Genomic DNA, 112,674 nt, shown 5'->3' with positions numbered 1-112,674 from the left:
CGCGGAAGCCGTACACCGCCGTCACCACCAGCCCCTTGGGCTTGGGCATGTTGACCAGATCATCGTAGGTCGATGCCCGGGGAGTGAGCGTCGGGATTTCCGCGTCGTGCTCGGCCGGCATCGGCTCGCGCAGCGAACAGCCCTGCAACAACGCACCGGCCAGTGCCACCGCTAGTAAGGTTCTCATGCCACGTCCTTGTTCCATGGATCAGTTCGGCGTCCAGCCACTGAGTACGATCTCCGACACCTCGCCCGTGGTGCGGTCGGTCACCAGGATGCTGAGGATCCCGGAATTGGCGTTGTCCTGTATCTCGATGATGAAGGCACTGGTGGTCAGGGTGCCGGTCTGGCCACTTTCGATGTTGGTCATCAGTTGCGACAGCAGCCGCGACTCCAGCTGGGCGGTGAAACGCTCCAGCGCCGTGGTGCCGGTATAGCCAGCTCCCATGCCGGGACTCGAGCTGGAATGGTCGTTCTGCGCCTGGGCGTTGCCCAGCAGCCAGGTGCCATTCAGGGGGTTGCCACCGAATGAGGGATTCACCGGCGTGTAGACCAGTTCGCTGGCCTGCGCCACGGCGATCAGGCCCCCGCAGGCCAGCCCCAGCGCGGCGGACCGCGCCCTCCATTGCCTTCTCATAGTTCGTCTCGCTCCATGTCCGTGGTGTCCTGCAGGAGGATTTCCAGTCGCCGGCGGGTGACCGTTTCCTTGACCTGGTCGGCGGCCGCGTAGGCGATCGCCTGCAATTGCGCGGTGTTGGGCGCCAGAAAGCTGCGGTATACGGTGCGCTGTTCGAACTCCACCCAGACCAGGCTGCCCCAGCGCGCCGAGGGTCGCTCGCGCACCACCAGATTGAAGTCCAGGCGACTGGTGTCCCGCAGCCGCTCGCTGAAATATCGGTAGAACTGGTGCCCGATGTGGCTGATCGTCTGATCGACGATAAAGCCATTGAGTTCGTCGTTCGGGCTTCCGGCCCGGGCCTGGCTCGCCGGCAGGAGCAACAGCAGGCAGAAGAGCACCCGGACGAGTGCGGGCGGTAGGCGGGGAAAGTCCATGTCGGCGTTCGGCATCCTGCTGCGCGGCGTCGGCCCGAGGCGCGACTGCCGGGGAAAGGCAGTGCGAACTGTAGTCGATGCCGTTGCGGCCCGCGCTTGCGGGCGGCAAAGCGTGACGCGCATCACGCGACATGCCCGGCCGACGGACAGCCCGTGGCCCCGTTGGCCGGGATAAACCCGGCCCCACAAGGTTCCTACAGACCCTGTAGGGCCGGCAGCGGCAGTGGGGATACTCGCCTGGCTGGCAGCTTCGCCTCCGTCCGGCCGGGGTAAACCCGGCCCCACAATGGTTTCGCGCCGACTCCGGCCCCAAGGTTGTCGAGCCCCAAAAAAGAACCCCGCACACGGCGGGGTCCTTTTTACCGAACGCTCGAAAGCGTGTCAGCCGACGAAGCTGAGCAGCACCCCCGCCGCCACAGCCGAGCCGATGACCCCGGCCACGTTGGGCCCCATGGCATGCATGAGCAGGAAGTTCTGCGGGTTGGCCTCCAGGCCGACCTTGTTGGAGACCCGCGCCGCCATCGGCACCGCGGAGACCCCGGCTGAGCCGATCAGCGGGTTGATCTTGGTCGTGCTGAAGCGGTTCATGATCTTGGCCATGATGATCCCCGCCGCGGTACCGCCCGAGAACGCCACCATGCCCAGCGCCAGGATGCCCAGGGTCTTCATCTGCAGGAAGGCCTCGGCGGACAGCTTGGAGCCGACGGTCAGCCCCAGCGCGATGGTGATGATGTTGATCAGCGCATTGCGCGAGGTGTCGGCCAGACGATCCACCACGCCGCATTCGCGCAGCAGGTTGCCGAAGGCGAACATGCCGATCAGCGGCGCGGCGTCCGGCAGCAGCAGGCCGACCAGCAGGCACAGCAGCAGCGGGAAGACGATCTTCTCCACCTGGCTGACATGCCGCAGCTGGGTCATGACGATGGCACGCTCCTCGGGAGTGGTCAGCGCGCGCATGATCGGCGGCTGGATCAGCGGCACCAGGGCCATGTAGGAGTACGCGGCCACGGCGATCGGACCGAGCAGGTCAGGCGCCAGTTTGGAGGTGACGAAGATCGACGTCGGGCCATCGGCACCACCGATGATGGCGATCGACGCGGCTTCCCGCAGGGTGAACTCCAGCCCCGGGATGCCACTGGCGGTCAGTGCCAGGGCGCCCAGCAGCGTGCCGAAGATGCCGAACTGCGCGGCGGCGCCGAGCAGCAGCGTCTTGGGGTTGGCCAGCATCGGACCGAAATCGGTCATGGCGCCGACGCCCATAAAGATCAGCAGCGGGAACACGCTGGTCGGCAGGCCCACCTCGTAGAACAGGTGCAGGATGCCAGCGCCCTCGGCCATGTTGGCCACCGGGATGTTGGCCAGGATGCCGCCGAAGCCGATGGGAATCAGCAGCAGCGGTTCGAAGCCCTTGCGGATCGCCAGGTAGATCAATGCGATACAGACCAGCATCATCAGGGCCTGGCCGGCCTCCAGATGGTACAGGCCGGTGCTCTGCCAGAGCGTGAGCAACTTTTCCATGAAACGCTCCTTAAGCGATGCTCAGCAGAGGATTGCCGACCGACACTGCGTCGCCGACCTTGACGTCCACGGTGGCGACGGTGCCGGCCTTGAAGGCGCGAATCTCGGTTTCCATCTTCATGGCTTCGAGGATCACCACCAGATCGCCTTCCTGCACCATCTGTCCGGGCTGCACCAGCACCTTGAAGATGTTGCCGGCCAGCGGCGCCGGTTGCGGCTCGCCGGAGGTCGGGGCCGGGCCGGCGGCCGGAGCCGCGGTTGCCGAAGCGGCACCGTTCAGTGCCTTGATGCCGGCGATGTCGCCGCCGTCGCTGACCTGCACCACGAAGGACTTGCCGTTGACGTCCACGGTGTAGACCTCCGGCTTGCCGGCCTCGCGGGGCGCCAGCTCCTGGCCGTTCGGCATCGGCTCGAAGGCCGCCGGGTTGCCCCGGTTTTCCAGGAACTTCAGGCCGATCTGCGGGAACAGCGCGTAGGTCAGTACGTCATCGATCGCCTCGGCGGCCAGCTGGATGCCCTTCTCGCGGGCGATGCCGTTCAGCTCGGCGGTCAGCTTGTCCATCTCGGCGTCCAGCAGGTCGGCCGGGCGGCAGGTGATCGCCTCGCCACCATTCAGCACGCGGGCCTGCAGCTCGGCGTTGAACGGCGCCGGCGCAGCGCCGTACTCGCCCTTGAGCACGCCGGCGGTTTCCTTGGTGATCGACTTGTAGCGCTCACCGGTGAGCACGTTGATCACCGCCTGGGTGCCGACGATCTGCGAGGTGGGGGTGACCAGCGGGATGAAGCCCAGGTCCTCGCGCACGCGCGGGATTTCCTCGAGCACCTGGTCGAACTTGTCCAGCGCGCCCTGCTCCTTGAGCTGGCTTTCCATATTGGTGAGCATGCCGCCGGGTACCTGGGCGACCAGAATGCGCGAGTCGACGCCACGCAGGGTGCCTTCGAACTTCGCGTACTTCTTGCGCACCTCGCGGAAGTAGGCGGCCACTTCCTCGAGCAGTTCCAGGTTCAGGCCGGTGTCGCGCTCGGTGCCCTGGAAGATCGCCACCACCGACTCGGTCGGCGAATGGCCGTAGGTCATGGACAGCGAGGAGATCGCGGTGTCGACGTTGTCGATGCCGGCTTCCACGGCCTTGAGGATGGCGGCGGTGGACAGCCCGGCGGTGGCGTGGCACTGCATGTGCACCGGAATGGCCAGGCTGGCCTTCAGGCGCGAGACCAGCTCGAAGGCCTGGTACGGAGTGAGGATGCCGGCCATGTCCTTGATGGCCACGGAGTCGGCGCCCATGTCCTCGATCTGCTTGGCCAGATCGACCCACATGTCCAGGGTGTGCACCGGACTGGTGGTGTAGGAAATGGTGCCCTGGGCGTGCTTGCCCTGGCGCTTCACGGCGCGCAGCGCAGTATCCAGGTTGCGCGGGTCGTTCATCGCGTCGAACACGCGGAACACGTCCACGCCGTTGATGGCGGCGCGCTCGACGAACTTCTCCACCACGTCATCGGCGTAGTGCCGGTAGCCGAGCAGGTTCTGGCCGCGCAGCAGCATCTGCTGGCGGGTGTTGGGCATCGCCTTCTTCAGTTCGCGGATGCGCTCCCAGGGGTCTTCGCCCAGGTAACGAATGCAGGCGTCGAAGGTCGCGCCACCCCAGCTTTCCACCGACCAGAAACCCACCTGGTCGAGTTTGGGCGCGATGGGCAGCATGTCTTCCAGGCGCACGCGGGTGGCGAGGATGGACTGGTGGGCGTCACGCAGCACCACATCGGTAATGCCGAGCGGCTTGTTGTTCGAAACGGTCATGGAGATGTTCCCTTTCCTGGGTCAGCCGCGGCGCGCGCGGTGGAGATGGATCGCGGCCTTGATCGCGGCCAGGGTGTCTGCATCGGCATCGATAGCGGGAGCCGCCGAGGCGGATCGCGGTTGAGCAACCGCCGGCTCGCTGACGAAGCGAGCGGTGAGGAAGGACATCACGCGAATGCAGAAAATGAGGAGAACCAGAAAGACGAAGACGGAACCCATGCCGAATAGCATGATTTCTACGCCTTCGAGCAGAAGTTGGCTGGTCTGCATGCAACTCTCCGAAGGGCGCCCTTATGGAGCGCCGTCGTTATTGTTTTGAGTGATCGACTCGGCTCTTGGCTGCAGTCAGCGGGTCTGAGACAGTGCGGCCGCTGCGCACGCTACCTACGCACCCGGAAGCGAGTCAATGACTATTGCCGGGAAAATCGCGACTAATGGCCTCTTCGCGGCGGCACCCGCGCAGTGCGACGGCCCGGCAGCAGCGGCGCTTCGCCCGCTGGAATCCGCCCACCGCGCACCAGCGCCGCGACGACAGGTCGCACCGGAATGGGCGACCGTGACGGCACACTAACGCGTGCCTGCTACTACCGCGCGCGCCTGCGCCCGCCAACTCAGCGAAACCACCATGACCCTCGACGACATCGATTTTGCCGGCCTGTACCGCGAGCACCTGCGCCAGGCCGGCCGCGCGCCCAAGCCGGCCAGCGACTGGGACCGCCGCGCCGGCGAACTGAACCGCAGCAGCCAGGCCTCGCGCTACGCCAGCGACTTCATCGGCCGCATGAACCTGAACGGCGCCCGCACGCTGCTGGACATTGGCTGCGGCCCGGGCGCCCTGGCGCTACCGCTGGCCACACGACTGGAGCGGGTGTACGGCCTGGACTTCAGCGCCGGCATGCTCGCCTGCCTGGCGGACAACGCCCGGCAGCAGGGCCTGGAGAATGTGCAAGGCATCCAGCGCGCGTGGGAGGAGGACTGGAGCGATGTGCCGGTGTGCGACATCGTGGTGGCATCCCGTTCGGGGCTGGTGGGCGATCTGGCCGACGCCCTGGAGAAGATCAACCGCCACGGCCGGCTGCGCGCCTACATGACCCAACTGGTCGGCGGCGCCTTCAGCGAGCCGGAGATTGCCGCGCTGCTCGGTCGCCGCCCCCAGCGCCTGCCCGACTACCTCTATACGGTGAGCTTGCTGCACCAGCGCGACATTCACCCGCGCCTGGATTACCTGGAAACCCGCAACCGCCTGGGCGGCACCCGCGACTTCGAGGAATTCGCCCAGCGCGTGGCCTGGGCCTTCGGCCCCATCGACGCGGCGCAGCGCGCCGAACTGCAGCGCTGGTACCAGGCCGACCCCGAACGCGCCAAAAGCGGCGGCGCGCCGATGCGCTGGGCCTTTATCAGTTGGGATATTCCGCCAAGGCAACGCGGCTGAAGCCGCTCCCACCAAAGCCGGACGCTCGCGAGCCGCTGACCGACCCGCACAACCCCCTGTAGGGCCGGCTTTATGCCGGCCAACAGAGGTCAGGCCGACACGGCAGCGTAATCTGCAGCCCCGTTGGCCGGGATAAACCCGGCCCCCACAGGTCCCGCCACCCCTCTGAGCGCCAGCCGCTAGCAAAGGGCCGTGCTGCACGGACCTGTAGGAGCGACTTCAGTCGCGAGCTTTTGGCCACGCCGCGGCGCCGTGCCTCAGCCTTCCACGCTCGCCCACTGCTTGCTCAGGCGCTTGTCCGACACCGGCATCTTCGTGCCCAGTTGCTGGGCCCACAGCGACACGCGGTACTCCTCGAGCATCCAGCGGTACAGCGCCAGTTCCGGGTCGCGCTTGCCTTCCTGCAGGTGCTTCTTCAGGCGCGCCTGGTACTGCTCCCAGTAGCCGGCCAGCTCGCCGCTCCACACGCGGTCGCGCTGCAGCTGCGCGCCGATCTTGTCGAAGCGCTGCTCGATCGCCTTGAGGTAACGGGGATATTCACGCAGCCACTCGACCGGGGCCTCGCGCACGAAGCCGGGATAGATGAGGTTGCCCAGCTGCGCCTTGATATCGTTGAGCGCCACCGCCTGGGCCAGGTCGATGCGGCCCTTGAAGCGCTTCTGCAGGGCATGCCAGTGCTTGAGGATTTCCAGCATCAGCCGCGACAGCCGCTCGGCGTGTTCGGTCCAGGCGCCGCGTTTCTGCTCGGCCAGCGAGGCCAGCGCAGCGCCGTCGCGCGGCAACGGCTCGACGCCGTCGAGGATGCAGCTGTCCAGGCTGGCCAGCAGGATGTCCTCGGTCAGTGCCTCGATGCGGCCCAGGTCGCGATAGAGCATCCCCATATCGGTCAGGCCCGGCAGCTTGCCGCGCAGGAACTTGGCCTGCTCGCTCAACTGCTGCAGCAGCAGGCGCTGCAGCGCGCGGCGATGCTGGAACTCGGCCTCGGCCTGGGTCGGGAAGCGCCCTTCCTTGACCACCCCGCCCTCTTCCACCAGCGCCGGGTAGACGGTCATGGCCAGGCCGGCGATCTTCTGCTGGGTCTTCTCGGCCACCGGGGCAAAGCCCTTGGCTTCCACCGGCTTCTGCTGTTCCGCCTTCTGGGTCGGCAGCGCCAGCGCCGCCTGGCTGGCTTCGCTGAAGCGCGCGGTGATTTCCGCCAGGTCGCGGCCTTCGCCGAGGAACTTGCCGCGCGCGTCCACCACCTCGATGTTCATGCGCAGGTGGCTTTCCACCTTTTCGCCGGCCTCGGCCCAGGCCTCCTCCGGCACGCGGGCGCCGGTCATGCGCTGCAGCTCGCGGCCCAGTGACTCGGGCAGCGAGCCTTCGGCGAAGGGCAGCTTGGCCAGCGCAGCGCGCACGAAATCCGGCACCGGCACGAAATTCTTGCGCATGGCCTTGGGCAGGTTGCGCACCAGCTCGATGGCGCGGGCTTCCAGCAGGCCCGGCACCAGCCATTCCAGACGCTCGGCCGGCAACTGCGGCAGCAGCGGCGCCGGCACGCGCAGGGTCACGCCATCGCGCGGGTGGCCGGGCTCGAAATGGTAGGTCAGCGGCAGCTGCAGCTCGCCCAGGCGCAGGTGATCGGGGTACAGCGCGGCGGTGACTTCGCTGGCGTCGCGGGCCAGCACGTCTTCCTCGCGCATCAGCAGCAGTTGCGGGTTCTTCTGGCTCTCGCGCTTGTACCAGCTCTCGAAGCTGGCGGCCTGGTAGATGTCCTGGGGAAGCCGCACGTCGTAGTAGGCGAACAGCGTGTCCTCATCGGCGAGGATGTCGCGGCGGCGCGCCTTGGCCTCCAGCTCGTCGAGCAGCTCCAGCAGGTCGCGGTTCTCGGTGAGGCACTTGGCGCGACTGTTGATCTCGCCGCGCACCAACCCTTCGCGGATGAACAGTTCGCGGGCCGCCGGCGGGTCGACGGGGCCGTAATGCACCGGGCGCTTGCCGACCACGATCAGGCCGAACAGGGTGATCTGCTCGAAGGCCACCACCTGGCCGCGCTTCTTCTCCCAGTGCGGCTCGAAGTGGTTCTTCTTGATCAGGTGCCCGGCCAGCGGCTCGATCCAGTCCGGCTCGATCTTGGCCACCATGCGCGCGAACAGCTTGGTGGTTTCCACCAGCTCGGCGGCCATCACCCACTGCGGCTTCTTGCGGCCGATGACGCTGGAGGGGTGGATCCAGAAGCGCCGCTGGCGGGCGCCGAGGAAGTCACCGTCCTCGGTCTTGCTGCCGATGTGGCTGAGCAGGCCGGCAAGGATCGCCTGGTGCACAGCGGCGTAGCCCTTGGCGCGCTGGGCGGCGGCCTGGGCCTCGGCCTGCTCCTTGAGCTTGGCGTTGAGCTTGGTATCGGTGGTGGGGGTGATGCGATTGGTGGAAGAGGCTTCGCCGTCTTCCACCCTACGGTCGTCGATCGCTGCGTAGGGTGGATGGCCGGAGCCATCCACCGCCTTGCCGGCGCCGAGCTTGAGTTCGCGCACGATCAACAGCAGTTGCCGATGCGCGTCGCGCCATTCGCGCAGGCGCAGGTAGTTGAGGAAGTTCTTGCGGCACCAGCTGCGCAGCGCGTTGGCGCCCAGCTCCTGGCGCTTTTCCTCGAAGCCGCGCCACAGGTTGATCAGCGCGGCGAAGTCCGAATCCGGATCCTTCCACTGGGCATGGGCCTGATCGGCGGCCTGCTGGCGGTCGGCCGGGCGTTCGCGCACGTCCTGCACAGACAGCGCGCTGGCGACGATCAGCACCTCGTCGAGGCTGCCCAGGCGCGCGGCTTCCAGCAGCATGCGGCCCAGGCGCGGGTCGATGGGAATGCGCGCCAGCTGCCGGCCCAGGGCGCTGATGCGGCCCTCGCGATCCACTGCCGACAGCTCCTGCAGCAGGTTGAAACCGTCGCTGATCGCCTTGCCGTCCGGCGGCTCGATAAACGGGAAATCAGCGATGTCGCCCAGGCGCAGGTGCAGCATCTGCAGGATCACCGCCGCCAGGTTGGTGCGCAGGATCTCCGGATCGGTGAATTCCGGCCGGCCGAGGAAATCCTCCTCGCTGTACAGGCGGATGCAGATACCCGGCTCGACGCGGCCACAGCGGCCCTTGCGCTGGTTGGCGCTGGCCTGCGACACCGCCTCGATGGGCAGACGCTGTACCTTGGAGCGGTAGCTGTAGCGGCTGATGCGCGCGGTGCCCGAATCGATCACGTAGCGGATCCCGGGCACGGTCAACGAGGTTTCCGCCACGTTGGTGGCCAGCACGATCTTGCGCCCGGCGGCCGGCTTGAAGATCTTCTGCTGCTCGGCCGGGGTCAGCCGCGCGTACAGCGGCAGCACCTCGGTGAGGCGCAGGTTGGCCTTGCGCAGCACCTCGGCGGCGTCGCGGATCTCGCGCTCGCCGGGCAGGAACACCAGCACGTCGCCGGGGCGCTTGCCGATGCTCTTCTCGTGGGCCTCGATCTCGGCCAGCGCGGCGAGAATGCCCTGATCCACCGTCAGGTCGTCCTCGACGCGGTTGCCGTCCTCGTCGGTCTCGGCGGCCAGCGGGCGGTACCAGGTTTCCACCGGGTAGGTGCGCCCGGAAACCTCAATAATGGGGGCATCATTGAAATGCTTGGAGAAGCGCTCCAGATCGATGGTCGCCGAGGTGATGATGACCTTGAGGTCCGGACGGCGCGGCAGCAGCTTCTTCAGGTAGCCGAGCAGGAAGTCGATGTTCAGCGAGCGTTCGTGGGCTTCGTCGACGATCAGCGTGTCGTACTTTTCCAGGAAGCGGTCGTGCTGGGTTTCCGCCAGCAGAATGCCGTCGGTCATCAGCTTGATCAGGGTGCGGTCGGTGCTCTGGTCCTCGAAGCGCACCTGGTAGCCGACCAGCTCGCCCAGCGGCGTGGCCAGTTCCTCGGCGACCCGGGTCGCCACGCTGCGCGCCGCCAGCCGGCGCGGCTGGGTGTGACCGATCAGCCCGTTCACGCCGCGGCCGATTTCCAGGCAGATCTTCGGCAGCTGGGTGGTCTTGCCCGAACCGGTCTCGCCGGCGATCACCAGTACCTGGTGCTGCTCCAGCGCCGCCTTGATCTCGTCGCGTTTGGCGGCGATGGGCAGCGCGTCGTCGTAACGGATGACCGGCACGCTCTCACGGCGCGCCTGCACCTTGGCGCAGCTGGCCTGGAAGCGCTCCAGCCACTGCGTCAGGCGGGCGTCATCGGGCTGCTTCTGCAGGTCCTGCAGCTGACGACGCAGGCGATGACGATCGGCGGAAAACGCCTGATCGAGGTTGTGCAGCAGGGTGGCAATGGCAGGCAGGGCGTCGGTCATCGAGCAATCGCGGCAAATCGGAAAGGGCGCGATTGTCGCAGATTTTCCGCGCCCGGGCGCGGCACGCCCGGTGTGCAGCGGTTACCCTAGCCACATTCGATGATCCGGGCGAGCAGCAATGGACAATCCCCTGAGTGAAATGAGCTGGCGCGAGCGCCTGTACGTGGTGATCTTCTTCACCAACACCCCGGAAGGTCGGCGTTTCGATGCCTGGCTGCTGGTGACCATCCTGGCCAGCCTGCTGGTGGTGATGTTCGACAGCATCCCCTCGGTGAATGCCGAAGCGGGCCAGCCGCTGCTGGCGCTGGAATGGCTGTTCACCCTGCTGTTCATGGTCGAGTACGGGGTGCGCATCTACTGCCATCCGGAACCGCGCAAGTACATCTTCAGCTTCTATGGGGTGGTCGACCTGCTGTCGTTCCTGCCCAGCTTCCTGGCCCTGCTGGTGCCCGGCAGCCATTACCTGATCGTGGTGCGCGTGCTGCGCCTGCTGCGGGTGTTCCGAATCCTCAAGATGACCCCCTACCTGAGCCAGGCCAACTTCCTGCTGGTGGCGCTGCGCGGCAGCCGGCAGAAGATCATTGTGTTCCTGCTGACGGTAAGCACCCTAGTGGTGATCTTCGGCACGCTGATGTACGTGATCGAAGGGCCGGAAAACGGCTTCACCAGCATTCCCGCCAGCGTGTACTGGGCGGTGGTGACGCTGACCACCGTCGGCTACGGCGACATGGTGCCGCACACCGGATTGGGCAAGACGATGGCCACGCTGATCATGGTCACCGGCTATTCGATCATCGCCGTGCCCACCGGCATCTTCACCGCCGAACTGGCCACCGCCATGCGCCAGGACAGCCTGCACCACGACTGCCCGACCTGCCACAAGGACCATCACGAACCCCACGCGGCGTTCTGCAGCCGCTGCGGGGAGAAGTTGTTTGCGAAGACGACCGAGGAGCAAGCGTAGGGCGGACAACGCTGGCGCGTCGCGCGCAGCGGCGGCCAGAACAGCGCCGACCACCCTACCGGGGACCCGTACGTTGCGCGCGGCTTAAAGCTCGAACTCGCTCTGCAGCGCCGCGCGCACGCAGTGCAGCACGCCGACCGGCACGCGGCCCTTGAACTGCTCGGCGATCTCGGCCACCGGCGGCAGTTCGCCTTCGCCGTCGAGGAAGGCGTCCTGCACTTCCATCATCAGCTCCTCGGGCAGGTCCAGGGCCTGGTCCAGCGCCAGCTGCTGGTTGCCGATGGCTTCGGCCAGCAGGCTGTAGACGTTCTTTTCGGTGCAGTCGAGCTGGCTGGCGATCTGCGCCGGGGTCATGCCGGCGCGGGCCAGGCTGATCAGCTCGTGGCGCAGGTCGGTGACCACCCGTGGCGCCTCGCCCTGGGCGCCACCGAGCGCTTCGAGGAAGGCCTCGCCGTAGCGCTCCAGCTTGCGCGCGCCGACGCCACTGACCCGGCCCATCTCGGCCAGGTTGCGCGGCTGACTGCGCAGCATTTCCAGCAGCGTGGCGTCCGGGAAGATCACATAGGGCGGCACGCCGTGTTCCTCGGCCAGCTTGCGGCGCAGGCTGCGCAAGGCTTCCCAGGCGGCGCGCTCCTCGGTGCGCACCAGCTGGCTGGCCGGGCTGGCACCGGAGGATTGCTTGGGCTGCTTGCCGATCAGCTCGCGGCGCAGCTCCAGGGTCACCTCGCCACGCAGCAACGGGCGGCATTTGTCGGTCAGACGCAGGCCGCCGAAGGCGTCCAGGTCCACATCGGCCAGGCCGCGGGCGACCAGCTGGCGGAACAGCGTGCGCCAGTCACCTTCAGACAGACCCTTGCCGACGCCGTACACCGACAGGTGCTGATGGCCGAACTGGCGGATCTTGTCGTTGTCCCGACCCAGCAGGATGTCGACCAGATGGCCGACGCCGTAACGCTGGCCGCTGCGGTAGATGGTCGACAACGCCTGGCGCGCCGGCTCGGTCACGTCCCAGGTCTGCACGCCGTCGACGCAGTTGTCGCAATGCCCGCAGGGTTGCGGCAGCTCCTCGTCGAAGTAGGCCAGCAGCGCCTGGCGCCGGCAGCGGGTTTCCTCGCACAGCGCCAGCATGGCTTCCAGCTTGTGCTGTTCGACGCGCTTGTGCTGTTCGTCGCCCTCGGAATTGCTGAGCATCTGCTTGAGGAAGATCACGTCCTGCAGGCCGTAGGCCATCCAGGCATCCGCCGGCAGGCCGTCGCGGCCGGCGCGGCCGGTTTCCTGGTAGTAGGCTTCCAGGCTCTTGGGCAGGTCCAGGTGCGCCACGAAGCGCACGTTGGGCTTGTCGATGCCCATGCCGAAGGCAATGGTCGCCACCATGATCAGCCCTTCCTCATTGAGGAAGCGCTTCTGGTGATAGGCGCGCAGGTCGCTGGGCAGGCCGGCGTGGTACGGCAGCGCCGGAAAGCCCTGCTCGGTGAGGAAGGCGGCCAGTTCGTCGACCTTCTTGCGCGACATGCAGTAGACGATGCCGGCGTCGCCCTTGCGCTCGGCGAGGAAGGCCAGCAGCTGCTTGCGCGGCTGGTCCTTGGGCACGATGCGGTAGAAGATGTTCGGCCGGTCGAAGCTGGACAGGAAGCGCTCGGCGTTCTCCAGCTTGAGGCGCTGGACGATCTCCTCGCGGGTGCGCTTGTCCGCCGTGGCGGTCAGGGCGATGCGCGGCACGTCGGGGAACAGCTCGGCCAACTGGCCCAGCTGCAGGTATTCCGGACGGAAGTCATGGCCCCACTGGGACACGCAATGCGCCTCGTCGATGGCGAACAGCGCGATCGGCAGGCGCTGCAGGAAGGCCAGCATGCGCGGCTGCACCAGGCGCTCGGGGGCCAGGTACAGCGCCTTGATCTCCTGGCGACGCAGGCGTTCGGCGATCTCGCGCTGCTCGTCGGCACTCAGCGTGGAATTGAGCGCCACGGCCGGCACGCCCAGTTCGTCGAGGGTGGCGACCTGGTCGTCCATCAGCGCGATCAGCGGCGACACCACCACCGCCAGGCCGTCACGCAGCAGCGCCGGCACTTGGTAGCACAGCGATTTGCCACCGCCGGTGGGCATCAGCACCAGGGCATCGCCGCCGCCGGCCACCCGTTCGATGATGGCGGCCTGATTGCCACGAAAGGCGTCGTAGCCGAATACGTCTTTGAGGATGCGCTGGGCTTGGTCAAGCATGCCGGTCTCCGAAACAGGCGGCGAAGTATACGCGAGCCTCGCGCCGCCGGCGCCCCGCCGCGCGACGGATCGGCGCGCCGCTGCGCATGCCGGTAGCCCTGCCCTGTGCACTCGACTAGAATTCGTCGCTATCCATCCGCCAAGGTAGTGCCCGTATGTCGTTTGCCGAACAATTGACCCGTCTGCAGGAGTTCCTCGATTCCGACGACCTGCACGAGGAAGCGCTGGACTACGTGGCCGCCCATGGCTATCTGACCGCCCTGTCGGTATCTCCCGAGCCCGTCGAAGAGCGCGAGTGGATCGACGCGTTGTTCGCCGAGCCGCCGCATTATCGCGACGAGGCCCAGCGCCAGGACATCGAACAGGCCCTGGTGCAGCTCAAGGCGCGCATCGCCCAGCAGTTGGCCAGCGACGAGGACATGGAGCTGCCTTGCGAGCTGGATCTGGGCGACGAGCCGGACCTGTCCGACCTGCGCGGCTGGTGCATCGGCTTCATGGAAGGCGTGTTCCTGCGCGAGGCCGCCTGGTTCGAGAACGCCGAGGATGAAGTCAGCGAGCTGCTGCTGCCGATCATGGTCGGTTCCGGCCTGTTCGAGGAGCAGCCGGAGTTCGACGAGATCGCCGCCGACCGCGACCTGGTCGACAGCATGATCGAGCAGATCCCGGAAGTGCTCACCGCGCTGTACCTGCTGTTCCAGGCCCCGGAAGAGAAGCCCTCGCTGCTCAAGCCGCGCCACTGAGACCATGCGCGAGCCCCACCGCCTGCCGCGTGCGCTGCCGCTCTGGCTGCGCTATACGCTGCTGTCGGTGGGCTGGCTGAGCGTCGTTCTCGGCGTGATCGGCATCTTCCTGCCGGTGCTGCCCACCACCCCCTTCCTGCTGCTGGCCGCCGCCTGCTTCGCGCGCAGTTCGCCGCGCTTCTACGCCTGGCTGGTCGGCCACCCGCGCCTCGGCCCGTGGATTCGCGACTACCTCGAAGGCCAGGGCATTCCGCTCAAGGGCAAGATCTACACCCTGCTGCTGATGTGGGCGAGCATCGGGTTCGCCTGCTGGCTGGTGCCGCTGTTCTGGGCGCGCGTCGGCATGCTGACCAGCGCCACGCTGGTGAGCATCTACATCCTGCGGCAGAAGACGCTGGTGGTGAGGCGTTAGCGCGGGCGACGGGCTAGCTGCTGGTTGGTAGGAGCGGCTTCAGCCGCGATGCTTTTTCCTGCAGGCGCCCCAAGAGCTCGCGACTGAAGTCGCTCCTACAGGTTCGTGCAGTGCGTTGCTTTGGTGGCTTACGAGAGCGCGGGTTGGCGCTGCGCACGAGGCGCGAGTGCCGACGGTCGGACTGCCCATGCCTCATCCTTGAGGCCAGCCCTCGAATCGGCGCCCGAGCTCCATGCCCAGCGCCAACCCGCGATCAGGGAGCGTTGCGCTCCCTCTCTCGATTTAGAAGCTCACATCCAGGCGAGCCCAGAGGCTGCGGCCCGGCTCGTTGATGCGTTCGTCGGCGGACATACCGACACCGGCGTTGCCGGCCTGGTTGAGGTGCTCGCTGTAGGCCTTGTCCAGCACATTGTCGACGCCGGCGCTGAGCTTGAAGTTCTCGTTCACGCGATAGGCCGCGTTGAGCGAGAGCACGCCGAAGCCGGTGCTTTCGTCGAAGTCCTTGCTGGTCACGTTGCCCTGGCCCTCGGCCACCCGGGTCTGCGCGGCCACCACGCGCCACAGACCGGCGGCGCTCCAGTTGCCGCGCTCATAGCCAAGGCCGAAGCGGGCTTCCAGTGGCGGAATCTGCGGCATGGCGCGCTCGTCGGTGGTGTTCTCGCCCCAGGCGTAGGCCAGGCTGGCGTCGGCCTTCCAGTTGTCGGTCAGCTTGTAGCTGCCGCCCACTTCGGCGCCGGCGATGCGGGCGTCGATGTTGGTGGCGATCGAACGGGTCATGCCGGGCATCATGCCGGGAACATAGTTGAACATGATGTAGTCGTTGACCTGCCCGACATAGGCCGAGGCCCAGGCCTCCAGCGGACCCTTGGCGTACTGGATGCCGAAGTCCAGCTGGGTGGTCTTTTCCGGTTCGACCGTCTCGAATGCCTGGATGCTGCCCACCGGGCCAGGGCTGGCCGAGAACAGCTCCCAGTAATCCGGGAAGCGCTGACTGTGGCCCAGACCGACATAGGCGGTGGCCGGCAGGCTCGCCAGGCCATGCTCGTAACGCAGGAAACCGCTGTACAGGGTATCGCGCTTGGTATCTCCAGCGCTGGGGTTGGCCCAGTTCATGCTGATCGGCTTACCGGTAACCGGATCGGTGGCCGTCGGGTGGTGGCTGTTGAACATCAGGCGCTCATCGGTAGCCTGCGCCCGGTCGATGCGCACACCACTGATCACCTTCTGTCGCTCACTCAGCTCCCGGGTCAATTCCGCGAACAGCCCGTACTGGCTGAATTCGGCGTCCTTGGTCCAGCCGAATTCGTCGTAGTCGGTATAGACCTGGGTCATCATGTTGAAGGTGGACGCGCGCTTGCGATGCTCGTTGGTCTGCGCGTCCACACCCGCCACCAGTTCGTAGGCGTTCCACTGCCAGGTGCCTGCCAGACGCCCACCCAGAGTGCGACGGTCGACGTTGGTGGCCGCCGGATTGCGCATCATCGCCATGGCGGCGGCCGGGTCCGGATCACGCAGCGTGAAGTTATCCATCACATGGTCGGCGTAGTTGTAATACACCCGCGCCTCGACCTTTTGCAGCACCTCGCCGATGTTCTCCTGCGCCACGCGCAGCGCCAGGCTTTGCCGCTCGAACTTGCTGCCGTCCATGCCGCGCCCGGCGTAGGCTGCTTCGCCGTCGCCGGTGCCGACGGTCAGTTCGACCAGGGTGTCGGCCGTGGGTGTCCAGCCAAGCACCAGATCGCTGCTCCACTTCTCCCACTGGGAATGCACCTCATCGCCGTTACCGTCCTGGTAGTCGTTCGAGGTGGAGTGGTTGGCCAGCAGGCGCAGGTAGCCCTGACTGCTGCCGGTGGCGGCATCGATGGCGCTGTCGAAGCGCCCTTCCGAGCCGGCCAGCAGGCTGGCGTCGACACGCCCGCCCAGCTCGGTGAAGTTCTCCGGCTCGCGCTCGAAGAGGATGGTCGCCGCCGAGGCACCCGGCCCCCAGAGCACCGTCTGCGGGCCCTTGATCACCGTGAGGCTGTCGAAGTTCTGCGGGGTGATGTAGGAACTCGGCGAGTCCATGCGGCTCGGACAGGCGCCGAGCATGACGCCACCGTTGCTCAGCAGGTTCAGGCGCGAGCCGAACATGCCGCGGAACACCGGGTCGGCATTGGAGCCGCCGCCACGCACGGCGGAGAAGCCGGGAATGGTCTGCAGGTAGTCGCCGGCGTCGCTGGCCGGTACCGGCTGGCGCGGGATCTTCGGATCGGTGACCACGGTCACGCTGGCGGCCGGGGCCACGCCGGTGATGACGGTGGGCGCCAGCTCCTCGGCGGCCATGGCGCCGCCGCTCAGGCCGGCCAGCAGGGCGGCGTGGGCCAGTTTCCAGCGCAGACTGGAGGTATTGATGGAAAACGCGGTGCGCGCGTGCGCAGGCGCCGCGTAACGGACGTTACGAGTCATAAGTAGGTCTCACACAGAGAATTCGGACAAGCCGCCGAAGCGGCTCGACTGCTCGATCAGCTGTGCAGGACGGGAGGTGCGCGCGGATGGCCGCTGCTGCGGCGCGGCGCCGCCGGCTGGGGGGCTTCCGGCAGCGGCAGGATGACGGTGGGCTGGTACTCGGGCAGCACCAGTTGCAGGGACAGGCTGAGCGGCGGACTGAGGGTCAGCAGCTCGCAATAGCCGCACATTTCCAGCGCGGCCAGCCAGGCCGGTTCGCCGGGCGTCGAACGATGATGCATGCCATGGCCGGCCTCCGGCTCGGGCGCGGCGTGCGACGTGTGCTGGGCGTGCTGGGCGTGCTGGGCGTGCTGGGCGTGCGAGTCGAGCCCATGCCCCCCATGCATGGCAACAGCAACAGCCGGCGGCTCATCGGCTCGCTGCAGGGCCTGCAGACCGGAGAACAACGGGCCGACGTGAACCATCAGCATGGCGAACAGGCCAAGCCAGATTCCGACGTTCGTTGTGTGCTGCCTGCTTCTCACGGATGAGCCTGTGTTCGGTGCTTTCAGGGCGATGGTTGCAACGCATGGGAAGGTTGACCAGTGCGACACAACGCCGCAAGCGCCTCGATTAACGTCGGCTTTTTCGCAATTTAATCGCGCTTAAAAAACTCTTTTTAGTGGAAAACAGCAATTTCCAAACAATGCTTGCATCCAGAACCATGCACGCACTAGCTTTGCGCACATTCCGCTTCCGATGATTCCCGTCCGCGCCCCGCAAGGCCGGCCGCCGCCGCAGAGAAAAACCATGACCATGCTCAAAGATCCGTCGCAGAAATATCGCCCGTTCCCGCAGATCAACCTCCCCGACCGCACCTGGCCGAGCCAGGTGATCGACAAGGCACCGGTATGGCTGAGTTCGGACCTGCGCGACGGCAACCAGTCGCTGATCGAGCCCATGGACGCCAAGAAGAAGATGCGTTTCTTCAAGACCCTGGTCGCCGTGGGCCTGAAGGAAATCGAGGTGGGCTTTCCGTCCGCCTCGCAAACCGATTTCGACTTCGTGCGTGAGCTGATCGAAGGCGGCCACATTCCGGACGACGTGACCATCCAGGTGCTCACCCAGGCCCGTCAGGACCTGATCGAGCGCACCTTCGAATCGCTCAAGGGCGCCAAGCAGGCCATCGTCCACTACTACAACGCCACCGCACCCAGCTTCCGCAAGATCGTCTTCAAGCAGGACAAGGCCGGCGTCAAGCAGATCGCCATCGAAGCGGGCCGAATCATCAAGGGCCTGGCCGACGCCAACCCGCAAACCGACTGGCGCTTCGAGTACTCGCCGGAAGTGTTCAGCTCCACCGAGACCGAGTTCGCCGTAGAGGTGTGCAACGCGGTGATCGAGGTGTTCCAGCCGACCCCCGAGAAGAAGCTGATCCTCAACCTGCCGGCCACCATCGAGGCGGCGACTCCGAACATCTACGCCGACCAGATCGAGTTCTTCTGCCGGCACATCGACAAGCGCGACAGCGTGATGGTGAGCCTGCACACCCACAACGACCGCGGCACCGGCGTGGCCGCCACCGAGCTGGGCCTGATGGCCGGCGCCGACCGCGTGGAAGGCTGCCTGTTCGGCAACGGCGAACGCACCGGCAACGTCGACCTGGTGACCGTGGCGCTGAACATGTACACCCAGGGCGTCGATCCCCAGCTGGACTTCTCCGACATCGACGCCGTGCGCAAGGTGGTCGAGGAGTGCAACCAGCTGCCGGTGCACCCGCGCCATCCCTACGTGGGCGACCTGGTGCACACCGCCTTCTCCGGCTCGCACCAGGACGCCATCCGCAAGGGCTTCGCGGTGCAGAAGGCCGATGCGGTATGGGAAGTGCCGTACCTGCCGATCGACCCGGCCGACATCGGTCGCGACTACGAGGCGGTGATCCGGGTGAACAGCCAGTCCGGCAAGGGCGGCATCACTTACCTGCTGGAACAGGAATACGGCATCAGCCTGCCGCGCCGCATGCAGATCGAGTTCAGTCAGGTGGTGCAGAAGGAAATGGACCGTCTGGGCCTGGAAATGACCGCCCAGCAGATCTACGAACTGCTCGAGCAGGAATACCTCAACGCCGGCGCGCCCTACAGCCTGAAGAACCATCGGCTGCAGGAAGAGAACGGCATCAGCCAGGTGGAAGTGGACGTCAGCGAAGCCAGTGGCGCGACCCACCGCTGGATCGGCACCGGCAACGGTCCGCTGGAAGCCCTGGTTGCCGCCCTGCCGGTACGCCTGGAGGTGATGGACTACAGCGAGCACGCCATCGGCGCCGGCAGCCAGGCCAAGGCCGCCGCCTACATCGAAGTGCGCCTGCCGGGCGGGCGCCCGCTGCACGGCGTGGGCATCGACGGCAACCTCACCACCGCCAGCATGCGCGCCCTGTTCAGCGCCCTGAACCGCGCGCTGGCACAGGCGGAAGGCAAGGCCTGACGCTCCCCAGCGTGACCAAAAGCCCCTCGCCTGAGGGGCTTTTTCATTTCAGCCCAGCCGCCGGCATCGAGGCGTACCCCCTGTAGGGCCGGCTTTACGCCGCCCTACACCTGCAACAACCGCTGCCGTAGCGCCTGGATCTCGTCGCGCACCTGCGCCGCGGCCTCGAACTCCAGGTCGCGGGCCAGCTGCATCATCTTCTCTTCCAGCTGGCGGATGCGCTTGTTGATCTCGCTCGGCGAGCGCAGGCCGGCGTCGTAGCGCGCTTCTTCCTCGGCGGCCTTGAGCGCCTTGCGCTTGCCGCTGCGCGCGCCGGGGACCACGGCGCCTTCGAGGATGTCGCGGATGTCCTTCTTGATGCCCTTGGGCACGATGCCGTTTGCCGCGTTGAAGGCCAACTGCTTGTTGCGCCGGCGTTCGGTTTCGTCGATGGCGCGCTGCATGGAGCCGGTCATGTTGTCGGCGTAGAGGATCGCCTTGCCGTGCAGGTTGCGCGCGGCGCGGCCGATGGTCTGGATCAGCGAGCGCTCGGAACGCAGGAAGCCTTCCTTGTCGGCGTCGAGGATGGCCACCAGCGACACCTCGGGCATGTCCAGGCCCTCGCGCAGCAGGTTGATGCCCACCAGCACGTCGAAGGCGCCGGTGCGCAGGTCGCGGATGATCTCCACCCGCTCCACGGTGTCGATGTCCGAGTGCAGGTAGCGCACCCGCACGTTGTGGTCGGCCAGGTAGTCGGTGAGGTCCTCGGCCATGCGCTTGGTGAGGGTAGTGACCAGCACACGCTGGTCGACGGCCACGCGCTTGTGGATCTCCGACAGCAGGTCGTCCACCTGGGTGCTGGCCGGGCGCACTTCGACGTCCGGGTCGACCAAGCCGGTGGGGCGCACCACCTGCTCGATCACCCGACCGGCATGCTCGGCCTCGTAGGGGCCGGGGGTAGCGGAGACGAAGATGGTCTGCGGGCAGATGGCTTCCCATTCGTCGAAGCGCAGCGGACGGTTGTCCAGCGCCGACGGCAGGCGGAAGCCGTATTCCACCAGGGTTTCCTTGCGCGAGCGGTCGCCCTTGTACATGGCGCCCACCTGCGGCACCGAGACGTGGGATTCGTCGATCACCAGCAGCGCGTCGGCCGGCAGGTAATCGAACAGGGTCGGCGGCGGCTCGCCCGGCCCGCGTCCGGACAGGTAGCGCGAGTAGTTCTCGATGCCGTTGCAGTAGCCCAGCTCCATGATCATTTCCAGATCGAAGCGCGTGCGCTGCTCCAGGCGCTGGGCCTCCACCAGCTTGTTCTTGCCGCGCAGGAAGTCGAGGCGATCCTTGAGCTCGGCCTTGATGTGCTCGATGGCCTCCATCAGGGTTTCGCGCGGCGTGGCGTAGTGGGTCTTGGGGAAGAAGGTGAAGCGTGGCAGCTTGCGGATCACCTCGCCGGTCAGCGGATCGAAGGCGGCGATGTTTTCCACCTCGTCATCGAACAGCTCGATGCGCACCGCTTCCAGCTCGGATTCCGCCGGGAAGATGTCCACCACATCACCGCGCACCCGGAAGGTGGCGCGGGCGAAGTCCATCTCGTTGCGGGTGTACTGCAGCTCGGTCAGCCGACGCAGCAGCTCGCGCTGGTCGAGGCGGTCGCCACGGTCCACGTGCAGCACCATCTTCAGGTAGGTCTCCGGGCTGCCCAGGCCGTAGATGCAGGACACCGTGGTGACGATGATGGCGTCGCGGCGCTGGATCAGCGCCTTGGTGGCCGACAGGCGCATCTGCTCGATGTGGTCGTTGATCGAGGCGTCCTTCTCGATGTAGGTGTCGGAGGACGGCACGTAGGCTTCCGGCTGGTAGTAGTCGTAATAGGAAACGAAGTACTCCACCGCGTTGTGCGGAAAGAACGCCTTGAATTCGCCATACAGCTGCGCGGCCAGGGTCTTGTTCGGCGCCAGCACCATGGTCGGGCGCTGCACCTGGGCGATCACGTTGGCGATGCTGAAGGTCTTGCCCGAACCGGTCACCCCGAGCAGGGTCTGATGGGACAAGCCGGCCTCCAGCCCTTCGACCATCCGGCGGATGGCTTCCGGCTGATCGCCGGCGGGTGTGTAGCGGGTTTCCAGTGTAAACAGTGACTCGGACATGGGCACCTCGGGCGACGCGCCAGCCGGCAGGCCGTCGGTCTTCGACGATGCGGCAAATGCGCCTGCGGGATATCGCGGCTGAGAAAAATTGTGGCCATAATACCGCCCCGTTTGCGCAGCACCCTAGCGCCTCCGGCCCAGGGCGATTGCATGGCCCCCACCCTCCTTCTTCGAGCTCCGTCACCATGAGTTTGTTCTCCGCAGTAGAAATGGCACCGCGCGACCCCATCCTGGGCCTCAACGAAGCGTTCAATGCCGATACCCGCACCACCAAGATCAACCTGGGCGTGGGCGTGTACTACAACGAAGAAGGCCGAATTCCGCTGCTCAAGGCCGTTGCCGAGGCCGAGAAGGCGCGCCTGGCCGCCAGCGCGCCGCGCGGCTACCTGCCGATCGAGGGCCTGGCCAGCTATGACAGCGCCGTGCAGAAGCTGCTGTTCGGCGCCGACTCCGCCCTGCTGGCCGACGGCCGCGTGGTGACCACCCAGTCGCTGGGCGGCACCGGCGCGCTGAAGACCGGCGCCGACTTCCTCAAGCGCTTGCTGCCCGACGCCACCGTGGCGATCAGCAACCCGAGCTGGGAAAACCACCGCGCGCTGTTCGAATCCGCCGGCTTCCCGGTACAGAACTACCGCTATTACGACGCCGCCACCCAGGGCGTGGACCGCGCCGGCATGCTGGCCGACCTGAAGGCCCTGCCGGCCCGCTCGATCATCGTGCTGCACGCCTGCTGCCACAACCCGACCGGCGTGGACCTGACCCTGGCCGACTGGAAGGCCGTGCTGGAGGTGCTGCGCGAGCGCGAGCACGTGCCGTTCCTGGACATCGCCTATCAGGGCTTCGGCGACGGCATCGACCAGGACGCCGAAGCGGTGCGCCTGTTCGCCGAGTCCGGCCTGCAGTTCTTCGTCTCCAGCTCCTTCTCCAAGTCGTTCTCCCTGTACGGCGAGCGCGTCGGCGCGCTGTCCATCGTCACCAACTCGAAGGAAGAAGCCGCGCGCGTGCTGTCGCAGGTCAAGCGCGTGATCCGCACCAACTACTCCAACCCGCCGACCCACGGCGCCACCGTGGTCGGCAACGTGCTGAACAGCCCCGAGCTGCGCGCCCTGTGGGAAGCCGAGCTGACCGAGATGCGCGAGCGCATCCGCGCCATGCGTCAGGCCATGGTGCAGGGTCTGGCCGACAGCGGCCGCGACTTCGGCTTCGTCGCCCGCCAGCGCGGCATGTTCTCCTACTCCGGCCTCAGCGCCGAGCAGGTGGAGCGCCTGAAGAGCGAGTTCGGCATCTACGCCGTCGGCACCGGTCGCATCTGCGTCGCCGCCCTCAATCAGGGCAACATCGGTCGCGTCGTGGAAGCCATCAAGGCCGTGATCTGACCGGTTCCGTTTGAAAAGCGATCGCGGCTGAAGCCGCTCCTACAACCCCCTGGCGCAACGCCGGACCTGTAGGAGCGGCTTCAGCCGCGAGCTTCTGGTTTGTATCTGCACGAAAACCCTCCACCAAGACGCCCTCAGGTCACCTGCCGAGCCGCCGCGTCTACCCAGAACAGCGCTGACCGCCCTGCCAACGATTCCAACTTTTCTTGATTTAATGCAAGGCGTTCGCATTTGCATGGGATTAGCGTATACGCACATTTCCCATCCGAGGCTTCACCATGAACGCAATCACCCGCACCGTCGTCTTCACCCTCGCCACCTGCCTGTCCGCCGGCGCCCTGGCCAGCGAACGCATGGCCCATGCCAAGGGCCTGCCCGCCGATACGCTGGCCGAGGCGGTGAGCAATCTCGCCAGCCACAACCAGAAGCTGGAGGCGCTGATCGCCCAACCCATGACCCCGCAACAGCTGGGCGAGGTCCACCTGCTCAGCTACACGCTGGAGAATGCCCTGCGCCGGATCGATCATGACCTCAAGCAGATCGCCGAGAACCTGGAAGCCGTGCACATCGCCTCGGAAAGCAACGACCCCGCCACCGTGCAGCGCCAGGGCCGCGCCTACCTGGACGGTGTGCGCCCGCTGGCGCGCTGAGGGCGCCGCAGCAACGGCTCGAGCAACCGGCACATGCTGCGCCAGTGCGAGCCCTTCCAGTACACCCGCTGGCAGTGCTCGCAGTACCAGAATGCCGCGTAGCGGCGCCGCACGCCGGGTGGCAGGCGGTCCTCCACCGCCTGCCTGTCCACGGGCCGCAGCGGCAGGTTGCAGGTCAGGCAGCGGCTGAAGGGTCGCAGTCGGCCGGCCAGGTCGAGTCGCTCGCAGACCTCTTGCAGTTGCGCCGGCGGCTTGAGCGCGCGCACGTAGCAACCGTGACGGATGGCCCGCCGCTTGAGCAGCTCGCGGTCGCGGGTGAGCACGATCCGCTCCTGCTCCGCCGCCAGATCGGCGATCTGCTCGTCCGTCAGGGCGTTGTGATACAGGGTGTCGAAGCCGGCCATGCGCAACAGGTGCGCCAGCCCACCCAGGTGCACGTCGGCGATGAAGCGCAGCGGCCCAGCGCTGTGCACCCCCAGCAATGGCGTGACGTCCAGGGACAGGAACGGCGGATATACCGCCAGCCGGTCGCCGTCGCGGATCAGCCGCTGGAAACCCGCCGGCTCGCCATTCAGCAGAATCAGCGCCACCTCGGTATGCGGCACCCCCAGCGCCTCGATCATGTGCTTGGCGCTGGCCGCCCGCGCGCAGCGACAGGTAAAGTCCCGCCCACGCCGCGCCGCCGGCAGGAAATCGTTGAGCTGCGCGTAGAAGCGGAAGGTGGCGCTGACCATGGCAAGCCCGCCTGCTAGGGTATCCCCCAAATGACCACAGCCAGCTCCCGCTGCTGCACCGCCGCCTCAGGACGATTGACATCCATGCGCCATGACGACACCCGCCCGCGCTTCTGGCGCGATGCCAGACTGCCCTTCATCGAAGCGCGTTCGGTCAGCGATGGCCGCCTGGTCTGCTACGCCGCCCATGCCCATACCTGCTTCTCGATTGGCGTCATCACCGCCGGCGGCTGCCAGTACCGCAATGGCGACGTCCGGATGCGGATCGGCGCCGGCAGCCTGGTGCTGATGAACCCCCAGGCGGTGCATGCCTGCAATCCCATCGCCGGGCAACCCTGGGCCTATCTGATGCTGTACGTGGACGCCGCCTGGCTGGGCGAACGGCAGCGCGCGCTGGGTCTGTGCGAAGACGGCGCCTTCCAGCCGCTGGCGGCCATCCACCTGGACGATCCGGGGCTCTACGACGCGCTCTGCCAGCTGCACGCCCGCCTGCTGGATGCTCAGGTTGCCGCGCAGGCCAAGGCGGCGACCGCCGAGGCATTCTTCACGCGCCTGCTGCTGACGCAGGCGACCTGCCCGCCGATCGAGCGGCCGGGGCAGTGCGAACGCGCCGCTGCGCTCATCGCGACACAGGGCGCTTCGGCATTGAGCCTGGACACCCTCTGCACGGCTGCCGGCCTGTCCCCCTCCCAACTGATCCGGGATTTCCGCCGGCACTACGGCCTGACCCCGCATGCCTACCTGATCAACCGGCGCATCCAACACGGCCAGCACTTGCTACGCCAGGGCCTGAGCCTGGCCGATGCGGCGCTGAGCGCCGGCTTTGCCGATCAGGCGCACTTTCAGCGGGCCTTCAAGAAACACCTGGCGGCAACCCCCGGCCAGTACCGCGCCGCTCAATCCAGCAACAGGTAGCCGGCACTGGCCACCAACAGTACCGCCAACAGCCGATTGAAGCGCCGCATGCGCTCCGGCTGTTGCAGGTGGCGTCCCAGACGGCTGCCCGCCCAGGCCCAACTGGCCACGGACAGGTAGCAGATCAGGAAGTACAGCAGCGTGAAGGCCCAGATCCGGGCCACGCCGCCCTCTGTTGCGAACAGCCCCATGCTGGCCAGCGAGGCCAGCCAGGCCTTGGGGTTGAGCCACTGCATCAGCGCTCCCGCCCAGAAGCCCGGCCGACGGCCCTCCACCCCCGCGGACAGCACGCCATCATCCGCCGCCAGCCGCCAGGCCATGTACAGGAAGAAGGCCACCCCGGCGAAGCGGATGAACGCCAGCAGCACCGGCAACCGTTCCAGCAGTCTGTGCAGCCCCAGGCCGATCAGCAACAGCAGCACGGCAAACCCCACGCTCGCGCCGCTGACGTGCCACAAGCTGGGTCGCCAGCCGAAGCGTGCACCACTGCCCAGCGCCACCAGGTTGACCGGCCCGGGAGTGATCGAAGCCGCCAGGGCAAAGGCGGCCATGGACAAGTACAGTTCCACCACGTGTGTCCTCTTGGTTGCATCGGTGGCGCAGGTTAAGGACGGCGCCGAGGCGGGTCTTGAACAAAATTGCCAGGCGGGGCTTGTTTCGGGCACGGGTGATCTGCGAGTTTCAGCCGTCACCGTCCAGGAGCCCGCCATGTACGTCCCCGCGCATTTTGCCGAGCACCGGCTCGACGAACTCCACGCCCTGATCCGCCAGTACCCGCTGGGCATTCTCGTCACCCAGGGCGCGACCGGGCTGGATGCCAATCACCTGCCCTTCGAGCTGAGGGTCGAAGCGGGCCAGCCGGACCGCCTGCTGGCGCATGTGGCGCGCGCCAACCCCATTTGGCAGGAGGTTGCCGAGGGCGCCGAGGTGCTGGTGATCTTCCGGGCGGAGGACGCCTATATCTCGCCCAACTGGTATCCGAGCAAACAGGAAACCCACCGGCTGGTGCCGACCTGGAATTACCGCGTGGTGCATGCCCACGGCCGTCTGCGCATCCGCGACGACGCCCGTTTCGTGCGCGGCGTGGTGGCCCGCCTGACTCGCACCCATGAGGCGCGCCTGGAGCAGGAAAAGCCCTGGAAGATGACCGACGCCAGCCCGGCCTACATCGACCAGATGCTGGCCGCCATCGTCGGACTGGAAATCGAGATCGTCCGGCTGGAAGGCAAGGCCAAGCTCAGCCAGAACCGTGAGTCCCGCGATCTCAAGGGGGCCGCCGAGCAGCTCCGTCAGCACGGCCAGGAGGCGTTGGCCACCCGGATGCTGAACACCTTGGGCGAGTGACCGTTACCCCTCACGCGAACTAGGCACCCTGCTCCGCTTCCTTTACCATCCGCGCCGTCCGCTCTGCCTGCAGCCGTCTCTGGCTGCGCCAACTGCTTTCAGGTACCACATGAAACTCACCCGGCTCCGCGCCGATGTACTGGCCGGACTGACCACCTCGTTCGCCCTGGTGCCCGAGTGCATCGCCTTTGCCCTGGTGGCCCAGCTCAACCCGCTGATGGGCCTGTATGGCGCCTTCATCATCTGCACGATCACCGCGCTGTTCGGCGGGCGACCGGGCATGGTGTCCGGCGCGGCCGGCTCGATGGCGGTGGTGATCATTGCCCTGGTGATCGAGCACGGCGTCCAGTACTTGCTGGCCACCGTGCTGTTGAGCGGGCTGCTGATGGTGCTGTTCGGGGCGCTGCGACTCGGCAAGCTGATCCGCATGGTGCCGCACCCGGTGATGCTCGGCTTCGTGAACGGGCTGGCGATCGTGATCGCGCTGGCCCAGCTCGAACATCTGAAGGTGGACGGCCAGTGGATGACCGGCCCGAGCCTGTACTGGATGCTCGGGCTGATCGCCGCCACCATGCTGGTTGTCTACCTGCTACCGCGCCTGACCCGCGCCATTCCCTCGGCCCTGGCGGCGATCCTCAGCTTGGGCGCGGCGACCTGGTTCTTCGCGCTGCCGACCCATACCCTCGGCGACATGGCGCCGCTGGCCGGCGGCCTGCCCAGTCTGGCCTGGCCAGATGTGCCCTGGAATCTGCAGACGCTGGGCATCATCGCGCCCTATGCGGTGCTGATGGCACTGGTCGGCCTGCTGGAAACCCTGCTGACCCTCAACCTCACCGACGAGATCACCCAGAGCCGTGGCCATACCAACCGCGAGTGCGTGGCGCTGGGCGCGGCGAACGTCACCTCGGGGCTGTGCGGCGGCATGGGCGGCTGCGCGATGATCGGCCAGACCATGATCAACCTGGGCTCCGGTGGTCGCGGGCGCCTGTCCGGCGTGGTGGCGGGGGTGATGATCCTGCTGTACGTGCTGTTCCTCTCGCCGCTGATCGAGCAGATCCCGCTGGCGGCGCTGGTGGGCGTGATGTTCGTGGTGGCGCAGCAGACCTTCGCCTGGGCCTCGCTGCGGGTGATGAATCGCGTGCCGCGCAACGATGCGCTGGTGATCGTCGCGGTGACCATCATCACCGTGTTCACCGACCTGGCGATGGCCGTGCTGTGCGGCATCATCATCGCCGCGCTGAACTTCGCCTGGCAGCAGGGCCGCGAACTGTACGCGGACAGCCACGACCAGACCGATGGCAGCAAGCTCTACCTGCCTCACGGCACGCTGTTCTTCGCCTCGACGACCCGCTTTCTGGAGCTGTTCGACCCGGCCAACGATCCACGGCTGGTCACCCTGGACTGCAAGCACCTGTCGTTCGTGGACTATTCGGCGATCGAGGCGCTCAAGGTACTGCGCGACCGCTACGCACGCGCCGGCAAGCAACTGCGGGTAGTACACCTGTCGGAGCGCTGCAAGCAGCTGCTGCGCCGCGCCGGACTGGCCTGAGGGCCCACTGGCCCCGTGCAGAACCTGACGGCGGCCAGGAAAAGCGCTGACCGCCCTACTCCTGGCCATGTAACCGTAGGGTGGACAACGTCTTTCTTGTCCACCAGTGGCCCCGCGCCGTGCCTGGCGGCGGGCAGGAAAACGCTGACCGCCCTATGTTGGCGTAAGCCTCAGCCCGCCAGGCGCTTGGCCAGGCGTTCCTGCAAGGCCTTCAGGTCGGCTTCGTCCCCTTTCTGCGCCGCATGTACGCCCAGGCCCTGACCTTCATAGCGCGGCACGATATGGAAGTGGATGTGGAACACCGTCTGCCCGGCCAGCGCGCCATTGAACTGGGCGATCTGGATGCCGGCCGGCTCCAGTTCCTCGGCCACCGCGCGCGCCACCTTCTGGGTCGCCAGGGTCACCTTGCACAGGTTGTCCGCATCGATTTCCAGCAGGTTGCGCGCTGCCGCCTGCTTCGGAATGACCAGCGTGTGGCCACGGGACTGCGGGAACAGGTCGAGGAACGCCAGCACGTCCTCGTCCTCGTACAGTTTGTAGCAGGGGGCTTCGCCGCGAATGATCTTGGCGAAGATGTTCTGGGCGTCGTAGTCGCCGTGCAGGCTCATCGGGCTCTCCTTGAGCGGTTGTCAGTGGCGGAAAGATACCGGCTTGCGCGCGCTCAGGCACGCACCACAACGTTGGCACCGCCCGGCCTTTTTGCGTTAATCGTCCCTTTCCCATTGCCAGGAGTACGGCATGAGCAATAACCGACAGCCACAGCATCCCGTCGATGCCAGCTTCCCCGGCCGCTGGTCGCCCCGCGCCTTCACCGGCCAGGCGCTGAGCCGGGAGCAGCTGAGCGCGCTGTTCGAAGCGGCGCGCTGGGCACCGTCAGCAATGAACGTGCAGCCGTGGCGCTTCTGCTATGCGCTCAAGGGCACGCCGCTGTTCGAGCGTTTCGTGGATCTGCTGGCCGAAGGCAACCAGGTCTGGGCGAAACACGCCGGCGCGCTGGTGGCGCTGCTGTCCACCACCACCTACGTGGGCAGCGACGGTGGCGAAAAACCGTTCGCCAGCCATGCCTTCGACGCCGGCGCCGCCTGGATGAGCCTGGCGCTGCAGGCCCGGTCCATGGGACTGGTCAGCCATGCCATGGGCGGCTTCGACAGCGTGCGTGCGCGGGATTACCTGCAGGTTCCGGACAACCTGGCGATCAACGCCTTCATCGCCATCGGTTACCAGGGCGATGCCGCGCAGTTGCCGGAAGCGCTGCAGGCCCGCGAGCAGGCCAGCGACCGCCGCCCGCAGGAAGACTGGACCTTCGAAGGTCCGCTGGCCTGAGCCCATGGACCTGCTGTTTCTCGGCACCTCCTCCGGCACACCGACCCGGGCGCGCAATGTCAGCGGGCTTGGGCTGCTGGAGGAGAATGGCAAGGGCTGGTACCTGATCGATTGCGGCGAAGCCACGCAGCACCAGGTGCTGCGCACGCCGCTGTCGCTGTCGGCGCTGCGCGCCATCTTCATCACCCATGTGCACGGCGATCACTGCTTCGGCCTGCCCGGGCTGCTGGCCAGCGCAGCGCTGCAGGGACGCCAGGCGCCGCTGGAGATCATCGCGCCGCAGGGCATCGAGGCCTGGCTGAACGCCACGCTCGCCATGAGCCAGACCTGGCTGCCCTACCCGCTGGTCTTCCATGCGGTCGAAACCCTGCAGGAATGGCGCACGCCGCGGATGCGCGTGCGCCGCACCGCCCTGTCCCATCGCAGCCCCAGCTTCGCCTATCGCTTCGAAGAGGCACGGCCGGATACGACACTGGACATTGCGCGCCTGGAGCGCGACGCGATTCCCCGCGGTCCGCTGTGGGGCCAACTGGCGCGGGGCGTCGATACCGAACATGACGGGCGCCTGCTGCGCAGCGAGGATTACCTGCTGGCGGGAAGAGCACCACGCGTCATCGTGATCGGCGGAGACAATGACTCGCCCGCGCTACTGGCAGAAGCCTGCCGGGGCGCCCAGGTGCTGGTGCATGAGGCAACCTTCAGCCACGCCGACATCGACGCCCGTGGCAGCTTCGGCCACAGTACAGCCGCCTCGGTTGCCGCATTCGCTCAGGAGGCCGGATTGCCGAACCTGGTGCTCACCCACTTCAGCGCGCGCTATCAGCACGCGCCGGGTCGCGGCGCTTGCATCACCGAACTGCACGACGAGGCCAGGGCACGCTATCAGGGAACACTGTTCCTGGCGGACGACTTCCTGCACCTGCACCTGGGCAAGGAGGGTGCGTTGCAGCGGGTCGAGCGCTAGCGCGGGCAAGCCGCTTCAGGGCTTGATCGGCGAAATCTTCGTGCCCTCGATGCTGATCCCGGCCATCAATCCCTTCTGATCGAAGATGAAGGCATAGGCATCATCCTTCAGGGTCGAACTCGACAGGTTCCTCGCCACGCCCTCATCGACCACGACCACGGTCGGCCCCACGCCGATCTCCCAGCCCTTGGTCTGACGCAGGTAATCCACGGCCTTCTCGGTCATCAGGAACACCACATAGCCGTATGACTGGGCACCCAGCTGCAGCCCCCAGGAGCCACCCACCGAGTTGTAGTAGCCGTCAACTTTCGAGCCCCGGAACAGCACGCCCTCACCGTAACTGCCGCCGAATACCAGGCCGGCCTTGAGGATTTTCGGGAAGACGAGCACCGCCTTGGCATTGCGCGAAATGGTTTCGGCAAATGGCTGGGTCCTGTAGAGGCTCTGCAGCGCCTGCCGCGCGTCGGCGGTCAGCTCCTCGGCAGTGGCGGCGCTTGCGGGATTGAACAGGCTCGCGAAGACCAACAAGGCGGTCGCGAGGATTAACGAGGGAAAGGTTCTCAAGGATCTGACCATGTCATGCGCCTCCACAATCGCTAACCGAACGGGCATCGACAGCAACGAGAGGGTCTACCCCCGGGCCACCGTACGCCTGAGCCTAGCCAAACCCTTGAATCCATTCAGTCCCCCCGCTGGCCATCTGACCAGTGGGCGCGAGGCGCATGGCGGCCTCAACGTCTATTTGAAGCCCTTCACCGCTTCCAACCAATTCGGATCGAGACGACTCTGTTCGATATCCAGCCCCTGGGCCTCCATGGCCTCGCGGTGCTGGTCGATCTCGCGGACCATCTGGCTGAGTTCGCTGAGGTTGCCGTCGAGCTGGTGCATCTGCGTGACGCCCAGATGATAGAAGCGCAGCAGCTTCATGGCGGCGGGGTCTTTGGCCTCGATCCCGGCCTTGACCTGGTGCATCTGGTTGGTGACGCGCATCAGGCTGCGCTTGAGTCGCCAGCCATACACCGCCGGCGCCATCCAGGGTGTGGACCAGAGCTTGAGGCGGACGATGGCCACGGTGCCGGCCAGGCCGGTCAGCACGCCCAGCAGGTTCCAGCGGAAGTTGTCGCCGCCCGGTTCACCCAACAGCTTCACGGCGACGGTGGCCGAGGTCAGCGCCAGCAGCACGAAGATGGCCAGGATGGCCAGGGTGATGGTGCGGGTTTCCTTGCGGTAACGCTCCGGGCTCATGGGCTGGATTTCAAACATGCGAGACGACTCCCGTACTGCAGCAATGAAAAGGGCCAGCGATGCCGGCCCTCATGAATCAAAGAAAGTACTGGATCAGCCGATGGCCGCCAACAGCTTCTCCCATTCCTTGTTCTCCTTCTTCGACACGCCACCGAGCAGCTCGATGGCCTGGCGCAGACGGAAGCGGGTCAGGTCGGGACCGAGGATTTCCATGGCGTCGAGCACCGACACCGAGCTGGCCTGGCCGGTGATGGCCGGGAACATCAACGGCATCAGGTCGCGCAGCTTGAGGTCCATGGACTCGGCCACCGCCTGGATCACCGCGGTGATGCCGTCCTTGCTCCACTGGCGCAGGGCTTCGAGCTTCCACAGCACCAGTTGCATGGCCTGGCGCACCTGCTCGGGCGACAGCTTCTTGTGCTCGAACAGCGCGGCGTCCAGGTTCAGCCCGCCGGAGAAGAAGAACGCAGCCAGCGGCGCGATCTGGCTGAAGGTTTCCACGCGGCCCTGCACGTGCGGGGCGATCTTCATCAGGTACTCGGGATTGAACGCCCACTTCTGCACTTCCGCGGCGAAGCGCTCCACCGGCAGTTCGCGCAGCCACTGGCCGTTCAGCCAGGAGAGTTTTTCCAGATCGAAGATCGGCCCGCCCAGCGACACGCGGGTGATGTCGAAGTTGGCAATCATCTCGTCGAGGGTGAACTTCTCGCGCTCGTCCGGCATCGACCAGCCCATGCGGCCCAGGTAGTTGAGCATCGCCTGGGGCAGGAAGCCCATGCGCTGGTAGAAGGTGATCGAGGTCGGGTTCTTGCGCTTGGAGAGTTTGCTCTTGTCCGGGTTGCGCAGCAGCGGCATATAGCAGTTAACCGGCGCTTCCCAGCCAAAGTACTCGTACAGCTTGAGCAGCTTGGGCGCGGATGGCAGCCACTCCTCGCCACGCAGCACGTGGGTGATGCCCATCAGGTGGTCATCCACCACGTTGGCCAGGAAGTAGGTGGGCAGGCCGTCGGCCTTCATCAGCACCTGCATGTCGATGCGGTCCCAGCCGATCTCCACCTCGCCGCGCAGCATGTCCTTGACCACGCAGACGCCTTCGCTCGGCACCTTCATGCGCACCACGTGCGACTCGCCGGCGGCGACGCGACGCTGTGCCTCCTCGGGCGCGATGTGCATGCAGTGACCGTCGTAGCGCGGGGTTTCCTTGTTGGCCATCTGCTCGGCGCGCACCGCATCCAGGCGCTCGGCGGAGCAGAAGCACGGGAAGGCATGGCCCTTGGCGACCAGCTCGTCCGAGTATTTCTTGTAGATGGCGCCCCGCTCGCTCTGCCGGTACGGACCGTGCGGACCGCCGACGTCCGGACCCTCGTCCCACTCGATGCCCAGCCAGCGCAGCGCGTCATAGATCTGCTGCTCGGATTCACGGGTCGAGCGCACCTGATCGGTGTCCTCGATACGCAGAATGAACTGACCGCCGTGCTGACGGGCAAAGCAGAGGTTGAACAGGGCGATGTAGGCAGTGCCGACGTGCGGATCGCCGGTGGGCGACGGCGCGATGCGGGTACGAACGGTGGTCATGGCGACTCTCGAAGGGGGGGACAAATCGAAGGCGCGATGGTAACAGGGGCGGTGGCGCGGGCTCCAGCACGGGGACGCCCTACCCTACCGGTGCATGCTCGCGGCTCCGCGTACAGGACCGTCAAAGGCTCGCAAATGAATTCGCTCCCACAGGGCCACCATATGGCTGGCGTTTTTGTGGGAGCGGACGACTCCACGAGCTATGGGTACGGGCCGGGAGGCCTGTACTGGATCAGATCGCGGCCGGCAGGCGCGGCTGCCTGGGCTGCGCGCCGCGCAGCATGCCACGCACCAGGGCGATGAACACGCCGAGCATGCCTCCCAGCACCAGACCCAGGGCCAGGATCAGGGCCTTTTTCGGCTTGATCGGCTTGCTTGGTTCTACGGCGCGCTGGTCAATGGTGACTAAGCGGAGGCTGTCGAAGTCCACCTTGAGGTTACGCAGCCGCGATTCTTCCTCGCGCAACTTGGCCAGGTCGGTGAGGAACAAGTCCTCGTTCTCGCGCAGCTTGAGCACTTCGATCTGCCGGTTGTTTTCCAGCAACTGCAGCTCCTTGAGGATCTCGCCGATGCGCGGCTCGGTGAAGTCATCCGACTTGCGCTGCTGCAGGGTCTTGCGTTCCGCCTCCAGCGCATCGGTCCCCATGAAGTACAGCGGGATCTGCTGGTTGTTCACCTCGGTGCGCACGGTGTTGCCCTGCGTCGAGCGCTGCTCCTGCCCCAGCGCCGACGGCGTGGTGGGCTTGCGAATACCCAGGGCGTCGGCAATACGGATCGCCTCGCCCAATTGCGCGATGCGGTTTTCCCGGCGGGTTTTCAGTTGGGTGCGTAGAGCACCCAGCTCGTCTTGCAACAGGGCGCGCTTGAGTCGGTCAGCCTCGTCGAGCTGGACGATACGGGATTCCTTGCTGGCCTCGTAACTGGCCCGCGCCGAGGTGATGCTCAGAGCCAGGTTCCTCAGACGGTTCTCGATAATGATCCGCACATCCTGTTCGAGTTTGTCGCGCTCATGCTGGATAGCGAAGTCAACCAACTGGTTGAGGATGGTCACACCATCGAGCGTGGCGGAATAGTCCAGCTGCAGACCAACATAGGCCGTCAGGTTTTCGTCAGCTTTCTTGGAGTCAGGAACGAGCAGCTTGAAGGCTTTTTCATTGAACGCATCAAAGGTTTGCTCAGGCGTGATGCCCTCCTTGGCCAACTCCGCGAACAGTGCCGGGTAGGCCCGGAAGAACTCCAAGCGCACCTCATAGGAATCCAGCGCCGAACCCACCCTCTTCAGGGCCTCCGCGGTGGACAGCTTGTAGACCTCGGTTCGGTTCAGCTCGTCCAAGTCCTTGACCTGCGGGGAACGCAGAACGCTCTGGATCTGGTAAACGGGCGTTGCCAGGAAGGCATAGAGGGCGGCCAGGCACAGGCAGGCGGCCGTTACAAGAGCGATCAGCAGACGCTGGCTCCACAGCTTGCGGAAGAGTTCGAGCAGGTCGATTTCGTCGGAGGGCTTGGATGAGGCGGCAGTTTGCAGAGGCAGATCAATTGCGGTCACTGGCAAGTTCCATTTCATTGCCTAAAACAAGCGGCATGTCGAACGTGAAATTCGTCACACCACCAAGACGGCGCGGATTCTGCCAGAAGCCGGAAAGAAAGGACAACGCAAGGGATTGGCGCACCGCTCACCTGGAGCAGCTTGCAGTAGTCCAAACGCAGATTGTGCCGGCCATCCATGCACTCCTCGACTGACCGGCAACAGCAAAACACGTGACAATTCGCCGCAGCCATTGACTGCAAGCAGCGTCCCAGGGCGGCTAGTTAGCCGGCCGTACGCGCCGCGGCTGCATCAGATTGCGCATCAGCGCCACGAAAACACCCAGCATGCCGCCCAGCACCACACCCAGCGCCAGGATGAGGGCGCGCTTGGGCTTGAGGCGCTTCAGGGGCTTTTGCGCCGGCTGGTCGATCCGCGCCAACTGCAGGGTCGAGGCATCGAATTCGATGCCTTCCAAACGAGCCGCCTCTTCGCGCAACTTGGCCAACTCGCTGAGGTAAAGATCCTCGTCCTGACGCTGCTGCAGCACCTCCACCTGACGGTTGTGACGCAGCATGTCCAGCTCCTTCTGGATCTCACCGATGCGCGGCTCCATGAAGTCATCGCTGGTGCGGGCTCGCAGCACATCACGTTCCGCCTCCAAGGCATCGACACCCAGGAAGTACAGCGGGATCTCTCGACTGGTGATTTCCGTGCGCACACCCTGCCCCGCATCCGCCATGGCGGTCGGAGTGGTGGGTTTGCGAATACCCAGCGATCGGGCGATACGGATCGCCTCATCGAGAACACTCAGGCGGTTCTCACGGCGAATCTTCAACTCGGTGCGCAAGGCGCGCAGCTCATCCTCCAGCTCGGCCTTCTTCAGGGCGGCCTTTTCGAGCAACGCGGCAATCTCGGCCTCCTTGCCGGCCTGATAGCTGGCACGCGCGGCCTCGATGCGCTGCTCGATGTTGGCCTTGCGGTTGGCAATCACCACCCCCAGGTCACTGGCCACACGCTCACGCTCCCGCTGGAGAACAAAGGCGACGAACTCATTCACTACCGAGACGCCATCCATCGAAGCCGGGTAGGTCAGCGCCAGCCCGACAAACTCCCCCTGATTCTTCTTCGGGTCGGGATAGAGCATGGCAAAGGATTCGCTGTTGAAATTCTCGAACGCCTGCTCGGCAGTCAACTCCTGACGGGCCAGATCCGCAAAGAGATCCTCATTACCCTGGAAGAACTCCAGGCGGTTGCCATAGGACGACAATCCGCCGCTCACGCGCGCCAAGGCCTCCAGCGGCTTGAGTTCGTAGACCTCGGTGGCGTTCAGGGAGTCAAGTACACCCACTTCGACAGGGCGCAGGATGCTTTGCACCCGATAATAGGGCGTGGCCAGAAAGGCATAAAGAACAGCAATCAACGTGATGAAGGCGGTGATGCCGACAATTATCCAGCGCTGATCCCAGAGGGATCGGATCAATTCCCGCAGGTCGATCTCGTCATTGTTTTCATTGACCATGCGGTAAGGCTGATCTTGCATGTTTCAGCTCCAAAGGGGCTCGGCTCGGTACAACCTGGTCAGGTCTCTCCTTGTCGCAAACCAGAAACCATGTTGACGCTCAGAGACGAACCAGGCGGATCCGCTCCGACACGCAACGTTCAAACAAGTTCATTCCTTCCACGTCTGCAACGTGAAATGCCCAACTTAAGCAGGCGATCACAGCAGACCCGTCTGAAACCTGGCGTCAAAATGCCACATATGGAAAGAAATGCAAATTAAGTGCCGTTACTGGCAGAGCGACTTGGCCGCTTCCGAGGCTGACTGACCTACCCGCGATGCTCCAAGGCACGCCGGGCCGTACGCGGCTGCGGCTAAGACGAACGATGAGGAAACCCGCAAGCAGCGGTTCGTCCCCGCAGGCCGCCGAAAGGCAAGGATAAGTACGCTGGCGACAGGCGGCGTTGCCAGCCATACAGCAGCACGGGAACTTGCTGGATAGTGTCGACAGGAAGAAATCTGCCAGTAGGGGGATCAAGGCCTACGCTATCGATGACCTCAGGCTCAGTCGAGGGTTTCGCCTTCCTCATTCACCCGATCCCGCAGTTCCTTGCCGGGCTTGAAGTGCGGCACGAACTTGCCGTCCAGGCTGACCGACTGGCCGGTCTTGGGGTTGCGGCCAACGCGTGGTTCCCGGTAGTGCAGGGAGAAGCTGCCGAAGCCACGGATCTCGATCCTCTCGCCCGTGGCCAGGGCTTCCGACATCTGTTCCAGCATGTTCTTGATGGCCAGCTCGACGTCTTTCGACGACAGCTGCCCCTGCTGCGTGACAATCCGTTCGATCAACTCCGACTTGGTCATGGTTTTCCCTTCTTTTTCAAGCGGCTAGACCAACATTGCCGTTGGGTTTTAGCACGCTGCGCAGAATTTGAACAGCCCGCGCGCCGAGAAGGGGAAACCCGACCAGAAAAGCGTGAAAAATCAGTCGATTTGCCGCCGGAACGGGGGCAGCGCATTGAGGATCGCCTTGCCATACCGCTGGGTCACCACGCGGCGATCCAGCAGGCTGATCATGCCGCTGTCCTGCTCGGTGCGCAGCAGCCGGCCGCAGGCCTGCACGAGCTTGAGCGCGGCATCGGGCACGGCAATCTCCATGAACGGATTGCCGCCGCGTGCTTCGATCCATTCGGCCAGCGCCGCCTCAACCGGGTCGTCCGGCACTGCGAAGGGGATCTTGGCAATCACCACGTGTTCGCAATAGGCGCCCGGCAGATCGACGCCCTCTGAGAAGCTGGCCAGGCCGAACAACACGCTGGGCTCGCCATCATCGACCCGCGCCTTGTGTTTGTTGAGGGTTTCCTGCTTGGACAGGTTGCCCTGGATCAGCACACGCCTGCGCCAGTCACGCTCGACGCCATCGAACACCTCCTGCATCTGCTTGCGCGAGGAAAACAGCACCAGCGCGCCGCGCGCGCCTTCCAGCAGGCCCGGCAGCTCGCGCACGATGGCGGCCGTGTGGGCGGCGCTGTCACGCGGATCGGCCTTGAGGTCGGGGACGCGCAGCACACCCGCCTCGGCATGCTTGAACGGACTGGGCACCACCGCCGTCACCGCCGCGCGCGGCAGGCCGGCGCGCATGCGGAAACGCTCGAAACTGTTCAGCGCGGTCAGGGTCGCCGAGGTCACCAGCGCACCGTGGGCCACGTTCCACAGGTTGCGCCGCAGGGTATCGGCGGCCAGGATTGGGCTGGCATTCACCTCAATGTCATGGCTTTCAGCCAGGGTCAGCCAGCGTGCCATTGGCGGGCTGTCTTCGGGATCCTCGCTGGTGAAGGCAGTCCACAGCTCCCAGTTGGACTGCGCCCGGCTGAGCAGGCTGCCGAACAGCGGATACCATTCCTCGGCCTGATGGCTGGCCAAGCCAGCGCCGGCGTCGCCGTCCATCGCCTCCTTGAGCAGTTCGGCCAGGCGGGTGAAGACATCGGTCAGCCGCGAGAAGCCCTTCTTCAGCTCAATGCCCAGCTCGTGCAGGTGCTCGGGCACCACGCCGCCCTGGAAACGGTGGCGGGGACGCTCGCGCCCCTCCATGTCTTCGCCCGTCTGAAAATCCGCCACCTGCTCACAGGCGGCGAACATGAATTGCTGCTGGCTGCGCAGTTCCCGCGCCAGCTCCGGCACGCCTTCAATCAGCCGCCCCAGCTCGCCAGGCAGCGGGTGCTGGGCCAGCAGCTTGGTGAGGTTCTTCTCCACCTGGCCAAGCCAGTCAGCAGTGGAGCGCAGGCGGCTGAAATGGGCGAAGTGGCCGATGGCCTTGTCGGGCAGGTGATGGCCCTCGTCGAACACGTAGAGGGTTTCACGTGGATCGGGCAGTACCGCGCCGCCGCCCAGCGCCAGGTCGGCCAGCACCATGTCGTGGTTGGTGACTATCACGTCAACCTTAGTCATGCCTTCGCGGGCGCGGTAGAAGCTGCACTGCTGGAAGTTCGGACAGTGCCGGCCAGTGCACTGGCTGTGATCGGTGGTCAGTTGCGACCAGACGGTATCCTCAAGTTCCTGGGGCCAGCTGTCACGGTCGCCGTCCCAGCGGTTACCGGCCAGCTTCTCGATCATCTGCGTGTAGAGCTTCTGGCTGGCCTCGTCGACGTCGAGGCGAAAGCCTTCCTCCTCGAACAGCTGGGCGGTGGCGCTCTGCGCCTGGCCTTCCTGCATGAGCAAATCCAGCCGTGACAGGCACAGGTAGCGGCCGCGCCCCTTGGCCAGGGCGAAACTGAAGTTCAGACCACTGTTGCGGATCAGATCCGGCAGGTCCTTGTGGACGATCTGCTCCTGCAGCGCCACCGTGGCCGTGGCGATCACCAGGCGTTTGCCGGCGGCGCGAGCGGCGGGGATGGCGGCCAGGCTGTAGGCCACCGTCTTGCCGGTGCCGGTGCCGGCCTCGATGGCCACCACCGCCGGCTCGCCGTCGCGGCGCCCTTCGTCATCGACCTTGATGGCGCCCAGCACCTTGGCCACCTCGGCGATCATCAGCCGCTGGCCGTAGCGGGCCTTGAGGCCCTTGCTGTCGAGAAAGCGGGAGTAGGCGCCCTGGATCTGGGACTTGAGTTCGCTGCTGAGCATCGCGCTGTATATATTTTCAGTACTTTTCGGGGTGGCTATGATACCCGCCCCAGGCCAAAGACCCTACGCCCTGACAGCGGAGAATCACCCGATGCCCACCTTTACCCTGCTCTACGTATTGCACCTGCTGGCCGCACTGGTCTGGGTTGGCGGCATGTTCTTCGCCTGGATGATCCTGCGTCCGGCGGCCGTCGCCGTGTTGCAGCCGCCGGAGCGCCTGCGCCTGTGGCTCGAGGTGTTCGTGCGCTTCTTCTACTGGGTGTGGGCGGCCGTGCTGGTGCTGCCGGTCAGCGGGCTGGCAATGATGCACCTGCGCTTTTCCGGCTTCGATGCGGCGCCCGGCTACGTGCATGCAATGCTCGGGCTGTACCTGGCGATGCTGGCGCTGTTCCTGCGCGTCAGCCTGTTGCAGCTGCCGCAACTGCGCAGGGCGGTGGAGGCGCAGGACTGGCCGACCGGCGGCGCGGTGCTGGGCCGCATCCGCCGGTTGGTGGGCATCAATCTGTCGATCGGGCTGGTGATCATGGCGATTGCCGGGGCCCGGATGTTCTGAAGCGGGTATGCACGAAACCTATGGGAGCGAATTCGTTCGCGAGCTTTGGGACGCCCGGTCAGGGGTACCCTGCGGAAAAAAGCTCGCGGACAAGTCCGCTCCCACAGAAGCGGCGCCTGACCTGTGGGAGCGGCTTCAGCCGCGAGCTTCTGGGTTCGGCTTGCAGGGCAACATAGAACATAAAGCCCATTGGCAGCGGCCTATTCCACCCGTGCCTCGACCACCGCCTCCACGCGGCGATTGATGGCCCGTCCTTCCTCGCTGTCGTTGTCGGCCACCGGACGGGCCTCGCCGAAGCCGATGGCGTCCACCCGGCCGGGCTGGATGCCGAACTCGCTCACCAGCACTTCTCGCACGGCCATGGCCCGGCGCTCGGAGAGGCTCTGGTTGTAGGCCTCGGTACCCACCGCGTCGGTGTGCCCCTCCACCACCGTGGTGGTCTGCGGGAACTGCTTCATGAACTCCGCCACGTCGCGGATATCCGCGTAGCTTTCCGGCTTGACGACCTGACGGTCGAAATCGAACTTCACATCCAGCTCGACCCGCAGGGTCTCCGCCGGCGCAGGGTCAATGGACGGAACCATGGGCTCTTCAACCTCCACCTGCGTCACGACTTCCTGGCCCTGGCCTTGCGCCCAGCAATAGCCGCCCGCCGTAGTGGCGGCGATCAACGCGCCCCAGCCTGCGTAGCTGCTGCTCTCGAAGGCGCCGAGCGCGGCGCCCGTGACGCCGCCAACTGCCGCGCAGGTCGGCCAGTCGCTTTTCTGCAGGCCGGCGCAACCACTCAGTACGCCGGTCAACACCACCAACGGTATCGCGTTCCTTACGATGCTCATCACTGTCTCCTGGATGAATCGGTGTAGCCAATCGCCAGTGAGTTAAGCAGCACATCCAATGCGCGCCAGTTCACAGTGGAACGCGCGTCAGCCGTCCCGCGCTTTCGCCTATGATTGCGCTCCCCTGTCCGATGTCGAGTGAAGACCATGCCTCCCGCCTGCCCCTGCACCAGTGGTCAGTCGCTGGCCGACTGTTGCGGCCGCTACCATGCCGGCACACCGGCACCCAGTGCCGAGCAACTGATGCGTTCGCGCTATAGCGCCTACGTGCTGGGACTGATCGACTATCTGGTCGCCACCACCCTGCCGGCGCAGCAGCCGGGGCTCGAGCGCCAGGCCATGGCGGCCTGGAGTGCGCAAAGCGTGTGGCTCGGCCTGGAAGTCGAGCACGCCGAAGTGCTGGGCGGCACGCCGGAACACGCGCGCGTGACCTTCACGGCGCGCTGGCACGGCGCAGAGGGCGACCACAGCCATCGCGAACGCTCGGCGTTCGTGCAACACGACGGTCGCTGGTATTTCATCGATCCCACCGTACCGCTGCAGGCCGGCCGCAACGATCCCTGCCCGTGTGGCAGTGGGGTGAAATTCAAGAAGTGCTGTGCAGCCTATCTGTGATCCGCCACGGTGGGCAGCGCCGCGCGTGGCCGCTACAATCCAGCGCATTCCCCCGACGCGTCCCTAGCCCATGTCCCTGGCCAAAACCGCTCGCCTTGCCAGCCTGTTGCTCTACCTCGCCCTGCTCGGCGGCTGCTCCACATGGATGGGGGGCGATTTTCAGGATCCGGAGGTCCGCCTGCTGCGGATCGAAACCATCGAGGCGCGGCTGGACGAACAGCTGTTCCGCCTGGACTTCGAAATCAGCAACCCGAACGGCCGCAGCCTGCCGGTGCGCAACCTGAGCTACAGCCTGTTCCTCGACGACATCCCCCTGGCCCGCAATCAGGACGAGCGCTCGCTGATCGTGCCGGCCAATGACGCGCGCCGCTTCAGTGCGAACCTGCACACCAACCTCTGGCGGCACATTCGCGAGATCACCCGGTTGTTGGAAAAGCCCGACCAGCCGGTGCATTACCGCCTGGAGGGCACGCTCAAGGCCGGACTGCTGTTCGGTCGGGAAGTGCGCTTTTCTCGCAGCGGCGAGATAATCCCCCGCGATCACATACCGGAGTAGCTCCATGACGCAACAACCCCATGTCCACGGTCCGCATTGCAATCACGACCATGAGCATGAGCACGGCCATGTGCATGGCCCGCACTGCAACCACGCCATTCAGGAACCGACCCGCAATCCGTTGAAGGCCATCGGCCGCAACGACCCCTGCCCCTGCGGCAGTCAGAAGAAATACAAGAAGTGCCACGGTGCCTGAGCTCTCGCCGCCGCTGCTGATCGCCGCGCTGGCCATCATCGCCGGACTGGCGGGCTACGCCCTGTGGCTGTGGCGCCAGGTCTGGCAACGCCAGCGCCAGCAACAGGCGCTGAACCATCAGCGGCGCGAACGGCTCGGCGAGGACCTGCACATCCTGGCCGGCAGCCTGCTCGACGGCCAGCTGCCGATGATCGAAGGCGCGATCCGCATCAAGGTGCTGATCGACAACTACGACACCCAGCTCAGCCAGGATACCCACAGCGCGGTTTTCCACACGCTCTACGAAGCCACCGTAGACGTGCCCACCCATGCCGCGTGGCAGGCGCTGAGCGCGACGGAACGCAACCACTATCGCAGTCGTTTCGCCGCGCTGGAGCGCGAGCACGGCGAGGCGCTGCGCGCGGCCGCCAAATGGCTGCTGGACCAGCCGCTGGGCTGAAGGCCTCCGTAGGGCGGGCTGTGCTGTCCATCTGAAAGCACTGACAGGTTTTCTGGTGGACAAGGCAAACGTTGTCCACCCTATGCGGGTGGACCCTTTCCCTGCACGGATGCACTTATGCCCACGCTTCTGTTCCGCGCCGTTGCCCTGACGCTCCTGCTGGCGGTGGGCGGCTGTCATTCGCTGCTCAACGGCTATTACCGCGACACGCTGCCGCCCACACAGGGCAGCATCACCCTCGATGGGCCACAGAAGCCGGTTTCGGTGCGCCGCAATGCACTGGGAATGCCCTTCATCGAAGCCGACAGCCTGGCCGACGCCTCGTTCGCCCTCGGCTACGTGCATGCCACCGATCGCCTGGCACAAATGGAGGGCATGCGCCTGATGGCCGCCGGGCGCCTGACCGAGATGCTTGGCGGCGGCGTGCTGGATATCGATCGTTTCATGCGCACCATCGACCTGCGCAGTGCCGCCGAGGCACTGCAACGCGGGTTATCGCCCGAGGTCGAGCATCTGCTGGAACGCTACGCACAGGGCGTGAACAGCTACCTGGTCCGTCACCGGGGACGCCTGCCGCTCGATCTGGACGCCGCCGGCCATCACCCGGAGCCCTGGGCAGTCCAGGACTCACTGCTGGTGTTCTGCCTGCTGAACTTCGGCCTGGCCGCCAATCTGCAGGAAGAAATCGCCGCCCTGGCACTGGCCCGGCGCGTCGGCGCGGAGCGTTTGGCCTGGCTACTGCCGGTCTACCCCGACGAGCCGCTGCCGTTCGACGAAACCGCCAAGCTGGCCGGATTGCATCTTCAGGACGCCCTTCCCGGCCTTACCGAGCTGGCCGCCACGGGTCAGAAGATTGCCGCCTCGCGCCTGCTGGGCGTGGCGGCCTCCAACAACTGGGCGGTGGCCCCCGCCCGCAGTCGCGCCGGCAAGAGCCTGCTGGCCAACGACACCCACCTGCCGCTGGCCATGCCGTCCTACTGGAACTACGTGCACCTGCGTACCCCGGAGCTGCAGGGCGCCGGCGTCGCCATCGCCGGCCTCCCCGCCGTGGTCGCCGGTTTCAACGGCACCCTGGCCTGGGGCATGACCATGGTCATGGGCGACAATCAGGACCTGTACCTGGAGCAGCTCGTCGAGGGACGTGACGGACAGCTGCTCTACCTCGCGGAAGGCGAGTGGCTGCCCACCCGCGAGCGCCTGGAAACTTTCGTCATCAAGGGCCAGCCACCGGTCACCGAGACCATTCATGAAACGCGCAACGGCCCGCTGCTCAACGCCGTGCTGGGTGAACCCCGGCACATGCTGCAGCCTCGTCCCGTGCAAAGTGGCTACGGGCTGGCCTATCGCAGCATCCAGAACGAGACCGACCAGAGCGTGGATGCGTTCTTCGCCCTGTCGCGCGCCGAATCGGTGGCCGAGGCCTTCCAGGCCAGTCGTGGTGTGCGCGCCATGGCGCTGAACATGGTGTTTGCCGATGCCGACAACATCGGCTGGCAGGTTACCGGGCGCTATCCCGAGCGACACGCCGGGCGTGGACTGCTGCCATCACCGGGCTGGGAAGACCGCTACGCCTGGAGGGGCTATGCCGACCCGGCTCGCCACCCCTTTGCGAGAAACCCGCACAGCGGCTGGCTGGGTACCGCCAACCACCGCAGCGTGCCGGCGGACTTCCCCGTGCAGCTGAGCAGCTCCTGGTACTACCCGGAACGGGCCGAGCGCCTGGCCGACCTGTTGGCACGCCAGCAGCACGACAGCGACAGCATGGTTGCCATGCAGTACGACCAGACCAGTCCGTTCGTCACCAAACTGCAAGCCATGTTGCGCGCGCCGACCCTGGCCGCAGCCCTGGAGCAGGCCATCACCGCGTTGGCATCCGCCGAACAAGCCCGTGCGCGGGAAGCCCTGGCGCGCCTGCTGGCCTTCGACGGCGAGCTGACGGCCGAGTCGGCGGATGCCGCGCTCTACGCGGCCTTCCTGCATGAAAGCGCGCGCCAGATCTTCCTCGACGAACTGGGACCGGAGCAGGACCCGGCCTGGCAGGCGCTGGTGCAGGCCGCCAACACGTCCTACTCGGCCCAGGCCGATCATCTGCTGGGGCGCGACGACAGTCCCTTCTGGGACGACGTGAACACCCCGGACAAGGAAGACAAGCCCGCCATCCTGGCACGCAGCCTGGCGGCCGCCACCGCGCTGCTGGAGCAGCGCCTGGGCCATGACCGCACGGCCTGGCGCTGGGCTGCCCTGCACCGCTATCACTGGGTGACCGATGGCAGCAAGCTGGCCCCCTACCTGGGCTTCACCCAACGCTACGGTCTGAAGGCGCTCGGCGGCTATGTGGATCGCGGCCCCTACCCGGCCGGTGGCGACCACAGCACCCTGAACGTGGCGGCCTATCGCTGGGGAGAATCCTTCGACACCTGGCTGATCCCGGCCATGCGCATCGTCGTGGATTTCGCGGCGGACGAACCGATGCGCGGCCTCAACAGCAGCGGACAATCCGGCAACCCCGCCAGCCCCCACTACGCCGATGGCATTCAGGCCTGGCTGGAGGGCGATTACCAGGTGTTTCCCTTCCGCGAGGAAAACCAGGCGCGGGTGTATGGGGAACAGCGACTCTGGCTGCTGCCGTAGGGCTGAGCTCTGAGCTTAGGGCCGGCTGACGCCGGCCTTTGGCCGGGATAAACCCGGCCCTACAGGTTCCGCAGACTGGGGACTGGAGCTGTTTACAGCCCCTTGACGGCGTAGATGCCGGCGGCGTTGCGCCAGTAACCCTTGTAGTCCATGCCGTAGCCGAAGATATAGCGATCCTCGCAGGGCAGGCCGACGAAGTCGGCCCGGAAGTCCGGGCGGGCCTTGCGGTCATGGACCTTGTCGATCAGCACGGCGGTGTGCACCTGACGGGCACCGGCATGCCGGCAGAAGTCGATGATCGCCGCCAGGGTATGCCCTTCGTCGAGGATGTCGTCGATGATCAGCACGTCCCGATCCATGAAGGACACTTCCGGCTTGGCCTTCCAGAACAGCTCGCCACCGGTGGTTTCGTTGCGATAGCGGGTGGCGTGCAGATAGGACAGCTCCAGCGGGAAGTCCAACTGGGTCAGCAGCTTGCCGGCAAAGATCAGGCCGCCGTTCATCACACAGAACACCACCGGATTGCGCTCGGCCAGACTGGCATTGATGTCCTCGGCCACGCGGCTGATGGCGGCCTCGATTTGCGCATTGCTGTAGAGACAGTCGGCTTCGGCCATCACCTGGCGAATGTGGGCGAGTTCGGGCATGGGAAGATCCTCTTGCTGCTGGGACACGGCGAAAACAAAGCGCGAAAGGTATGCCCCAGGCCGCCATCAGGCAAGTCTCGGGGCTGTCCGGCATCGCGAACCGGCCCGCCCCTAAGCAACGCTGGCAATTAACCTTTTTGCTGATATGTGCATGCTATTTGCTTTAACCTAGCGCGATTTTTTGCCCGCCCCCCTGCCGGAGAACCTCCATGCCCATCCGAGAGATCCGCCATCCGCTGATCCGCCACAAGCTCGGCCTGATGCGCCGGGCCGACATCAGCACCAAGAACTTCCGTGAGCTTGCCCAGGAAGTGGGCGCCCTGCTCACCTACGAGGCCACCAATGACCTGCCCCTGGAGAACTACGAGATTCAGGGTTGGAACGGCACGGTCACCGTCGAGAAGATTGCCGGCAAGAAGATCACCGTGGTGCCGATCCTGCGCGCCGGCATCGGCATGCTGGATGGCGTGCTGCAGCTGATTCCCAGCGCCAAGGTGAGCGCCGTGGGCATTGCCCGCAACGAGGAAACCCTGCAGGCGCATACCTATCTGGAAAAACTGGCGCCGGAAATCGACGAGCGCCTGGCGCTGATCATCGATCCCATGCTGGCCACCGGCGGCTCTATGGTCGCCACCATCGACCTGCTGAAGAAGGCCGGCTGCAAGGAAATTCGCGCCATGGTGCTGGTCGCCGCGCCGGAAGGCATCGCGGCAGTGGAGCAGTCCCACCCGGACGTGCAGATCTACACCGCCTCCATCGACCAGGGGCTGAATGAACACGGCTACATCATTCCCGGCCTCGGTGATGCCGGCGACAAGATCTTCGGCACCAAGCAGAAGGACAGCTGAGCATGAGCGACACCCACAAGGACCCGATCTTGCGCCAGGGAATCGCCGGCGCGCAGATGCTGTTCGTGGCCTTCGGCGCCCTGGTACTGATGCCGCTGCTGACCGGCATGGACCCCAACGTGGCGCTGTTCACCGCCGGCATCGGCACCCTGCTGTTCCAACTGGTGACCCGCCGGGAAGTGCCGGTTTTCCTGGCATCGAGCTTCGCCTTCATCGCGCCGATCATGGCCATCAAGGGCGAAGTCGGCCTGCCTGCGGTGCTGGGCGGCATCATCGCCGCCGGCGTCGTCTACATCCTGATGAGCCTGGCGGTGAAACTGCGCGGCGCCGGCTTCATCGACCGCCTGCTGCCGCCGGTGGTCATCGCCCCGGTGATCATCTCCATCGGCCTGGCGCTGTCGCCGGTCGCAGTGGGCATGGCCATGGGCGGCAGCGGCGACAACGCCATTTCGTACACCACCGCCATCATCATCTCGATGAGCTCGCTGGTTGCCACGCTTCTCGTCGCCACGCTGGGACGCGGACTGTTCCGCCTGGTGCCGATCCTGGCCGGCATCGTGGTCGGCTGCGCCCTGTCCGCCGCCTTCGGCATCATCGACACCTCCGGCATTGCCGCCGCGCCCTGGCTGGCCCTGCCGAACTTCGTCGCGCCGGAATTCCACTGGGGGGCCATCCTCTACATGCTGCCGGTGGCACTGGCACCGGCCATCGAACACATCGGCGGCGTGGTGGCCATCGGCTCGGTGACCGGCAAGAACTTCATCCAGAAGCCCGGCCTGCATCGCACCCTGCTGGGTGACGGCCTGGCGACCTCGGCGGCCGGTTTCTTCGGCGGCCCGCCGAACACCACCTATGCGGAAGTCACCGGCGCGGTGATGCTGACCAAGAACTACAACCCGAAGGTCATGACCTGGGCGGCCGTGTTCGCGATCCTGATGGCCTTCGTCGGCAAGTTCGGCGCGGCGCTGCAGAGCATTCCCGCCCCGGTGATGGGCGGCATCCTCTGCCTGCTGTTCGGCTCGATCGCCGTGGTCGGCCTGAATACCCTGATTCGCAACCAGGTGGATCTGTCCCAGCCGCGCAACCTGATCATCGTCTCGGTGACCCTGGTGTTCGGCATTGGTGGCATGAAATTGGGAACGCCGGCGTTCGCGCTATCCGGCATTTCCCTGGCCGCGCTGACCGCCCTGCTGCTCAACCTGCTGCTGCCGGGCGGCCAGGGCTGGAAGGGCAAGGCGCTGGATCAGGCATAAGCTGCATTGGTGGGAGCGGACTCGTCCGCGAGCTTTTCATGCAGGCCGCACAAAAGCTCGCGACTGAAGTCGCTCCTACAGGTGCAGGCTTTCGCTTTGTGGGAGGGGCTTTAGCCGCGACGCCCTCTCCCCTTGCGGGAGAGGGGAAAACCTTCAGGCCTCGTCCTCGCGACGGCTCATGCCGTACTTGCGCATCTTCTCCACCAGCGTGGTGCGACGAATACGCAGGCGTTCGGCGGCGCGGGCCACCACGCCACCAGCTTCGTCCAGCGCCTGCTGGATCAGGCCCTGTTCCAGGTTGCCCAGGTATTCCTTGAGATCCAGCCCCTCCGGCGGGAGTGTCGCGGTGGCCGAGATCACCGGCTGCATCGCTCCGCCGATGGCGGCGCGCTCTTCCAGCTCCTCGCGGATCGACACGGCGAACTGCTCGTCTTCGTCGTCGATATGGCGGAATTTCTTCGGCAGCTCGGACACGCCGATCACCCCATACGGGTGCATGATCGCCATGCGCTCGACCAGGTTGGCCAGCTCGCGCACGTTGCCCGGCCAGTCGTGGCGGCACAGCGACATGATCGCGGCGGAGTTGAAGCGGATGGAGCCACGCTTCTCGTGCTCCATACGCAGGATGAGTTCGTTGATCAGCACCGGGATGTCCTCCACCCGCTCGCGCAGCGGGGCCATCTCGATGGGGAATACGTTGAGCCGGTAGAAGAGATCTTCCCGGAAACGGTTCTCGGCGATCATCTCTTCCAGGTTCTTGTGCGTCGCGGCAATGATGCGCACGTCCGCCTGCTGGGTCTTGTTGCTACCGACGCGCTCGAAGGTGCGCTCCTGCAGCACGCGCAACAGCTTGACCTGCATGGCCAGCGGCATGTCGCCGATTTCATCGAGGAACAGGGTGCCGCCCTGGGCCAGCTCGAAGCGGCCGACGCGGCTGGAGATCGCGCCGGTGAAGGCGCCCTTCTCGTGGCCGAACAGCTCGCTTTCCAGCAGTTCCGCCGGAATCGCCCCGCAGTTGACCGGCACGAAGGGCGCGCCACGACGCTTGGAGTGATAGTGCAGATTGCGCGCCACGACTTCCTTGCCGGTGCCGGACTCACCGAGGATCAGCACGCTGGCCTCGGTGTCCGCCACCTGCTGCATCATCTGCCGCACATTCTGGATGGCCCGGCTGGTGCCGACCAGGCTGCGGAACAGGTTGGGCTCGCGTTGCCGGCCACGCTCGCGGGCCTCGTCGTACATCTCGCGGTAGACCTGGGCGCGGTGCAGGGTGTCGTTGAGCCGGTTGTAGCTGATCGGGTCGCCCAGCACGCTCAGCACGCGACGGCGCTGCTCCTCGGGCCACTGGGCCATGTCGGCCGGCTCTTCCAGCAGCACCAGCGGCAGCAATTCATCCTGCGCATGCAGCTGCCTGATCTGTTCCAGCACGCCGCCGCGGGCATCGATCTTACCCAGCAGCACGCAAAGCACGTCCTTGCCGGCGATCGCCTCGCCCATCCGCTCGCGGCAGTCCCCCGACCCGCAGGCCAGTAGGTCTTCACCCAGAAAGCCAAGGATAACCGCCAGGTCACGGCGTCGCTCGGCGCAGTCATCGATCAACAGAATTTTGATTTCACGCCACATGTCTGACTTCTGGCCTGGAGTTCTTTTTACATTTGACCCCAAAGGGCCGATGGCAGGATGGCGGCCATTTAAAGTCAAAAGACTGTCTCAAGTCAATTTCCTGACTGACCAAAACGACTTTTGTCTAACGGTCCTGTCACAGATCAAAAAATGCCAGAAAGCTGACTCAACAAAGTGTGACACCCTTAACACTTCGAGTGTTAAGTACTCGGCGCCAAGAAAAACCCCGCCGAAGCGGGGTTGATATTTCACTTGGTCAGCTGCGCGCCGATGCCATCCCAGCCGGCCTTCAACTCACGCATCAATCCGGCGACCTCGTCGAGGATGCGCGCATCATTCTTGCGGTTGGCCTCGATCAGCCGGCGCGCCATGTAGTCGTACAGGCGATCGTAGTTGGCGGCCAGCTCGCCACCGGCTTCCAGGTTCAGCCCCTCGCGCAGCCCGCCGATGATGTCGATGGCCTTGCCGATCAGCATGCCTTTCATCTCGGTCTGGCCACGGGACATGGCGCCCTGGGCCTGGGCGATGCGGTCCAGCGCGCCGGCCTGCAGCATCTGGATCAGACGATGCGGACTGGCCTCGGACACCTGCGCATGGGCGTTGACCTGCTGGTACTGCTGAAGGGCGGAACGGGAATACATGCGCATCGACTCCAGAAAGATAACCGTAAAACCTGCGTTCTATATCGACCGGGCCACGGGAAGCTTTAGACGGCGTGGTCGAACAGCTCCTGCAACTCGTATTCCAGATAGTCCGCCAGCCCCAGCCAGTCCTGCGCTTCCTGGCAGGCCGTCGCCCGGCCGATCCAGTCCACCCACGCGGCCACTTCCCCTCCCCGCTCGCCGCTGGCGAAACCCAGCAGCCGCTCAGCCAGGGCGACCATATCGAGTTGCGCCTGCACCTCCTGCCCCAGACGCAGCAGATGGGCGATACGCAGGGCTTCCCGCTTCAGCTCGGCAACCTGGGTCACGATACGAACTCCGGATGAAAGCTTGCGCCTTCGATCAATGCGCCGTCCTTGCTGGTATTGAGAAACATCACTTCGGGATGTGCCGCAATGTATTCGCTGATGCCATATAGATAGGAGCGGAAGTTCAACTGGGTCCTGACCCGTTCGCCATGCCCGTTGATCACCCAGTGCCGTGCACAGGAAAATCCCTGGCCAAGCACCCCATCGTCCCAGCCCGCATGGGTCTTGTCGCCGGGGTAGGAGAAATCCGCGCCAAACAGCGTCACGCGGGTGGCACCCATGCGCACCGCCAGATCCAGCGCCGGATGAATCACACTGCCGGCGGAATACAGCACCGCTTTGTCGACCTGCCGGCGGGCGGCGGCGTATAGCCGGCTGGCCGAATAGGCGGCATAGCGTTTGCCCCGCCAGGCCTGCAACAGCTCGTTGGCCAGCAGCGGGAAGTACACCAGCCCCATCCCGGCGGACTGCGCGGTGAGCAGATGCCGGTCCTGGATATTCGCATCGATGCTCACCACCAGATCCGGACGGATGCCCTGGGCGAGCAACGGCCTCAGGGCGGTATCCACCACGACGAACAGCGGCCGCTGCGTCTGGGCGCGCAGCCGCCGCAAACGGTCGAGGTGGCGCTCCAGCGTCGGCCCGGTGGCGATCACGAACACCTCGCGGCCCCGCTGAGAGCCAAACAGCTCGGCCACGTCAGCATCTTCCCGCAGCAGATCGAGGTTGCCATTCACCCGCTCGCGCCAGAACGGATCCCGCGGATCAAAGGCACGGTTCACGAAGTCCTGCTGGATGTAGCGCACCAGCAGATCCCGGGAGCGGGCATTGAAGTTGTCCGCCAGCAGCAGCTCGGACGGCAGCGCAAAGAGCGGCGGAACCAGTTTCGGCTCACGACCGGCCTGATCAAGATCCACTCGCGGGTCGGCGAGCCAGTCGCTCTGGTCCATCAGATGCAGGACCAGGGCGAACAGCCCCAGATTAAGGATGCGCACGCGCAGCTGGCGCAGGCAGTCGCGTTGCAGTAGCTCGCGCTGCAGATCGCCCAGGCCACAGCCATAGACCGTCACAACCGGACTGTCCTGCGGCAGGCTTTGCGCCTGCAGCCTGGCTTCGGCCGCCCGGCCATGGCGACTGGTGAGCTGGATGCCGGCGATGCGCAGCGTGGCTTCCAGGCCCTGCAGCAGATCCGTGTCGGCCTGCAGCGCTGTCAGGTCTTCCTGCAGCACGCTGTCCAGCAACGCCGGCCAGCGCGCGCGAATAACCGCGGCGTTGACTTCAAAGAACTCGCCCATCGCATCGACTCCGGCGCACATCAACCACAAATAAAAACGCCACACAGCCGCGAGCGGAGGTGGCGTTGTAAGAAAACAGAACAGCCCGTCGGGGCTACGGCAAGCTCGCCGGCATCACTCGCCTGCCTGATAGGCCTTGACGCCATTGCTGGCCTGGCGCAGCTGGCGCAGCTCGCCGCCCACCTGCTGCTTTTCGGCCTCGCAGGCTTCCAGCACTTCCCGATACAGGTCCAGCAGCTCGCCCAGGCGCGCAAGCACCTCGGCATTGCCCGCGCCACCCTGCGCCATCACGTCATCAACAACCTGACGGCACAGCGAATCCAGCTCGCCGATGGCGTCCCAGTCCTGGCGCTCGAGCGCCTCGCGCAGGGCAGTCTGAGTGAATTCCAGCTTCTCGATGGCTTCTTGCATGAACTCGTTTTCCTTGGGAAAGGCACGCACCAATCAGTCGTCTTTTTTCTTGTTCAGCGCGTTGAGCGTGGCCATGACACTTTGGCTGGTCGCGTTGAGCCTCGCGACCAGGCTGTCCATGGCGTTGAACTTGGCAAACAGGGTCAGGGTGAGCTTTTCGATGCGCCGATCCAGATTCGCCTGATCAAGGCCCAGGCGTTCCGTATTCTTCGTCAAGCTGGCCTCCCGCGAGGCCAGCAGACCGCCTTTTCCGGAGTACACCGAAGTGATATTTCCGATACGCTCGAACATGCCCTGCTTGCCGGTGAAGAAGTCCTTGATAGCGGCCGGGTTTTCAGCAACCGCCTTCTTCAGTTGGTCACTGTCCAGCTCCAGCATGCCGGTCGTCCGGCTGGTCTTTACGCCCAACTGAGTCAGTAGCTTCAAATCTCCAGCGCCCTGCACCGGATTCGCGAACGCACTTCGCAATTGCGACATCATCGAGCGCAGCGTCGAGTCCGCCACCAGCGCGCCGGCCTGAGTAGTCGGATTGCCATCCTTGTCGGTGGTCTGGGTGACCTTGGTCAGCCCGTTGGTGACGGTCAGCAGGGTGTTGTAGGCCATCACGAAGGATTCGACCGAGGCAGCAATACCATCGGCATTGGTCGACACCGACAGCGTGGTGGTGCCCTCTTCCAGCAGCTTGATGCTAAGGCCCTGCAAACCCGTAATGGTGTTGCCCTTGCTGCTCATCTCCAGGCCATCGATAAAGTATTTGGCATCCTTCGCCTGGGTCAGCCATCCCGCGCCGCTCCCGGCTTGCTGCTGCGTCCCGTCGATATCCAGCGTCGCCAGATCGGCACCGGTGCTCGTCAGCGAAATATCGTTACCGGCCCCGGTCAACTCCGACGACAGCACCAGACGTGCGCCGCTGCTGTCGGAAATAATGCTGGCGGAGACGCCCACGGCGGACAGTTGGCTATTGATCGAATCGCGAATCTGATCCAGCGTCGCGTTCGCGGCAACCGTGATCTTGTAAGGCGTGCCGCCACCCACCTTGATGGTCAGCTCACCGCCGGAGGCGTACCGGGTCGAGACACCATCCGGCTGTACTGCCGAGGCCACCTTCGATGCCGATGCCAGGCTGTCGACCTTGAGCACATACGAGCCTTGGGTCACGTTGATGGCATTGGCTGCGCGGGTGATATAGCCGGCGCTCGAGGCGGTCATTTCGACCGAGCCATCCACATTCAACTGAGCCAGGTCGCCCGTCCCGCTCACGGAAATATCATTGCCCGCCCCGGTCTGCTTGGAGAGCAAGGCCAGGCGTACTTCCCCCGCCTCAAACTCGATCCCGGCAGTGATGCCCTGGGAACCGAGCTGAGTGTTGACGGCAGTGGTCACCTCCGCGAGGGTGGCTCCTGCGGCGATCGAAATATCATGGGTTTTCCCACCCATGCTGATGCTCAACGTGCCGCCGCTGGCAAAGCTCGTATCGTGTCCATCGACCAGGGGCGCACTGGCCACCTTTGAGGCCTTGGCAGCAACGGGCTGCAGGGTGACATTGGCGACCGCCTCCTTGGACGAGGCGGCCTTGTAGCCATCGAACGACTTGGAGCTGGATTTCAGGCTCAACAATGACGTTTCAAAGGCTTCCAACGCGCTTTTCAGCATGCCAACGGCCGACAGCTGGGTCTCGTTACGGAGCATCTGGCTCTTGATCTGCGCCTGCTTGGGCGCCCTTTCGGCTTCGATCAGCGCCGGAACCAGGTTCTTGATATCCAGACCCGAACCCAGGCCGGTGAGGGTGGTGATTGCCATGCTGCACTCCCGATATTTTGCTGACGCGTGACCCTGGCGCAGCAAGATATGCACCAAGACCCGACCATTCCGATGACCCGCCCCGTAGCGCAGGCGCCCACAGCGGCATTAGTGCCGCGTTTCACGATCAAGGCCGCGCCGCAAGCAATGCGCGCGCCACCCTGAAATCACACCTGCTTGCTGAACAACAGGCTGCCGGCATCCTGCAGGCGCTTGGCAAGCTCCAGCGCTTCCTCTGAGGGCAGCTGACGAATGACTTCGCCACTCTGGCGGGCGATCACCTTGACCACGGTGCGCCCGGTGTCTTCGTCGATGGAAAACTTCAGGCCACGCTGAGTCTCGTCAACGAATTCCTGAATTTTTTTAATCGCTTCAACCACGCGCTCGCGCTCGGGTGAGATCGGGGTTTGCGACTTGGCCTCGGGCGCAGTCTTGCGGGCCTGTTCGGCCTCGTTCGCCTGGGGCTTGTTCGCCGTGTAGAAGGCGTTGATGTTCAGTCCTACGTCCATCGCATCGGTTCTCCGTCAAAAGAGAGGGCGCACGCGGCGCCCTCTCTTGTTACCGCAGGGTGATTAGCCCAGCAGCTTCAGCACGGCGGCCGGCAGCTGGTTGGCCTGGGCCAGGATCGCGGTGGATGCCTGTTGCAGGGTCTGCTGCTTGGTCAGGTTGGCGGTTTCGGCAGCGAAGTCCACGTCCTCGATACGGCCACGCGAAGCGGTGGTGTTTTCCATGATCGAGGTCAGGTTGCTGATGGTGCTGTCGAAACGGTTCTGGATGGCACCCAGGTCGGCACGCTGAGCATCGATGTTGGCGATGGCCTTGTCGATAACGGCGATGGACTGCTGGGCGTTGTTGGCGGTGGTGATGTCGGCGTTGCTGACACTCTTCAGCGTGGTGGAGGCAGTGGTGGCAGCAGTGTCAAACAGACCGGTAACGCCAGCGCCGGACAGAGCCACGGACTTGGTGGAGTTGATCTGCACGGTACCGGTGGTAACCATGGTGTCGGTGATAGCTACAGCAGCGCCGTAGGTGCCGTCGGTCTTGGCCACGGCAACCTGCAGACCGCTGTACACGCCCGCGGTGCCGTCACTCATCTCATCGAAGGTGATGTTCTTGCCGCTGTCGGAGGTGATGGACAGCGCACCGGTCTTCTCGTTGTAGCTGACGGAAACGCCCAGCTTGCTGGCGGCGCCGGACAGCTGCTCGGCCAGGCTGGCGTAGTCGGCGGCGTTAACGATGTCGACACTGACAGCGTCGGTGCCGTCACCCACGGTGACGCTGAAGCTCACCGGAGTGGCGGCAGCGATGGCACCGGTGAACTGCACTTGGGTGCGGGCAGTGGCAGTCACGCCGCCCAGGCCTTCCTCGTTGATGGCGCCGGCGATCTTCTCGGCCGAGTCGCCTGCGGCCACGGTGATTTGGCCTTCAACGCCGCCGGTGGCGATGTCGATGACGCCGGCAGCGGTATGGCCGCCGTTCACCGGCGCGATGGCAATGCTGTCCAGCTGCTGGGAGCCAATCACGCGAGCGGACACGTTGCTCAGGCTGACGTTGATGGTTTCGTAGGCGTTGGCGCCGACCTGGAAGGCGGCGGAGCCGAAGGAACCATCCAACAGCTTGCGGCTACCGAAGCTGGTGGTTTCGGCGATACGGTTCAGTTCGGAGGTCAGCTGGCTGAACTCGGACTGCATGGCCTTGCGCTCGTCGGCGCCGTAGGAACCGTTGGCGGACTGCAGGGACAGTTCGCGCATGCGCTGCAGGATGGTGGTGGATTCGCCCATGGCCGCTTCGGCGGTCTGCGCGATGGAGATACCGTCGTTGGCGTTCTTGACGGCAACGTTCAGACCGTTGATCTGGCTGGTCAGACGGTTGGCGATCTGCAGGCCGGCCGCGTCGTCCTTGGCGCTGTTGATGCGCAGGCCGCTCGACAGACGCTGCATGCTGGTGGCCAGGTCGTCGGAAGCGCGGTTCAGGTTCTTCTGAGTGGTCAGAGACGCGAAGTTAGTGTGAACAGAGAGAGCCATTGTGGAGTCCTCATGGGTTGGGCTTAAGGTTCCCACGCCCCGGGCTTGCGCCTGTTGTGGCCTGGAGAACTGTCATAAGGGTTATCGTCTGGTCCGGCGGATGCTTTAGGGTTGCCTGCGTTTTTTTCGCCATCACCGCGCTATTACTTGATTCAGTGCACGATTTGATGCAGGGCGTTGGCGCTGCGAAATGCAAAACGGCGCACCCTGTCCAAGCGGTGCGCCGTCATAGGAGCCGGATCGGCTGTTACAAGCGGTCGAACAGACTCAACTGACTCACCCGCACAAACGCCGCATGGGCGGCTTCCAGCTTGGTCTGCTGGAGCATCAGTCGTGAGGCCGCCTCGAACTGGTCGGTATCGCGGATCGCCGACTGGGTCTGGGCGTTGAAGATTCCCAGGCTCTCGTTTTCCGCCGTCAGGGTATCGATGACATTCATCCGGGCGCCGATGTGTGCCTGGGTGCTTTCGATCTGGATCATGCTGCTGTCCAGATTGCCCAGCGCCACGGCAACCGCTTCGCGAATGCGCATGCCGCCACCCTTGATGCCGTCGGCGGGCTCCTGCAGTGACTGGCGCAGCGCGACGATGGTGTTGAGGATGTTGCGGGTTTCCTGCGAGTCGGCATGGACCTTAAACTGATCACCGCCCCCGAACGCGCCGGCAGTTTTCAGTGTCAGCCCCACAGCAGGAATGCTGATCGTGCCAGTAGTGGCCGGGAGCGGGTCAGCAACATAGGTGACAGGCCAGGGAAGCGGTGTTATCCCGTCCGGGGCCATGGCGGAGAAGGTGGAGGTAGCGCCGTCATACTTAAGCGTCAGACCACCCGCCGGGAAAGCGTTGGCATACGCAGCGGCCTCTGCCGGGGTATTGCCTACAACCACTTTGCTAATCTGCGCCGCCGAACTGGCAATAACGGTGAAATCGTCCGGCGCCATGCCAAGACTGAACTGATGTCCGTCCAAAAGGGCGCCGTAGGTGGTTTCACCGGCGCCCAGCAGCGGATCGAGAGCAAATTCCACCCCCCCAAAGGTGATCTTCGGATTCTCCTGAGCGGGGTCGTAGGGACCGGCAGTCACGTTCCCAGCCCCATCTTCGATCTCGTAGTTGAGGGGGCTATAGGGGTTAGTGGGATCTTGCGCTTTGATGGTCAGGGTATAGGGGCCATTGGCGCGGAAGTCCTTATCGAACGCCTGCTGATCGACAATCGCACCGCCGGACATATAGAGGCGCTGCACGCCATCGACCGTGGCCGGGGCCATCTCGGCGGTCTCCGTGCGGCTGACGTTCTTCGCGCTTTCGAAGGTCTCGAAGCCGCTGTCGTTGATGCTCAGCTGCACGCCGGTGGCGACCTGCAGATACTGCTGGCTCTGGTCGCCCTGGTAGCGGTAGGTGCCATCGGGGTTGCGCACATAGGGCGGGATGCCGCTCTGGCTGCCGCTGAACCAGTATTCGCCGCTGGCATTCTTGCTGTTCATCAGGCCGAACAGCTCGTTCTCGATCTGCTGCAGCTCGGCGGCGATGGCGCGGCGGTCATGATCGTTGTACGCGCCGTTGCCGGCCTGTCCGGCCAGGCTGCGTGCGCGATCGCCGATCTTGATCATCGACTGCAGGATGCTTTCTTCCTGGGCCAGCGAGTTGGTCGCATCGGTCAGGTTGCTCTTGTACTGGCTCAGCTGGCCGGCCTGCTGTTCCAGCTGCAGCAGACGTGCCGAACCCACCGGGTCGTCTGCCGCCGTCTGGATGCGGTGCCCGCTGGTGATCTGTTCCTGGGTCTTGACCAGCGCGGCGTAGCCTTTCTGGTGGCCGCTGACACTGGCGTTGAACATCTGCGAAGTGGAGAGACGCATGATCGTCACCTGGCCTTAGAGTGCGCTGAGCAGGGTGTTGAAGGTTTCCTGGGCCGCCTTGATGATCTGCGACGAGGCGGTGTAGTACTGCTGGAACTTGATCAGGTTGGCCGCTTCTTCGTCCAGGTTGACCCCCGACAACGACTCGCGGGTGGCGGTGGCCTGGGCCAGGATCGCCTCGGTGGCGCCGTTGTCGGCCTTGGCCTGGGCGGCCTTGGCGCCCACCTCGCTGATCAGCGAGCCATAGGCCGTGCTGAAGTTCGAGCCTCGGCCGGTCGTGGTATTGACCCCCACCGTGGCCTTGCTCTGCAGATCCTGCAGGGCCAGGGCATTGCGGTTGTCGGTCTGGCCGTTGGGGTTGAAACCCACGCTGAAGCTATCGTTGTGCGCCGGCGTGCCGCTGACGGTAATGGTGAAATCGACGGTCTTCGGCGTGAGATCGACGTTCGCATCGTTCACGGCCGCCAGGGAGAAGGTCAGCTCCTGGGCCTTGCCGGGCACGATGGGTGTGCTGATCGCAATGGCCGTACCCTGAGCATCGAACAGGTTGTAGCGTTGCGCGGCGGAATCGAACACCAGCTTGACCGGCATGGCATTCTCGATCGCCTGGCGCATGTTGTCCTGCGCCACGCTGTCTTCGTAGATATCGATCCGGGTATTCAGCTCCGGCTGGCTGACCGCGCCGGTGCCGTAGTTGCCGGTGCCGGTGGTGGCATTCAGCGGCGCAGTGAAGCCCAGACGCTTGGGCTCGGTCAGGATGCTCTGGATATCGCCGGCGGCCTGGCGGGTGGGCACCAGCGTGAAGCGGTCAGCCGTTGCAGGTGGTACGGGAGCCGCTGGCGTGCCGTTAAACTTCAGGCTGATACCGTCGAAAGCCGGCGGCGGCGTAGAAGTCACGTCCCAAGCGGTGGCCGGCAATTCCGGGAGAATCTCCTTGCCATCGGAACGCAACACCTTGAACTCGTTAGGGTTCAAAGGATTGTCAAAGCGCACTTCGTAGTCATGGACCGTCAGCTGACTGCTGTCGGTAATGGTGACCTCGAAGTTACCGGCGCTGGTATTCCCCGCCTGCGCAATGCTGCGCTGCCCCAGCAGCGCCGGATCGTTGATGTTGCGGAACAGCGTCGCGCCGAAATCGCCGTTCAGATCCAGGCCCTGGGCCAGTTGCTGGTTGATCTGATCGGACACCACCAGGGACAGACGTCCCAGCTCGTTCATCGCCGTGTCGAGCACATCGTTGCGGTAGCGCAGCAAGCCACCGATGGCGCCGCCGCTCAGCACGCCACTGACGTCCAGGCTGGCGGTCGGGGTGTTGAAGACCAGCGCCATGCGCGAAGGATCGTCCTGGCTCGGTTGCGCGGTGATGCTGTTGGCGCTGCCACCGATCACCAGCGGCTGGCCGTTGCCGAGAAACAGCGCGTACTGGCCGTCCTGATCCACCACCTTGACGCCCACCAGGTCGGACAGCTCGCGCACCGCCTGTTCGCGGGTGTCCAGCAGGTCGTTGGGCTCGGCGCCGGTGGCACGGGCGTACTGGATGGAGTCGTTGAGCTGGGCGATCTTGCTGGCCAGGTCGTTGACCGAGCCCGACAGACTCTTGAGCTGGCTGTTCAGGTAGGCGTTCTGGTCTTCCATCTGCGCCTGCACGGAGCGGAAGCGCGCGCTCAGCGACTCGGCCGAGGTGATCAGCAACTGGCGCGAGGCGATGTCGGTGGGCTTGCTCACCACGTTCTGCACCGCATCGAAGAAGCCGTTGAGCACGACGTTGACGCCCGTGCCGCTGTCGGCCAGCAACGAATCGAGCCGGCTGATGTTGTCCAGGTAGGCCTTGGTGTCACCGTTGAGCGCAGTGGCGCTCTGCAGCTGGGTGTCGATGAAGCCGCTGTAGATGCGACGCACATCGTTCAGCGTGGTGCCGCTGCCGATAAAGCCGGCCGGGCCGATGTACTGGCCACCGGCGGTCTTCTGCATGGCCTGCTGACGCGAAAAGCCCGCGGTGTCGGCGTTGGTGATGTTGTGACCGGTGGTTTGCAGGTGCGCCTGACTGGCGTGCAGACCCGAAACCCCGATGGAGAGCAAACCTGCCATGCGTCAATTCCCTAGCCGTTTTTGTTCGATCCCGCGGCGGCGACCATCTGATAGGTCTGCAGCTGGCGGGCGATCTGGTTGACCTTGCTGGCGTACTGCGGATCGGTGGCGTAGCCGGCCTTCTGCAGTTCGCTCATGAACTTGTCCGGGTTATCGGCGGACTTGAGCGCTTCTTGATAGCGGCCGTTGCCCTGCAGGAAGTCCGCGTAGTCCTCGAAACTCTGCGCGAAGGAGTCATAGGCGCGGAAGCGCGCGGCCTCCTTCACGGGCTGACCGTTGTAGTACTCGGTGGTCAGCACTTCGGCGCTGGGACCCGCCCAGCCGCCATGGGCCTTGATGCCGAACAGGTTGTGACTGCTGCCCGTCTCGCCCTGGATGATCGAGCCGCCCCAACCGGTTTCCAGCGCGGCCTGGGCCACCAGGTAGCGCGGATCGACGCCCAGGCGCTGGGCAGCCTGCTCGGCCATCGGCAGCAGGGTGGCGGCGAACTGCTCGGGGCTGTCGAAACGGACCGGCAAGACATTGCCGCTCGCCGGTTGCCAGCCGAGATCCACCAGCGGCTTGCCGGCCTGCGCCGTATCGATGGGTGCGGCAGTGTCGTTCGGCGGGCCGTCGCGGCGAGTCTGCACGGCCTTGGGCAGATGGGTGAGCCGGCGCGCCTGCAAGGCGGCACGATCATCCCGCTGGGATTCTGCCTGCGTGATCGCGGCATTAAGCGGCGTCGCCACCTGGCCCAGTACCGCCTGATCTGGCGTAGCGAAGGGATTGGGCCGATTGCTGCCCTTGCGCTCGGTCATCTGCCGCACCAGCACATCCGCCAGGCCGATGCCGCCACCCTCGCGGGACAGGGTCACCGCCAGTTGCTGGTCGTGCATCTGCTGGTAGTGCTTGGTGGTTTCAGTGTTCAGGAAACTGTCGCCGGTCAGCGCCTGGTTGGCGCTGCGCATGGCCTTGAACATCTCGTTGACGAACAGCGACTCGAATTCCTGCGCCACCTTGCGCACGTTGGCCTCGCTGTCGCGATCCTTGCCGGTCTTCAACTGGTTGAGGCGGTTCAGGTCGGTGTAGGCACCGCTGTCGCCCACGCCGGGCACTGGGGATTTCATGGCGCCTCCGTCAGATCACGATCAGCTCGGCCTGCAGCGCGCCGGCCTGCTTGAGGGCTTCAAGAATGGCCATCAGGTCGCTGGGCGCGGCGCCCACCTGGTTCACCGCGCGGACGATCTCGTCCAGCGTGGTGCCCGGAGCGAACTTGAACATCGGGTTGCGCTCCTGCTCGGCCTGGATGCGCGAGTTGGGCACCACCACGGTCTGCCCTTCGGAGAACGGCGCCGGCTGGCTGACGATGGGGTCTTCGCTGATGCTCACCATCAGGCTGCCATGGGTCACCGCCGCCGGCGCCACCCGCACGTTCTGGCCGATGACGATGGTGCCGGTGCGCGAGTTGATGATGACCCTGGCGGCCGCCTGACCGAGATTGATCTCGAGGTTTTCCAGGATGGCGATGTAGTCGACGCGCTGGTTGGGGTCGAGCGGCGCGCTGATGCGCACCGAGGCGGCGTCGACGGCGTTGGCCACGCCCGGGCCGAGCAGGTCGTTGATGCGGTCGACAATGTTCTTGGCGGTGGTGAAGTCGGGGCGGTTGAGGTTCAGCGTCAGACTGTTGCCCTGACCGAAGGCGCTAGGCACCGCACGCTCCACCGTGGCACCGGAGGGGATACGGCCGCTGGACGGCACGTTGACGGTGACACGCGAGCCGTCGTTGCCGCTGGCGTCGAAGCCGCCGACCACCAGGTTGCCCTGGGCGATGGCGTAGATGTTGCCGTCGATCCCCTTCAGTGGGGTCAGCAGCAGGCTGCCGCCGCGCAGGCTCTTGGCGTTGCCAATGGAGGACACGGTGATGTCAATGGTCTGGCCCGGCTTGGCGAACGGCGGCAGGTCGGCATGGATGGACACGGCGGCGACGTTCTTCAGCTGCACGCTGCCGATGTTCGCCGGCACCTTGATGCCGAACTGGGTCAGCATGTTGTTGAAGGTCTGCAGGGTGAACGGCGTCTGGGTGGTCTGGTCACCCGTGCCGTTGAGGCCGACCACCAGGCCGTAGCCGATCAGCTGGTTGCTGCGTACGCCCTGAATGCTGGAGATGTCCTTGAGGCGCTCGGCCTGGGCCGTCAGGCTGGCCAGCAGGCCGAGGGCGAGAACGAGGTGTTTGATCATGGGGCTGACTCCTACAAAACCATTTCCGCTCATCAGAACGGCCACAGCGGGCTCATGAAGAAGCGGTCGAGCCAGCCGGGCTGGCTGGTGTTGGCGAAGGCGCCGGTGCCCGAGTAGGTGATGCGCGCATCAGCCACTCGGGTGGAGGGCACGGTGTTATCGGTGCCGATGTCCTCGGAACGCACCAGACCGGCGATGCGCACCAGCTCCTCGCCGGTGTTCAGGGTCATCCACTTCTCGCCGCGCACCGCAAGAATCCCGTTGGGCAGCACCTCGGCCACGGTGACGGTGATCGAGCCGGTCAGGCTGTTGCTCTGCCCGGCCTTGCTGCTGCCGCTGGTGTCGCGCTCGGCGCCGTACTCGGCACCCAGGGTCATGCTGTTGCCGGTAAACGGGTTGGTCGCGCTCACCGCGCCGCCGAACAGCGACGTGAGGCCGATGCTCGCGCTGCTGTCCTTCTGCAGCTGCGAGTTGGCGCTCTTGCTGGCCTGGGTCCGCTCGTTGAGCGTGATGGTGATGATGTCACCGACCCGGTAGGCCTTGCGGTCGTCAAACAGGTTCATGCCGAAGCCCGGCTGGTAGATGGCCCCGTTGTTCTGCTCCACCGGCAGCGGCGTGCGCGGCAGCACGGGCGCGTAATACGGCTCGTCGGGCTTGGGCGGCGTGGACATGCAGCCGCCAAGCAGCGCCAGGAACATCAGGGACAGGAATAGCCGGAGCATGGACACGACCTCTGGAGACTCGCTAAGCACCTTTACAGCTGCTGGGTAACGAAACCGAGCATGGAGTCGGCGGTGGAAATCACCTTGGAGTTCATCTCGTAGGCGCGCTGGGTAGTGATCATGTTCACCAGCTCTTCCACGGTGCTGACGTTGGAGTTTTCCAGGGTTTCCTGCAGCACGGTGCCCAGGCCGTTCATGCCCGGCTGGCCGACCTGCGGCGCGCCGCTGGCGGCGGTCTCCAGGAACAGGTTGCCGCCCACGGCCTGCAGACCGGCGGGGTTGATGAAGTCGGCGGTCTGCAGGTTACCGATCACCTGCGAGGCGGGATCCCCGAACACGGTGACCGACACGGTGCCGTCCTGGCCCACGGTGAAGGTCTGGGTTTCCGGCGGCACGACAATCGCCGGCTCCAGCGCATAACCGTTGGCGGTGACCACCTGGCCTTCGGAATTCAGGTGGAAGGTGCCGTCGCGGGTGTAGGCCACGGTGCCGTCCGGGGTGAGGATCTGGAAGAAGCCCCGGCCGTTGATGGCCATGTCCAGCGGCTGGTCGGTGGTCTGCAGGCTGCCGCCGGTGAAGTTCTTCTGGGTGCCGACGATACGCACACCGGTACCCAGTTGCAGGCCGGAGGGCAGCTCGGTGTCCTGGGTGGTATTGGCGCCCGGCTGGCGGCGAACCTGGTAGAGCAGGTCCTGGAACTCGGCGCGGTCCTTCTTGAAACCGGTGGTCGAGACGTTGGCCAGGTTGTTGGAAATGGTGGTCAGGTTCATGTCCTGGGCGGACAGACCGGTCTTGCTTACCCACAGGGCCTGAAGCATTGGAAATCTCCTTCATGCGGCGCCGCCTGGCGCCGTCTCGAATCAACCGATCTGCATGACCTTGGTCATCGCCGCGGCATCATCCTCGGCGGTGCGCATCAACTTCACTTGCAGTTCGAACTGGCGGGACAGGGCCAGGATGGAAGTCATCTCGGCCACGGCATTCACGTTGCTGGTTTCCACGAAGCCGGAAACCAGCTGGACATTGGCGTCGGCCTCGATGGGGCCGCCGGTGTGGTGGATCAGGCCGTCGAGACCCTTTTCCAGGTTCGCAGGGTCCGGGTTGACCAGCTTCACGCGGTCCACCACGGCCATCACGTTGGGGTTCTCGCCGAGCGCGCGGACGCTGATGGTGCCGTCACGGCCGATCTCGACCTTCTGCTCCGGCGGAATCACCACCGGGCCGGCATTGCCAATCACCGGCAAATCGTTGCCGGCGCGCAGGATGCCCACGGCATCGATCTTCAGGCTGGCGGTGCGCACGTAGGCTTCCTCGCCCAGCGGGGTCTGCACGGCGATCCAACCGTCACCCTCGATGGCGATATCCAGCTCGCGACCGGTTTCCTGCAGTGCGCCGGGGGTGAAGTCGGTACCCGGACGCTCGCTCATGGCATAGGCGCGCGCCGGCAGGCTATCGCCGAACACCGGCATGGAGCGCGCCTGCTCGAAGTCGCGACGAAAACCGTGGGTGGAAACGTTGGCCAGATTGTTGGCATGCGACTGCAGCGCCAGAGTGTTCTGGCTGGCACCGGTCATTGCCACATACAGCATCTTGTCCACTTCAATCCTCCGGCAGGTTCTTGCCGCCCTTGCGGGCCTTGCCAGAGGAGGAGCAAGCATCGTGCCAAACTAAAACCGCGAAACCTGTGGGGCCGGGTTTATCCCGGCCGACGCAAAGGGCAACGCAGCCGAAGCGTGGGCATTCGGCTCCCGGCCCTACAAGAGGCCGCAACCTCCCCTCCACTTTTCGAAATTCGCAAACAAAAACGGGAGCCCGCAGGCTCCCGTTTTCTCATTTACCCAACCATCAGGTCATGTTGATGGTGGTCTGCATGACGGTGGTTTGCGTGGTCACCGTCTTGGCGTTGGCCTGGTAGTTACTCTGCGCCTTGATCAGTTGCACCAGCTGCGCGGTCAGGTCGACGTTGGATTCTTCCAGCGCGCCGGCCTGGATGGCACCGAAGGTACCGCTCTTGGCCATGCCCTCGATCGGCACGCCCGAGGCGTAGGTTTCCACCCAGGCGGTGCCGCCGACCGGCTTGAGGCCCTGCGGGTTGGAGAAGTTCACCAGCATCACCTGGCCGATCAGCTTGGACTCGCCGTTGGTGAAGGCGGCAAACATATTGCCGTTTTCGTCGATGTTCAGTCCGGACAACTGGCCGGTGGCGTAACCGTCCTGCTTCTGGCTGGTGACGGCTGAGACGGCGTTGAACTGGGTCATGTCGGCAAAGCTGACGGTGACACCGGTCGGGTTGGCCACGGCACCGTTGGCCACGGCGGTCGGCGGGTTGGTGGTGGCATCGGTGATTTGCTGCGGAACCCAGCCAACGACAGGAGGCGTCGCAGTAGGATCGCCCATCGGGATAGTGAACTCACCCGCAGCCGGCATGGTCAGGCGGCCGTAGGTATCGAATTCCAAACGCTCCGGCGTCGGCACGTTGCTGGTCGGGTCCAACGGATCGAGCCCATCGATCAGCGTGTACATCTCCCAATAGGTTCCCGTGGCCGGCAATACCTCCTGCCGCCTCGAGAAGTAGTGGGTCATGGTGTGCGAGTTGCCCAGCGAGTCGTACACCGGCACCGAGGTCGACCAATTGAAGGTCTCCGGGTCGCTGGAATCGAAACCTGGGGCCGCCGGAATGATCGACGCAGTCGAGTCCAGGTTGATGGTCTCGTTGATCAGGCTGGTAGCCTTGGGTGACACGCTGGAGGTGTCCACCTGCAGGTCGACCTTCTTGCCCTGCAGAATCTGCCCGCCCGCACCCACCGGGAAGCCCTGCAGACGGAAGCCGGAACTGTTCTGGATATAGCCGTCCTTGTCGGTACCAAACTCGCCGGCACGGGTGTACATCATCTGGCCCTGCGCGCTCATCGCGAAGAAACCGTTGCCGTTGATCGCCAGGTCCAGGCTGTTGCCGGTGTGGTTGATGTTGCCCTGGGTAAACTGCTGGGAGATGGCGGCGGTGCGCACGCCGGCGCCGGCGACCTTGCCGCCGGTACCGAGGATGGAGGCCGAGTAGACGTCGGCGAATTCGGCGCGCGAACCCTTGAAGCCGGTGGTGGCGACGTTGGCGATGTTGTTGCCGGTAACGGCGAGGTCCTTGTTGGCCGCAGCCAGACCGCTCAGAGCGACGTTGAACGACATGGTGAAACTCCTTTCAGAAACCGGTTATTGGCCGATGGTCAGTACGCTGGAGAGCGGCAGACGCCCCATGCCAGCCAGGTTCAGATGCATTTCGCCACCCGCCAGGGTGACGCTGTTGACGGTGGCGGGCAGGTAGGTGGGCAGCGCGACCGCCTCACCATCGATCTGCGCTTCGGCGACGAAGGTGTAGTTGCCGGACTCGACCTTCTCGTTCTTGTCGTTGACGCCATCCCAGATGAAGTCGACGGTACCGGCGCTCCAGTCCCCCATGGGCATGGTCTTCACCAGAGCACCCTTGTCGTCGTAGATCTTCACGTTCAGGTTGCTGCCATCGGCCGGCATCATCACGTTGCCGGTCATGCTCTTGCTGGTGTCCACCAGCGCCTTGCCGGTCTGCACGATGACCGAGCGACCGACCAGCGAGGAGGCCTGCAGCGCCTGGGACGACTGGTAGCTGCCCATGAAGGACTCCACCGTCGAGTTCAGGTTGTTCATGCTTTCCAGGCTGGAGAATTGCGCGAGCTGGGCAACGAACTGGGTGTTGTCCTGCGGGTCCAGCGGGTTCTGGTTTTCCATCTGGGCAACCAGCAGCTGCAGGAAGGAATCCTTGCCCAGGGCGGCGTCGCCCGTGGTGTTCGGCTTCTGCTTGACCTGGTACTGGTCAAGAATCGACTGGGATGTATTGGTATTGATCGTGCTCATGATCCTTCACCTTTACTGACCGAGGGTCAGCACCTTCTGCAGCATGGTTTTGGCGGTATTCATCATTTCGGTGTTGGTCTGGAAGGCGCGGCTGGCGGCGATCATGTCGGCCATTTCCTCGACCACGTTGACGTTCGGGTAGTAGACGTAGCCGTCCTTGTCCGCCGCCGGATGGGTCGGCTCGTAGCGGGCCTGCAGCTCGGCCTGGTCTTCGACGATGCCGGCGACGCGCACGCCGTAACCGGCGGCGTCCTGCTCGGCGAACAGCGACTGACCGGCCGGATTGACCTGCTGCTGCAGCATGGTGGCGAACACCGGCTTGCGGGCGCGGTAGGTCTCTTCCAGGCTGGAGGACACGGTTTCGGCGTTGGCGATGTTGCTCGCCACGGTGTTCAGGCGGGTGCTCTGGGCGCTCATGCCGCTACCGGCGATGTTGAATACGTTGGTCAGCGACATGGCTTATTCCCCCTTGATGGCCGACATCAGGCCTTTGAACTTGCTGTTGAGGAAGGTGAAGCTGGCCTGGAAGTCCACCGCGTTCTTGGTGTACGCAGCCTGTTCGACCTGGGCGTCCACGGTGTTGCCATCGATGGACGGGTGATGCGGGGTGCGGTACTGCAGCGACTCGGCGCTGAACGACACGCCCTCGCCCTCGATGTGGCGGGCGCTGGTGCGGTTCAGGTTGAAGGTGCCGCTCTTGTTGGTCTGGCTGGCCAGCACGCTGGAGAACTCCAGGTCGCGCGCCTTGTAGTGCGGCGTGTCGGCGTTGGCGATGTTGTTCGCCAGCACCTCGGCACGCTGCGCGCGGAAGTTCAGAGCCTTCTCGTGGATCCCCAGCGCCTTGTCGAAACTGATAGCCATGTGCCTTTCCCTCGAATCGTTTGCCGGGCGCCGTTGCCGGGCGCCTTGCCTGCCAGAAGGAAAGCAAGCACTGTGCCAGCTACACAATCCCTTTGATTTCAGGCACTTGCGCAACGATATCGAAGGCAGCAACACGCCGGGCGGCACCCGCTTGCCGCTCGACGGCAAAGGCGACTGCCAGGGCGAAGGCCAGCGCACCCGTGGGAGCGAATTCATTCGCGAGCTCTTGGGGATTGCACGAAAGAGCTCGCGGACAAGTCCGCTCCTACAAAAAAAGCCAAAAGCGGGGTCGGGTCACAGGTCCGGCGACACCACGTCGTCGAGCTCGATGCGCTTCCAGGCGGGCTCGGCACCCAGCCGGGCATTGAAGCGGGTGTTGAAGGTGAACTCGTCATCGCTGCGCTGGCTCAGCGAGGCGCCATAAGTCGCTCGTATCGCCTCGCGTTGGTAGCCAAGCAGCTCCAGCAGGGTCGGGAACAGGTTGTAGTGGCTGGAGTTGTTGCGATTGGCATCTAGCTCGGCCTGCCAGTCGAGGGTCGCCAGGTTGCCGCCCTGCAGGACGATCAGTGGCACCAGGCCCTCCTCCACCACCGGGTCGCCACCACAGTGGGTGTTCAGCCCGGGATTGCCGCGCTCATGCAGGTCCTGGCCGTGGTCCGAGGTGTACAGCACCACGGCGCGGCTCAGGTCGGCGTGCGCCAGCAGGCGGGTGAAGAATTCCCCGACATTCCACAACAGGGTGTTGCGGTAGGAGTTGCGGTAGCGGATCCAGTCCTCGGCCGTGCCATTGAAGCCGTCCCGCTCGCCGGTGTCGCCGATGTCCAGGTAGCGACCGCGCGGCAGCGCCGGCTGGTAGCGCAGGAATTCGTCCGGAAACTTGTCGTGCACCGGGAAGTGCGCGCCCATCTTGTTGACCAGAATCAGCTCGGGCTGATCATTGCCGAGCAGCTCGATCAGGCTGTCCGCCACCGCCATGTCGCGGTCGCGCACCCGCACATCGTCGTACTGGATGAAGGCATCCAGCTCCAGCACCTCGTCCTTGGTCATCAGGTTCTGCAGGGCGCCATGGGTGCGCTGGGCATCGATGTAGACCGTGCGCAGGCCGGCCTGCCGGGCGTATTGCCAGATGGACGGCATGGTCGAATTGATGCGCAGATAATCGTCGCGGGTGCCGCCATAGCGCAGGGTGACGTTGGTGTCGGCGCTGCAGTTGGCGATCGAGGCAGCATAACCGTAGTTGAACAGGCTCACCCCGGCCGGCAGGGCGGTCAGGCCGCTGGGCACGCCCTGCGGGTGATTGATGTCCAGGTAATGCCCGGACACGCTCTCATCGATGATCAGCACGATGTCGTGATCGATGATCCGCTCGCCACGCGGCAGCGTGACCGGCTGGCGCTCGCCCACGGTGTCGCTCAGCGCTTCGTAGCCATACAGGCCCAGATAGGCCAGCGGCGTGTACATCACCGGCAGGCCGCGCGCGCCCGCGCCGGCGCGCACGAACAGCACGCTGGCCAGCAGCAGCAGGCCGACCCAGGGCGCGGCGCCGGCCACCCAGCCCGACACTGGCGCGGCAACCGGCTTCAGGCCGATACCGAACAGCAGCAGCAGACCGATTGCCGTGGCGTGCAGGATGCTGTCGCGAAACTGGTGGTAGGCCTCGTCGATGAAGGCATGGGAATGCAGCAGCGAAACGAACTGCGGATAGGTCAGGTAGTCGACCGTGACGCGATGGTAGGCATCGAAGAACGCCGCGGCGCCGAACAGCGCCAGCGCGTAGCCCCAGCGCAGAAGCGCCTGCCGGCTGTAGGCCGCCAGGAACAGGCAGACGACCAGCAGGGCGAACAGCCCGAGGAACATGACGGTGGCAGCGGTGCCTTCCAGTTCGGCCAGGCGCGCCATGTAGTAGCGGTGACCGGAAACGAGATAGGCGAGCAGCAGGAGAGGCTTGAGAACGGGCATACGGGCTTCCAGGCAACGCGGGTTATCCGCAAGCAGAAAATCCCGGTGCGGCACCCACGCCTCCGGCTTGCCGGCACGACGTTCCTCCCGCACACGACAACCCGAGTGCATCCATGCGACCAGCGAACCTGCGTCGTAACCGTTTTGTCACGATAGTCGTGTACAGCGCAGCGGCAAGTCAGCCGGCCCGCAGGAGCGCTTCCTCGCCTTCCGCACGCAACAGCGCTTCGATGCGGTCGCAGTCCTGTTCCCGGCGAATCCGCTCGAACAAGGTGATGGCCTCCGGATAGCCACGGGCCAGCATGCCGAGCCACTGTTTGAGACGACCCGGCGCGTAGCGTGGCGCCAGGCGGCTGCGCGAGCGCTGCCAGAACTCGCGCAACAGGGGCAGCAATTCAAACCAGCCCATGGGCGCGACGGGCTCGCCGGCGCGGGCGGCAGCAATTTGCCGCGCCAGGTCGGGGCGCGCCACCAGGCCGCGACCAAGCATCACGTCCTGCACGCCACTGACTTCCCGGCAGCGCCGCCAGTCCTCCAGCGTCCAGATTTCGCCATTGGCGAACACCGGCACGCGCACCACCTCCTGCACCCGCGCAACCCACTCCCAGTGCGCCGGCGGCCGGTAGCCCTGCGCCTTGGTCCGCGCATGCACCACCAACTGCCCCGCGCCCCCTTCGACCAGCGCGCGGGCGCAATCCAGCGCACCGTCCGGACTGTCGACGCCCAGGCGCATCTTGGCGGTGACCGGAATCGCGGCCGGCACCGCGCGGCGCACCTCATCGAGGATGCGATAGAGCAGCTCCGGCTCCTTGAGCAACACCGCCCCGCCGCGCGATTTGTTGACCGTCTTGGCCGGGCAGCCGAAGTTCAGGTCAATCACCGGCGCGCCCAGCTCACAGGCGAAGGCGGCATTGTCGGCCAGGCAGACGGGATCGGAGCCCAGCAGCTGCACGCGCATCGGCGTGCCGGCGGCGGTGCGCGAACCGCGCGCCAGCTCCGGCGCCAGCTTGAGGAACTGGCTTTCCGGCAGCAGGCGGTCGCAGACGCGAATGAACTCGGTGACGCACCAGTCGACGCCACCCACCCGGGTGAGCAGGTCGCGCATCAGTTCGTCGACCAGCCCCTCCATGGGAGCCAGGGCGATTTGCATGGGGATAACTCGTGGAGCGCAAGGGGCGCGTAGTGTACGGAGATGAACGCGCGAGATGTAGGGCGGTCAGCGCCTTTCTGGCCGCCAGTCGGACCCTTGTCCGACGCAGGATGGATCGCCCTTCAGCGATCGACCAGACGCGCCGTCACCAGCGCCTTGCCGTAGCCTTCGACGAACTCGGGGGGCATGCGGCGCGGGCGGCCGCTGGACAGCTCGATGCAGGCAAAGGTGGTCCGCGCGCGCAGCAGGGTGACGCCGTCGGCGGGGCGAATCAGCTGGAAGCGCCGCAGCATCCGCAGCCTGTGGTCGGACTCGACGATCCAGGTGCCCATGCACAGGTGCTCGCCCTGGTAGGCACTGGCCAGGTAATCCACTTCGTGGCGCACCACGGCCATGGCCCGGTCCAGTCGCCGGTAGGCGGCCAAGTCCAGGCCGAGATGCTGCGAATGGCTCCAGGCACAGCGCTCCATCCACCTGACGTAGACGGCGTTGTTGGCATGGCCCAGCTCATCGATGTCATTCGCGACCACGTCCAGCTCCAGCGCGAAGGGATCGGGCAGATCCCAGTTCATCGCGGTGCATCCAGACTCGCAGCCAGCGAGCAGGCCTCGCTGGCCAGCTGGGTGATCTGGTCCCAGGCGCGCGCCTTGACCAGATCGGCCGGGGCAATCCAGGTGCCGCCGACGCAGGCCACGTTGGGCAGACGCAGGAAGGTCGCGAGGTTGTCGACGTTGATGCCGCCGGTGGGACAGAAGCGGATACCGGTGAACGGCCCCTTGAGGCTCTTGAGCATCTTCACGCTGCCGGTGCCGTTGGCCGGGAACAGCTTCAGCGAGCGGTAGCCGAATTCCAGCGCCATCAGCACTTCCGAGGGCGTCAGCACGCCGGGCAGATAGGGCATCTGCAGGTCTTCCGCCGCCAGCGCCAGGCGCTCGGTGCAGCCGGGGCTGACGGCGAACTGCGCACCGGCGTCGCGGGCTTCGAGGAACTGCTCGGCATGGATCAGGGTGCCGGCGCCGACGATCAGATCCGGCAATTCGCGGCGGATGATCGACACCGCCTCCAGCGCGCGCGGCGTGCGCAGGGTCACCTCAAGGACGCGGACACCACCGGCATGCAGCGCCTGGGCCAGCTCAAGGGCGCTGCCCACATCCTCGATCACCAGTACCGGCAGAACCGGACGGGCCTCCTGCAAAATCGCTTCCATCGTCAGGCTCATGACACGCACCCCGCTACACGGAAAGGAAAGGTCGCTCTTGGCATCTACCCGTGCGACCCGCGCATGATCGCAAATACTTCCCGAGCAAGGCCAGCGGATCGGGGTCAGGCGTGCAACCCCTTTGGACCGGCACCGTGCCTGTGGCGACCAGAAAGGCGCTGACGGGCACGGCATGACAGTGCTTTCTCGAGACAAAACAAAAGGGCCGCCACATGGGCGACCCTTGATTCCCGCAAAATGCACGGGCAAGAAAATGGCGTCCCCTAGGGGACTCGAACCCCTGTTACCGCCGTGAAAGGGCGGTGTCCTAGGCCACTAGACGAAGGGGACGAAACCTTCAAGACCGCACCTCAAGAGAGGTTTGGTGGAGCTAGACGGGATCGAACCGTCGACCTCTTGCATGCCATGCAAGCGCTCTCCCAGCTGAGCTATAGCCCCGTGCGTCAGGACGGGGCGCATATTAGGTTCGACCCGATCCCCTGTCAACAGTATTTTTCAACGGAAGTGAATTTTTTTTGCCAATAGAACAAACACTTAGGTAAACCAGCCGTTGATCGGGGTTTCGCCGGGCGTCCTCACGGCCGGGCCGGACACAACCGCTTTTCTGTGGGAGCGGCTTCAGCCGCGATCGTCGCCACTCCAAAGCATCGCGGCTGAAGCCGCTCCTACAGGCCGGTGCATCCGCCGCAATGTACTTGCGTGTAGCACGTCGTCAGACAGGCATCCCTCCAAGGCGGACCCCTACGCAAGCTCTTGTATTCCTTGCACTTGCTGACCAGCGGCAGGCTAGAATCGCGGCCTCGTGCGCACGGATGCGCTCTCAGTCATGTTGTCGAGAGTTTCCATGCGCCTGCTGTTCGCCCTGCTGTTCATCGCCCTGCCTGTGCATCTCGTCCAGGCCGACGCGCCCCGCACCTTCGTCGAAGCCAAGAAGATCGCCTGGAAGCTGTATGCCGAGCGACCGGTGGAGTTCTATTGCGGCTGCACCTACAAGGGCAACCGTGTCGATCTGGACAGCTGTGGTTACGAGCCGCGCAAGAACGCACAACGTGCCGGGCGCATCGAGTGGGAACACGTGGTACCGGCCTGGGTGATCGGCCACCAGCGCCAGTGCTGGCAGGACGGCGGGCGCAAGAACTGCACCGCCAACGACCCGGTATTCAGCCGCGCCGAGGCCGACCTGCACAACCTGGTGCCTTCCATCGGCGAGGTAAACGGCGATCGCAGCAACTTCGGCTTCGGCATGCTCACCCAGAAGCCGCACCAGTACGGCGCTTGCCCGTTCGTGGTGGACTTCAAGCAGCGCACCGCCATGCCACCGGAGAATACCCGAGGCACCATCGCGCGCATCTACCTGTACATGAGCGATCGCTACCGACTGCGCCTGTCGCGCCAGGACCAGCGCCTGTACGACATCTGGAACCGCCAGTACCCGGTCAGCGAATGGGAGCAGTGGCGCAACCGCAAGATCGCCTGCGTGCAGGGCAACGCCAACCCCTATGTGGGCGAGGTGGACCTGTCCAGCTGCACACCGCTGGCCCGCCGCTGAGTTCGCCGCAAGGGCAATTGTGGTCGGCCTGGCCAGCAGGTAATGTCGGCGCCCTCATCGGGAGTCCCAAATGATCTACCTGCTCGTCGTCACCCTGCTGTGGGCGGTTTCCTTCAACCTGATCGGCGCCTTCCTGGCCGGCCAGGTCGACAGCTACTTTGCGGTACTCACCCGGGTGGTATTGGCCGCCCTGGTGTTCCTGCCACTCACCCGCTGGCGCGGCGTGCCGCCGCCCTTCATCCGCGGCGTGATGCTGGTCGGCGCGCTGCAGTTCGGCGTCACCTATATCTGCCTGTACCTGAGCTTCAACGTGCTGACGGTGCCGGAGGTGCTGCTGTTCACGGTGCTCACGCCGCTGCACGTGACGCTGATCGACGACGCCCTGAACCGCCGCTTCAACGGCTGGGCGCTGCTGGCCGCGGCGCTGGCGGTGTTCGGCGCGGCGCTGATCCGCTATGACGACGTCAGCGGCGATTTCCTGCTCGGCTTCTTCCTGCTGCAGATCGCCAACTTCACCTTCGCCACCGGTCAGGTGCTGTACAAGCGGCTGGTAGCCCGCCATCCCTGCGACGTGCCGCTGTTCCGGCGCTTCGGTTACTTCTTCCTCGGCGCACTGATCGTCGTGCTGCCGGCCTGGCTGCTGCTGGGCAACCCGCAGCGCCTGCCGACCACCGATGTGCAATGGGGCGTACTGGTGTGGATGGGCCTGCTGGCCACCGCGCTGGGCCAGTTCTGGTGGAACAAGGGCGGCACCCAGGTGGACGCCGGCACCTTGGCGGTGATGAACAACCTCAGCGTGCCGGTGGGGCTGCTGATCAACCTGCTGATCTGGAACACGGAAGAAGACCTGCTGCGCCTGGCGGTCGGCGGCCTGATCATCGTCGGCTCGTTGTGGGTGAATAAACTGGGCCGCAAACCCAGCGTTGGAGTTCTGACCCGCACGTAGGCCGTACAAACAGTAGGAGCGGCTTCAGCCGCGATGGGTGGGGCTCACCCCTTCAATACAAACCCGTCCGCATCACGCCAGGCCGGGAAGCGTTCGCGGAAGCGCGCGAGCTTCTCGGCATTCAGGCTGACCTGGAACACGCCGTCGCCCTCCCCCGCGTCCAGCAGGCTGTCGCCAAGAAAATCCAGCACCTGGCTGTCGCCGCTGTAGGGATAGCCATGGCCGTCGGTGCCGACACGGTTCACCGCCGCCACGTAGCAGAGGTTCTCGATGGCCCGCGCCGGCAGCAGACGATTCCAGGCGTTGCGGCGGGCCGCCGGCCAATTGGCCGTGTAGAGCAGCAGGTCGGTGCCCTGGGGATCGCGACTCCAGACCGGGAAGCGCAGGTCGTAGCAGATCAGCGGACGCACCCGCCAACCCTTCAGCTCGAACAACGCCTGCTCGGTGCCAGCAGCGAAATGCTCGTGTTCGCCGGCCATGCGGAACAGGTGGCGCTTGTCGTAATGGCGCACCTGGCCGTCCGGCTGCGCCCACAGCAGGCGGTTGCGGTAGCTGCCGTCCGCCGCCTGGACGATCAGCGTGCCAGTCACCACCGCCTGCAGCCGCTCGGCCTGCTCACGCAGCCAGGCCCGGGTGGCGCCCTCCTCCGGTTCGGCCAACGCTGCCGACTCCATCGAGAAGCCGGTGGTGAACATCTCCGGCAGGATGACCAGGTCGGCGCCGCGCGCCTGCTCCAGCAGGGCAGCGAAGCGCGCGCGATTGGCCTGGGCGTCGTGCCAGGCCAGGTCGGTCTGCACCAAGGCCAGGCGCAGGTCGGGTTTGTCACTCATGTCGGTTCCTCACAGCCATCGATTCATACGGCACACAGCTTCTCCGCCGCCTGGCGCAGGGTCTCCTCGCGCTTGGCGAAGCAGAAGCGCACCAGGCGCAGGTCCTGCGGTGGCGCCTGGTAGAACACCGACACCGGGATGCAGGCCACGCCATGCTCGCGGGTCAGCCACTGACTCATCGCCACATCGTCCAGATCCGGGCGAATCGCCGAGTAGTCGGCCAGCTGGAAATAAGTGCTCGGCGTCGGCGTGAAGCGAAAACGCGATTCGGCCAGCAACCCGCAGAACAGGTCGCGCTTGGCCTGGTAGAAGTCTGGCAATTCGTCGACATGCTGCGGATAGGCGGCCATGTAGTCGGCCAGCGCCCATTGCAGCGGAGTGACGCCGGTGAAGCTCACGTACTGGTGCACCTTGCGCAGCTCCGCGGTGAGCGCCGGCGGCGCCACCACATAGCCGGTCTTCCAGCCGGTGACGTGGTAGGTCTTGCCGAAGGAACTGACCACGAAGGCGCGCGCATACAGCTCGTGGTGGCGCAGCAGGCTGGCATGCTCGCGGCCGTCGAACACCAGATGCTCGTAGACCTCGTCGCTGAGCAGGTAGATGTCCTCGCGACCGCGCAGCAGGCTGGCCAGGCGCTCCAGATCGGCGCGCTCCAGCAGTGCGCCGCTGGGGTTGTGCGGGCTGTTGAGGATGATCAGCCGGGTGCGCGGCGTCAGCGCGTCCTGCAGGCGCTGCCAGTCGATGGCGAAGTCCGGCAGGTTCAGCGGCAGATGAATGCAGCGTCCGCCGGCCAGTTGCACCGAAGGCTCGTAGCTGTCGTAGCAGGGGTCGAAGACGATGACCTCGTCGCCCTCGCGGACCAGCGCCTGGATGGCGCAGAAGATCGCCTGGGTGGCGCCGGGGGTGATGGTGATTTCGCTGTCGGCATTGGCCTGGCGACCGTACAGCCGCGCCACCTTGGCCGCCACCTGCTCGCGCAGCGCCGGCAGGCCGGTCATCGGCGCGTACTGGTTGTGGCCGGCCATCACGTGGCGGCCGACCGCCTCGCGCAGCGCATCCGGCCCGTCGAAATCGGGGAAGCCCTGGGACAGGTTGATCGCCCCGACCTGCGTGGCCAGCTGGGACATGGTGGTGAAGATGGTGGTGCCGACGTGGGGCAGCTTGCTGTGGATCATGGGCTTCGACGCCAGGGAAACGGGGCGTCGAGCATAGAAGCGGGAAGCGGGAGGGTGCAAGCGGGAGCCCGCCGCTCCCACCCAAGCCGGCTCAGTGCGACATCTGTGGGAGCGAATTCATTCGCGAGCTTTTTGGGGCGGCCGACTAGGTGGGCCTGATGAAAAGCTCGCGGACAAGTCCGCTCCCACAAAAGAACCGTGCAGTTCCGACGCAGAGGCCGCTATTTCTTCTTGCGCTTCTTCTCGGCCTTCTTGTGGTGGGCCATCAGGCGACGCTTCTTGTTCACCTGGCGGTCGGTAAGCTGGTTCTTCTTGCCCTCGTAGGGGTTTTCGCCGCCCTTGTATTCGATGCGGATCGGCGTGCCCACCAGCTTGAGCACCTTGCGGAAGGTGTTCTCCAGGTAGCGGGTGTACGACTTGGGCACCGCCTCCACCTGGTTGCCGTGGATGATGATCAGCGGCGGGTTGGCACCGCCCAGGTGGGCGTAGCGCAGCTTGATGCGGTGGCCGTTGACCAGCGGCGGCTGGTGGACCTGCACGGCATCCTCGAGGACGCGGGTCAGGCGGCTGGTCGGCCAGCGGGTCACCGCCGAGGTGAAGGCGGCCTGCACCGACTTGTACAGATGTCCCACCCCGGTGCCATGCAGCGCGGAGATGAAATGGATATCGGCGAAGTCGACGAAGAACAGCCGGCGCTCCAGCTCCTTCTTTACGTAGTCGCGTTCGGACGGTTCCATGCCGTCCCACTTGTTCAGCGCGATGACCAGCGCGCGGCCGGTTTCCAGCACGAAACCGAGCAGGTTGAGGTCGTGCTCGACCACGCCCTCGCGGGCATCCATGACGAACACCACCACGTTGGCGTCCTGGATAGCCTGCAGGGTCTTCACCACCGAGAACTTCTCGATGGCCTCGAAGATCTTGCCGCGCCGGCGCACGCCGGCGGTGTCGATCAGCGTGTACTTTTCGTCGTCGCGCTCGAACGGGATGTAGATGCTGTCGCGCGTGGTGCCGGCCTGGTCGTAGACCACCACGCGCTCTTCACCGAGCATGCGATTGACCAGCGTGGACTTGCCGACGTTGGGACGGCCGATGATGGCGATCTTGATGCCGTCCTTCTCGCTCGGGCCGGGGATGCGCGCGGCTTCCTCGCCTTCGGCGACGTCCTGCTGCGCCGCCGCTTCCAGCGCTTCGACCTCGTCGTCCTTGGGGAACACGCCAAGCACTTCTTCCAGCATCGGCTGGATGCCGCGCCCGTGGGCGGCGGCGATCGGCAGCGCATCGCCCAGGCCCAGCGGGCTGAACTCGGCGCGCGCCAGGTCGGGGTCGACGGTGTCGACCTTGTTGGCGATCAGGAAACAGCGCTTGTTGCGCTTGCGCAGGTGCTCGGCGATCAGCTCGTCGGCGGCGGTCAGCCCGGCGCGCGAGTCGACCATGAACAGCACCGCATCGGCTTCCTCGATGGCCAGCAGCGACTGCTCGGCCATCTTGGCGTCGATGCCTTCCTCGTCGCCGGTGATGCCGCCGGTGTCGACGACGATGTAGGTGCGGCCTTGCCACTTGGCTTCGCCGTACTGGCGATCGCGGGTCAGGCCGGCAAACTCGGCGACGATGGCGTTGCGGGAACGGGTCAGGCGGTTGAACAGGGTCGATTTGCCCACGTTGGGACGGCCGACCAGGGCAATTACGGGAACCATGCGGCTCTCCACTTTAAAAAATCGAAAAACACGAAGGCCGCTGCCAGGGCAGCGGCCGATCATTCAGCGCGGTGGCGCGCGGCTGCGCGCCCGTCCGCTATTTGATGGTCAGCGCCATCAGCTTGCCGCCGTCGCCGTAGACATACAGCCAGCCACCCACGGCGATCGGCCGGGCGCGCAGGCCGTCGCTGCCGACGCGGGTACGGGCGACGAAGCGGCCATCCACCTGGCTGACCAGATGCAGGTAACCCTCGTAGTCACCCAGCGCCACATAGCTGGAAAACACTTCCGGCGCGGACAGCTGGCGGCGCGCCAGTTGGTCGTTGCTCCACAGCGCGGTGGTGGAGCGCTCGTCGATGCCCTCCACCGTGCCGTTGGCCAGGCTGATATACACGCTGCCGAACCCTTGGGCGACGCCGACCGAACTGGAAGCCTCGCGCTGCCAGAGCACCCGGCCGCTGTTCAGATCCAGCGCTGCCAGACGTCCCTGATAGCTGACCACATAGACGGTGCTGCCGGAGAGCAGCAGGCCGCCATCAATATCGATGATGCGTTCCAGCTCGGAGCGCCCCTGGGGCACCGCGACGCGCTGCTCCCAGACCGGCAGGCCGCGACGGGCGTCCACGGCAATGACCTTGCCGTTGGACAGGCCGGCAATGGCCAGATCGTTGGTCAGCAACGGCGCGCCGGTGCCGCGCAGGGTCAGCACCGCCGGCGAGCTTTCGTGAATCCAGCGCTGCGCGCCAGTGGCCGCGTCCAGGCCGATCAGCCGATCATCCTGGGTCTGCACCACCACCACGTCGCCGTTGGTCGCCGGTGCGGACAGCACCTCGCTGGTGGCCTTGGCCTGCCAGCGCTGCTCGCCGCTTTCGGCGTCCAGGGCAATCACTTCGCCCTTCAGCGTGCCGACCAGCACCAGGCCGTGTCCGGCGCCCACGCCGCCGGACACCGGCAGCTTGAGCTTCTTCTTCCACAGCACCTTGCCGGTCAGGCGATCCATGGCCTGCACCAGGCCGTCGGCGTCGGCGGCGAAGATGCGCTCGCCGTCCACCGCCGGCGTCAGGCGATTGAACAGATCCCCCTGGCCGTCGCCAATCGAGCGACTCCACTCCTTGCGCAGCGTGAGTTCCGCCTCGAAATCCGGCAGATCGGCCGGCGGCAGCTCCTTCTTGCTCGAGCTACCGCAGCCGGCCAACACGGCCATGCCGAACAGCAGCGCCCAGGTCCAGGGGGTTCTCACGTCAGGCGTCTCCGTTGGCCAGGTCGTCCAGCTTGAGCTGCAGGGTGCCGGCGGCACCGTTGACCGGCAGCGCGTCCTTGGCCTTGCTGTAGGCGGCGAACGCCTCCTGCTTGCGGCCCAGTTGCAGCAGCAGGTCGCCGCGCAGCTCCTCGCGGCCGGCCAGGTAGGCCGCATCGACCTCGCCGTCCAGCAGGGCCAGGCCTTCCTCGCCCTTACCCTGGGCGCTCAGCACGCGGGCCAGGCGCTGGCGGGCCAGCTCTTCCAGGTCGGCGCTGGCCGGCTTGTCCAGCACGGCACGCAGCTCGGCGGCGGCTTCGTCCAGCTGGCCGGCCTCGACCGCCACCTTGGCGACGAACAGGCTGCCGAACTGGGCGTAGTGCGTACCACCGAATTCTTTCTTGAGCTGGGCAGACAGCTCGGCGACCCGCGCGGTGTCCGGCTTTTCGGCGCCCAGCGCGGTTTCCACCAGTTGCTGATAAACCAGCGAGGCGCCCTGCGCCTTGTTGGTCTGATAGTTCTGCCAGGCCTGCCAGCCGAACACCACGGCCAGGGCCAGCAGCCCGCCGGTGACCAGCGGCATGCCGTTGCGGCTCCACCACTCCTTCAGGCTGGCGATCTGTTCGTCTTCGGTCATGTTCACCCTGATTCTCCTTATGCGTGTCAGGCGCGCAGTTGCAGCGACGCGGCCAGATGGCCGGCCAGTGCATCCCAGCCAATGCTCTGCTGGTCGCTGTCATCGCGCAGCGGCTTGACGCCCACCACGCGCTGCGCCAGTTCATCCTCGCCCAGGATCAGGGCGAAATGGGCGCCGCTCTTGTCGGCTTTCTTGAACTGGCTCTTGAAGCTGCCGGCGCCGGCATTCACCAGTATGCGCAGGCCCGGCAGGGTATCACGCAAGCGCTCCGAGAGCTGCAGCGCGGCCAGCTCCGCCGCTTCGCCAAAGGCGCAGATATAGGCATGGGGGGCGCGCGACAGTTCCGCCGGCACCAGGCCGAGGGTTTCCAGCAGCAGCACCAGGCGCTCGACACCCATGGCGAAACCGACGCCCGGCGTCGGCTTGCCGCCGAACTGGGCGACCAGGCCATCGTAGCGACCGCCGGCACACACGGTGCCCTGGGCGCCCAGCTTGTCGGTGACCCACTCGAACACGGTGCGGCCGTAGTAGTCCAGGCCACGCACCAGCTTGGGGTTGATCTGATAGGCGATGCCCACCGCATCCAGGCGCGCGCGCAGACCGTCGAAATGCACCTTCGACTCGTCGTCGAGGTAGTCGAGCAGGGTCGGCGCGTCGGCCAGCAGCGCCTGGGTCTGGGCGTTCTTGCTGTCCAGGATGCGCAGCGGATTGGTGGTCAGGCGGCGCTGGCTGTCCTCGTCGAGCTGCTCGAAGCGCGCCTTGAGGTACTCCACCAGCGCGTCGCGATAGCGCGCGCGGGCCTCGCTGGAACCCAGGCTGTTGAGCTGCAGGGTCACGGCGTCGGCCATGCCCAGCTGCTTCCACAGGCGTGCGGTGAGGATGATCAGCTCGGCGTCGATGTCCGGACCGGGCTGGTTGAACACCTCCACGCCGATCTGGTGGAACTGCCGATAGCGGCCCTTCTGCGGCTTCTCGTAGCGGAACATCGGCCCCATGTACCAGAGCTTCTGCACCTGGCCGCCACCCGACAGGCCATGCTCGAGCACGGCGCGCACGCAGCCGGCGGTGCCTTCCGGACGCAGGGTGAGGGATTCCTCATTGCGGTCCAGGAAGGTGTACATCTCCTTGTCCACCACGTCGGTGCCTTCGCCGATGCCGCGGGCGAACAGCTCGGTGTACTCGACGATGGGCAGGCGGATCTCGCTGTAGCCGTAGCTGTCCAGCAGCTCGGCGAAGGTGCCTTCCAGGTAGCGCCACGCCGGGGTCTGCGCCGGCAGGATGTCGTTCATGCCACGGATGGCTTGCAGGGTCTTGCTCACGAAAATTCCTTAACTTCAGCTGCGCGCGATCACGGCGGCATCGGCCGCCTGCTTTTCGGCGGCCTTGCGGCGGATGAGCTGTTCCAGCTCATCCACCAGGTTGTCATTGGTCAGTTTCTGCGCCGGCTTGCCGTCGATGTAGACCAGGTTGGGCGTGCCACCGGTGAGGCCGATATGCGCCTCCTTGGCTTCGCCCGGCCCATTCACCACGCAGCCGATCACCGCCACATCCAGCGGCACCAGCAGGTCCTCGACGCGCTGTTCCAGCTCGTTCATGGTCTTCACCACATCGAAGTTCTGTCGCGAGCAGCTCGGGCAGGCGATGAAGTTGATGCCACGCGAGCGCAGGCGCAGGGACTTGAGGATGTCGAAGCCGACCTTGATCTCCTCCACCGGATCGGCGGCCAGGGAGATGCGGATGGTGTCGCCGATGCCTTCGGCCAGCAGCATGCCCAGGCCCACCGCGGACTTCACGGTGCCGGAGCGCAGGCCACCAGCCTCGGTGATGCCCAGGTGCAGGGGCTGGGTGATCTGCCTGGCGAGCAGGCGGTAGGCTTCCACGGCCATGAACACGTCGGAGGCTTTCACGCTGACCTTGAAGTCCTGGAAGTCCAGGCGATCCAGGTGCTCGACATGGCGCAGCGCCGATTCCAGCAGCGCCTGCGGGGTCGGCTCGCCGTACTTCTTCTGCAGGTCCTTTTCCAGCGAGCCGGCGTTGACGCCGATGCGGATCGGGATGCCCTTGTCGCGGGCGGCATCCACCACGGCACGCACGCGGTCTTCACGGCCGATGTTGCCCGGGTTGATGCGCAGGCAGTCGACGCCCAGTTCGGCCACACGCAGGGCGATCTGGTAGTCGAAGTGGATATCGGCAACCAGCGGCACGTTCACCTGTTGCTTGATCTTGCCAAAGGCTTCGGCGGCATCCATGTCCGGCACCGAGACGCGCACGATGTCGGCGCCGGCAGCTTCCAGGCGCTGGATCTGCGCCACGGTGGCGGCCACGTCGTGGGTGTCGGTGTTGGTCATGCTCTGCACCGCGATGGGTGCGTCGCCGCCAACCGGGACCGAGCCGACCCAGATCTTGCGGGACAGCCGGCGTTTGATGGGGGATTCGCTATGCATGATGCTCGGCTCTATTCGCCCAGGCGCAGGTTGGCGGTCTGGGAACGGCGACCGCTGAGGTCGACGGGTTCTCCGTTGTAGGTGATCTGTGCGCCCTGCACGAAGCCCAGGCGCACCTGCAGGGGCGCCGGGGCGCTCAGGTCCAGGCTTTCACCCTTCTTCTTCAGCTGGGCGACATGTACCTTGCCGGTGGCATCGGTGACCTGCACCCAGCAGTCTTCGACGAACATGATCTGCAGACGACCTTCGCCAGCGGCCAGCTCGGGGGCGGCGGGGACGGAAGCGGTCGGCTCGGGTTCGGCGACAGGCGCCTCGGTGGCAACGGTCGCCTCACCCTCGGGCTGCGCCGGTGCCGGATCCAGCAGATCGATCGGCACCTGGGCGGCCTGCACGGCCTGATCTTCGGGCTCGTCCAGGGTCAGCACCTCGGTGGAACCGTCGGCGGTGTCCACTTCGACACGCTCGATCGGTGCGGTCGTACGCGCCGGGGCTTCGCCGTAGCGTTCCTGCCACCAGAGCACGCCGATACCGACCGCCACCAGCGACAGCACGAACAGGCCGCCGCGCAGGGCATTGTGCGACAGACGGGCCGGCTCCTGAACCTTGCCCAGCCCCTGCGGCGTGCTCGCCGTCGGCGGGGTGCCGGTGTAGCGGTCGAACTCGTGGGCCAGTTCGGTGGCGTCCAGACCCAGCAGCTTGGCGTAGGAGCGAATGTAGCCACGCGCAAAGGTGGCGCCGGGCAGCTTGTCGAAAAGGCCGTCCTCGATGTGACGCACGGCATCCTCGGAAAGGTGCAGCTGCAGGGCCACTTCGGCCCTCGACCAGTGCCGGGCTTCCCGGGACTGGCGCAGGCGTTCACCCGGGTTGCCCGGAGTCGTCATCGCGGCTTCGCTGTTCGACGTGTTCATTTGTACTCCGACAGGTAGAGCTGATATTCCCGCGACGCGGGGTACAGGCGTTTGAGTTGCAGACCGTGACTGGCAGCCTGGCCGGCATTGCCGAACACCCTGGCCAGGCGAATGCCGAGCAGAAGACTACGGGCATTCTGCTCCGCGAGGCCAGTGAAACGCTCGTAATAGTTACGTGCGGCCACGTAGTCCTTGCGGTTGTAGGACAGCTCGGCCATCGCCAGCAGGGCTTGCGGGCGGTTGGCGTTCAGGCGCAGCGCGCGCTGGAAGTGTTCGGCGGCCTGCTCCTCGCGCTTGAGCGCCTGGGCGGTCAGCCCGAGGTTTTCGAAGACCCGCGAGCGTTCGCCGTACAGGGTGTCCTCGCTGGCCTGGCGGTAGCGCTCGTAAGCCTGTTCGTAGCGCTTCTGCTCGAACAGGAAGGTGCCGTAATTGTTGAGGATGCGCGCATCCTTCGGCCGGACGGCCAGCGCCCTGCGGTAATGCTGGTCAGCCAAAGCTGGCTCCATCTGGGTCTGGAACACCAGTGCCAGGGCGGCATGCGCGGCGGGGTTGTCCGGATCGATCTCCAGCGCCTTGCCCAGCGGGCCCTTGGCGCGCTCGCTGGCGCCCTGCTGCAGGTAGCCGATGCCCAGCTGGATATAGGCGTCACGGGCCTGTTCACGCCCCTGGGCGGTGCTCAGCGGGTCCATGCCGCTGGTGTGGGACATGCAACCGGCCAACAGGCCGGTCAGGCAGATCAGGGTCGCAAGACGCAGACTCATGGTGGCAACTCCCTTCAGATACGGCGGTCGGTTGCCGGCGCCTTACCCTTCGGCATTCAGCTGGCGCACGGCAATGTAGCGTTCGCTGCGCCGGGTACGGTCCTGGACCTGTCCGACCAGCTGGCCGCAGGCAGCGTCGATGTCGTCGCCCCGGGTGGTGCGCACGGTGACGTTGTAGCCGGCCTGCTGGAGAAGATCCTGGAAACGGCGGATGGCGTTGTTGCTCGGCCGCTCATAACCGGAATGCGGGAAGGGATTGAAGGGAATCAGGTTGATCTTGCAGGGCATGTCGGCGAGCAGCGCGATCATCTGCTCGGCATGCTCGGGCTGGTCGTTGACGCCCTGCAGCAGGGTGTACTCGACGGTCAGGTAGCGCTTGTCGCCCAGCTTGTCGATGTAGCGACGGCAGGCGCCCAGCACCACATCCAGCGGGTACTTCTTGTTGATCGGCACCAGCTGGTTGCGCAGCTCGTCGTTGGGCGCGTGCAGCGACAGGGCCAGGGCCACGTCGGTCACTTCACCGAGCTTGTCGATCATCGGCGCCACGCCGGAGGTGGACAGCGTCACCTTGCGCTTGGAAATGCCGTAGCCGAGGTCGTCCATCATGATGGTCATGGCGGCGACCACATTGTCGAAGTTCAGCAGCGGCTCGCCCATGCCCATCATCACCACGTTGGTGATAGCACGGTCGATCTTGGCCGGCACGGTGCCGAACGATTTGTTGGCGATCCACACCTGGCCGATGATCTCGGCGGCGGTCAGGTCGCTGTTGAATCCTTGCTTGCCGGTGGAGCAGAAGCTGCAATCCAGCGCGCAGCCGGCCTGGGAGGACACGCACAGGGTGCCGCGCCCGTTCGCCGGGATGTACACGGTCTCCACGCAGCTGCCGGACGCCACGCGCACCACCCACTTGCGGGTGCCGTCGCTGGAAATGTCCTGGCTGACGATCTCGGGACCGCGAATCTCGGCGCAGGCCTTGAGCTTTTCGCGCAGGGCCTTGCCGAGATTGGTCATGGCGTCGAAGTCATCGACGCCAAAGTGGTGAATCCATTTCATCACCTGCCCGGCCCGGAAGCGCTTCTCGCCGATGGACTCGAAGAACTGTTCCAGTTGCGGCTGGGTCAGGCCCAGCAGATTGACGAGGTCGGTCATGGATTCACCCTCTCGCGATCGCTATCAGCGAATGCGATCGCACAGCTCGGTGGCGGCGAAGAAGTAGGCGATTTCGCGGGCAGCGGAGGCTTCGGAGTCGGAACCGTGCACGGCGTTCTCGTCGATGGAAACGGCGAAGTCGGCGCGGATGGTGCCGGCAGCGGCTTCCTTCGGGTTGGTGGCGCCCATCAGTTCGCGGTTCTTCAGAACGGCGTTTTCACCTTCCAGCACCTGGACGATGACCGGACCGGAGGTCATGAAGGCGACCAGATCCTTGAAGAAGCCACGGGCGCTGTGCTCGGCGTAGAAGCCAGCGGCTTCGCGCTCGGACAGTTGCACCATCTTGGAGGCGACGACGCGCAGGCCGGCCTTTTCGAAACGGCTGGTGATTTCACCGATGACGTTCTTGGCGACGGCATCCGGCTTGATGATGGAGAAGGTACGTTGAACGGCCATGGGATAACTCCAGAAGGCGGGGTTGGATGAAGCGGAAAAATGAAGGCGCACGATTATACGGATGAAGGTAGTCGCAGGCTATACACGACAGCCAGCCCGAATGTCACGACCGGCGCGAGCGAAACGGCTGCTTTCGTAGGAGCGCCTTCAGCCGCGACAGGGCCCGCCGAGCAATCGCGGCTGAAGCCGCTCCTACAAGGGCTGACGAAACGCAGGGTGGTTGTTCTTGTCCACCGCAATGGCGGCCACCGCAATGGCGGACCACCGCAATGGCGGCCAGAAAAGCGCTGACCGCCCGCCCCCCTCAGTCGCGCTCTTCGATCCAGGCAGCCTGGATGGCTTCCAGGACCTTTTCGCCGGCACGTCCCGGCTCGTCGTCGAATTCCGGCAGCTCGGTCACCCAGCGGTGCAGATCGACGAAGTTCACGTAGTGCGGGTCCACGTCCGGCTTGGCCTCGGCCAGCTGAATGGCGATTTCCAGCACATCCACCCACTTCAGACTCATGGCTCAGTGTCCTTCCGAAACCTGGTTGATGGTGTACTTGGGAATCTCGACCACCAGGTCCTGGTTGTCCACCACGGCCTGGCAGGACAGGCGCGAGGTCGGCTCCAGACCCCAGGCCTTGTCGAGCATGTCGTCTTCCAGTTCGTCGGAAGCTTCCAGCGAGTTGAAGCCCTCGCGAATCACCACATGGCAGGTGGTGCAGGCGCAGGACTTCTCGCAGGCGTGTTCGATGTCGATGCCGTTGCGCAGCGCCGCGTCCAGCACGGTTTCGCCCGGATTGGCCTCGATCACGGCGCCCTCGGGGCAGTGTTCCGCGTGGGGCAGGAAAATGATCTGCGGCATGACTGGTTATTCCTCGATATCGGTCAGGCTGCGCCCGGCCAGGGCCGCCTTCACGGAGGCGTCCATGCGGCGCGCGGCAAAGGCGTCGGTGATCTGGGTCAGACGCTTGGTCTGCTGTTCGATGGCATGCAGGTCGGTGCTCTCCAGCAAGCCCTGCAGGCGCTCCATCTCGGCGTCGATGACCAGACGTTCATCGGCATCCAGCAGGCGCTCGCCATCGGCCTGCAGGGCGGCCTGCACAGCCTCGATCAGACGCTGCGCCTCGACCTGGGCCTCGCGCAGCGCGCGGGCGGTCATGTCGTCGCCAGCGTGCTCGAAGGAATCCTTGAGCATGCGGGCAATTTCGCCGTCAGTCAGCCCATAGGACGGCTTGACCTGGATGCTCGCCTCGACGCCCGAGCCCAGTTCACGGGCGGATACGCTGAGCAGGCCGTCGGCATCCACCTGGAAGGTCACGCGGATCTTCGCCGCACCGGCCACCATCGGCGGAATGCCGCGCAGTTCGAAGCGTGCCAGCGAGCGGCCATCGCGCACCAGTTCGCGCTCGCCCTGCAGCACGTGAATCATCATGGCCGTCTGGCCATCCTTGTAGGTGGTGAATTCCTGGGCACGCGCCACCGGAATGGTGGTGTTGCGCGGAATCACCTTCTCCATCAGCCCGCCCATGGTTTCCAGGCCGAGCGACAGCGGAATCACATCGAGCAGCAGCAGTTCATCGCCACCGCGCTTGTTGCCGGCCAGCAAGTCGGCCTGGATGGCGGCACCCACAGCCACCACCTGATCGGGGTCGATGTCGGTCAGCGGCTGGCGACCGAACAGCTCGCCGACCGCTTCACGCACACGCGGCACGCGGGTGGAACCACCGACCATGACCACGGCGGTGATGTCCTCGATGTCCAGTTCGGCATCGCGCACCGCGCGCCGACACGCCTTCAGGCTGCGCGCCAGCAGCGGATCGATCAGCGCGTGGAAATGCTCGCGGCTCAGCTCGCCGCGCCAGTCGCCGTATTCCAGCGTCACGACCGTCTCGGCGCTGAGCGCCTCCTTGGCGGCGCAGGCCACACGCAGCAGGCGGCGCTGGGCGCCGGGGTCCAGGTCGCTGGACAGGCCGGCCTGTTCGATGATCCAGCCGGCAATGGCATGGTCGAAATCGTCACCACCCAGCGCGCTGTCGCCGCCGGTGGCCAGCACTTCGAACACCCCGCGCGACAGGCGCAGGATGGAAATGTCGAAGGTGCCGCCGCCCAGGTCGTAAATCGCGATCACGCCTTCGGCCTGCTGGTCCAGACCATAGGCCACGGCGGCGGCGGTGGGCTCGTTGAGCAGGCGCAGCACGGTGATACCGGCCAGACGCGCGGCATCCTTGGTGGCCTGGCGCTGGGCGTCGTCGAAATAGGCCGGCACGGTGATCACCGCTCCCACCAGTTCGCCGCCCAGGGTCTGCTCGCCACGCTGGCGCAGCACGCGCAGGATGTCCGCCGAGACTTCCACCGGGCTCTTCGCCCCCTGGGCGGTCTCGATGAACGGCATGTGCGACTCGCCCTCGGAGAAGCGGTAGGGCAACTGTTCGCCCAGCTGCTTGACGTCCTCGATGCCACGGCCCATCAGGCGCTTGACCGACAGCACGGTGTTCAGAGGATCGATGGCTGCGGCGGCGCGGGCCTCGTGACCCACCTCGATGTGGTCGGCGTAATAGCGGACCACCGAGGGCAGCAACAGACGGCCCTGAGCATCTGGCAATGGCTCGGCGCGACCGCTGCGAACACTGGCCACGAGGGAATTGGTGGTGCCCAGATCAATGCCCACCGCCAGCTTGCGCTGATGCGGTTGCGGAGTCTGTCCGGGTTCGGCGATCTGCAGTAAAACCATGCTTGCCTGCGTATCGGAGACCGCGCGGGGGCGCGGCGGAGGTTAATCGTCGAGGCGCTCTTCCAGCTCGCGCACCTCATGGGAGAGCTTGTCGAGGAACTGCATGCGACGCACCAGGCGCTCGGCCTGCTCGCGCTGGGCGCTGTCGTTCCAGCAGGCGGCGAACTGGTCTTCCAGTTGCTGCTGCGCGCGCTTCAGGCGCTGCTTGAACGTAGCGACACCCGCCAGGTCCAGGCTTTCGCTCAGTTCTTCCAGTTCCTCGCGCCAGTGCATCTGCTGCAGCAGGAATTCAGGGTCCTGCACGGTGGCTTCCAGGGGCAGCTCATGGCCGTCCAGCGCCAGCAGGTAACGCGCCCGGCGCGGCGCACTGCGCAGCACCTGATAGGCCTCGTTCAGCGCGGCGGAACGCTCCAGCGCCTGGCGCTGCTCGCGCTCGCCGGCATCGGCGAAACGGTCGGGATGCACCGCACGGGCCAGCTCCCGGTAGCGCGCGGACAGCTCCTGCGGGTCGATGCGAAAGTCCGGCTGCAGCTCGAACAGGGCGAAGTGGCAGGGCGTACCCATGCTCACCTCAGACACTGAAGCTTTCGCCGCAGCCGCATTCGCCACGCACGTTGGGGTTGTTGAACTTGAAGCCTTCGTTGAGGCCTTCCTTGGTGAAGTCCAGCTCGGTGCCGTCCAGATAGACCAGGCTCTTGGGGTCGATGATGACGTTCACACCATGACTCTCGAACACCTGGTCCTCGGGCTTCAGTTCGTCGACGAATTCCAGCACATAGGCCAGGCCGGAACAGCCGGTGGTGCGCACACCCAGGCGGATGCCGACGCCCTTGCCGCGCCCGTTGATGGAGCGCTGCACGTGGCGGGCTGCCGCTTCAGTCATGCTGATTGCCATGACGCCTCCTCAGACCAGACCCTTCTTTTGCTTGTAGTCGCGCACGGCCGCCTTGATGGCGTCCTCGGCGAGTACCGAGCAGTGGATCTTCACCGGCGGCAACGCCAGCTCCTCGGCGATCATGGTGTTCTTCAGCGCCGCGGCCTCGTCCAGGGTCTTGCCCTTCATCCATTCGGTAGCCAGGGAGCTGGAGGCGATGGCCGAGCCACAGCCGTAGGTCTTGAACTTGGCGTCTTCGATGACGCCCGCGTCGTTGACCTTGATCTGCAGGCGCATCACGTCGCCACACGCCGGCGCGCCGACCATGCCGGTGCCGACATCCGGGTCCTCGGCGTCGAACTTGCCAACGTTGCGCGGGTTTTCGTAGTGGTCGATGACCTTGTCACTGTAAGCCATGGTGCAACTCCTCTTGAATCACGGTGCGGGCGGCGTCTTAGTGCGCCTGCCATTCGACCTGGGTCAGGTCGACGCCCTCTTTGTACATATCCCACAGCGGGGACAGCTCACGCAGCTTGTCCACGGCCTGGCGCACTTTCTGCGCGGCGTAGTCCACCTCTTCCTCGGTCGTGAAGCGGCCGAAGGTGAAGCGGATGGAACTGTGGGCCAGCTCGTCGTTGCGTCCCAGGGCACGCAGCACGTAGGACGGTTCCAGGGAGGCGGAGGTACAGGCGGAACCGGAGGAAACCGCCAGGTCCTTGAGCGCCATGATCAGCGACTCGCCTTCCACATAGTTGAAACTGAGGTTCAGGTTGTGCGGCACGCGCTGGGTCAGGCTGCCGTTGACGTACAACTCTTCCATGCCCTCGACCTGCTGGAGGAAGCGATCGCGCAGGGCCAGCACGTGAGCGGTGTCCTTAGCCAGGTCTTCCTTGGCGATGCGGAACGCTTCGCCCATGCCGACGATCTGGTGGGTCGCCAGGGTACCGGAGCGCATGCCGCGCTCGTGGCCGCCACCGTGCATCTGGGCTTCCAGGCGCACGCGCGGCTTGCGGCGCACGTACAGCGCGCCGATGCCCTTGGGACCGTAGGTCTTGTGGGCGGAGAAGCTCATCAGGTCGACCTTCATGTTCTCCAGGTCGATGGCCACCTTGCCGGTGGACTGGGCCGCATCGACATGGAACAGGATGCCGCGCGAGCGGGTCAGCTCGCCGATGGCGGCGATGTCGTTGATGGTGCCGATCTCGTTGTTCACATGCATGATCGACACCAGGATGGTGTCGTCGCGCAGCGCCGCCTCGACCATGGACGGAGTGATGATGCCGTCCTCGCCCGGTTCCAGGTAGGTGACTTCGAAGCCTTCGCGCTCCAGCTGGCGGGTGGTGTCCAGCACCGCCTTGTGCTCGATCTTCGAGGTGATGATGTGCTTGCCCTTGCTGGCGTAGAAGTGCGCGACACCCTTGATGGCCAGGTTGTCGGACTCGGTGGCGCCGGAGGTCCAGACGATCTCGCGCGGGTCGGCGTTGACCAGATCGGCCACCTGGCGACGGGCATTTTCCACCGCCTCTTCGGCCTTCCAGCCGAACACGTGGGAACGCGACGCCGGGTTGCCGAAGTTGCCCTCCAGGGTCAGGCAATCGCACATCAGCTTCGCCACGCGGGGATCGACCGGGGTGGTGGCGGAATAATCGAGGTAAATCGGCAACTTCATTGATTCTCTCCTAACAGGCGGCAGCCCACTCATTCCACGGCGGACGCTTCAATCTTGTCGAATTGCGGCTTCATGCCGGGAACGCAGCGCTGGTCCTGGCGCCGAGAGACTTCCTGCACCTCGCTGCGACCGACCAGGTCGGCCAGGCTGATGCCGCTCAGGAATTCATGGATGCGTTCACTCAGATCGCACCACAGGTGATGGGTAAGACAGGTGTCACCCGAGTGGCAGTCACCCAGGCCCTGGCAACGCGTGGCATCCACCGATTCGTTGACCGCATCAATCACTTCGGCGACCTGGATTTCGCGGGAATCGCGGGAGAGGTAGTAGCCGCCCCCCGGACCGCGCACGCTGGTGACCAGCTCGTTACGCCGCAGCTTGGCGAAGAGCTGTTCCAGGTAGGACAGGGAAATGCCCTGGCGCTCGGAAATATCAGCCAGGGAAACCGGCCCCTGCTGCGCATGCAGGGCCAGATCGAGCATGGCGGTCACGGCGTAACGGCCTTTGGTGGTGAGTCGCATCGCGGGATACCACAGGTTCGCTGGAATGGGCGCAAGTATCCAATCTCCGAGTATTTGAGTCAACTATAAGACTGATCGAAATACTAGGATTTACCAGCGGAAAGCGGCCGGCATGATAGCAGGCCACCGCTGGCCGCGCATCAACCCTGGGCGCCAGGCTCTTTCGTCTCGCCGCGAATCGCTTCCTTGATCTCGACGAAGTCCTCGTCCCGCAGCGCCGGCAGCTCGCCACAGCAGTAGCCGAGCGCCTTGAGGGCGCGATTCATCTCTTCCAGGCGACCATCCACGGCATGCAGATGGTCAAGCAGCTGGCCGATGGCCTTGGTCACCGGATCGGGCATGTTCTCGCCTACCGCATAGGCATCGAAGCCGTACTTCTCGGCGATAGCCTTGCGCTTGGCCTGCTCCTCACCGGTGGTCTTGACCACCACCCGGCCCGGGTTGCCGACCACGGTGACGCCCGCCGGCACCGCCTTGGTGACCACCGCGTTGGAGCCAACCTTGGCGCCGGCACCCACGGTGAACGGCCCGAGGATCTTCGCCCCGGCGCCGACGATCACGCCGTCCTCCAGGGTCGGATGGCGCTTGCCCTTGTTCCAGCTGGTGCCGCCCAGGGTGACGCCGTGGTAGAGGGTCACGTCGTCGCCGATTTCGGCGGTCTCGCCGATCACCACGCCCATGCCGTGGTCGATGAAGAAACGGTGGCCGATCTTCGCGCCGGGATGGATCTCGATGCCGGTCAGCCAGCGCCCGATGTGCGAGACCAGCCGTGCCAGCAGCCGCCAGTCGGCGCGCCACAGGCGGTGCGCCAGCCGATGCATCCACACCGCGTGCAGCCCGGGGTAGCACAACAGCACCTCGAGCACGCTGCGCGCCGCCGGGTCGCGGCTGAAGACGCTTCGAATATCCTCACGCATGCGATCAAACATCGTCTGCTCTCCGCTTGTGGGGCTCGCCGCGCGCCGCCTTCTGGGTTTCGGTGAGGATGCCGCGCAGGATGTTCATTTCCAGCTTGCTGATGCCGCTGCGCCCGTACAGCCGTCGCAACCGCGCCATCAGATGACGGGGCTTCTGCGGATCGAGGAAGCCGATCTCCACCAACGTCTGCTCCAGATGTTCGAAATAACGCTCCAGCTCATCCATGGTCACCGGCTGGGTATCCAGGATGGCGGTGGCTTCCAGCTTTTCCATCTTGGTCGGTGCGCCCTGCGCCGCCAGCCAGGCCATGCGCACCTCGTAGGTGAGCACCTGCACGGCGGCCGCCAGGTTCAGCGAGCCGAACTCCGGGTCGGAGGGAATGTGCACGTGAAACTGGCAGCGCTGCAATTCCTCGTTGGTCAGCCCGGCATACTCGCGGCCGAACACCAGCGCCACTTCGCCGCCCAGCGAAACCTGTTCCAACGTCTTGCCCGCGCCCTCGCGGGGATCGAGCAACGGCCAGGGAATGCGCCGATCCCGCGCACTGGTGCCCATGACCAGGCTGCAGCCGACCAGCGCCTCCTCCAGCGTGGCGACCACCTGGGCGTTGTCCAGCACGTCGGTGGCGCCGGACGCCCGCGCCACCGCCTTGGGGCTGGGAAACTCCTCGGGATCGACCAGCACCAGGCGCGACAGCCCCATGTTCTTCATGGCACGGGCCGCCCCGCCGATGTTGCCGGGATGGCTGGTATTGACCAGCACCACGCGGATGTTCTGTAGCACGCCCTGCTCCACTTGAGAAAACGGAAGGGGCAGAATCTTAGCCGATGGCGGTTCACGCTCGCCACGCAACATTGCCGACTCACCCATCACCTGCCGGCAGCCGGTCAATGCCACTCACGCGTCCGCCAGGCTTTCTGATAGAATTCGCGGCTTTCTTTAACAGCCCAGGTGTTTTCCCCCATGCAGCCCATGCTGAACATCGCCTTGCGCGCTGCGCGCAGCGCCGGTGAACTGATTTTCCGCTCCATCGAACGCCTGGACAGCATCTCGGCGAACGAGAAGGATGCCAAGGACTACGTCAGCGAGATCGATGTTGCCGCCGAGCAGTGCATCATCAATCTGCTGCGCAAGTCCTACCCGAACCATGGCTTCAAAGGGGAAGAAACCGGCGAAATCGCCGGCACCGGCGAAGGCGCCGATTACCAGTGGATCATCGACCCGCTGGACGGCACCACCAATTTCCTGCGCGGCGTTCCGCATTTCGCCGTGAGCATCGCCTGCAAGTACAAGGGCCGTCTGGAACATGCCGTGGTGCTCGACCCGGTTCGCCAGGAAGAGTTCACCGCCAGCCGTGGCCGCGGCGCCGCCCTGAATGGTCGCCGTATCCGCGTCAGCAACCGCAAGAGCCTGGAAGGCGCGCTGCTGGGCACCGGCTTCCCCTTCCGCGACAGCCAGCTCGACCACCTGGAAAACTACCTGGGCATGTTCCGCAGCCTGGTGGGCGACACCGCCGGCATCCGCCGCGCCGGCGCGGCCAGCCTGGACCTGGCCTATGTGGCCGCCGGCCGCTATGACGCCTTCTGGGAATTCGGCCTGTCCGAATGGGATATGGCGGCCGGCGTGCTGCTGATCCAGGAAGCGGGCGGTCTGGTGAGCGACTTCACCGGTGGCCACGAATTCCTCGACAAGGGGCACATCGTCGCCGGCAACACCAAGTGCTTCAAGGCGGTACTCACCGCCATCCAGCCGCACCTGTGGCCGAGCCTCAAGCGTCAGCTGTGAGGATCCGCCAGACATGAAAAAAGCGCCCAAGGGCGCTTTTTTTATTTCCGCAGAAGCGAGCTCGATTACTGCTGCTCCGCCAATACCAACTGGCCGTCGCGCACCGGGATCTGCGCCCCCGGATCACGATCCATGCGCACCGAGCCGCGCTGACCACCCAGCTCGTAGCTGACGTCGTAGCCGACCAGCTCCTCATGGGTGTCCTGCACCGTCTCGCAACGGGTTTCGGTGGTGGTGTAGGTGTCATTGGATTGCATGCGTTCCTGCACCTTGTTGCCGGCGTAACCGCCACCCACCGCACCGGCCACCGTGGCCAGTTTCTTGCCGCTGCCGCCGCCGACCTGATTGCCCAGCAGACCACCGACCACCGCGCCGATGGCGGTGCCGGCGATCTGATGCTGATCCTGAACCGGACGCTGATGCGTCACGGTGACGTCCTGACAGACCTGGCGCGGGGTGCGCCGGGTTTCCTTCACCGGCTTCACGTCCAGCACGGTCGCGAATTGCGGTTCGCGATCGCCTGTCCATTGATAGGTCGCCAGCGCTCCGCCTGCCGTCACACCGACCGCGCCGAGCACCACGCCGACGATCATCGATTTCTTCACAGCCACCTCCAGTCCACACGGAATCAAAAATCCGTGCCTTGGACTGGAAATGGCCGTGTCGGTTCAGGGCCTTTCGTCGACTGCCTCTTCGGTTGCCGGCGGGATCAGGTCCTCGCTGGTCAGCTTCAGCCAGACCAGCACCGTGGCGCCGATGTACACCGACGAGTAGGTACCCACCACCACGCCGATCAGCAGGGCAACGGCGAAACCGGCCAGCACGTCGCCACCCCAGACCAGCAGGGCGATCAGCGCCAGCGCGGTGGAGAACGAGGTGGCCATGGTGCGCAGCAGGGTCTGGGTGACCGAGATATCGATGTTCTCGATCAGGCTGGCCTTGCGCAGCACCCGGAAGTTCTCGCGGATGCGGTCGTAGATGATGATGGTGTCGTTCAGCGAGTAACCGATCATCGCCAGCACCGCAGCCAGCACCGTCAGGTCGAACGGCACTTCCAGCAGCGCCAGCAGACCCAAAGTGAGGATGGTGTCGTGGGCCAGCGAGGCGATGGCGCCAACGCCGAACTTCCACTGGAAGCGGAACGCCAGGTACACCAGGATGCCGCCGAGCGCCAACAGCATGGCCAGGCCACCCTGGTCGCGCAGCTCCTCACCGACCTGCGGACCGACGAACTCGACACGCTTGATCTCGAAGCCCGCGGCCGGGTCGATGGCACGCAGCGCCTCGCCCACCTTCGCGCCCAGCTGCGGATCGTCGCCGGCCATGCGGATCAGCACGTCGGTGGTGGCGCCGAAGCTCTGCACCACCGCATCCGTGTAGCCGGCCTGCCCCAGCTCGCGCTTGATGCGCTCCAGGTCAGCCGGCTGCTCGTACTGCAGCTCGATCAGCGTGCCGCCGGTGAAGTCCAGGCCGAAATTGAGACCCTTGACCGCCAGGGCAGCGATGCCCACGACAGTCAGGATCAGCGTGATGGCGAACGCAAGATTGCGGATCGCCATGAAGGGAATGGTTTTCTTGATCACGGCCTGGCCCTCAGATCCACAGTTTCTTCACGTTGCGACCGCCGAAGAGCAGGTTGACCTGGCCGCGCGTGAACATGATGGCGGTGAACATCGAGGTCAGGATGCCGAGCGACAGCGTGACCGCGAAGCCCTTGACCGGCCCGGTACCAAGTGCGAACAGGATGGCGCCGACCAGCAGGGTGGTCAGGTTACTGTCGATGATCGCCGTGAAGGCACGGTCGAAGCCCTCGTGAATGGCGCGCTGTACCGACAGGCCATTCTTCAGCTCCTCGCGGATCCGCGAGAAGATCAGCACGTTGGCATCCACCGCCATGCCCAGCGTCAGCACGATGCCGGCGATACCCGGCAGGGTCAGCGTCGCACCGATCACCGACATCAGACCGACCAGCAGCACCAGGTTGAACGCCAGCGCGACGGTGGCCAGGATGCCGAAGAACTTGTAGATGACAATGACGAACAGCGAGACCAGGATCAGTGCCCACCAGGTGGACTCGATGCCCTTGGCGATGTTCTCCGCGCCCAGGCTCGGGCCAATGGTGCGTTCTTCAGCGAAGTACATCGGCGCGGCCAGGCCGCCGGCGCGCAGCAGCAGCGCCAGCTCCGAAGACTCGCCCTGGCCGTCCAGGCCGGTGATGCGGAACTGGCTGCCCAGCGCCGACTGAATGGTGGCCAGGGAGATGACTTTCTTCTCCTCGCGGAAGCTCTGTACCGCCACTTCCTGCTCGACGCCGTCGACCAGCTCCTTGACGTAGCGGGTCACGGGGCGCTGCTCGATGAACAGCACCGCCATGCTGCGCCCGACGTTGTTGCGGGTGGCACGGTTCATCAGCTCGCCGCCGTGCCCGTCCAGACGAATGTTCACCTGCGGGCGACCATTCTCGTCGTAGCTGGCTTGCGCATCGGTCACCTGGTCACCGGTGATGATCACACTGCGCTCCAGCGCCACCGGGGCGCGGCCTTCTTCACGGAAATCGAAGGTCTCGGTGGTGGCGCGCGCGGCATCCGGCTCGGCAGCCAGGCGGAACTCCAGGCTGGCCGTCTTGCCGAGAATCCGCTTGGCCTCGGCGGTGTCCTGCACACCCGGCAGCTCGACCACGATGCGGTTGGCGCCCTGGCGCTGCACCAGCGGCTCGGCCACGCCGAGTTCGTTGACGCGGTTACGCACGGTGGTGAGGTTCTGCTTGATGGAGTATTCGCGGATATCGGCCAGGGTGGCCGGTGTCAGCGCGACATTGAGCACCTGCAGCTGGTTGCGCACGCTGCTGGTCAGCTCGAAATCGGTGAAGGTCTTGCGGATCAGGCTCTGGGCCCGGTCGAGACTTTCGCTGTCGGTGAAACCCAGCTGGAAGGCGTTGTCGCCGCCCGGCATGCTGCGGTAGCGGATACGCTCCTTGCGCAGCAGGCTCTTCACCTCGCCCTCGTAGACTTTCAGGCGCGCATCGATCGCCTTGTCCATGTCCACTTCCAGCAGGAAGTGCACACCACCGGACAGGTCCAGACCCAGTTTCATCGGCGAGGCGCCGATGCTGCGCAGCCAGTCGGGCGTGGTGGGCGCCAGGTTGAGGGCCACCACATAGTCGTCGCCGAGGGCCTTGCGCACCACATCCTTGGCCGGTAGCTGGTCGGCCAGGCGGGTCAGACGCAGCAGGCCGCCACGCTCGCTCACCTCGCTGGACTTGACCGTGATGCCCGCCGCGCGCAGCGCCTGGGCAGCCCTGTCGACCGCAACCTCGTCGATGCGCAGCGCCGTGCTGGTGCCGGTGATCTGGATCGAGGGGTCATCGGGATACAGGTTGGGCGCGGAGTACACCAGGCCGAGGGCCAGGACCGCAAGAATCAGCAGATATTTCCACAGGGGATATTTGTTCAGCATGACGCCGCCCGCTCAAAGAGCGGGGCGCCTAGGCGCCCCGCAATGACAATAACTCGTGAAGCCTGGACGGGCGGCTTGGCAGGAACGCGGCGACAGACGTGGACAGCACCTTCCTGGCATTGCCACCCGACAGGATCAGATGGCCTTCAGCGTGCCCTTGGGCAGGGTCGCAACGATGGCGGCCTTCTGGAACTTCAGTTCCACGTTGTCGGCCACTTCCAGCACCACGAAGTCGTCGGCGACCTTGGTGACCTTGCCGGTCATGCCACCGCCGGTGACCACTTCGTCACCCTTCTGCAGGCCGGCCAGCAGATTCTTGTGCTCCTTGGCGCGCTTGGACTGGGGACGCCAGATCATCAGGTAGAAGATGACCACGAAGCCGACGAGCATCAGAATGCCCATCATGTCGGAACCCGGAGCTGCAGCGCCCGGGGCGGCCTGGGCGTAGGCGGCGGGAATGAAAAAGCTCATGTAACACTCCTGTTGCAGGGATGGTTTCTACGGTTTCAAAGAAGGATTCATTCAGTCCAGCGGCGGGGTCGGCAGACCGCGCCGGGCATAGAAGGCATCGACAAAGGCGGCCAATGTACCCTGTTGGATGGCGTCGCGTAAACCGGCCATCAGGCGCTGGTAATAGCGCAGATTGTGGATGGTATTCAGCATGCTCCCGAGCATTTCCCCACACTTGTCCAGGTGATGCAGGTAGGCGCGCGAGAAGTGTTTGCAGGTGTAACAATCGCAGCCCGGATCCAGCGGTGAATCGTCATGGCGATGCACCGCATTGCGGATCTTGACGATGCCGCCGGTGACGAACAGGTGGCCGTTGCGCGCGTTGCGGGTCGGCATCACGCAATCGAACATGTCCACGCCACGGCGCACACCTTCGACCAGATCCTCCGGCTTGCCGACGCCCATCAGGTAGCGCGGCTTGTCGGCCGGCAGGTGCGGCGGCAGGAAGTCCAGCACGCGGATCATCTCTTCCTTCGGCTCGCCCACCGACAGACCGCCGATGGCCAGACCGTCGAAGCCGATCTCCATCAGCCCCTCCAGGGAGCGCAGGCGCAGGTCTTCGTGCATGCCGCCCTGTACGATGCCGAACAGCGCCGCCGGGTTGTCGCCATGCGCCACCTTGGAACGCTTGGCCCAGCGCAACGACAGCTCCATGGAGCGGCGCGCAGTGTCGTGGTCCGCCGGGTACGGCGTGCACTCGTCGAAGATCATCACGATGTCCGAACCCAGGTCGCGCTGCACCTGCATGGACTCTTCCGGCCCCATGAACACCTTGGCGCCGTCCACCGGCGAGGAGAAGTAGACGCCCTCCTCCTTGATCTTGCGCATCTCGCCGAGGCTGAACACCTGGAAACCGCCGGAGTCGGTGAGGATCGGCCCCTGCCACTGCATGAAATCGTGCAGGTCACCGTGCACCTTGATGACCTCGGTGCCCGGACGCAGCCACAGGTGGAAGGTGTTGCCAAGGATGATCTGCGCGCCGATGGCCTCGATGTCGCGCGGCAGCATGCCCTTCACCGTGCCATAGGTGCCCACCGGCATGAACGCCGGCGTTTCCACGGTGCCGCGCGGGAAGGTCAGACGCCCCCGGCGGGCCTTGCCCTCGGTGGCGAGCACGTCGAAGTTCATGTGACAGGTACGGGTCATGGGCGATCCTCGGGGCCGCGCGGGGCGGGATTGCGGGTGATGAACATGGCATCACCGTAACTGAAGAAGCGGTAGCCCTCCGCCACCGCCGTGCGGTAGGCCGCCATGGTTTCCGGGTAGCCAGCGAAGGCGGAAACCAGCATCAGCAACGTGGATTCGGGCAGGTGGAAATTGGTGACCAGGGCATCCACCACATGGAAGGGCCGGCCCGGGTAAAGGAAGATGTCAGTATCGCCGCTGAACGGTTTGAGTTCGCCGTCGCGCGCCGCGCTTTCCAGCGAACGCACGCTGGTGGTGCCGACCGCGATCACCCGGCCGCCGCGTGCCTTGCAGGCGTGAACCGCATCCACCACGTCCTGGCCGACTTCCAGCCATTCGCGATGCATGTGGTGCTCCTCGATACGCTCGACGCGCACCGGCTGGAAGGTGCCGGCACCAACGTGCAGGGTCACGAAGGCAGTGTCCACGCCCTTCTCGCGAATCGCTTCGAGCAGCGGCTCGTCGAAATGCAGGCCGGCGGTCGGCGCGGCGACCGCGCCGGCACGCTCGGCGTACACCGTCTGGTAACGCTCACGGTCGGCCGTTTCGTCAGGCCTGTCTATATAAGGAGGCAGCGGCATGTGGCCGATTCGCTCCAGCAGCGGCAGCAGCGGCTGGTCGAAACGCAGCTCGAACAGCGCGTCGTGTCGCGCGAGCATCTCCGCTTCACCGCCACCCTCCAGGAGAATGTGGCTGCCCGGCTTGGGGGATTTGCTGGCGCGGACATGGGCCAGCGCACGATGCTCGTCGAGCACCCGCTCGATAAGGATTTCCAGCTGCCCGCCGGTCGCCTTGCGCCCGAACAAGCGCGCGGGAATCACGCGGGTATTGTTGAACACCATCAGATCGCCAGGGCGCAGGTAGCCGAGCAGGTCGGCGAACTGGCGATGGGCCAGGGCACCACTGGGGCCATCCAGCACCAGCAGACGACTGGCGCGGCGCTGCGCGAGCGGATGGCGGGCGATCATGGCATCGGGGAGGTCGAAATGAAAGTCGGAAACGCGCATGGTGGGGCCGTCTTGCAGGGGCGCAAAGCTTAACGGAAATGCCTGGGACTGGCCATGCGAGCCGATTGACCGCCTGGCTTGGCCTCCCTATACTGCGCGCCCATTGCCTTGGTGGCGGAATGGTAGACGCAGCGGATTCAAAATCCGCCGTTGGCGACAACGTGAGAGTTCGAGTCTCTCCCAAGGCACCAGTCCGATAAGAAAATGTCCTTTTTCTATCCCCCGGCCGGGCTTGCCCGACCGTCCTTCCGCGTCAAGTCTCGACCCTGATACGACCGCCTCGACGGCCCAGTTGTAGCTTTTTCCCCGGAGCATTCCGGCCGTCATCAAAAGGTGCTGAGCGGGGGGTTGGCATTTGCCCGAAACTTCCGTAGAGTGCGCTGACTGTTTGCATGGGTCGCTGTTGAATCGTGACCTGGTGCGGTAGATCTTGACGATTTGCTCATCCCGCTCGACTTCTCTTATCTCCTGCAACCAGTTCCAGCTCCCTGTTGTCACAGGGACTGCCATCCACTCTAGTTTCAAGGAAATAAAGACATGTCGAATCGTCAAACCGGCACCGTCAAATGGTTCAACGATGAGAAGGGCTTCGGCTTCATCACCCCCGAAAGCGGTCCGGATCTGTTCGTGCACTTCCGTGCTATCGAAGGCAGCGGTTTCCGCAGCCTGAAGGAAGGCCAGAAGGTTACCTTCGAAGCCGTCCAGGGCCAGAAGGGCATGCAGGCTGACAAGGTCCAGGTTCTGGGCTAAGCAGCACGCAACACCCGAAGCCCCCGATGGAAACATCGGGGGCTTTTTTGTGCCCGCAACAACGCCCCGCCAGACAGCCAGGCCGCTCGCAATGGTTTATCGACAGCCCTAGAATGGCGGTCGATTTTTCCCGACGAGCTTCCCATGGCAACCGCGAAACGCATGCTCCAGCCCAGCGGCAACTTCCCGACAGCCGGCTTCGGCCGTCGCCTGGCCGCGCTTTTCTATGACTTCCTGCTCTGCGTGGCCCTGGTGATGGTAGTCACCCTGCTCTACCAGCAAGGCCTGCTGCGCCTGATCCACGGCGCAGACCAGCTGCAGGCGCTGGCCGAGGCCGGCGCCCTGGACAACGACCCGCTGCTGGCCAGCCTGCTGCTGCTGAGCCTGTTCGGCTTCTTCGCCAAGTTCTGGACGTACAACGGCCAGACCCTCGGCATGCAGGTCTGGGGCTTGCGCATACAGAACGCCGATGGCTCGGCCATCGACCTCTGGCAGGCGCTGCTGCGCTTCCTCGTCGCCATCGGCTCCTGGCTGTTCGTCGGCCTGGGCTTCGTCTGGATGCTGTGGGACAAGCAGTCCCGTACCTGGCACGACATCTATTCGGACAGCCACGTGGTGCAGCTGCCGAAGAACGCGCACAAGAAGTAGGGCAAAGCTGCGCAGGGTACAACGGCGCAGGGGTGGGCAATCGCCGCGCGAGTTGACCACCCTGCCCAACCGCACGAGCAAGCGTCGCGGCTGAAGCCCCTCCTACAGGACCTTTCGAATCAGATCCAACCGCCCCACTGCAGCGCGAACAACCCGAGGTTGGTGCTCAGCACCGCCATCAGGGTGGTCATCACGATGATCGCCGCCGCCAGTTGATAGTTGGAACCCACCGCCTTGGCCATCACGAAGCTGGCCGCCGCCGTCGGGCTGGCGAAGTAGAGAAACAGGATGCCCAGCTCCGCACCCCGAAAGCCCAGCCACCAGGCACCCAGCGTGGAAAGCGCCGGCAGCCAGATCATCTTCATCAGACTGGCGCTCAGCGCGGTGCCGCCGCTTTCGCGCAGCGAGGCCAGCGACAGCGTGGCGCCGATGCAGATCAGCGCCAGCGGCAGACTCATCTGGGCGAAGTAGCCCGCCGAAGTCAGCAGCCAACCCGGCAGCGGAATCCGCCAGTAGGCGAAGGGGATCGCCGCCAGCACCGCCAGCACCAGCGGGTTGCCGAGAATGCTCTTGGCAATGCTCCACGGATCGGTCTTGCTGCTCGGGCTGTAGAGCGCCAGCACCAGCGCCGAGAGCGCGTTGTAGCAGAGGATCACCAGGCCGGCGAGCACACCGCCCAGCGACAGCCCGAAGTCACCGTACAGGCTGCTGGCCAGCGCCAGACCGACGATGCCGTTGTTGCCGCGAAACGCGCCCTGCACATAGACCCCGCGATCCGCGTGCGGGCAGCGCCAGATCGCCCAGCCCCAGGCCAGCAGGAAGCCGGCGACCGTGGCCAGGGCGAAATAGATCAGCAATCCCGGCTGCAGCGCGGCGCCAAGGTCGGCGCGCAGGATGGCGAGGAACAGCAGCGCCGGCAGGGTGCCCTTGAAGACCAGGCTGGAGGCGGTGTTGACGAAGGCGGTGTCGATCCAGCCGAGGCGCTTGAGCAGGACACCGAGGAACAGCATGGCGAAGACCGGAGCGGTCACCGCCAACGTTTGCTGAATGAGAGCGAGCACGACAACTACCCGGAACTACGGCAAGAAGGCGTGCATGGTAACGCGCGCCCCGCCGCTCGCGAAGCGGGGCGCAGAGAAAGATCAGCGGCGGACCGGGCGCTTCTGCAACTTGCGCTGCAGGGTGCGACGGTGCATGCCCAGTGCGCGCGCAGTGGCGGAAATGTTGCCCTGGTGCTCGGCCAGCACCCGCTGGATGTGCTCCCACTGCAGGCGATCCACCGACATGGGGTTTTCCGGCACCAGCGAACTCAGCTCCACGTGCTCGGACATCAGCGCGGCCAGCACATCGTCGGCATCCGCCGGCTTGCACAGGTAATTGCAGGCACCGCGCTTGATGGCTTCCACGGCGGTGGCGATGCTCGAGTAGCCGGTGAGGATCAGCACGCGCATCTCGCTGTCCAGCTCCAGCAGCTTGGGCAGCAGGGCAAGCCCAGAGTCGCCTTCCATCTTCAGGTCCAGAACCGCGTAGTCGGGACTGTCCCGCGTCGCGATGACCAGCCCTTCCTCGGCACTGGAGGCCACGCTGACACGCAGCCCGCGACGCTCCATGGAGCGCGCCATCACGCGAGTGAAGGTGGCGTCGTCATCCACCAGCAACAGATGAGGCTGCTCATCTCCCTCGAACAGGACTTCTTCAGACATGCATGCTCCTTGGCTGCGGCATGGTCGATCAATGCAAACCGTAGAGGCGCGGCAAACGCAGCTCGGTGAGCGTACCACCCTCTTCGTGGTTATACAGTTTTACGGTTCCGCCGGCACGCGTCACGCTGGCCTGGCTGAGGAACAGCCCCAGGCCGAAACCCTTGCCCTTGGTGGTGAAGAACGGCTTGCCAAGCTGCTCGGCGATCGCCAGCGGCACACCGGCGCCATGATCGCGGATGGTTACCTTGATCCATTGGTGGTCCCAGCCCAGACGGATGGCCAGGTTGTCCGGCGAGGCATCGGCTGCATTGTTCAGCAGATTGAGCAGTGCCTGGGTCAGTTCGGCCGGCGGCATCAGGGTCGGCGGCGCGCCCTTGCCGACGCACTCATAGCGATAGGTCGCCTCGGGGCGCATCAGGTGCCAGCGCTCCAGTGCGGCCTCCAGCCACTCGCGCACGGTCTGTTCGACAATCTCCTGCCGCCGCTGCGCCTCGGCGGCGCGCACCAGGCTCTGCAGCGTGCCCTTGCAGAGCATCACCTGATCCTGCAGGACCCTGAGGTCGTCCTGCAGGCCCGGCGTCCCCTGGCAATCCTGAATCAGGTCCTTGAGCAGCACGCTCATGGTGGCCAGCGGCGTGCCCAGCTCATGGGCCGCGCCGGCGGCCTGGGTGGCCACCGCCAGCAGTTGCTGATCGCGCATGTCCGCCTCGCGGCGCTGGGCCTGCAACTGCTCCTGGAAGCGCAGCGCCTCGGCCATGCGCGCCACGAACACCGTGATCAGCAAGGCGGCGAGCGCGAAACTCAACCACATCCCGTAGACCATGATTTCCGCGGGCAGGGTAACCAGCAGCGTCAGCGGATGATGCGCGAACAGCAGCAGGCTGTAGCTGGCCAGCGCCAGCGCGGCCAGCACCAGCGTGTACAGCCAGGGGAGGGTCGCCGCGGCGATGGTCAGCGGCACCAGGTAATAGGACACGAAGGGGTTGCTGGAGCCCCCCGAGAAATACAGCAGCACGCTGTGGATGATCAGGTCGCAGGCCAGCTGTACGGCGTATTCCTGCTCGGTGACCGGCCATTGCTGGCGCAGCCGCAGGGCCGTGAACAGGCACAGCAGCGTAGAAACGCCGAGAATGATCGCCAGGGCGACCCAGGGCAGCACCACCACGCCGGACAGCCAGGCGACACCCACGGACGCCGCCTGGGCACTCAGCACCAGGACACGGATGAGCACCAGCCGGCCAAGGTTCTGGCGATTGGCGGAAAGTAGGAAGAGAGGGGCTCGCATAGTGGCTCCGGGCAGTCGCCCGAGTATAACCAGCGACTCTTTCGCCCCCCTGCGGCATAGCGCCGCAAGCGCGCCCGTGCCACCCTTGCGCGTGTCGACCGTTCGGGCGAAAGTCCCGCGCACCGTCTCTGCCCCGGCGCCCTTCGGCGCCGCATCCTGAGGAGTCATCATGTCCAGCTTGTCCCGCCTGTCGCTGCTTGCCCTGTTTACCTGTGCCAGCCTGCCCGCGCTGGCGGAGGAGCCCCGCTACAACCAGGTTTCCCTGCGCAGCGAAGTCAGCCAGGAAGTCGGCCACGATCGCATGCAGGTGACACTCTACACCGAGGCACAGGACAGTGACCCGGCCCGGCTGGCCAAAAAGGTCACCGAAACCCTCAACAGCGCACTCGGCAAGGCCCGCCAGAGCCAGGGCGTGACTGTCAGCCAGGGCAGTCGCGGCAGCTACCCCGTCTACGAGGAAAAGGGACAGAAGATCCGCGCCTGGCGCGAGCGCGCCGAACTGCGCCTGGAAAGCGCCGATTTCCCCGCGCTTTCCCAGCTGACCGGCGAACTGCTGCAGACCCTGAACATGGGCGGCATGAGCTTCAGCGTCTCCGACGCACTGCGCAAGCGCCACGAGGATGAGCTGCTGCGCCAGGCCGTGCAGTCCTTCGGGGCGCGCGCCAAGCTGACCAGCGAGGCGCTCGGCGGCACCGGCTACCGACTGGTCAACCTCAACCTGCACAGCAGCGGCTTCCCGCAACCGGTGTACCGCGCCCCGGCCAAGATGATGATGGAGGCCGCCAGCGATGCCGTGGCGCCGCAGGTCGAAGCCGGCACCACGCGCATCAGCATCCAGGCCGACGGCACGATCGAAGTGCTCATGCCCTGAGCCTCGAGGCCGGGCTGATCCCGGCCGACGATCTCGAAACCGCCACGCCCGGAGCCGCCCCCATCCTGCGGAACCGCGGCTGGACCTACCCGGCCGGGCTTATCCCGGCCGACGCAGGTGGCTGTACGCCACCGCATTCGCCCAGGCATCACCCCTCGCGCGCCAAGCGCCCGCCCCGGTCTTTCATCCGCTCTAGCCCGCCTCGCCCAGCGCCAACCGCGCCTTGAGCGCAAATTGCACTGAACGCAATTGAAAATACTTCTCAACACAATCGCGAATCATTATCATGCCGCTCCAGAAGGTCGAACGACCCATTCCCGCACAACACCATGGAGAGTTTCGCGATGCCCCTGCCCTTTGCCCGTACCGCGCTGGCCACCGCCCTGCTGGGCGCCAGCGTTGCCGCCGTAGCCCAGGACGCGCTGGTTCTTGGCGACACCGTTGTGAGTGCTGCCGGTTATGAGCAGAAGATTGCCGATGCGCCGGCCAGCGTAACGGTGGTCTCCCAAGAGCAATTGCAGAAAAAGCCTTTCGCGGGCCTTGCGGACGCCCTGCGCGACATCGAAGGTATCGACGTTGGCGCCGACCAAGACAAGAACGGCAACATCAGCATCACCATGCGCGGCCTGCCCAAGGAGTACACCCTGGTGCTGATCGACGGTCGCCGGCAGAGCGACATCGGCGATATCGGGCCGAACAACTTCGGCAATAGCCAGTTCATGTACATGCCATCCCTTGACGCCATCGAACGCATCGAAGTGGTACGCGGCCCGATGTCCACCCTCTACGGCGCAGACGCCATGGGTGGCGTGATCAACATCATCACCAAGAAGGTCAGGAAGGAATGGGGGGGCTCCATCAGTCACGGCCACACATTCCAGGAAGACTCGCAGTACGGCGACAACCACAAGACCGAGTTCTTCGCCAGCGGCCCGCTGGTGGACGGCCTGCTCGGCCTGGGCGTGCGCGGCAGTTTCTTCGAACGCGGTCAAAGCGATCCGGGCTACGTGGTCAGCGGCCTCAAGAACAGTGACGGCAGCGACTTCATCGACGAAGGCGGTTTCGGTGATCGCAAGTCCGTGACAGCCAAGAACTGGAATGCGGGTCTGACCCTCAACTTCACTCCCCATCAGGACCACGACTTCCAGCTCGAGTACGACGTAGCCAAGCAGCGCTACGACAACACCGGCGGCCAGGTCGGCACGCTGGACTCGGCGCAGAGCCTGTGGCGTGCGAGCAACCAAGGCGTTATCCAGCCGCGGGTCGGCTACACGGAAAGGCAGCGGGTCCAGCGTGAGCAGTTCGTCCTGGCGCACACCGGCCGCTGGAGCTTCGGCACCACCGACACCAGCCTGACCCGTAGCAACAGTGAAAACCTGGGCCGCTCCCTGCCGCTGACCGTGGCGGAGCGCGCGGATCTGCAAGCCATCTGGAATCAGGCAAAGGCCGATCAAGGCATCACCACGGCCGGCGGCAAACCGACACTGACGCCTGCCTTGAAAGCCCAGCTCGAAGCGGCATTCCTGCCCCGTGAATTGCGCACCCTCGAAATCGACAACACCATCTTCGACACCAAGCTGACCAACAGCATTGGCAACCATCACTACACCGTAGGCGCCCAGTACTTCCTGGCGGAAATGGAAGATGGGGTGTTCGGCATGGATGGCGCGGGCTACCAGAACGGCAAGACCCAGGATCACGAACAGTGGGCCCTGTTCGCCGAAGACAGCTGGGACGTGTTGGATGACGTGACCCTGACGTTCGGCGCACGCGTCGACGAGCACAACATCTTCGGCAGCCAAGTCAGCCCGCGCGGCTACGTCACCTGGCGCACCACCGAGAACTGGACGCTGAAGGGCGGCGTCAGCACCGGCTATAAAACGCCGAAGCCCAACGACCTGTTCGACGGCATCACCGGCTTCGGTGGCCAGGGCGTTTCCCCCATGGTCGGCACCCCCGACCTTCAACCGGAAACCAGCCTGAACTACGAAGTGGCCACCTACTTCGACAATCTCGACAACTTCAGCTTCAACGCCACACTGTTCCTCAACGAGTTCAAGGACAAGATCGCCACTGCCGATGCCGTGCCGAACTGCTACAACACCAGCGGGGTCAAGTACCTGAACAGCGGTTGCGTGGACATCGGGCCGGGCTGGGCGGAACTTGGCTACACCACCTTCTCGCAGAAGACCAACGTGGACAAGGCGACCACCCAGGGTATCGAGCTGGCGGGCCGTTGGCAGATCATCAACAGCCTGGCCCTGAGCGGTAACTACACCTACACCGACAGCGAGCAGAAGAGCGGCAACAACAAGGGCTTGCCGCTGGTGAACACCCCCGAGCACATGGCCAACGCCACGCTGAGCTGGGATGCCACCTCGAAGCTGAACCTGAGCTTCATCACCGAAGCGCGTGATGAGCGCTTCCGCGGTACCGCAACGACCACCGGCCCGCAACCGGAGACCGTCGAGTTGTACTACAAGTCCTACGTCCTCAATCACCTGGGCGCCAGCTACAAGTTCGACGAGAGCCTGTCGTTCAATGCCCGTGTGAACAACGTGTTCGACAAGGACCTCAGCACCCGCTCGTGTGAACCCGACGGTTCGGGCTCCTGGACCTGCAGCAACGACTACAACGTCGCCGAAGCAGGCCGCAGCTACTGGCTGTCGGCAAACTATCGCTTCTGACCCCTGAACACGGCCCCTCATCAGCGGATGACGGGGCCGTCTCGTTGCGAATGTATGTTATTGGTAAATCCCTAACATCCGCACCCTGAAGCCCCGTAGAATCCCGCCCCATTCCTACTGGCCTTGTGCCGTAACCCCACCTACCGGAACCAGTCTCCCATGCGTCTCTGGCTCGGCACCCTCCGCCAATGGCACTGGATCAGCTCGGCGCTCTGCCTGGCCGGCATGCTGCTGTTCGCCGTCACTGGCATCACCCTGAACCACGCCGGACAGATCGAAGGCAAGGCGCAGGTCTCCAGCCGCATCGAGCAACTGCCCGAACTCCTGCAGGAGCGCCTGCTGGCGGAGACGCCCGAGGAGGGCTTGCCGGCCGAGCTGGCCGACTGGCTGGAAGACCGCCTCGACCTTCGCCTGGCCGGGCGTGAGGCCGAGTGGTCGGATGGCGAGCTGTACATCGGCCTGCCGCGTCCCGGCGGCGACGCCTGGCTGAGCCTGGAGCTGGCCTCCGGCGAACTGGAGTACGAAGTCACCGATCGCGGCTGGATCGCCTACTTCAATGACCTGCACAAGGGCCGCCACACCGGCACGGCCTGGAGCTGGTTCATCGATCTGTTCGCCGTGGCCTGCGTGATCTTCTGTGTCACCGGTCTGTTGTTGCTGCATCGCCATGCCGTGGGGCGCCCCAGCACCTGGCCGCTGACCGCGCTGGGTGTGGTGATCCCCGTCGTGCTGGCTCTGCTGTTCATTCATTAAGGAAACCCATATGCGCAAGCACCTGCTGCCTCTGGTGGTTCTGTTCAGTCCGGCGGCCCTGGCTGCCGACCTGGACATCAGCGTGGAAATCCCGCGCCTGGACGTCGCCGAGTACCACCGCCCCTACGTGGCCCTGTGGCTGGAAACACCGGACCAGAGCCACGTGGCCAACCTGGCCGTGTGGTACGACGTGAAGATGAAGGACAAGGAAGGCGAGAAGTGGCTCAAGGACCTGCGCCAGTGGTGGCGGCGCAGCGGCCGTAGCCTGGAAATGCCGGTCGATGGCGTTTCGGCCGCCACCCGCACGGTGGGCGCCCACCAGTTGAGCTACAAGGGCAGCGAAGCGCCGCTGAAGTCCCTGCCGGCCGGCAACTACAACCTGGTGGTGGAAGCCGCCCGTGAAGTCGGCGGGCGCGAGCTGCTGCGGGTGCCCTTCACCTGGCCGCAGGCTGCGACCGCCACCGCCCAGGGCACCAGCGAGCTGGGCGCCATCACCCTCACCGTCAAACCCTGATCAAGGAAGCCGCTCATGAATCGCCTGCTGAAATGGACCGCCCTGGCCCTGGCCGTCACCCTGCCCCTGTCCGCCCAGGCACACCGTGCCTGGATGCTGCCGTCGGCCACCGTGCTGTCGGGTGAAGAACCCTGGGTTACCGTGGACGCCGCCGTCTCCAACGACCTGTTCTACTTCGAGCATTTCCCCCTGCAGCTCGAGGGTGTCGGCAAGCCGCTGGCCCTGCCCGCCCGTGGCCCGCAGGCCGCACCGGCCGCCGCGCAAGGTGACAAGCCGGCCGCGCCGGCGCCGATGCGCCGCCCGGCCAACAAGCTGGTGATCCTCGCACCGGACGGCAGTCCAGTGGAGCCGCAGAACGGCGCCGTCGGCCGCTACCGCACCACCTTCGATGTACAGCTGACCCAGAAGGGCACCTACAAGCTGGCCGTGGCCAACCAGGGCCTGATGGCTTCCTGGAAGGAAAACGGCGTCGCCCACCGCTGGATGGGCAAGCTCGAGGACCTGAGCAAGAGCATCCCGACCCAAGCCGACGAGCTGCGCGTGACCCAGGGCAGCAACCGCATGGAGGTGTTCGTCACCTCCGGCGACACCACCACCAGCGTGCTCAAACCCACCAAGGTCGGCCTGGAACTGGTGCCGGTCACCCACCCGAACGACCTGTTCGCCGGGGAGACCGCCACCTTCGATTTCCTGCTCGACGGCAAGCCGGCGGCGGACGTGGACGTGACCGTGATCCCCGGCGGCAACCGCTACCGTGACGCCACCAACGAGCTGACCCTGAAGACCGACGGCAAGGGCCGCCTGACCGTCACCTGGCCGGCGCCGGGCATGTACTGGCTGGAAGCTGAGCTGCGCACCGACAAGGGCGTGAAGAAGCCGGTCACCGAGCGCCGCGCCTCCTACAGCGCCACGCTGGAAGTGCTGGCGCCCTGATTCGCCGCCCCTGGTCCTGCCGGGATTTGCGTGGGAGCGGACTTGTCCGCGATGAGGTGCACTCCGAAGCCAGCGGCTCGCGGACAAGTCCGCTCCCACAGGCAGGTCGCAGTCCCACAGGCAGACTCCGCTATTCGACCTGTTCCAAAGGAGTACCCGCATGCCACGCTGGCTCGCCTACTGGCCATTCGCGGCCTGCCTGCTGCTGGCTGCGCTGCTGTTGGCCTGGCAGCCGTCGCGCGAACTGTCCGCCGCCCTGGTGACACTGGCCTGGCTCGGCCTGTGCGGCCTGGCCTGGCGGCGCGCGCGTGCGAAGCCTGCCCTCCCCGTCGATGACCACCTGCTGATCGCCTACGCCAGCCAGGGTGGCCAGGCGCGCCGGATTGCCGAACGCAGCGCCGAGCAACTCGTGCGGGGCGGCCTGCCTGCGGCCGCCGTGCCGCTGGATGCGCTGACGCCCCGGGATCTCGTGCGCCAGCGCCGCCTGCTGCTGGTGCTGGCGACCTACGGCGAGGGCGAGGCACCCGACAACGGCGCCCGCTTCCTGCGCCTGCTGGACCAACAGACCGACCTGCGCGAGCTGCAATACGCCCTGCTCGGCCTGGGCGACCGCGCTTACCGGCAGTTCTGCGGCTTCGCCCGCGCCGTGGATGAGCGCCTGCGCCAGGGTCAGGCCACCCCGCTGTTCGACCGGCTGGAAGTGGACCGGTTGGCACCCGCCACGCTGAGCCGCTGGCAGTGGCAGCTGGCCCAGCTGAGTGGCCAACAGGACTACGAGGAATGGGCTGCGCCCGCATTCAGCCCCTGGCGGCTGGCCGAGCGCGGCTGCCTGAATCCCGGCAGCCAGGGCGCTGCGGTCTACCGCATCCGCCTGGAGCCGCTGGACGGTCCCGCGCACTGGCAGGCCGGCGACATCGCCGAGATCGCGCCACGCCTGCCGTCGGCGACGGTCCGCCAGAAGCTGCGCGCATTGCGGCTAAGCGAGCCGGACGACGCGCTTATCGGCGAGCTGGCCAGCCGCCGCTGGCCGGCAGCCGACGCTTCCCTGGCCGGCATGCGCGTTGACCAACTGCTGGAACAGCTCCCGCGCCTGAACCACCGCGACTACTCCATCGCTTCACTGCCCGCCGACGGTGGCGTGGAGCTGCTGGTGCGCCTGACGCACACCCCGGATGGCAGCCCGGGTCTGGGCTCCGGCTGGCTGTGCCGGCACGCCGAACCCGGCGAGCGCATCGATCTGCGGCTGCGTGCCAACCCGTCCTTCCAGTTGCCGAACATCTGCGGCCCGCTGATCCTGATCGGCAACGGCACCGGCCTGGCCGGGCTGCGCGCGCACCTGCGCGAACGGCAAGCGCTGGGCCAGCACGGGCACTGGCTGCTGTACGGCGAGCGTAACGCCGCCCATGACAGCCTGCTGACGGAGGAGCTGGAAGACTGGCTGGCCAGCGGTCACCTGGCCCGGCTGGACCGGGTGTTCTCCCGCGACCAGGCCGAGCGCCGCTACGTGCAGCACCAGCTGCGCGACCAGGCCGGGACACTGCGTCAGTGGATCGACAGCGGCGCCAGCCTGCTGATCTGCGGCAGCCTGGAGGGCCTGGGCCGCGAGGTGGATGCCCTGCTGCGCGGGCTGCTCGGCGCGGAACGGGTCGATGAGCTGGCCAGGAATGGGCGGTATCGGCGGGATCTCTATTAGGGGGTGGCGCCGCAGCCGGCGCTTTTTCCGGCCGCCGGGCGCGCCTGACGGCGCGTTGGTACGGGATCGTGCAGACCGCCGAAGAATCAGGTGGGGTGGTCGGCGCGCCAGCGTTTTGGCCGCCGCTTGAGGTCGCCGCCCTACCCCTGCTCGCCGAACCCGCCGCCCAGGGCCTTGTACAGGGCCACCTGGTTGAGCAGTTGCGCCGAGGTGTTCTGCAGGAAGGTGTCGCGGGCGGAGGACAGCGTCTGCTGGGCGGTGAGCACGGTCAGCAGATCGGTCGCACCGGCGCGGTACTGGGTTTCCGCCAGCTGGAAGGTGCGCTCGGCGTTGGCCAGCACCTGGCGTTGGCTGGCGTACTGCAACTGGCCTTCGCGCACGGTCACCAGCGCGTCCTCCACATCCTTGAGGGCGGTGAGGATGGTTTGCCGGTAGCTGGCGACCAGTTCCACGTA

The 112,674-nt window shown here is 65.4% G+C and carries 108 protein-coding genes and 3 tRNA genes (2 of these 111 running past the window's edge); 32 read left to right on the top strand and 79 right to left on the bottom strand.

Features of this window, described 5'->3' with window-relative positions; translation table 11 throughout:
- The 6 genes from VL129_RS04565 to VL129_RS04540 all read right to left on the bottom strand — a co-directional run.
- On the bottom strand, window positions 1-187 hold the beginning of the coding sequence (locus VL129_RS04565) for a CsgG/HfaB family protein (RefSeq protein WP_325410533.1). The gene continues 662 nt to the left of window position 1, outside the view; 187 of the gene's 849 nt are visible here — the first part of the coding sequence; it begins with the start codon at window positions 185-187; its stop codon lies off the left edge, out of view.
- Window positions 188-208: 21 nt separating this feature from the next.
- Window positions 209-637 carry a curli assembly protein CsgF gene (locus VL129_RS04560; RefSeq protein WP_325410531.1) on the bottom strand — a complete coding sequence of 143 codons (429 nt, stop codon included), beginning with the start codon at window positions 635-637 and terminating at the stop codon, window positions 209-211.
- Complete coding sequence (gene csgE / locus VL129_RS04555) at window positions 634-1,053, bottom strand: curli production assembly/transport protein CsgE (RefSeq protein WP_325410529.1); 420 nt, start codon at window positions 1,051-1,053, stop codon at window positions 634-636. The genes VL129_RS04560 and csgE overlap by 4 nt, the downstream gene beginning before the upstream one ends.
- A 381-nt stretch (window positions 1,054-1,434) precedes the next feature.
- Entirely contained in the window at window positions 1,435-2,571 is a 1,137-nt protein-coding gene (locus VL129_RS04550) for a sodium ion-translocating decarboxylase subunit beta (protein WP_325410527.1), read from the bottom strand.
- 10 nt (window positions 2,572-2,581) lie between these two features.
- Window positions 2,582-4,366, bottom strand: coding sequence for a sodium-extruding oxaloacetate decarboxylase subunit alpha (oadA, locus tag VL129_RS04545; protein ID WP_325410525.1), 1,785 nt, complete (start codon window positions 4,364-4,366; stop codon window positions 2,582-2,584).
- Window positions 4,367-4,387: 21 nt separating this feature from the next.
- Window positions 4,388-4,636, bottom strand: a complete 249-nt coding sequence (locus tag VL129_RS04540) for an OadG family protein (protein WP_325410523.1) — start codon at window positions 4,634-4,636, stop codon at window positions 4,388-4,390.
- 304 nt (window positions 4,637-4,940) lie between these two features.
- Here VL129_RS04540 and VL129_RS04535 point away from each other — a divergent pair, with 304 nt between their 5' ends.
- Window positions 4,941-5,798, top strand: coding sequence for a class I SAM-dependent methyltransferase (locus tag VL129_RS04535; protein WP_325410520.1), 858 nt, complete (start codon window positions 4,941-4,943; stop codon window positions 5,796-5,798).
- A 257-nt stretch (window positions 5,799-6,055) separates the two neighbouring features.
- Here the strand turns inward: VL129_RS04535 and hrpA are convergent, their stop codons facing one another.
- The gene (gene hrpA / locus VL129_RS04530) at window positions 6,056-10,126 is read right to left on the bottom strand and encodes an ATP-dependent RNA helicase HrpA (protein ID WP_325410518.1); all 4,071 of its coding nucleotides are present in this window, start codon (window positions 10,124-10,126) and stop codon (window positions 6,056-6,058) included.
- Between the two features lie 118 nt (window positions 10,127-10,244).
- On the opposite strand from hrpA, the gene VL129_RS04525 reads away from it, so the two are divergent.
- Entirely contained in the window at window positions 10,245-11,090 is an 846-nt protein-coding gene (locus tag VL129_RS04525; protein ID WP_325410516.1) for an ion transporter, read from the top strand.
- 84 nt (window positions 11,091-11,174) lie between these two features.
- On the opposite strand, the gene recQ is transcribed toward VL129_RS04525, so the two are convergent.
- A complete protein-coding gene (recQ, locus tag VL129_RS04520; protein ID WP_325410514.1) occupies window positions 11,175-13,307 on the bottom strand; it encodes a DNA helicase RecQ in 2,133 nt (710 codons plus the stop codon).
- A 155-nt stretch (window positions 13,308-13,462) separates the two neighbouring features.
- Between recQ and VL129_RS04515 the strand changes: the two genes are divergently transcribed.
- Together VL129_RS04515 and VL129_RS04510 are read left to right on the top strand one after the other, a co-directional pair.
- Complete coding sequence (locus tag VL129_RS04515; protein ID WP_325410512.1) at window positions 13,463-14,047, top strand: YecA family protein; 585 nt, start codon at window positions 13,463-13,465, stop codon at window positions 14,045-14,047.
- 4 nt (window positions 14,048-14,051) lie between these two features.
- Window positions 14,052-14,459, top strand: coding sequence for a YbaN family protein (locus VL129_RS04510; protein ID WP_325410510.1), 408 nt, complete (start codon window positions 14,052-14,054; stop codon window positions 14,457-14,459).
- A 282-nt stretch (window positions 14,460-14,741) separates the two neighbouring features.
- On the opposite strand, the gene VL129_RS04505 is transcribed toward VL129_RS04510, so the two are convergent.
- Together VL129_RS04505 and VL129_RS04500 are read right to left on the bottom strand one after the other, a co-directional pair.
- Window positions 14,742-16,904: a TonB-dependent copper receptor gene (locus VL129_RS04505; RefSeq protein WP_325410508.1), complete on the bottom strand. Its 2,163-nt coding sequence runs from the start codon at window positions 16,902-16,904 to the stop codon at window positions 14,742-14,744.
- A gap of 56 nt (window positions 16,905-16,960) precedes the next feature.
- A complete protein-coding gene (locus VL129_RS04500; RefSeq protein WP_325410506.1) occupies window positions 16,961-17,374 on the bottom strand; it encodes a DUF2946 family protein in 414 nt (137 codons plus the stop codon).
- Between the two features lie 319 nt (window positions 17,375-17,693).
- Here VL129_RS04500 and leuA point away from each other — a divergent pair, with 319 nt between their 5' ends.
- The gene (gene leuA / locus VL129_RS04495) at window positions 17,694-19,364 is read left to right on the top strand and encodes a 2-isopropylmalate synthase (protein ID WP_325410504.1); all 1,671 of its coding nucleotides are present in this window, start codon (window positions 17,694-17,696) and stop codon (window positions 19,362-19,364) included.
- Window positions 19,365-19,468: 104 nt separating this feature from the next.
- On the opposite strand, the gene uvrB is transcribed toward leuA, so the two are convergent.
- On the bottom strand, window positions 19,469-21,487 hold the full coding sequence (gene uvrB, locus VL129_RS04490; protein WP_325410502.1) for an excinuclease ABC subunit UvrB: 2,019 nt from the start codon (window positions 21,485-21,487) through the stop codon (window positions 19,469-19,471).
- A 185-nt stretch (window positions 21,488-21,672) separates the two neighbouring features.
- On the opposite strand from uvrB, the gene VL129_RS04485 reads away from it, so the two are divergent.
- Complete coding sequence (locus VL129_RS04485; protein WP_325410500.1) at window positions 21,673-22,863, top strand: amino acid aminotransferase; 1,191 nt, start codon at window positions 21,673-21,675, stop codon at window positions 22,861-22,863.
- Between the two features lie 278 nt (window positions 22,864-23,141).
- The gene (locus tag VL129_RS04480) at window positions 23,142-23,513 is read left to right on the top strand and encodes a DUF6746 family protein (protein WP_325410498.1); all 372 of its coding nucleotides are present in this window, start codon (window positions 23,142-23,144) and stop codon (window positions 23,511-23,513) included.
- Here VL129_RS04480 and VL129_RS04475 read toward each other — a convergent pair.
- Window positions 23,480-24,247: a Mut7-C RNAse domain-containing protein gene (locus VL129_RS04475; protein WP_325410496.1), complete on the bottom strand. Its 768-nt coding sequence runs from the start codon at window positions 24,245-24,247 to the stop codon at window positions 23,480-23,482. The two genes, VL129_RS04480 and VL129_RS04475, sit on opposite strands and share 34 nt — an antisense overlap.
- Before the next feature lie 84 nt (window positions 24,248-24,331).
- Here VL129_RS04475 and VL129_RS04470 point away from each other — a divergent pair, with 84 nt between their 5' ends.
- The gene (locus tag VL129_RS04470; protein WP_325410494.1) at window positions 24,332-25,162 is read left to right on the top strand and encodes an AraC family transcriptional regulator; all 831 of its coding nucleotides are present in this window, start codon (window positions 24,332-24,334) and stop codon (window positions 25,160-25,162) included.
- On the opposite strand, the gene VL129_RS04465 is transcribed toward VL129_RS04470, so the two are convergent.
- Complete coding sequence (locus VL129_RS04465) at window positions 25,144-25,731, bottom strand: LysE family translocator (RefSeq protein WP_325410563.1); 588 nt, start codon at window positions 25,729-25,731, stop codon at window positions 25,144-25,146. The two genes, VL129_RS04470 and VL129_RS04465, sit on opposite strands and share 19 nt — an antisense overlap.
- Before the next feature lie 139 nt (window positions 25,732-25,870).
- On the opposite strand from VL129_RS04465, the gene VL129_RS04460 reads away from it, so the two are divergent.
- Window positions 25,871-26,506, top strand: a complete 636-nt coding sequence (locus VL129_RS04460; protein WP_325410492.1) for an FMN-binding negative transcriptional regulator — start codon at window positions 25,871-25,873, stop codon at window positions 26,504-26,506.
- A gap of 109 nt (window positions 26,507-26,615) precedes the next feature.
- Complete coding sequence (locus tag VL129_RS04455; RefSeq protein ID WP_325410490.1) at window positions 26,616-28,055, top strand: SulP family inorganic anion transporter; 1,440 nt, start codon at window positions 26,616-26,618, stop codon at window positions 28,053-28,055.
- A 170-nt stretch (window positions 28,056-28,225) separates the two neighbouring features.
- On the opposite strand, the gene VL129_RS04450 is transcribed toward VL129_RS04455, so the two are convergent.
- Window positions 28,226-28,663: an HIT family protein gene (locus VL129_RS04450; RefSeq protein WP_325410488.1), complete on the bottom strand. Its 438-nt coding sequence runs from the start codon at window positions 28,661-28,663 to the stop codon at window positions 28,226-28,228.
- 130 nt (window positions 28,664-28,793) lie between these two features.
- On the opposite strand from VL129_RS04450, the gene VL129_RS04445 reads away from it, so the two are divergent.
- Both VL129_RS04445 and VL129_RS04440 read left to right on the top strand, forming a co-directional pair.
- The gene (locus VL129_RS04445) at window positions 28,794-29,378 is read left to right on the top strand and encodes a nitroreductase family protein (RefSeq protein WP_325410486.1); all 585 of its coding nucleotides are present in this window, start codon (window positions 28,794-28,796) and stop codon (window positions 29,376-29,378) included.
- A gap of 4 nt (window positions 29,379-29,382) precedes the next feature.
- A complete protein-coding gene (locus tag VL129_RS04440) occupies window positions 29,383-30,342 on the top strand; it encodes a ribonuclease Z (protein ID WP_325410484.1) in 960 nt (319 codons plus the stop codon).
- Between the two features lie 15 nt (window positions 30,343-30,357).
- Here the strand turns inward: VL129_RS04440 and VL129_RS04435 are convergent, their stop codons facing one another.
- The 7 genes from VL129_RS04435 to dinG form a co-directional block, all read right to left on the bottom strand.
- Entirely contained in the window at window positions 30,358-30,918 is a 561-nt protein-coding gene (locus tag VL129_RS04435) for a lipid-binding SYLF domain-containing protein (protein WP_325410482.1), read from the bottom strand.
- Between the two features lie 162 nt (window positions 30,919-31,080).
- Complete coding sequence (locus tag VL129_RS04430; RefSeq protein ID WP_325410480.1) at window positions 31,081-31,605, bottom strand: DUF3087 domain-containing protein; 525 nt, start codon at window positions 31,603-31,605, stop codon at window positions 31,081-31,083.
- A 75-nt stretch (window positions 31,606-31,680) separates the two neighbouring features.
- The gene (gene gltX / locus VL129_RS04425) at window positions 31,681-33,162 is read right to left on the bottom strand and encodes a glutamate--tRNA ligase (RefSeq protein WP_325410478.1); all 1,482 of its coding nucleotides are present in this window, start codon (window positions 33,160-33,162) and stop codon (window positions 31,681-31,683) included.
- 232 nt (window positions 33,163-33,394) lie between these two features.
- On the bottom strand, window positions 33,395-34,726 hold the full coding sequence (locus VL129_RS04420; RefSeq protein WP_325410475.1) for a Wzz/FepE/Etk N-terminal domain-containing protein: 1,332 nt from the start codon (window positions 34,724-34,726) through the stop codon (window positions 33,395-33,397).
- A gap of 241 nt (window positions 34,727-34,967) precedes the next feature.
- Window positions 34,968-36,230: an LPS O-antigen chain length determinant protein WzzB gene (locus VL129_RS04415; protein ID WP_325410473.1), complete on the bottom strand. Its 1,263-nt coding sequence runs from the start codon at window positions 36,228-36,230 to the stop codon at window positions 34,968-34,970.
- Between the two features lie 522 nt (window positions 36,231-36,752).
- Window positions 36,753-37,049, bottom strand: a complete 297-nt coding sequence (ihfB, locus tag VL129_RS04410) for an integration host factor subunit beta (protein WP_325410471.1) — start codon at window positions 37,047-37,049, stop codon at window positions 36,753-36,755.
- A 120-nt stretch (window positions 37,050-37,169) separates the two neighbouring features.
- On the bottom strand, window positions 37,170-39,305 hold the full coding sequence (gene dinG, locus VL129_RS04405) for an ATP-dependent DNA helicase DinG (RefSeq protein WP_325410469.1): 2,136 nt from the start codon (window positions 39,303-39,305) through the stop codon (window positions 37,170-37,172).
- A 91-nt stretch (window positions 39,306-39,396) separates the two neighbouring features.
- Here dinG and VL129_RS04400 point away from each other — a divergent pair, with 91 nt between their 5' ends.
- Entirely contained in the window at window positions 39,397-39,858 is a 462-nt protein-coding gene (locus VL129_RS04400) for a CopD family protein (protein ID WP_325410467.1), read from the top strand.
- A gap of 200 nt (window positions 39,859-40,058) precedes the next feature.
- Here VL129_RS04400 and VL129_RS04395 read toward each other — a convergent pair whose 3' ends face one another.
- A complete protein-coding gene (locus VL129_RS04395; protein ID WP_325410465.1) occupies window positions 40,059-40,694 on the bottom strand; it encodes an OmpA family protein in 636 nt (211 codons plus the stop codon).
- A 147-nt stretch (window positions 40,695-40,841) separates the two neighbouring features.
- Here VL129_RS04395 and VL129_RS04390 point away from each other — a divergent pair, with 147 nt between their 5' ends.
- The 5 genes from VL129_RS04390 (at window position 40,842) to VL129_RS04370 (ending at window position 45,131) form a co-directional block, all read left to right on the top strand.
- Window positions 40,842-41,309: a YchJ family protein gene (locus tag VL129_RS04390; RefSeq protein WP_325410462.1), complete on the top strand. Its 468-nt coding sequence runs from the start codon at window positions 40,842-40,844 to the stop codon at window positions 41,307-41,309.
- 70 nt (window positions 41,310-41,379) lie between these two features.
- A complete protein-coding gene (locus tag VL129_RS04385; protein ID WP_325410460.1) occupies window positions 41,380-41,865 on the top strand; it encodes an LEA/WHy family protein in 486 nt (161 codons plus the stop codon).
- A 4-nt stretch (window positions 41,866-41,869) separates the two neighbouring features.
- The gene (locus VL129_RS04380; protein WP_325410458.1) at window positions 41,870-42,061 is read left to right on the top strand and encodes an SEC-C metal-binding domain-containing protein; all 192 of its coding nucleotides are present in this window, start codon (window positions 41,870-41,872) and stop codon (window positions 42,059-42,061) included.
- The gene (locus VL129_RS04375) at window positions 42,054-42,500 is read left to right on the top strand and encodes a DUF2489 domain-containing protein (protein ID WP_325410456.1); all 447 of its coding nucleotides are present in this window, start codon (window positions 42,054-42,056) and stop codon (window positions 42,498-42,500) included. The genes VL129_RS04380 and VL129_RS04375 overlap by 8 nt, the downstream gene beginning before the upstream one ends.
- Window positions 42,501-42,617: 117 nt before the next feature.
- Window positions 42,618-45,131, top strand: a complete 2,514-nt coding sequence (locus VL129_RS04370) for a penicillin acylase family protein (RefSeq protein WP_325410454.1) — start codon at window positions 42,618-42,620, stop codon at window positions 45,129-45,131.
- Between the two features lie 92 nt (window positions 45,132-45,223).
- Here VL129_RS04370 and VL129_RS04365 read toward each other — a convergent pair whose 3' ends face one another.
- On the bottom strand, window positions 45,224-45,778 hold the full coding sequence (locus tag VL129_RS04365; protein WP_325410452.1) for a hypoxanthine-guanine phosphoribosyltransferase: 555 nt from the start codon (window positions 45,776-45,778) through the stop codon (window positions 45,224-45,226).
- A gap of 209 nt (window positions 45,779-45,987) precedes the next feature.
- On the opposite strand from VL129_RS04365, the gene upp reads away from it, so the two are divergent.
- Both upp and VL129_RS04355 read left to right on the top strand, forming a co-directional pair.
- Window positions 45,988-46,626 (top strand): uracil phosphoribosyltransferase, encoded by a 639-nt coding sequence (upp, locus tag VL129_RS04360; RefSeq protein ID WP_325410450.1) that lies wholly within the window; start codon window positions 45,988-45,990, stop codon window positions 46,624-46,626.
- A 2-nt stretch (window positions 46,627-46,628) separates the two neighbouring features.
- Window positions 46,629-47,879 carry a uracil-xanthine permease family protein gene (locus VL129_RS04355; RefSeq protein WP_325410448.1) on the top strand — a complete coding sequence of 417 codons (1,251 nt, stop codon included), beginning with the start codon at window positions 46,629-46,631 and terminating at the stop codon, window positions 47,877-47,879.
- Between the two features lie 153 nt (window positions 47,880-48,032).
- Here VL129_RS04355 and VL129_RS04350 read toward each other — a convergent pair whose 3' ends face one another.
- The 25 genes from VL129_RS04350 to VL129_RS04230 all read right to left on the bottom strand — a co-directional run bounded on the left by VL129_RS04350 (window position 48,033) and on the right by VL129_RS04230 (window position 72,390).
- Window positions 48,033-49,502 carry a sigma-54 dependent transcriptional regulator gene (locus VL129_RS04350; protein WP_325410446.1) on the bottom strand — a complete coding sequence of 490 codons (1,470 nt, stop codon included), beginning with the start codon at window positions 49,500-49,502 and terminating at the stop codon, window positions 48,033-48,035.
- A 248-nt stretch (window positions 49,503-49,750) separates the two neighbouring features.
- Window positions 49,751-50,143: a flagellar export chaperone FliS gene (gene fliS / locus VL129_RS04345; protein ID WP_325410444.1), complete on the bottom strand. Its 393-nt coding sequence runs from the start codon at window positions 50,141-50,143 to the stop codon at window positions 49,751-49,753.
- Window positions 50,144-50,208: 65 nt separating this feature from the next.
- Complete coding sequence (locus VL129_RS04340; protein ID WP_325410442.1) at window positions 50,209-50,472, bottom strand: hypothetical protein; 264 nt, start codon at window positions 50,470-50,472, stop codon at window positions 50,209-50,211.
- The gene (locus tag VL129_RS04335) at window positions 50,469-51,767 is read right to left on the bottom strand and encodes a motility associated factor glycosyltransferase family protein (protein WP_325410440.1); all 1,299 of its coding nucleotides are present in this window, start codon (window positions 51,765-51,767) and stop codon (window positions 50,469-50,471) included. The genes VL129_RS04340 and VL129_RS04335 overlap by 4 nt, the downstream gene beginning before the upstream one ends.
- A gap of 114 nt (window positions 51,768-51,881) precedes the next feature.
- A complete protein-coding gene (locus VL129_RS04330; protein ID WP_325410438.1) occupies window positions 51,882-52,178 on the bottom strand; it encodes a flagellar protein FliT in 297 nt (98 codons plus the stop codon).
- A 33-nt stretch (window positions 52,179-52,211) separates the two neighbouring features.
- Window positions 52,212-53,978 carry a flagellar filament capping protein FliD gene (gene fliD / locus VL129_RS04325; RefSeq protein ID WP_325410436.1) on the bottom strand — a complete coding sequence of 589 codons (1,767 nt, stop codon included), beginning with the start codon at window positions 53,976-53,978 and terminating at the stop codon, window positions 52,212-52,214.
- A gap of 167 nt (window positions 53,979-54,145) precedes the next feature.
- Window positions 54,146-54,487, bottom strand: a complete 342-nt coding sequence (locus tag VL129_RS04320) for a flagellar protein FlaG (RefSeq protein WP_325410434.1) — start codon at window positions 54,485-54,487, stop codon at window positions 54,146-54,148.
- 63 nt (window positions 54,488-54,550) lie between these two features.
- A complete protein-coding gene (locus tag VL129_RS04315; protein WP_325410433.1) occupies window positions 54,551-56,002 on the bottom strand; it encodes a flagellin in 1,452 nt (483 codons plus the stop codon).
- A gap of 247 nt (window positions 56,003-56,249) precedes the next feature.
- The gene (locus VL129_RS04310) at window positions 56,250-57,851 is read right to left on the bottom strand and encodes a flagellar hook-associated protein 3 (RefSeq protein ID WP_325410431.1); all 1,602 of its coding nucleotides are present in this window, start codon (window positions 57,849-57,851) and stop codon (window positions 56,250-56,252) included.
- 15 nt (window positions 57,852-57,866) lie between these two features.
- On the bottom strand, window positions 57,867-59,939 hold the full coding sequence (gene flgK, locus VL129_RS04305) for a flagellar hook-associated protein FlgK (protein ID WP_325410429.1): 2,073 nt from the start codon (window positions 59,937-59,939) through the stop codon (window positions 57,867-57,869).
- A gap of 11 nt (window positions 59,940-59,950) precedes the next feature.
- Window positions 59,951-61,045: a flagellar assembly peptidoglycan hydrolase FlgJ gene (flgJ, locus tag VL129_RS04300; protein ID WP_325410426.1), complete on the bottom strand. Its 1,095-nt coding sequence runs from the start codon at window positions 61,043-61,045 to the stop codon at window positions 59,951-59,953.
- 10 nt (window positions 61,046-61,055) lie between these two features.
- A complete protein-coding gene (locus VL129_RS04295) occupies window positions 61,056-62,156 on the bottom strand; it encodes a flagellar basal body P-ring protein FlgI (protein WP_325410423.1) in 1,101 nt (366 codons plus the stop codon).
- A 32-nt stretch (window positions 62,157-62,188) separates the two neighbouring features.
- Entirely contained in the window at window positions 62,189-62,878 is a 690-nt protein-coding gene (gene flgH / locus VL129_RS04290; RefSeq protein WP_325410420.1) for a flagellar basal body L-ring protein FlgH, read from the bottom strand.
- A gap of 32 nt (window positions 62,879-62,910) precedes the next feature.
- Window positions 62,911-63,696 carry a flagellar basal-body rod protein FlgG gene (flgG, locus tag VL129_RS04285; RefSeq protein WP_325410418.1) on the bottom strand — a complete coding sequence of 262 codons (786 nt, stop codon included), beginning with the start codon at window positions 63,694-63,696 and terminating at the stop codon, window positions 62,911-62,913.
- Window positions 63,697-63,738: 42 nt separating this feature from the next.
- Window positions 63,739-64,476, bottom strand: coding sequence for a flagellar basal body rod protein FlgF (locus VL129_RS04280; protein WP_325410416.1), 738 nt, complete (start codon window positions 64,474-64,476; stop codon window positions 63,739-63,741).
- A gap of 247 nt (window positions 64,477-64,723) precedes the next feature.
- Window positions 64,724-66,061, bottom strand: a complete 1,338-nt coding sequence (flgE, locus tag VL129_RS04275; protein WP_325410414.1) for a flagellar hook protein FlgE — start codon at window positions 66,059-66,061, stop codon at window positions 64,724-64,726.
- Window positions 66,062-66,085: 24 nt separating this feature from the next.
- Entirely contained in the window at window positions 66,086-66,763 is a 678-nt protein-coding gene (locus VL129_RS04270; RefSeq protein ID WP_325410412.1) for a flagellar hook assembly protein FlgD, read from the bottom strand.
- A gap of 12 nt (window positions 66,764-66,775) precedes the next feature.
- The gene (flgC, locus tag VL129_RS04265) at window positions 66,776-67,219 is read right to left on the bottom strand and encodes a flagellar basal body rod protein FlgC (protein ID WP_325410410.1); all 444 of its coding nucleotides are present in this window, start codon (window positions 67,217-67,219) and stop codon (window positions 66,776-66,778) included.
- Window positions 67,220-67,222: 3 nt separating this feature from the next.
- Entirely contained in the window at window positions 67,223-67,624 is a 402-nt protein-coding gene (gene flgB / locus VL129_RS04260; protein WP_325410408.1) for a flagellar basal body rod protein FlgB, read from the bottom strand.
- A gap of 294 nt (window positions 67,625-67,918) precedes the next feature.
- A complete protein-coding gene (locus VL129_RS04255; RefSeq protein ID WP_325410406.1) occupies window positions 67,919-69,583 on the bottom strand; it encodes a sulfatase-like hydrolase/transferase in 1,665 nt (554 codons plus the stop codon).
- A 178-nt stretch (window positions 69,584-69,761) separates the two neighbouring features.
- Entirely contained in the window at window positions 69,762-70,733 is a 972-nt protein-coding gene (locus VL129_RS04250) for a tRNA dihydrouridine synthase (RefSeq protein WP_325410404.1), read from the bottom strand.
- Window positions 70,734-70,855: 122 nt separating this feature from the next.
- Window positions 70,856-71,305, bottom strand: coding sequence for an acyl-CoA thioesterase (locus VL129_RS04245; RefSeq protein WP_325410402.1), 450 nt, complete (start codon window positions 71,303-71,305; stop codon window positions 70,856-70,858).
- Window positions 71,302-71,952 (bottom strand): bifunctional 4-hydroxy-2-oxoglutarate aldolase/2-dehydro-3-deoxy-phosphogluconate aldolase, encoded by a 651-nt coding sequence (locus VL129_RS04240; RefSeq protein WP_325410400.1) that lies wholly within the window; start codon window positions 71,950-71,952, stop codon window positions 71,302-71,304. Before VL129_RS04240 ends, VL129_RS04245 begins: the two co-directional genes overlap by 4 nt.
- A gap of 254 nt (window positions 71,953-72,206) precedes the next feature.
- Window positions 72,207-72,282, bottom strand: a tRNA-Glu gene (locus VL129_RS04235).
- A gap of 32 nt (window positions 72,283-72,314) precedes the next feature.
- Window positions 72,315-72,390 (bottom strand) — tRNA-Ala (locus VL129_RS04230).
- Window positions 72,391-72,796: 406 nt separating this feature from the next.
- Here VL129_RS04230 and VL129_RS04225 point away from each other — a divergent pair.
- Window positions 72,797-73,501, top strand: a complete 705-nt coding sequence (locus tag VL129_RS04225) for an endonuclease I family protein (protein WP_325410398.1) — start codon at window positions 72,797-72,799, stop codon at window positions 73,499-73,501.
- A 70-nt stretch (window positions 73,502-73,571) separates the two neighbouring features.
- A complete protein-coding gene (locus tag VL129_RS04220) occupies window positions 73,572-74,447 on the top strand; it encodes a carboxylate/amino acid/amine transporter (RefSeq protein ID WP_325410396.1) in 876 nt (291 codons plus the stop codon).
- Between the two features lie 44 nt (window positions 74,448-74,491).
- On the opposite strand, the gene VL129_RS04215 is transcribed toward VL129_RS04220, so the two are convergent.
- The 21 genes from VL129_RS04215 to trmJ form a co-directional block, all read right to left on the bottom strand.
- The gene (locus tag VL129_RS04215; protein ID WP_325410394.1) at window positions 74,492-75,277 is read right to left on the bottom strand and encodes an amidohydrolase; all 786 of its coding nucleotides are present in this window, start codon (window positions 75,275-75,277) and stop codon (window positions 74,492-74,494) included.
- Window positions 75,278-75,300: 23 nt separating this feature from the next.
- Window positions 75,301-76,452, bottom strand: coding sequence for a pyridoxal phosphate-dependent aminotransferase (locus tag VL129_RS04210; RefSeq protein ID WP_325410392.1), 1,152 nt, complete (start codon window positions 76,450-76,452; stop codon window positions 75,301-75,303).
- A 221-nt stretch (window positions 76,453-76,673) separates the two neighbouring features.
- Window positions 76,674-78,146: a ribosome biogenesis GTPase Der gene (der, locus tag VL129_RS04205; protein WP_325410390.1), complete on the bottom strand. Its 1,473-nt coding sequence runs from the start codon at window positions 78,144-78,146 to the stop codon at window positions 76,674-76,676.
- Window positions 78,147-78,243: 97 nt separating this feature from the next.
- Window positions 78,244-79,386, bottom strand: coding sequence for an outer membrane protein assembly factor BamB (gene bamB / locus VL129_RS04200; RefSeq protein ID WP_325410388.1), 1,143 nt, complete (start codon window positions 79,384-79,386; stop codon window positions 78,244-78,246).
- A gap of 1 nt (window position 79,387) precedes the next feature.
- Window positions 79,388-80,026, bottom strand: coding sequence for a YfgM family protein (locus VL129_RS04195; RefSeq protein ID WP_325410386.1), 639 nt, complete (start codon window positions 80,024-80,026; stop codon window positions 79,388-79,390).
- A gap of 20 nt (window positions 80,027-80,046) precedes the next feature.
- Window positions 80,047-81,339 (bottom strand): histidine--tRNA ligase, encoded by a 1,293-nt coding sequence (gene hisS / locus VL129_RS04190; RefSeq protein WP_325410384.1) that lies wholly within the window; start codon window positions 81,337-81,339, stop codon window positions 80,047-80,049.
- 15 nt (window positions 81,340-81,354) lie between these two features.
- Entirely contained in the window at window positions 81,355-82,464 is a 1,110-nt protein-coding gene (gene ispG / locus VL129_RS04185; protein ID WP_325410382.1) for a flavodoxin-dependent (E)-4-hydroxy-3-methylbut-2-enyl-diphosphate synthase, read from the bottom strand.
- Between the two features lie 11 nt (window positions 82,465-82,475).
- Window positions 82,476-83,372, bottom strand: coding sequence for a RodZ family helix-turn-helix domain-containing protein (locus tag VL129_RS04180; protein ID WP_325410380.1), 897 nt, complete (start codon window positions 83,370-83,372; stop codon window positions 82,476-82,478).
- On the bottom strand, window positions 83,369-84,133 hold the full coding sequence (gene pilW, locus VL129_RS04175; RefSeq protein ID WP_325410378.1) for a type IV pilus biogenesis/stability protein PilW: 765 nt from the start codon (window positions 84,131-84,133) through the stop codon (window positions 83,369-83,371). The genes VL129_RS04180 and pilW overlap by 4 nt, the downstream gene beginning before the upstream one ends.
- A gap of 42 nt (window positions 84,134-84,175) precedes the next feature.
- Window positions 84,176-85,285, bottom strand: coding sequence for a dual-specificity RNA methyltransferase RlmN (rlmN, locus tag VL129_RS04170; protein WP_325410376.1), 1,110 nt, complete (start codon window positions 85,283-85,285; stop codon window positions 84,176-84,178).
- A 24-nt stretch (window positions 85,286-85,309) separates the two neighbouring features.
- The gene (gene ndk / locus VL129_RS04165; protein ID WP_325410374.1) at window positions 85,310-85,741 is read right to left on the bottom strand and encodes a nucleoside-diphosphate kinase; all 432 of its coding nucleotides are present in this window, start codon (window positions 85,739-85,741) and stop codon (window positions 85,310-85,312) included.
- Between the two features lie 304 nt (window positions 85,742-86,045).
- On the bottom strand, window positions 86,046-86,246 hold the full coding sequence (gene iscX / locus VL129_RS04160; RefSeq protein ID WP_325410372.1) for a Fe-S cluster assembly protein IscX: 201 nt from the start codon (window positions 86,244-86,246) through the stop codon (window positions 86,046-86,048).
- Between the two features lie 3 nt (window positions 86,247-86,249).
- Window positions 86,250-86,588 carry an ISC system 2Fe-2S type ferredoxin gene (fdx, locus tag VL129_RS04155; RefSeq protein WP_325410370.1) on the bottom strand — a complete coding sequence of 113 codons (339 nt, stop codon included), beginning with the start codon at window positions 86,586-86,588 and terminating at the stop codon, window positions 86,250-86,252.
- Window positions 86,589-86,594: 6 nt separating this feature from the next.
- Window positions 86,595-88,457, bottom strand: coding sequence for a Fe-S protein assembly chaperone HscA (gene hscA, locus VL129_RS04150; RefSeq protein ID WP_325410368.1), 1,863 nt, complete (start codon window positions 88,455-88,457; stop codon window positions 86,595-86,597).
- Between the two features lie 42 nt (window positions 88,458-88,499).
- A complete protein-coding gene (gene hscB, locus VL129_RS04145) occupies window positions 88,500-89,021 on the bottom strand; it encodes a co-chaperone HscB (RefSeq protein WP_325410366.1) in 522 nt (173 codons plus the stop codon).
- 7 nt (window positions 89,022-89,028) lie between these two features.
- On the bottom strand, window positions 89,029-89,352 hold the full coding sequence (gene iscA / locus VL129_RS04140; protein WP_325410364.1) for an iron-sulfur cluster assembly protein IscA: 324 nt from the start codon (window positions 89,350-89,352) through the stop codon (window positions 89,029-89,031).
- 9 nt (window positions 89,353-89,361) lie between these two features.
- Window positions 89,362-89,748, bottom strand: a complete 387-nt coding sequence (gene iscU / locus VL129_RS04135) for a Fe-S cluster assembly scaffold IscU (protein WP_325410362.1) — start codon at window positions 89,746-89,748, stop codon at window positions 89,362-89,364.
- Between the two features lie 37 nt (window positions 89,749-89,785).
- On the bottom strand, window positions 89,786-91,000 hold the full coding sequence (locus tag VL129_RS04130; RefSeq protein ID WP_325410360.1) for an IscS subfamily cysteine desulfurase: 1,215 nt from the start codon (window positions 90,998-91,000) through the stop codon (window positions 89,786-89,788).
- Window positions 91,001-91,029: 29 nt separating this feature from the next.
- Window positions 91,030-91,521, bottom strand: a complete 492-nt coding sequence (iscR, locus tag VL129_RS04125) for a Fe-S cluster assembly transcriptional regulator IscR (protein WP_325410358.1) — start codon at window positions 91,519-91,521, stop codon at window positions 91,030-91,032.
- A 140-nt stretch (window positions 91,522-91,661) separates the two neighbouring features.
- Window positions 91,662-92,450, bottom strand: coding sequence for a serine O-acetyltransferase (gene cysE / locus VL129_RS04120; protein ID WP_325410356.1), 789 nt, complete (start codon window positions 92,448-92,450; stop codon window positions 91,662-91,664).
- Window positions 92,443-93,222: a tRNA (cytosine(32)/uridine(32)-2'-O)-methyltransferase TrmJ gene (trmJ, locus tag VL129_RS04115; protein ID WP_325410354.1), complete on the bottom strand. Its 780-nt coding sequence runs from the start codon at window positions 93,220-93,222 to the stop codon at window positions 92,443-92,445. Before trmJ ends, cysE begins: the two co-directional genes overlap by 8 nt.
- A gap of 180 nt (window positions 93,223-93,402) precedes the next feature.
- Between trmJ and suhB the strand changes: the two genes are divergently transcribed.
- A complete protein-coding gene (suhB, locus tag VL129_RS04110) occupies window positions 93,403-94,224 on the top strand; it encodes a type III secretion system regulator SuhB (RefSeq protein ID WP_325410352.1) in 822 nt (273 codons plus the stop codon).
- A gap of 65 nt (window positions 94,225-94,289) precedes the next feature.
- On the opposite strand, the gene VL129_RS04105 is transcribed toward suhB, so the two are convergent.
- From VL129_RS04105 to queA, 6 genes are all read right to left on the bottom strand, one after another.
- The gene (locus VL129_RS04105; RefSeq protein ID WP_325410350.1) at window positions 94,290-94,829 is read right to left on the bottom strand and encodes a glycine zipper 2TM domain-containing protein; all 540 of its coding nucleotides are present in this window, start codon (window positions 94,827-94,829) and stop codon (window positions 94,290-94,292) included.
- 63 nt (window positions 94,830-94,892) lie between these two features.
- Window positions 94,893-95,804 (bottom strand): protein translocase subunit SecF, encoded by a 912-nt coding sequence (secF, locus tag VL129_RS04100; protein ID WP_325410561.1) that lies wholly within the window; start codon window positions 95,802-95,804, stop codon window positions 94,893-94,895.
- Window positions 95,805-95,817: 13 nt separating this feature from the next.
- Window positions 95,818-97,680, bottom strand: a complete 1,863-nt coding sequence (gene secD, locus VL129_RS04095) for a protein translocase subunit SecD (protein WP_325410349.1) — start codon at window positions 97,678-97,680, stop codon at window positions 95,818-95,820.
- A 135-nt stretch (window positions 97,681-97,815) separates the two neighbouring features.
- A complete protein-coding gene (gene yajC, locus VL129_RS04090) occupies window positions 97,816-98,151 on the bottom strand; it encodes a preprotein translocase subunit YajC (protein ID WP_325410347.1) in 336 nt (111 codons plus the stop codon).
- 51 nt (window positions 98,152-98,202) lie between these two features.
- Window positions 98,203-99,318 (bottom strand): tRNA guanosine(34) transglycosylase Tgt, encoded by a 1,116-nt coding sequence (tgt, locus tag VL129_RS04085; protein ID WP_325410559.1) that lies wholly within the window; start codon window positions 99,316-99,318, stop codon window positions 98,203-98,205.
- A gap of 14 nt (window positions 99,319-99,332) precedes the next feature.
- On the bottom strand, window positions 99,333-100,382 hold the full coding sequence (queA, locus tag VL129_RS04080) for a tRNA preQ1(34) S-adenosylmethionine ribosyltransferase-isomerase QueA (RefSeq protein ID WP_325410345.1): 1,050 nt from the start codon (window positions 100,380-100,382) through the stop codon (window positions 99,333-99,335).
- Window positions 100,383-100,487: 105 nt separating this feature from the next.
- On the opposite strand from queA, the gene VL129_RS04075 reads away from it, so the two are divergent.
- The 3 genes from VL129_RS04075 (at window position 100,488) to VL129_RS04065 (ending at window position 101,780) form a co-directional block, all read left to right on the top strand.
- Window positions 100,488-100,573: transfer RNA gene (locus VL129_RS04075), tRNA-Leu, on the top strand.
- Between the two features lie 346 nt (window positions 100,574-100,919).
- Window positions 100,920-101,132 (top strand): cold-shock protein, encoded by a 213-nt coding sequence (locus VL129_RS04070; RefSeq protein ID WP_021700367.1) that lies wholly within the window; start codon window positions 100,920-100,922, stop codon window positions 101,130-101,132.
- A 144-nt stretch (window positions 101,133-101,276) separates the two neighbouring features.
- Complete coding sequence (locus tag VL129_RS04065) at window positions 101,277-101,780, top strand: RDD family protein (protein ID WP_325410339.1); 504 nt, start codon at window positions 101,277-101,279, stop codon at window positions 101,778-101,780.
- 119 nt (window positions 101,781-101,899) lie between these two features.
- On the opposite strand, the gene VL129_RS04060 is transcribed toward VL129_RS04065, so the two are convergent.
- From VL129_RS04060 to VL129_RS04050, 3 genes are all read right to left on the bottom strand, one after another.
- Complete coding sequence (locus tag VL129_RS04060; protein WP_325410337.1) at window positions 101,900-102,841, bottom strand: AEC family transporter; 942 nt, start codon at window positions 102,839-102,841, stop codon at window positions 101,900-101,902.
- Window positions 102,842-102,922: 81 nt separating this feature from the next.
- Window positions 102,923-103,483, bottom strand: a complete 561-nt coding sequence (locus VL129_RS04055; protein ID WP_039606073.1) for a response regulator transcription factor — start codon at window positions 103,481-103,483, stop codon at window positions 102,923-102,925.
- Between the two features lie 28 nt (window positions 103,484-103,511).
- Window positions 103,512-104,768 carry an ATP-binding protein gene (locus VL129_RS04050; RefSeq protein ID WP_325410333.1) on the bottom strand — a complete coding sequence of 419 codons (1,257 nt, stop codon included), beginning with the start codon at window positions 104,766-104,768 and terminating at the stop codon, window positions 103,512-103,514.
- 169 nt (window positions 104,769-104,937) lie between these two features.
- Here VL129_RS04050 and VL129_RS04045 point away from each other — a divergent pair, with 169 nt between their 5' ends.
- From VL129_RS04045 to VL129_RS04020, 6 genes are all read left to right on the top strand, one after another.
- A complete protein-coding gene (locus VL129_RS04045; RefSeq protein ID WP_325410331.1) occupies window positions 104,938-105,639 on the top strand; it encodes an SIMPL domain-containing protein in 702 nt (233 codons plus the stop codon).
- A 344-nt stretch (window positions 105,640-105,983) separates the two neighbouring features.
- The gene (locus VL129_RS04040; RefSeq protein WP_325410329.1) at window positions 105,984-108,326 is read left to right on the top strand and encodes a TonB-dependent receptor domain-containing protein; all 2,343 of its coding nucleotides are present in this window, start codon (window positions 105,984-105,986) and stop codon (window positions 108,324-108,326) included.
- A gap of 123 nt (window positions 108,327-108,449) precedes the next feature.
- Complete coding sequence (locus VL129_RS04035) at window positions 108,450-109,079, top strand: PepSY-associated TM helix domain-containing protein (RefSeq protein WP_325410327.1); 630 nt, start codon at window positions 108,450-108,452, stop codon at window positions 109,077-109,079.
- 10 nt (window positions 109,080-109,089) lie between these two features.
- The gene (locus tag VL129_RS04030) at window positions 109,090-109,593 is read left to right on the top strand and encodes a DUF2271 domain-containing protein (RefSeq protein ID WP_325410325.1); all 504 of its coding nucleotides are present in this window, start codon (window positions 109,090-109,092) and stop codon (window positions 109,591-109,593) included.
- Between the two features lie 15 nt (window positions 109,594-109,608).
- Window positions 109,609-110,526: a DUF4198 domain-containing protein gene (locus VL129_RS04025; RefSeq protein WP_325410323.1), complete on the top strand. Its 918-nt coding sequence runs from the start codon at window positions 109,609-109,611 to the stop codon at window positions 110,524-110,526.
- A 160-nt stretch (window positions 110,527-110,686) separates the two neighbouring features.
- A complete protein-coding gene (locus tag VL129_RS04020) occupies window positions 110,687-112,219 on the top strand; it encodes a flavodoxin domain-containing protein (protein WP_325410321.1) in 1,533 nt (510 codons plus the stop codon).
- Window positions 112,220-112,359: 140 nt separating this feature from the next.
- On the opposite strand, the gene VL129_RS04015 is transcribed toward VL129_RS04020, so the two are convergent.
- On the bottom strand, window positions 112,360-112,674 hold the end of the coding sequence (locus tag VL129_RS04015) for an efflux transporter outer membrane subunit (protein WP_325410319.1). Its footprint extends 1,059 nt past the window's final position; 315 of the gene's 1,374 nt are visible here — the last part of the coding sequence; the start codon falls outside the window, past its right edge; the stop codon is at window positions 112,360-112,362.

The organism is Pseudomonas sp. (assembly GCF_035497915.1).
Taxonomy (GTDB): domain Bacteria; phylum Pseudomonadota; class Gammaproteobacteria; order Pseudomonadales; family Pseudomonadaceae; genus Serpens.
The sequence above is the reverse complement of the archived record's forward strand: the minus strand, read 5'-3'. Positions and strand labels throughout refer to the sequence as shown.

Excerpts from the sequence above, each read along its gene's own strand:
- VL129_RS04560 (WP_325410531.1), bottom strand. The coding sequence starts at position 637 with ATGAGAAGGCAATGGAGGGCGCGGTCCGCCGCGCTGGGGCTGGCCTGC.
- csgE (WP_325410529.1), bottom strand. The coding sequence starts at position 1,053 with ATGGACTTTCCCCGCCTACCGCCCGCACTCGTCCGGGTGCTCTTCTGC.
- VL129_RS04550 (WP_325410527.1), bottom strand. The coding sequence starts at position 2,571 with ATGGAAAAGTTGCTCACGCTCTGGCAGAGCACCGGCCTGTACCATCTG.
- oadA (WP_325410525.1), bottom strand. The coding sequence starts at position 4,366 with ATGACCGTTTCGAACAACAAGCCGCTCGGCATTACCGATGTGGTGCTG.
- VL129_RS04540 (WP_325410523.1), bottom strand. The coding sequence starts at position 4,636 with ATGCAGACCAGCCAACTTCTGCTCGAAGGCGTAGAAATCATGCTATTC.
- hrpA (WP_325410518.1), bottom strand. The coding sequence starts at position 10,126 with ATGACCGACGCCCTGCCTGCCATTGCCACCCTGCTGCACAACCTCGAT.
- VL129_RS04525 (WP_325410516.1), top strand. The coding sequence starts at position 10,245 with ATGGACAATCCCCTGAGTGAAATGAGCTGGCGCGAGCGCCTGTACGTG.
- recQ (WP_325410514.1), bottom strand. The coding sequence starts at position 13,307 with ATGCTTGACCAAGCCCAGCGCATCCTCAAAGACGTATTCGGCTACGAC.
- VL129_RS04515 (WP_325410512.1), top strand. The coding sequence starts at position 13,463 with ATGTCGTTTGCCGAACAATTGACCCGTCTGCAGGAGTTCCTCGATTCC.
- VL129_RS04510 (WP_325410510.1), top strand. The coding sequence starts at position 14,052 with ATGCGCGAGCCCCACCGCCTGCCGCGTGCGCTGCCGCTCTGGCTGCGC.
- VL129_RS04505 (WP_325410508.1), bottom strand. The coding sequence starts at position 16,904 with ATGACTCGTAACGTCCGTTACGCGGCGCCTGCGCACGCGCGCACCGCG.
- VL129_RS04500 (WP_325410506.1), bottom strand. The coding sequence starts at position 17,374 with ATGCTGATGGTTCACGTCGGCCCGTTGTTCTCCGGTCTGCAGGCCCTG.
- leuA (WP_325410504.1), top strand. The coding sequence starts at position 17,694 with ATGACCATGCTCAAAGATCCGTCGCAGAAATATCGCCCGTTCCCGCAG.
- uvrB (WP_325410502.1), bottom strand. The coding sequence starts at position 21,487 with ATGTCCGAGTCACTGTTTACACTGGAAACCCGCTACACACCCGCCGGC.
- VL129_RS04485 (WP_325410500.1), top strand. The coding sequence starts at position 21,673 with ATGAGTTTGTTCTCCGCAGTAGAAATGGCACCGCGCGACCCCATCCTG.
- VL129_RS04480 (WP_325410498.1), top strand. The coding sequence starts at position 23,142 with ATGAACGCAATCACCCGCACCGTCGTCTTCACCCTCGCCACCTGCCTG.
- VL129_RS04475 (WP_325410496.1), bottom strand. The coding sequence starts at position 24,247 with ATGGTCAGCGCCACCTTCCGCTTCTACGCGCAGCTCAACGATTTCCTG.
- VL129_RS04470 (WP_325410494.1), top strand. The coding sequence starts at position 24,332 with ATGCGCCATGACGACACCCGCCCGCGCTTCTGGCGCGATGCCAGACTG.
- VL129_RS04460 (WP_325410492.1), top strand. The coding sequence starts at position 25,871 with ATGTACGTCCCCGCGCATTTTGCCGAGCACCGGCTCGACGAACTCCAC.
- VL129_RS04455 (WP_325410490.1), top strand. The coding sequence starts at position 26,616 with ATGAAACTCACCCGGCTCCGCGCCGATGTACTGGCCGGACTGACCACC.
- VL129_RS04450 (WP_325410488.1), bottom strand. The coding sequence starts at position 28,663 with ATGAGCCTGCACGGCGACTACGACGCCCAGAACATCTTCGCCAAGATC.
- VL129_RS04445 (WP_325410486.1), top strand. The coding sequence starts at position 28,794 with ATGAGCAATAACCGACAGCCACAGCATCCCGTCGATGCCAGCTTCCCC.
- VL129_RS04440 (WP_325410484.1), top strand. The coding sequence starts at position 29,383 with ATGGACCTGCTGTTTCTCGGCACCTCCTCCGGCACACCGACCCGGGCG.
- VL129_RS04435 (WP_325410482.1), bottom strand. The coding sequence starts at position 30,918 with ATGGTCAGATCCTTGAGAACCTTTCCCTCGTTAATCCTCGCGACCGCC.
- VL129_RS04430 (WP_325410480.1), bottom strand. The coding sequence starts at position 31,605 with ATGTTTGAAATCCAGCCCATGAGCCCGGAGCGTTACCGCAAGGAAACC.
- gltX (WP_325410478.1), bottom strand. The coding sequence starts at position 33,162 with ATGACCACCGTTCGTACCCGCATCGCGCCGTCGCCCACCGGCGATCCG.
- VL129_RS04420 (WP_325410475.1), bottom strand. The coding sequence starts at position 34,726 with ATGAAATGGAACTTGCCAGTGACCGCAATTGATCTGCCTCTGCAAACT.
- VL129_RS04415 (WP_325410473.1), bottom strand. The coding sequence starts at position 36,230 with ATGCAAGATCAGCCTTACCGCATGGTCAATGAAAACAATGACGAGATC.
- ihfB (WP_325410471.1), bottom strand. The coding sequence starts at position 37,049 with ATGACCAAGTCGGAGTTGATCGAACGGATTGTCACGCAGCAGGGGCAG.
- dinG (WP_325410469.1), bottom strand. The coding sequence starts at position 39,305 with ATGCTCAGCAGCGAACTCAAGTCCCAGATCCAGGGCGCCTACTCCCGC.
- VL129_RS04400 (WP_325410467.1), top strand. The coding sequence starts at position 39,397 with ATGCCCACCTTTACCCTGCTCTACGTATTGCACCTGCTGGCCGCACTG.
- VL129_RS04395 (WP_325410465.1), bottom strand. The coding sequence starts at position 40,694 with ATGAGCATCGTAAGGAACGCGATACCGTTGGTGGTGTTGACCGGCGTA.
- VL129_RS04390 (WP_325410462.1), top strand. The coding sequence starts at position 40,842 with ATGCCTCCCGCCTGCCCCTGCACCAGTGGTCAGTCGCTGGCCGACTGT.
- VL129_RS04385 (WP_325410460.1), top strand. The coding sequence starts at position 41,380 with ATGTCCCTGGCCAAAACCGCTCGCCTTGCCAGCCTGTTGCTCTACCTC.
- VL129_RS04380 (WP_325410458.1), top strand. The coding sequence starts at position 41,870 with ATGACGCAACAACCCCATGTCCACGGTCCGCATTGCAATCACGACCAT.
- VL129_RS04370 (WP_325410454.1), top strand. The coding sequence starts at position 42,618 with ATGCCCACGCTTCTGTTCCGCGCCGTTGCCCTGACGCTCCTGCTGGCG.
- VL129_RS04365 (WP_325410452.1), bottom strand. The coding sequence starts at position 45,778 with ATGCCCGAACTCGCCCACATTCGCCAGGTGATGGCCGAAGCCGACTGT.
- upp (WP_325410450.1), top strand. The coding sequence starts at position 45,988 with ATGCCCATCCGAGAGATCCGCCATCCGCTGATCCGCCACAAGCTCGGC.
- VL129_RS04355 (WP_325410448.1), top strand. The coding sequence starts at position 46,629 with ATGAGCGACACCCACAAGGACCCGATCTTGCGCCAGGGAATCGCCGGC.
- VL129_RS04350 (WP_325410446.1), bottom strand. The coding sequence starts at position 49,502 with ATGTGGCGTGAAATCAAAATTCTGTTGATCGATGACTGCGCCGAGCGA.
- fliS (WP_325410444.1), bottom strand. The coding sequence starts at position 50,143 with ATGTATTCCCGTTCCGCCCTTCAGCAGTACCAGCAGGTCAACGCCCAT.
- VL129_RS04335 (WP_325410440.1), bottom strand. The coding sequence starts at position 51,767 with ATGGGCGAGTTCTTTGAAGTCAACGCCGCGGTTATTCGCGCGCGCTGG.
- VL129_RS04330 (WP_325410438.1), bottom strand. The coding sequence starts at position 52,178 with ATGCAAGAAGCCATCGAGAAGCTGGAATTCACTCAGACTGCCCTGCGC.
- fliD (WP_325410436.1), bottom strand. The coding sequence starts at position 53,978 with ATGGCAATCACCACCCTCACCGGCCTGGGTTCGGGTCTGGATATCAAG.
- VL129_RS04320 (WP_325410434.1), bottom strand. The coding sequence starts at position 54,487 with ATGGACGTAGGACTGAACATCAACGCCTTCTACACGGCGAACAAGCCC.
- VL129_RS04315 (WP_325410433.1), bottom strand. The coding sequence starts at position 56,002 with ATGGCTCTCTCTGTTCACACTAACTTCGCGTCTCTGACCACTCAGAAG.
- VL129_RS04310 (WP_325410431.1), bottom strand. The coding sequence starts at position 57,851 with ATGCGTCTCTCCACTTCGCAGATGTTCAACGCCAGTGTCAGCGGCCAC.
- flgK (WP_325410429.1), bottom strand. The coding sequence starts at position 59,939 with ATGGCAGGTTTGCTCTCCATCGGGGTTTCGGGTCTGCACGCCAGTCAG.
- flgJ (WP_325410426.1), bottom strand. The coding sequence starts at position 61,045 with ATGAAATCCCCAGTGCCCGGCGTGGGCGACAGCGGTGCCTACACCGAC.
- VL129_RS04295 (WP_325410423.1), bottom strand. The coding sequence starts at position 62,156 with ATGATCAAACACCTCGTTCTCGCCCTCGGCCTGCTGGCCAGCCTGACG.
- flgH (WP_325410420.1), bottom strand. The coding sequence starts at position 62,878 with ATGCTCCGGCTATTCCTGTCCCTGATGTTCCTGGCGCTGCTTGGCGGC.
- flgG (WP_325410418.1), bottom strand. The coding sequence starts at position 63,696 with ATGCTTCAGGCCCTGTGGGTAAGCAAGACCGGTCTGTCCGCCCAGGAC.
- flgE (WP_325410414.1), bottom strand. The coding sequence starts at position 66,061 with ATGTCGTTCAACGTCGCTCTGAGCGGTCTGGCTGCGGCCAACAAGGAC.
- VL129_RS04270 (WP_325410412.1), bottom strand. The coding sequence starts at position 66,763 with ATGAGCACGATCAATACCAATACATCCCAGTCGATTCTTGACCAGTAC.
- flgC (WP_325410410.1), bottom strand. The coding sequence starts at position 67,219 with ATGTCGCTGACCAACGTATTCAACATCGCCGGTAGCGGCATGAGCGCC.
- flgB (WP_325410408.1), bottom strand. The coding sequence starts at position 67,624 with ATGGCTATCAGTTTCGACAAGGCGCTGGGGATCCACGAGAAGGCTCTG.
- VL129_RS04255 (WP_325410406.1), bottom strand. The coding sequence starts at position 69,583 with ATGCCCGTTCTCAAGCCTCTCCTGCTGCTCGCCTATCTCGTTTCCGGT.
- VL129_RS04250 (WP_325410404.1), bottom strand. The coding sequence starts at position 70,733 with ATGCAAATCGCCCTGGCTCCCATGGAGGGGCTGGTCGACGAACTGATG.
- VL129_RS04245 (WP_325410402.1), bottom strand. The coding sequence starts at position 71,305 with ATGAACTGGGATCTGCCCGATCCCTTCGCGCTGGAGCTGGACGTGGTC.
- VL129_RS04240 (WP_325410400.1), bottom strand. The coding sequence starts at position 71,952 with ATGAGCCTGACGATGGAAGCGATTTTGCAGGAGGCCCGTCCGGTTCTG.
- VL129_RS04225 (WP_325410398.1), top strand. The coding sequence starts at position 72,797 with ATGCGCCTGCTGTTCGCCCTGCTGTTCATCGCCCTGCCTGTGCATCTC.
- VL129_RS04220 (WP_325410396.1), top strand. The coding sequence starts at position 73,572 with ATGATCTACCTGCTCGTCGTCACCCTGCTGTGGGCGGTTTCCTTCAAC.
- VL129_RS04215 (WP_325410394.1), bottom strand. The coding sequence starts at position 75,277 with ATGAGTGACAAACCCGACCTGCGCCTGGCCTTGGTGCAGACCGACCTG.
- VL129_RS04210 (WP_325410392.1), bottom strand. The coding sequence starts at position 76,452 with ATGATCCACAGCAAGCTGCCCCACGTCGGCACCACCATCTTCACCACC.
- der (WP_325410390.1), bottom strand. The coding sequence starts at position 78,146 with ATGGTTCCCGTAATTGCCCTGGTCGGCCGTCCCAACGTGGGCAAATCG.
- ispG (WP_325410382.1), bottom strand. The coding sequence starts at position 82,464 with ATGCATAGCGAATCCCCCATCAAACGCCGGCTGTCCCGCAAGATCTGG.
- VL129_RS04180 (WP_325410380.1), bottom strand. The coding sequence starts at position 83,372 with ATGAACACGTCGAACAGCGAAGCCGCGATGACGACTCCGGGCAACCCG.
- pilW (WP_325410378.1), bottom strand. The coding sequence starts at position 84,133 with ATGAGTCTGCGTCTTGCGACCCTGATCTGCCTGACCGGCCTGTTGGCC.
- rlmN (WP_325410376.1), bottom strand. The coding sequence starts at position 85,285 with ATGACCGACCTCGTCAATCTGCTGGGCCTGACCCAGCCGCAACTGGAA.
- ndk (WP_325410374.1), bottom strand. The coding sequence starts at position 85,741 with ATGGCCGTTCAACGTACCTTCTCCATCATCAAGCCGGATGCCGTCGCC.
- iscX (WP_325410372.1), bottom strand. The coding sequence starts at position 86,246 with ATGAGTCTGAAGTGGGTGGATGTGCTGGAAATCGCCATTCAGCTGGCC.
- fdx (WP_325410370.1), bottom strand. The coding sequence starts at position 86,588 with ATGCCGCAGATCATTTTCCTGCCCCACGCGGAACACTGCCCCGAGGGC.
- hscA (WP_325410368.1), bottom strand. The coding sequence starts at position 88,457 with ATGGTTTTACTGCAGATCGCCGAACCCGGACAGACTCCGCAACCGCAT.
- hscB (WP_325410366.1), bottom strand. The coding sequence starts at position 89,021 with ATGGGTACGCCCTGCCACTTCGCCCTGTTCGAGCTGCAGCCGGACTTT.
- iscA (WP_325410364.1), bottom strand. The coding sequence starts at position 89,352 with ATGGCAATCAGCATGACTGAAGCGGCAGCCCGCCACGTGCAGCGCTCC.
- iscU (WP_325410362.1), bottom strand. The coding sequence starts at position 89,748 with ATGGCTTACAGTGACAAGGTCATCGACCACTACGAAAACCCGCGCAAC.
- VL129_RS04130 (WP_325410360.1), bottom strand. The coding sequence starts at position 91,000 with ATGAAGTTGCCGATTTACCTCGATTATTCCGCCACCACCCCGGTCGAT.
- iscR (WP_325410358.1), bottom strand. The coding sequence starts at position 91,521 with ATGCGACTCACCACCAAAGGCCGTTACGCCGTGACCGCCATGCTCGAT.
- cysE (WP_325410356.1), bottom strand. The coding sequence starts at position 92,450 with ATGTTTGATCGCATGCGTGAGGATATTCGAAGCGTCTTCAGCCGCGAC.
- suhB (WP_325410352.1), top strand. The coding sequence starts at position 93,403 with ATGCAGCCCATGCTGAACATCGCCTTGCGCGCTGCGCGCAGCGCCGGT.
- secD (WP_325410349.1), bottom strand. The coding sequence starts at position 97,680 with ATGCTGAACAAATATCCCCTGTGGAAATATCTGCTGATTCTTGCGGTC.
- yajC (WP_325410347.1), bottom strand. The coding sequence starts at position 98,151 with ATGAGCTTTTTCATTCCCGCCGCCTACGCCCAGGCCGCCCCGGGCGCT.
- tgt (WP_325410559.1), bottom strand. The coding sequence starts at position 99,318 with ATGAACTTCGACGTGCTCGCCACCGAGGGCAAGGCCCGCCGGGGGCGT.
- queA (WP_325410345.1), bottom strand. The coding sequence starts at position 100,382 with ATGCGCGTTTCCGACTTTCATTTCGACCTCCCCGATGCCATGATCGCC.
- VL129_RS04070 (WP_021700367.1), top strand. The coding sequence starts at position 100,920 with ATGTCGAATCGTCAAACCGGCACCGTCAAATGGTTCAACGATGAGAAG.
- VL129_RS04065 (WP_325410339.1), top strand. The coding sequence starts at position 101,277 with ATGGCAACCGCGAAACGCATGCTCCAGCCCAGCGGCAACTTCCCGACA.
- VL129_RS04055 (WP_039606073.1), bottom strand. The coding sequence starts at position 103,483 with ATGTCTGAAGAAGTCCTGTTCGAGGGAGATGAGCAGCCTCATCTGTTG.
- VL129_RS04050 (WP_325410333.1), bottom strand. The coding sequence starts at position 104,768 with ATGCGAGCCCCTCTCTTCCTACTTTCCGCCAATCGCCAGAACCTTGGC.
- VL129_RS04045 (WP_325410331.1), top strand. The coding sequence starts at position 104,938 with ATGTCCAGCTTGTCCCGCCTGTCGCTGCTTGCCCTGTTTACCTGTGCC.
- VL129_RS04040 (WP_325410329.1), top strand. The coding sequence starts at position 105,984 with ATGCCCCTGCCCTTTGCCCGTACCGCGCTGGCCACCGCCCTGCTGGGC.
- VL129_RS04030 (WP_325410325.1), top strand. The coding sequence starts at position 109,090 with ATGCGCAAGCACCTGCTGCCTCTGGTGGTTCTGTTCAGTCCGGCGGCC.
- VL129_RS04025 (WP_325410323.1), top strand. The coding sequence starts at position 109,609 with ATGAATCGCCTGCTGAAATGGACCGCCCTGGCCCTGGCCGTCACCCTG.
- VL129_RS04020 (WP_325410321.1), top strand. The coding sequence starts at position 110,687 with ATGCCACGCTGGCTCGCCTACTGGCCATTCGCGGCCTGCCTGCTGCTG.